The organism is Spirillospora sp. NPDC048819 (genome assembly GCF_040650055.1).
Taxonomy (GTDB): Bacteria; Actinomycetota; Actinomycetes; order Streptosporangiales; family Streptosporangiaceae; genus Spirillospora.
Genome location: NZ_JBEZGN010000032.1, coordinates 1 through 115,343, shown reverse-complemented (window position 1 = coordinate 115,343; position 115,343 = coordinate 1). Strand labels below are relative to the sequence as shown.

98 protein-coding genes, 1 tRNA gene and 1 pseudogene (1 of these 100 running past the window's edge) are annotated in these 115,343 nt (G+C 69.6%); 44 read left to right on the top strand and 56 right to left on the bottom strand.

All coding sequences use genetic code 11. The features are described from left to right. Positions 1–150, bottom strand: the 5' portion of a protein-coding gene (locus tag AB0C35_RS33530) for a helix-turn-helix domain-containing protein (RefSeq protein ID WP_358464954.1). It extends 438 nt beyond the left edge of the window; 150 of the gene's 588 nt are visible here — the first part of the coding sequence; it begins with the start codon at positions 148–150; the stop codon falls past the left edge of the window. Positions 151–211: 61 nt separating this feature from the next. On the opposite strand from AB0C35_RS33530, the gene AB0C35_RS33525 reads away from it, so the two are divergent. Then, on the top strand, positions 212–1,558 hold the full coding sequence (locus AB0C35_RS33525) for a flavin monoamine oxidase family protein (RefSeq protein ID WP_358464951.1): 1,347 nt from the start codon (positions 212–214) through the stop codon (positions 1,556–1,558). A 224-nt stretch (positions 1,559–1,782) separates the two neighbouring features. Further along, entirely contained in the window at positions 1,783–3,483 is a 1,701-nt protein-coding gene (locus AB0C35_RS33520) for a sigma-70 region 4 domain-containing protein (protein ID WP_358464948.1), read from the top strand. 270 nt (positions 3,484–3,753) lie between these two features. Here the strand turns inward: AB0C35_RS33520 and recQ are convergent, their stop codons facing one another. After that, a complete protein-coding gene (recQ, locus tag AB0C35_RS33515; RefSeq protein WP_358464945.1) occupies positions 3,754–5,595 on the bottom strand; it encodes a DNA helicase RecQ in 1,842 nt (613 codons plus the stop codon). Positions 5,596–5,640: 45 nt separating this feature from the next. Further along, positions 5,641–6,300, bottom strand: coding sequence for an HAD family phosphatase (locus tag AB0C35_RS33510; RefSeq protein ID WP_358464942.1), 660 nt, complete (start codon positions 6,298–6,300; stop codon positions 5,641–5,643). 198 nt (positions 6,301–6,498) lie between these two features. On the opposite strand from AB0C35_RS33510, the gene AB0C35_RS33505 reads away from it, so the two are divergent. Both AB0C35_RS33505 and AB0C35_RS33500 read left to right on the top strand, forming a co-directional pair. Beyond that, positions 6,499–6,981 carry a hypothetical protein gene (locus tag AB0C35_RS33505; protein ID WP_358464939.1) on the top strand — a complete coding sequence of 161 codons (483 nt, stop codon included), beginning with the start codon at positions 6,499–6,501 and terminating at the stop codon, positions 6,979–6,981. A gap of 151 nt (positions 6,982–7,132) precedes the next feature. Beyond that, entirely contained in the window at positions 7,133–7,513 is a 381-nt protein-coding gene (locus tag AB0C35_RS33500; RefSeq protein WP_358464936.1) for a phage holin family protein, read from the top strand. Between the two features lie 4 nt (positions 7,514–7,517). On the opposite strand, the gene AB0C35_RS33495 is transcribed toward AB0C35_RS33500, so the two are convergent. The 3 genes from AB0C35_RS33495 to AB0C35_RS33485 all read right to left on the bottom strand — a co-directional run bounded on the left by AB0C35_RS33495 (position 7,518) and on the right by AB0C35_RS33485 (position 12,970). Next, entirely contained in the window at positions 7,518–10,418 is a 2,901-nt protein-coding gene (locus tag AB0C35_RS33495) for a hypothetical protein (protein ID WP_358464934.1), read from the bottom strand. A 144-nt stretch (positions 10,419–10,562) separates the two neighbouring features. Continuing rightward, positions 10,563–11,579, bottom strand: a complete 1,017-nt coding sequence (locus AB0C35_RS33490) for a hemolysin family protein (protein WP_358464931.1) — start codon at positions 11,577–11,579, stop codon at positions 10,563–10,565. Beyond that, positions 11,567–12,970 carry a hemolysin family protein gene (locus AB0C35_RS33485; protein ID WP_358464928.1) on the bottom strand — a complete coding sequence of 468 codons (1,404 nt, stop codon included), beginning with the start codon at positions 12,968–12,970 and terminating at the stop codon, positions 11,567–11,569. The genes AB0C35_RS33490 and AB0C35_RS33485 overlap by 13 nt, the downstream gene beginning before the upstream one ends. Positions 12,971–13,325: 355 nt before the next feature. On the opposite strand from AB0C35_RS33485, the gene AB0C35_RS33480 reads away from it, so the two are divergent. Further along, positions 13,326–14,540 carry a hypothetical protein gene (locus tag AB0C35_RS33480; protein ID WP_358464925.1) on the top strand — a complete coding sequence of 405 codons (1,215 nt, stop codon included), beginning with the start codon at positions 13,326–13,328 and terminating at the stop codon, positions 14,538–14,540. A gap of 337 nt (positions 14,541–14,877) precedes the next feature. Here AB0C35_RS33480 and AB0C35_RS33475 read toward each other — a convergent pair whose 3' ends face one another. Then, positions 14,878–15,219: a hypothetical protein gene (locus tag AB0C35_RS33475; protein ID WP_358464996.1), complete on the bottom strand. Its 342-nt coding sequence runs from the start codon at positions 15,217–15,219 to the stop codon at positions 14,878–14,880. Here AB0C35_RS33475 and AB0C35_RS33470 point away from each other — a divergent pair. The 6 genes from AB0C35_RS33470 to AB0C35_RS33445 all read left to right on the top strand — a co-directional run bounded on the left by AB0C35_RS33470 (position 15,155) and on the right by AB0C35_RS33445 (position 22,858). Beyond that, positions 15,155–17,209 carry a tetratricopeptide repeat protein gene (locus AB0C35_RS33470; protein ID WP_358464993.1) on the top strand — a complete coding sequence of 685 codons (2,055 nt, stop codon included), beginning with the start codon at positions 15,155–15,157 and terminating at the stop codon, positions 17,207–17,209. The two genes, AB0C35_RS33475 and AB0C35_RS33470, sit on opposite strands and share 65 nt — an antisense overlap. Positions 17,210–17,541: 332 nt before the next feature. Beyond that, complete coding sequence (locus tag AB0C35_RS33465) at positions 17,542–18,444, top strand: protein phosphatase 2C domain-containing protein (protein WP_358464922.1); 903 nt, start codon at positions 17,542–17,544, stop codon at positions 18,442–18,444. Then, positions 18,441–19,742, top strand: a complete 1,302-nt coding sequence (locus AB0C35_RS33460) for a VWA domain-containing protein (RefSeq protein ID WP_358464919.1) — start codon at positions 18,441–18,443, stop codon at positions 19,740–19,742. Before AB0C35_RS33465 ends, AB0C35_RS33460 begins: the two co-directional genes overlap by 4 nt. Positions 19,743–19,747: 5 nt before the next feature. Further along, positions 19,748–20,506 (top strand): FHA domain-containing protein, encoded by a 759-nt coding sequence (locus AB0C35_RS33455; protein ID WP_358464916.1) that lies wholly within the window; start codon positions 19,748–19,750, stop codon positions 20,504–20,506. After that, positions 20,503–22,017, top strand: coding sequence for a hypothetical protein (locus tag AB0C35_RS33450; protein ID WP_358464913.1), 1,515 nt, complete (start codon positions 20,503–20,505; stop codon positions 22,015–22,017). The genes AB0C35_RS33455 and AB0C35_RS33450 overlap by 4 nt, the downstream gene beginning before the upstream one ends. 13 nt (positions 22,018–22,030) lie before the next feature. Then, positions 22,031–22,858, top strand: coding sequence for a glutamate ABC transporter substrate-binding protein (locus AB0C35_RS33445; RefSeq protein WP_358464911.1), 828 nt, complete (start codon positions 22,031–22,033; stop codon positions 22,856–22,858). Position 22,859: 1 nt separating this feature from the next. On the opposite strand, the gene AB0C35_RS33440 is transcribed toward AB0C35_RS33445, so the two are convergent. Beyond that, positions 22,860–23,249: an STAS domain-containing protein gene (locus AB0C35_RS33440; RefSeq protein ID WP_358464908.1), complete on the bottom strand. Its 390-nt coding sequence runs from the start codon at positions 23,247–23,249 to the stop codon at positions 22,860–22,862. A 369-nt stretch (positions 23,250–23,618) separates the two neighbouring features. On the opposite strand from AB0C35_RS33440, the gene AB0C35_RS33435 reads away from it, so the two are divergent. From AB0C35_RS33435 to hisC, 7 genes are all read left to right on the top strand, one after another. Further along, the gene (locus tag AB0C35_RS33435; protein WP_358464905.1) at positions 23,619–24,290 is read left to right on the top strand and encodes a lysophospholipid acyltransferase family protein; all 672 of its coding nucleotides are present in this window, start codon (positions 23,619–23,621) and stop codon (positions 24,288–24,290) included. A gap of 84 nt (positions 24,291–24,374) precedes the next feature. After that, entirely contained in the window at positions 24,375–25,067 is a 693-nt protein-coding gene (locus AB0C35_RS33430) for a hypothetical protein (protein ID WP_358464902.1), read from the top strand. A gap of 746 nt (positions 25,068–25,813) precedes the next feature. Then, complete coding sequence (locus AB0C35_RS33425; protein WP_358464899.1) at positions 25,814–26,017, top strand: hypothetical protein; 204 nt, start codon at positions 25,814–25,816, stop codon at positions 26,015–26,017. Positions 26,018–26,106: 89 nt separating this feature from the next. Beyond that, on the top strand, positions 26,107–27,462 hold the full coding sequence (locus tag AB0C35_RS33420; RefSeq protein WP_358464896.1) for an SPFH domain-containing protein: 1,356 nt from the start codon (positions 26,107–26,109) through the stop codon (positions 27,460–27,462). 364 nt (positions 27,463–27,826) lie between these two features. Beyond that, positions 27,827–28,504: an NUDIX domain-containing protein gene (locus tag AB0C35_RS33415; RefSeq protein WP_358464893.1), complete on the top strand. Its 678-nt coding sequence runs from the start codon at positions 27,827–27,829 to the stop codon at positions 28,502–28,504. Between the two features lie 49 nt (positions 28,505–28,553). Further along, positions 28,554–28,835 (top strand): DUF6401 family natural product biosynthesis protein, encoded by a 282-nt coding sequence (locus tag AB0C35_RS33410; protein ID WP_358464890.1) that lies wholly within the window; start codon positions 28,554–28,556, stop codon positions 28,833–28,835. Between the two features lie 55 nt (positions 28,836–28,890). Beyond that, a complete protein-coding gene (gene hisC / locus AB0C35_RS33405; RefSeq protein WP_358464887.1) occupies positions 28,891–29,970 on the top strand; it encodes a histidinol-phosphate transaminase in 1,080 nt (359 codons plus the stop codon). A 272-nt stretch (positions 29,971–30,242) separates the two neighbouring features. Here the strand turns inward: hisC and AB0C35_RS33400 are convergent, their stop codons facing one another. The 4 genes from AB0C35_RS33400 to murA form a co-directional block, all read right to left on the bottom strand. Continuing rightward, positions 30,243–30,428 (bottom strand): hypothetical protein, encoded by a 186-nt coding sequence (locus tag AB0C35_RS33400; protein WP_358464884.1) that lies wholly within the window; start codon positions 30,426–30,428, stop codon positions 30,243–30,245. Between the two features lie 201 nt (positions 30,429–30,629). Next, the gene (locus AB0C35_RS33395; protein ID WP_358464882.1) at positions 30,630–31,814 is read right to left on the bottom strand and encodes an esterase-like activity of phytase family protein; all 1,185 of its coding nucleotides are present in this window, start codon (positions 31,812–31,814) and stop codon (positions 30,630–30,632) included. A 367-nt stretch (positions 31,815–32,181) separates the two neighbouring features. Continuing rightward, the gene (locus AB0C35_RS33390) at positions 32,182–33,510 is read right to left on the bottom strand and encodes a transcriptional regulator (RefSeq protein WP_358464879.1); all 1,329 of its coding nucleotides are present in this window, start codon (positions 33,508–33,510) and stop codon (positions 32,182–32,184) included. 793 nt (positions 33,511–34,303) lie between these two features. After that, the gene (murA, locus tag AB0C35_RS33385; RefSeq protein WP_358464990.1) at positions 34,304–35,590 is read right to left on the bottom strand and encodes a UDP-N-acetylglucosamine 1-carboxyvinyltransferase; all 1,287 of its coding nucleotides are present in this window, start codon (positions 35,588–35,590) and stop codon (positions 34,304–34,306) included. A gap of 272 nt (positions 35,591–35,862) precedes the next feature. On the opposite strand from murA, the gene AB0C35_RS33380 reads away from it, so the two are divergent. Further along, on the top strand, positions 35,863–36,906 hold the full coding sequence (locus AB0C35_RS33380) for a suppressor of fused domain protein (protein ID WP_358464876.1): 1,044 nt from the start codon (positions 35,863–35,865) through the stop codon (positions 36,904–36,906). Between the two features lies 1 nt (position 36,907). Here AB0C35_RS33380 and AB0C35_RS33375 read toward each other — a convergent pair whose 3' ends face one another. The 3 genes from AB0C35_RS33375 to purD all read right to left on the bottom strand — a co-directional run bounded on the left by AB0C35_RS33375 (position 36,908) and on the right by purD (position 40,474). Further along, a complete protein-coding gene (locus AB0C35_RS33375) occupies positions 36,908–37,690 on the bottom strand; it encodes an MOSC N-terminal beta barrel domain-containing protein (RefSeq protein WP_358464874.1) in 783 nt (260 codons plus the stop codon). A gap of 25 nt (positions 37,691–37,715) precedes the next feature. Next, positions 37,716–39,026, bottom strand: a complete 1,311-nt coding sequence (purB, locus tag AB0C35_RS33370; RefSeq protein ID WP_358464871.1) for an adenylosuccinate lyase — start codon at positions 39,024–39,026, stop codon at positions 37,716–37,718. A gap of 212 nt (positions 39,027–39,238) precedes the next feature. Next, positions 39,239–40,474 carry a phosphoribosylamine--glycine ligase gene (gene purD, locus AB0C35_RS33365; RefSeq protein ID WP_358464868.1) on the bottom strand — a complete coding sequence of 412 codons (1,236 nt, stop codon included), beginning with the start codon at positions 40,472–40,474 and terminating at the stop codon, positions 39,239–39,241. A gap of 340 nt (positions 40,475–40,814) precedes the next feature. Between purD and AB0C35_RS33360 the strand changes: the two genes are divergently transcribed. Further along, positions 40,815–41,900 carry a magnesium and cobalt transport protein CorA gene (locus AB0C35_RS33360; protein ID WP_358464865.1) on the top strand — a complete coding sequence of 362 codons (1,086 nt, stop codon included), beginning with the start codon at positions 40,815–40,817 and terminating at the stop codon, positions 41,898–41,900. A gap of 4 nt (positions 41,901–41,904) precedes the next feature. Here AB0C35_RS33360 and AB0C35_RS33355 read toward each other — a convergent pair whose 3' ends face one another. The 6 genes from AB0C35_RS33355 to fbaA all read right to left on the bottom strand — a co-directional run bounded on the left by AB0C35_RS33355 (position 41,905) and on the right by fbaA (position 46,821). Then, a complete protein-coding gene (locus AB0C35_RS33355) occupies positions 41,905–42,765 on the bottom strand; it encodes a glycerophosphodiester phosphodiesterase family protein (RefSeq protein WP_358464862.1) in 861 nt (286 codons plus the stop codon). Between the two features lie 5 nt (positions 42,766–42,770). Continuing rightward, positions 42,771–44,054 (bottom strand): adenylosuccinate synthase, encoded by a 1,284-nt coding sequence (locus AB0C35_RS33350; RefSeq protein WP_358464859.1) that lies wholly within the window; start codon positions 44,052–44,054, stop codon positions 42,771–42,773. Positions 44,055–44,209: 155 nt separating this feature from the next. After that, complete coding sequence (locus AB0C35_RS33345) at positions 44,210–44,632, bottom strand: DUF3151 domain-containing protein (RefSeq protein WP_358464988.1); 423 nt, start codon at positions 44,630–44,632, stop codon at positions 44,210–44,212. Between the two features lie 35 nt (positions 44,633–44,667). Then, the gene (locus tag AB0C35_RS33340) at positions 44,668–45,195 is read right to left on the bottom strand and encodes a GNAT family N-acetyltransferase (protein WP_358464856.1); all 528 of its coding nucleotides are present in this window, start codon (positions 45,193–45,195) and stop codon (positions 44,668–44,670) included. A 57-nt stretch (positions 45,196–45,252) separates the two neighbouring features. Next, positions 45,253–45,702 carry a helix-turn-helix domain-containing protein gene (locus AB0C35_RS33335; RefSeq protein ID WP_358464853.1) on the bottom strand — a complete coding sequence of 150 codons (450 nt, stop codon included), beginning with the start codon at positions 45,700–45,702 and terminating at the stop codon, positions 45,253–45,255. A 96-nt stretch (positions 45,703–45,798) separates the two neighbouring features. Beyond that, the gene (gene fbaA, locus AB0C35_RS33330; RefSeq protein WP_358464850.1) at positions 45,799–46,821 is read right to left on the bottom strand and encodes a class II fructose-bisphosphate aldolase; all 1,023 of its coding nucleotides are present in this window, start codon (positions 46,819–46,821) and stop codon (positions 45,799–45,801) included. 173 nt (positions 46,822–46,994) lie between these two features. Between fbaA and AB0C35_RS33325 the strand changes: the two genes are divergently transcribed. Then, positions 46,995–47,720: a DedA family protein gene (locus AB0C35_RS33325; RefSeq protein WP_358464847.1), complete on the top strand. Its 726-nt coding sequence runs from the start codon at positions 46,995–46,997 to the stop codon at positions 47,718–47,720. A gap of 60 nt (positions 47,721–47,780) precedes the next feature. Continuing rightward, positions 47,781–48,197 carry a RodZ domain-containing protein gene (locus AB0C35_RS33320; RefSeq protein WP_358464844.1) on the top strand — a complete coding sequence of 139 codons (417 nt, stop codon included), beginning with the start codon at positions 47,781–47,783 and terminating at the stop codon, positions 48,195–48,197. A gap of 11 nt (positions 48,198–48,208) precedes the next feature. Here AB0C35_RS33320 and AB0C35_RS33315 read toward each other — a convergent pair whose 3' ends face one another. Continuing rightward, a complete protein-coding gene (locus tag AB0C35_RS33315; RefSeq protein WP_358464841.1) occupies positions 48,209–48,745 on the bottom strand; it encodes an orotate phosphoribosyltransferase in 537 nt (178 codons plus the stop codon). Positions 48,746–48,843: 98 nt separating this feature from the next. Here AB0C35_RS33315 and AB0C35_RS33310 point away from each other — a divergent pair, with 98 nt between their 5' ends. Next, on the top strand, positions 48,844–49,431 hold the full coding sequence (locus AB0C35_RS33310) for a hypothetical protein (protein ID WP_358464838.1): 588 nt from the start codon (positions 48,844–48,846) through the stop codon (positions 49,429–49,431). Positions 49,432–49,444: 13 nt separating this feature from the next. Here AB0C35_RS33310 and AB0C35_RS33305 read toward each other — a convergent pair whose 3' ends face one another. The 4 genes from AB0C35_RS33305 to AB0C35_RS33290 all read right to left on the bottom strand — a co-directional run bounded on the left by AB0C35_RS33305 (position 49,445) and on the right by AB0C35_RS33290 (position 54,695). Continuing rightward, positions 49,445–50,092, bottom strand: a complete 648-nt coding sequence (locus AB0C35_RS33305; RefSeq protein ID WP_358464835.1) for a tetratricopeptide repeat protein — start codon at positions 50,090–50,092, stop codon at positions 49,445–49,447. A gap of 80 nt (positions 50,093–50,172) precedes the next feature. Next, entirely contained in the window at positions 50,173–51,528 is a 1,356-nt protein-coding gene (locus AB0C35_RS33300) for an NYN domain-containing protein (RefSeq protein ID WP_358464832.1), read from the bottom strand. 479 nt (positions 51,529–52,007) lie between these two features. Further along, a complete protein-coding gene (locus AB0C35_RS33295) occupies positions 52,008–53,636 on the bottom strand; it encodes an alkaline phosphatase D family protein (protein WP_358464830.1) in 1,629 nt (542 codons plus the stop codon). 75 nt (positions 53,637–53,711) lie between these two features. Beyond that, positions 53,712–54,695, bottom strand: coding sequence for an NAD-dependent epimerase/dehydratase family protein (locus AB0C35_RS33290; RefSeq protein ID WP_358464827.1), 984 nt, complete (start codon positions 54,693–54,695; stop codon positions 53,712–53,714). Between the two features lie 106 nt (positions 54,696–54,801). On the opposite strand from AB0C35_RS33290, the gene AB0C35_RS33285 reads away from it, so the two are divergent. After that, positions 54,802–55,509 (top strand): hypothetical protein, encoded by a 708-nt coding sequence (locus AB0C35_RS33285; protein WP_358464824.1) that lies wholly within the window; start codon positions 54,802–54,804, stop codon positions 55,507–55,509. A gap of 79 nt (positions 55,510–55,588) precedes the next feature. Here AB0C35_RS33285 and AB0C35_RS33280 read toward each other — a convergent pair whose 3' ends face one another. The 7 genes from AB0C35_RS33280 to dnaK form a co-directional block, all read right to left on the bottom strand. Next, positions 55,589–56,341, bottom strand: a complete 753-nt coding sequence (locus AB0C35_RS33280) for a hypothetical protein (RefSeq protein WP_358464822.1) — start codon at positions 56,339–56,341, stop codon at positions 55,589–55,591. Then, on the bottom strand, positions 56,338–57,249 hold the full coding sequence (locus tag AB0C35_RS33275) for a DNA-processing protein DprA (protein ID WP_358464819.1): 912 nt from the start codon (positions 57,247–57,249) through the stop codon (positions 56,338–56,340). Before AB0C35_RS33275 ends, AB0C35_RS33280 begins: the two co-directional genes overlap by 4 nt. A 136-nt stretch (positions 57,250–57,385) precedes the next feature. Continuing rightward, entirely contained in the window at positions 57,386–59,983 is a 2,598-nt protein-coding gene (clpB, locus tag AB0C35_RS33270; RefSeq protein WP_358464816.1) for an ATP-dependent chaperone ClpB, read from the bottom strand. 67 nt (positions 59,984–60,050) lie between these two features. After that, on the bottom strand, positions 60,051–60,497 hold the full coding sequence (locus AB0C35_RS33265; RefSeq protein ID WP_358464813.1) for a helix-turn-helix transcriptional regulator: 447 nt from the start codon (positions 60,495–60,497) through the stop codon (positions 60,051–60,053). A gap of 4 nt (positions 60,498–60,501) precedes the next feature. Continuing rightward, positions 60,502–61,683: a molecular chaperone DnaJ gene (gene dnaJ, locus AB0C35_RS33260; protein WP_358464810.1), complete on the bottom strand. Its 1,182-nt coding sequence runs from the start codon at positions 61,681–61,683 to the stop codon at positions 60,502–60,504. A 142-nt stretch (positions 61,684–61,825) separates the two neighbouring features. Beyond that, positions 61,826–62,461, bottom strand: a complete 636-nt coding sequence (grpE, locus tag AB0C35_RS33255) for a nucleotide exchange factor GrpE (protein WP_358464985.1) — start codon at positions 62,459–62,461, stop codon at positions 61,826–61,828. Then, entirely contained in the window at positions 62,455–64,323 is a 1,869-nt protein-coding gene (dnaK, locus tag AB0C35_RS33250; RefSeq protein ID WP_358464807.1) for a molecular chaperone DnaK, read from the bottom strand. The genes grpE and dnaK overlap by 7 nt, the downstream gene beginning before the upstream one ends. 372 nt (positions 64,324–64,695) lie before the next feature. On the opposite strand from dnaK, the gene AB0C35_RS33245 reads away from it, so the two are divergent. Both AB0C35_RS33245 and AB0C35_RS33240 read left to right on the top strand, forming a co-directional pair. Continuing rightward, entirely contained in the window at positions 64,696–65,319 is a 624-nt protein-coding gene (locus AB0C35_RS33245; RefSeq protein ID WP_358464804.1) for an RNA polymerase sigma factor, read from the top strand. Then, positions 65,312–66,514 (top strand): CU044_5270 family protein, encoded by a 1,203-nt coding sequence (locus tag AB0C35_RS33240; RefSeq protein WP_358464801.1) that lies wholly within the window; start codon positions 65,312–65,314, stop codon positions 66,512–66,514. Before AB0C35_RS33245 ends, AB0C35_RS33240 begins: the two co-directional genes overlap by 8 nt. A gap of 58 nt (positions 66,515–66,572) precedes the next feature. On the opposite strand, the gene AB0C35_RS33235 is transcribed toward AB0C35_RS33240, so the two are convergent. Together AB0C35_RS33235 and AB0C35_RS33230 are read right to left on the bottom strand one after the other, a co-directional pair. Beyond that, on the bottom strand, positions 66,573–68,129 hold the full coding sequence (locus AB0C35_RS33235) for a 3-hydroxyacyl-CoA dehydrogenase (RefSeq protein WP_358464798.1): 1,557 nt from the start codon (positions 68,127–68,129) through the stop codon (positions 66,573–66,575). Between the two features lie 73 nt (positions 68,130–68,202). Further along, a complete protein-coding gene (locus AB0C35_RS33230) occupies positions 68,203–68,427 on the bottom strand; it encodes a hypothetical protein (protein WP_358464795.1) in 225 nt (74 codons plus the stop codon). A gap of 184 nt (positions 68,428–68,611) precedes the next feature. Between AB0C35_RS33230 and AB0C35_RS33225 the strand changes: the two genes are divergently transcribed. Beyond that, positions 68,612–69,820, top strand: coding sequence for an acetyl-CoA C-acetyltransferase (locus tag AB0C35_RS33225; RefSeq protein WP_358464792.1), 1,209 nt, complete (start codon positions 68,612–68,614; stop codon positions 69,818–69,820). Here the strand turns inward: AB0C35_RS33225 and AB0C35_RS33220 are convergent. From AB0C35_RS33220 to AB0C35_RS33210, 3 genes are all read right to left on the bottom strand, one after another. Beyond that, complete coding sequence (locus tag AB0C35_RS33220) at positions 69,817–70,653, bottom strand: DUF2182 domain-containing protein (protein WP_358464789.1); 837 nt, start codon at positions 70,651–70,653, stop codon at positions 69,817–69,819. The genes AB0C35_RS33225 and AB0C35_RS33220 overlap by 4 nt on opposite strands. Next, on the bottom strand, positions 70,650–71,300 hold the full coding sequence (locus tag AB0C35_RS33215; protein WP_358464787.1) for a DUF1326 domain-containing protein: 651 nt from the start codon (positions 71,298–71,300) through the stop codon (positions 70,650–70,652). The genes AB0C35_RS33220 and AB0C35_RS33215 overlap by 4 nt, the downstream gene beginning before the upstream one ends. A 132-nt stretch (positions 71,301–71,432) precedes the next feature. Continuing rightward, the gene (locus AB0C35_RS33210; protein ID WP_358464784.1) at positions 71,433–72,032 is read right to left on the bottom strand and encodes a TIGR03086 family metal-binding protein; all 600 of its coding nucleotides are present in this window, start codon (positions 72,030–72,032) and stop codon (positions 71,433–71,435) included. Between the two features lie 300 nt (positions 72,033–72,332). On the opposite strand from AB0C35_RS33210, the gene AB0C35_RS33205 reads away from it, so the two are divergent. Next, entirely contained in the window at positions 72,333–74,480 is a 2,148-nt protein-coding gene (locus AB0C35_RS33205; RefSeq protein ID WP_358464781.1) for a (Fe-S)-binding protein, read from the top strand. A 278-nt stretch (positions 74,481–74,758) separates the two neighbouring features. Then, positions 74,759–75,511: a ZIP family metal transporter gene (locus tag AB0C35_RS33200; protein WP_358464778.1), complete on the top strand. Its 753-nt coding sequence runs from the start codon at positions 74,759–74,761 to the stop codon at positions 75,509–75,511. A gap of 111 nt (positions 75,512–75,622) precedes the next feature. On the opposite strand, the gene AB0C35_RS33195 is transcribed toward AB0C35_RS33200, so the two are convergent. From AB0C35_RS33195 to dcd, 4 genes and pseudogenes are all read right to left on the bottom strand, one after another. Further along, positions 75,623–76,483, bottom strand: a complete 861-nt coding sequence (locus AB0C35_RS33195) for a glycine betaine ABC transporter substrate-binding protein (RefSeq protein WP_358464775.1) — start codon at positions 76,481–76,483, stop codon at positions 75,623–75,625. Positions 76,484–76,687: 204 nt separating this feature from the next. Beyond that, positions 76,688–77,353 (bottom strand): annotated as a pseudogene (locus AB0C35_RS33190) (ABC transporter permease subunit); the annotation flags it as partial. Between the two features lie 160 nt (positions 77,354–77,513). After that, a complete protein-coding gene (locus AB0C35_RS33185; RefSeq protein WP_358464772.1) occupies positions 77,514–78,770 on the bottom strand; it encodes a glycine betaine/L-proline ABC transporter ATP-binding protein in 1,257 nt (418 codons plus the stop codon). A gap of 202 nt (positions 78,771–78,972) precedes the next feature. Beyond that, positions 78,973–79,548 (bottom strand): dCTP deaminase, encoded by a 576-nt coding sequence (gene dcd / locus AB0C35_RS33180; protein ID WP_358464769.1) that lies wholly within the window; start codon positions 79,546–79,548, stop codon positions 78,973–78,975. 79 nt (positions 79,549–79,627) lie between these two features. Here dcd and AB0C35_RS33175 point away from each other — a divergent pair. The 8 genes from AB0C35_RS33175 to AB0C35_RS33140 all read left to right on the top strand — a co-directional run bounded on the left by AB0C35_RS33175 (position 79,628) and on the right by AB0C35_RS33140 (position 91,589). Continuing rightward, positions 79,628–79,701: transfer RNA gene (locus AB0C35_RS33175), tRNA-Gly, on the top strand. Positions 79,702–80,648: 947 nt separating this feature from the next. Then, positions 80,649–81,017: a hypothetical protein gene (locus AB0C35_RS33170; protein WP_358464766.1), complete on the top strand. Its 369-nt coding sequence runs from the start codon at positions 80,649–80,651 to the stop codon at positions 81,015–81,017. Next, on the top strand, positions 81,017–86,002 hold the full coding sequence (locus AB0C35_RS33165; protein WP_358464763.1) for a caspase family protein: 4,986 nt from the start codon (positions 81,017–81,019) through the stop codon (positions 86,000–86,002). Before AB0C35_RS33170 ends, AB0C35_RS33165 begins: the two co-directional genes overlap by 1 nt. Positions 86,003–87,222: 1,220 nt before the next feature. Further along, positions 87,223–89,172, top strand: a complete 1,950-nt coding sequence (locus tag AB0C35_RS33160; RefSeq protein ID WP_358464761.1) for a DUF4041 domain-containing protein — start codon at positions 87,223–87,225, stop codon at positions 89,170–89,172. A gap of 249 nt (positions 89,173–89,421) precedes the next feature. Then, positions 89,422–90,282, top strand: coding sequence for a helix-turn-helix transcriptional regulator (locus AB0C35_RS33155; protein WP_358464758.1), 861 nt, complete (start codon positions 89,422–89,424; stop codon positions 90,280–90,282). Between the two features lie 11 nt (positions 90,283–90,293). Next, positions 90,294–90,506, top strand: a complete 213-nt coding sequence (locus tag AB0C35_RS33150) for a DUF397 domain-containing protein (RefSeq protein ID WP_358464755.1) — start codon at positions 90,294–90,296, stop codon at positions 90,504–90,506. A 226-nt stretch (positions 90,507–90,732) separates the two neighbouring features. Beyond that, positions 90,733–91,266 (top strand): ATP-binding protein, encoded by a 534-nt coding sequence (locus tag AB0C35_RS33145; protein WP_358464752.1) that lies wholly within the window; start codon positions 90,733–90,735, stop codon positions 91,264–91,266. Beyond that, on the top strand, positions 91,263–91,589 hold the full coding sequence (locus AB0C35_RS33140; RefSeq protein ID WP_358464749.1) for a hypothetical protein: 327 nt from the start codon (positions 91,263–91,265) through the stop codon (positions 91,587–91,589). Before AB0C35_RS33145 ends, AB0C35_RS33140 begins: the two co-directional genes overlap by 4 nt. A 54-nt stretch (positions 91,590–91,643) precedes the next feature. Here AB0C35_RS33140 and AB0C35_RS33135 read toward each other — a convergent pair whose 3' ends face one another. Next, positions 91,644–92,264: a hypothetical protein gene (locus AB0C35_RS33135; RefSeq protein ID WP_358464746.1), complete on the bottom strand. Its 621-nt coding sequence runs from the start codon at positions 92,262–92,264 to the stop codon at positions 91,644–91,646. 280 nt (positions 92,265–92,544) lie between these two features. Here AB0C35_RS33135 and AB0C35_RS33130 point away from each other — a divergent pair, with 280 nt between their 5' ends. The 4 genes from AB0C35_RS33130 (at position 92,545) to AB0C35_RS33115 (ending at position 97,684) form a co-directional block, all read left to right on the top strand. Beyond that, positions 92,545–93,540: a LuxR C-terminal-related transcriptional regulator gene (locus tag AB0C35_RS33130; RefSeq protein WP_358464743.1), complete on the top strand. Its 996-nt coding sequence runs from the start codon at positions 92,545–92,547 to the stop codon at positions 93,538–93,540. Positions 93,541–93,567: 27 nt separating this feature from the next. After that, on the top strand, positions 93,568–95,364 hold the full coding sequence (locus tag AB0C35_RS33125; protein WP_358464740.1) for a S9 family peptidase: 1,797 nt from the start codon (positions 93,568–93,570) through the stop codon (positions 95,362–95,364). A gap of 9 nt (positions 95,365–95,373) precedes the next feature. Next, the gene (locus AB0C35_RS33120) at positions 95,374–96,612 is read left to right on the top strand and encodes an MFS transporter (RefSeq protein WP_358464737.1); all 1,239 of its coding nucleotides are present in this window, start codon (positions 95,374–95,376) and stop codon (positions 96,610–96,612) included. A gap of 73 nt (positions 96,613–96,685) precedes the next feature. Beyond that, positions 96,686–97,684, top strand: coding sequence for a helix-turn-helix transcriptional regulator (locus tag AB0C35_RS33115; RefSeq protein ID WP_358464734.1), 999 nt, complete (start codon positions 96,686–96,688; stop codon positions 97,682–97,684). On the opposite strand, the gene AB0C35_RS33110 is transcribed toward AB0C35_RS33115, so the two are convergent. From AB0C35_RS33110 to AB0C35_RS33050, 13 genes are all read right to left on the bottom strand, one after another. After that, a complete protein-coding gene (locus tag AB0C35_RS33110) occupies positions 97,629–98,765 on the bottom strand; it encodes a hypothetical protein (protein WP_358464731.1) in 1,137 nt (378 codons plus the stop codon). The two genes, AB0C35_RS33115 and AB0C35_RS33110, sit on opposite strands and share 56 nt — an antisense overlap. An 800-nt stretch (positions 98,766–99,565) precedes the next feature. After that, complete coding sequence (locus AB0C35_RS33105) at positions 99,566–100,324, bottom strand: HpcH/HpaI aldolase/citrate lyase family protein (RefSeq protein ID WP_358464728.1); 759 nt, start codon at positions 100,322–100,324, stop codon at positions 99,566–99,568. Positions 100,325–100,336: 12 nt separating this feature from the next. Beyond that, entirely contained in the window at positions 100,337–101,140 is an 804-nt protein-coding gene (gene hpaH, locus AB0C35_RS33100; protein ID WP_358464982.1) for a 2-oxo-hept-4-ene-1,7-dioate hydratase, read from the bottom strand. Between the two features lie 291 nt (positions 101,141–101,431). After that, entirely contained in the window at positions 101,432–102,337 is a 906-nt protein-coding gene (locus tag AB0C35_RS33095) for a 3-carboxyethylcatechol 2,3-dioxygenase (RefSeq protein WP_358464725.1), read from the bottom strand. Then, positions 102,334–102,540 (bottom strand): hypothetical protein, encoded by a 207-nt coding sequence (locus tag AB0C35_RS33090; protein WP_358464722.1) that lies wholly within the window; start codon positions 102,538–102,540, stop codon positions 102,334–102,336. Before AB0C35_RS33090 ends, AB0C35_RS33095 begins: the two co-directional genes overlap by 4 nt. 211 nt (positions 102,541–102,751) lie before the next feature. After that, positions 102,752–103,588, bottom strand: a complete 837-nt coding sequence (locus AB0C35_RS33085) for an alpha/beta fold hydrolase (protein ID WP_358464719.1) — start codon at positions 103,586–103,588, stop codon at positions 102,752–102,754. A 1-nt stretch (position 103,589) separates the two neighbouring features. Beyond that, positions 103,590–104,324 (bottom strand): ATP-binding cassette domain-containing protein, encoded by a 735-nt coding sequence (locus AB0C35_RS33080; protein ID WP_358464716.1) that lies wholly within the window; start codon positions 104,322–104,324, stop codon positions 103,590–103,592. A 1-nt stretch (position 104,325) separates the two neighbouring features. Continuing rightward, the gene (locus AB0C35_RS33075) at positions 104,326–106,146 is read right to left on the bottom strand and encodes a branched-chain amino acid ABC transporter ATP-binding protein/permease (RefSeq protein ID WP_358464713.1); all 1,821 of its coding nucleotides are present in this window, start codon (positions 106,144–106,146) and stop codon (positions 104,326–104,328) included. After that, positions 106,143–107,015: a branched-chain amino acid ABC transporter permease gene (locus AB0C35_RS33070; RefSeq protein ID WP_358464710.1), complete on the bottom strand. Its 873-nt coding sequence runs from the start codon at positions 107,013–107,015 to the stop codon at positions 106,143–106,145. The genes AB0C35_RS33075 and AB0C35_RS33070 overlap by 4 nt, the downstream gene beginning before the upstream one ends. 13 nt (positions 107,016–107,028) lie before the next feature. Further along, positions 107,029–108,258, bottom strand: a complete 1,230-nt coding sequence (locus tag AB0C35_RS33065; RefSeq protein ID WP_358464707.1) for an ABC transporter substrate-binding protein — start codon at positions 108,256–108,258, stop codon at positions 107,029–107,031. 36 nt (positions 108,259–108,294) lie between these two features. Next, positions 108,295–108,792 carry an aromatic-ring-hydroxylating dioxygenase subunit beta gene (locus tag AB0C35_RS33060; protein WP_358464704.1) on the bottom strand — a complete coding sequence of 166 codons (498 nt, stop codon included), beginning with the start codon at positions 108,790–108,792 and terminating at the stop codon, positions 108,295–108,297. Further along, positions 108,776–110,101: a Rieske 2Fe-2S domain-containing protein gene (locus AB0C35_RS33055; protein ID WP_358464701.1), complete on the bottom strand. Its 1,326-nt coding sequence runs from the start codon at positions 110,099–110,101 to the stop codon at positions 108,776–108,778. Before AB0C35_RS33055 ends, AB0C35_RS33060 begins: the two co-directional genes overlap by 17 nt. Continuing rightward, the gene (locus AB0C35_RS33050) at positions 110,098–110,892 is read right to left on the bottom strand and encodes an SDR family oxidoreductase (protein WP_358464698.1); all 795 of its coding nucleotides are present in this window, start codon (positions 110,890–110,892) and stop codon (positions 110,098–110,100) included. The genes AB0C35_RS33055 and AB0C35_RS33050 overlap by 4 nt, the downstream gene beginning before the upstream one ends. A 404-nt stretch (positions 110,893–111,296) precedes the next feature. Here AB0C35_RS33050 and AB0C35_RS33045 point away from each other — a divergent pair, with 404 nt between their 5' ends. The 3 genes from AB0C35_RS33045 to AB0C35_RS33035 all read left to right on the top strand — a co-directional run bounded on the left by AB0C35_RS33045 (position 111,297) and on the right by AB0C35_RS33035 (position 114,841). Next, entirely contained in the window at positions 111,297–111,983 is a 687-nt protein-coding gene (locus tag AB0C35_RS33045) for a GntR family transcriptional regulator (RefSeq protein ID WP_358464695.1), read from the top strand. Positions 111,984–112,090: 107 nt separating this feature from the next. Next, on the top strand, positions 112,091–113,275 hold the full coding sequence (locus AB0C35_RS33040; protein WP_358464693.1) for a CaiB/BaiF CoA-transferase family protein: 1,185 nt from the start codon (positions 112,091–112,093) through the stop codon (positions 113,273–113,275). Between the two features lie 48 nt (positions 113,276–113,323). After that, the gene (locus AB0C35_RS33035) at positions 113,324–114,841 is read left to right on the top strand and encodes an aldehyde dehydrogenase (NADP(+)) (protein WP_358464690.1); all 1,518 of its coding nucleotides are present in this window, start codon (positions 113,324–113,326) and stop codon (positions 114,839–114,841) included. Positions 114,842–115,343 lie beyond the last annotated feature (502 nt).

The window sequence follows — 115,343 nt, the reverse complement described above, 5'->3', positions numbered from 1 at the left end:
GGCCCCGCGGGTGAGCCCGGCGGCGCGGACGATCTCTTCGGCGGAGGCGCCGGTGAAGCCGCGTTCGGCGAAGAATCGGCGGCCGGTGTCGAGGAGGGCGGCGCGGGTGCTTTCGACATAACCCTGCCGCCGGTTCTTGACCTGCTCCATTCGGTATGTGTAACACATACATGATGTATGTCGGATGCTGTCTGCATGAAGGAGCGGTGACATGGTCGATGTCGCGATCGTCGGTGCCGGGACGGCGGGGCTGGTCGCCGCCCGCGATCTCGTCCGGGACGGGCACGAGGTGGTCGTCCTGGAGGCCCGGGACCGGGTCGGCGGACGGCTGCTGAACGGGGAACTGCCGGGCGGTGAGCCGATCGAGGTCGGCGGCCAGTGGGTCGGGCCCGGCCAGGACGGAGTGCTCGCCCTGATCGGCGAACTCGGGCTGTCCACCTACCCGACCTATGACCAGGGGAAGCACATCGCCGAGATCGGCAGGACGCGCGGCGAGTACACCGGCCGCATCCCCCGCCTCTCGCCGGTCACGCTCGCCGACATTGCGCAGGGGCAGGTGCGCGTCGAGCGGATGATGCGCGCGATCCCGGCGGACGCGCCGTGGACCGCCCGGCACGCGGCGCGGCTCGACGCCCAGACGTTCGAGACGTGGATCCGCCGGAACCTGCATACGGGAGGCGGCCGCGCGTTCATGCGGCTGATCACGCAGGCGGTCTTCTCTGCCGGGGCCGAGGACATGTCCGCGCTGTGGGCGGGCTTCTACATGGCCGCCGCCGGTGGCCTTGACCCGCTGATCGACACGACCGGCGGCGCCCAGCAGGACCGGGTCTCCGGCGGGTCCCAGCGGATCGCGCTCGCGCTGGCCGACGAACTGGGCGACCGCGTCTCGCTGGACTCCCCGGTCACCGAGATCGACTGGGCGGACGACTCCGTGCGGCTCCGCACGCCGGCCGGGGAGATCCGGGCCCGCCGCGCGATCGTCGCCGTCCCGCCGCCGCTGGCCGGACGCATCCGCTACACCCCAGGGCTGCCCGGCGACCGGGACCAGCTCGTCCAGCGGATGCCGATGGGACGCGTCATCAAGGTCAACGTCGTGTACGACGAGCCGTTCTGGCGGGAGGACGGGTTCAGCGGCCAGGTCACCAGCGCGCGGCGTCCGTTCGGCATCACGTTCGACAACACGCCGGAGAGCGGCGCGCCGGGCGTGCTGGTCGGGTTCCTGGAGGGACGGCACGCCGACATCGCCGCCCGGCTGACCGCCGGGGAGCGCCGCGCCCAGGTTCTCGCCGACCTCGCCGGATACTTCGGGCCGCGGGCGGGGAAGCCGGTCGCGTACATCGAGCGGGACTGGGCCGAGGAGGAGTACTCGCGCGGCTGCTACGGCGCGTTCGCCGCGCCCGGGACACTGACCCGTTTCGGCCCGGCGCTGCGCGAACCCGTAGGGCCGCTGCACTGGGCCGGTACCGAGACGGCGACCAGGTGGGCCGGATACATCGACGGCGCCGTCGAATCAGGCCGGCGCGCCGCCCGCGAGGCCCGGCTCGAAAAGCCCTCCTGATCGCGGGCCGATCGAGCGCCAAGGAGCTTCGACCTGCACTGACGGCAACCTTCAATGGCGATGTGATCTCCGGGTTCCGGGCGAGCGGACGGCTGCCCCTGCAGCCGCCTGGGACGCGGCGAGCACCTCGACGGGACGCCCGTGTTCGGCTGAGCGCCGGGTCTGACCGACTTCTCAACCCGGCTGTTACCGGCCGCTGCGCACAATTCGGGTGGGAGGTGCCCGTGCGAACGGTGGACCGTGACCACTACGACGGCCTTCTGCGGCTCGCGTACCTGGTGCTGGACGACGGCGACGCCCCGCTCACGCACGCGCGCCGGATCGCGGCCCGCGCGGCCCGGGTGCGGCGCGGCGGGTACCCGGCCATGCGGGCGCGGCTCGTCGCGATCCTGCTCAGCGACCCGCCTGCGGGGCGGTTCCGGCTGCGCCGGTTGCTGATCGAGCCCGCGTCGGCCCCGTCGGCGCCCGTCCGGGCGGCCTTGCTGGAGCTGTCGCCGCGTGAGCGGCTGGTGTTCCTGCTGCGCCGCGACGGTCTCACCGCACCCGAGGTCGCCGCCGAGCTGGGCGTCCATGTCGAAATGGACTTCCGTGAGGTGGACCGGGTCGTCGCCGTGGTGGACGCCCGGACGGGGTTGGACGAGGCCGCTCAGCGGGCCGAGATCGAGGCGTTCGAGCCCGACCTTGTCCGCCTGCGCCCGCCGCCCGCGACCCGGCCCGCCTGGCGCGCTGCCGTGGCGGCCGCGCTGGTGGTGCCGGTGGTGGTGGCCGGGTTCGTCGTCGCCAGGCCGGGCGAGGGGCCCGGCGTGCCGGGCGCCGTCGACCCGCGCGCGTGGCGGGCGACCGGGACGCCGACCATCGACCAGTGGCCCGCCCAGGGCGGGCTGCGCGACGATGCGCGGCTGCTGCGCCGGGCCGCCGGCGCCTGGCGGGACCATCACCGCCACCCGCCGCTGGGCCGCGTCGTCGTCCTGTACGCCGGGACGGTGGACGGTGCGTCCCTGGTGGTGCTGCGCGATTCTCCCGGCCCGCAGGACACGCCCAGCGTGGCGCAGTACTTCGAGCGGCGCCTGTCGCGCGGGGTGGAGTCGGTTCGCAAGCTCGGGACGGGCGACGGGCAGCTCATCATGCTGGGCATGACGTGGCGCTACCTCGTCCCGCCCTGGCTGCGGGACGTGCGGGCGGCGGTGCCGTCGGGGCGCTCCGCGGACTGGCGGCCGGTGGTGGTCCGGGACGGGCTCAGCGATCGGCTGCCGTGGCACTGGTTCACGCGGCGCTGCCAGAACTACGTGGTGTTCCAGATGACGTTCCGGCCGGCCGGCGGCGGGTCGCCGCGGACGGTGACGCAACTGGCCTCGCACGACCCGCATGCGGCGGCGCCGCGGGTGCGGTTCGGTGACCCGCCCGAGCGGGTGCAGCGGTTCCGCTGGGCGGCGCTGCACGCGGTGGCCTGCCAGGCGGCGGCGACGCTGAGCGAGTCGGGGGATCTGACGCTGGGCCACCTGTGGAGCGGCGAGCTGCCCGACGGAGGCGGCCGGGCGACGCTGCTGACGGTGGACGTCGCGGCGCCGTGGGCCGTCCCGGGAACCTCGATCTTGATCTCCGACGGCGGGCGGGCGCTGTCGGAGCGCGGCGGGACCAACAGCCACACCATCTCGTCCGCCGCCACCGTGGCCGCCGCCGTGTGGTGGCGCTCGCCCCGGCGCTGGCATCTGGTGGCGGCGGCCGGTCCGGACATCACGCGCCTCGAAACGGTCGGCGAGCTCGGCTCCCACGAGAAGGCGCCGGACCGGCCGGGCGGCACGCCCCTGCTGGTCGTGCCCGGCCCCCGCACCAACGGCACACCCACCGAGCGGGCCCGCCTCCCGGTCGTCCACGTCGTGGCCTACGAGACCGACGGAGACCGCACGATCATCAGCCCTTCATGACACCCCCGCAGGCCGCAAGCTGCTCTACACCACGGATGAAATCGTCAAGGTGTATGGGCCCGTTTCCCGGCTGTTCCTCCCCCCTTTGGTTGGCGCGGCGCCCGCAGGCCGTCACCGGGCCTGCGGCGCCGCGCAGGATGGCATCGAATCGCCCCCCGCTCGCGTGCCCGTGTCCGTGTCCGTGCCCGGGCTTGTGGACGGGGTGTCGTGTTCCGTTCGTGGCTTGGCGGTTGCCGCCGGATGCTGGCTGGTGGGGTCTTCCTCGTGCGGTCATTCCTCGTCGGGGGCGGAGGCGGCGAGGGTTTCCAGGACCTGGTCGCCGTACTTGGCGAGCTTGTTCTCCCCGACGCCGTTCACGCGGCCCAGTTCGGTGAGGGACGAGGGGAGGGCGGTCGCGATCTCCCGCAGTGTCGCGTCGTGGAAGATGACGTAGGCGGGGACGCCCTGCTCCTTGGCGGTGGCGGCGCGCCAGGTGCGGAGACGTTCGAAGATCGGCATGGACTCGGCGGGCAGTTCGACGGGGGCCTTGCGCTCCTTGGCGGTCTTCGCGGCCTTCGTGGCCGGACGTTCGGGTTCGCGGCGCATCATCACCTTGCGCTGCCCGCGCAGGACGTCGGCGCTCGTGTCGGTCTGGAGCAGTGTGCCGTGGTTGCTCTCGACGGCGATCAGGCCCTGGGCGAGGAGCTGCCGGACGACGCCGCGCCATTCGACCTCGCGCAGTTCGGTGCCGACCCCGAAGGGCTTCAGGGAGTCGTGGTCGAACTGGATGACCTTGGCGCTCTTCTTGCCGAGCAGGATGTCGATGATGTGGCCGGCGCCGAACTTCTGCCGCCGTTCCCGGTCGAGCCGCACGATCACCGACAGGACCTTCTGTGCGGGGACGGTCGCGTCCCACGTCTCGGGCGGGATCAGGCACGTGTCGCAGTTGCCGCACGGCTCGCCGGACTGGCCGAAGTAGTTCAGCAGCTGGACGCGCCGGCATTCGACTGTCTCGCAGAGGGCGAGCATGGAGTCGAGGTGCATGGCCTGGCGGCGGCGGAACGCGGCGTCGCCCTCGCCGCCGTCGATCATCTTGCGGAGGTTGACGACGTCCTGCAGCCCGTAGGCGAGCCAGGCGGTGGACGGGAGGCCGTCGCGTCCGGCGCGTCCCGTCTCCTGGTAGTAGCCCTCGACGGACTTGGGCAGGTCCAGGTGGGCGACGAAGCGGACGTCGGGTTTGTCGATGCCCATGCCGAACGCGATCGTCGCGACGATGACGAGACCGTCCTCGCGGAGGAAGCGCGACTGGTTGGCGGCGCGTATCCGCGAGTCCAGGCCGGCGTGGTACGGGAGGGCCTCGATGCCGTTCTCGGTGAGGAACGCTGCGTGCTTCTCCACCGAGTTTCGGGACAGGCAGTACACGATGCCCGCGTCGCCCTTGTGCTCGGTCTGGAGGAGCCGCAGGAGCTGGCGCTTGGCGTCGGTCTTCGGCTCGATCCGGTACTGGATGTTGGGGCGGTCGAAGCTCGCGACGAAATGGCGTGCTTCCTCGAGCTGGAGGCGGGACGCGATCTCGCCACGGGTCGCCTCGGTGGCGGTCGCGGTGAGGGCGATGCGCGGGATGTCGGGCCAGCGTTCGTGCAGGCCGGACAGCATCAGGTAGTCGGGACGGAAGTCGTGCCCCCACTGCGACACGCAGTGCGCCTCGTCGATCGCGAACAGCGAGACCGTCCCGCGGTCGAGCAGCTCGACGGTCGAGGCGAGCTTCAGCCGCTCGGGCGCCAGGTACAGCAGGTCGAGTTCGCCGGCGACGAACTGCGCCTCGACGACGCGGCGCTCGTCGAGGTCCTGTGTGGAGTTGAGGAAGCCCGCCTGGACGCCGAGGGCCCGCAGCGCGTCCACCTGGTCCTGCATGAGGGCGATGAGCGGCGAGATGACGATGCCGGTGCCCTTTCGGACGAGCGCGGGGATCTGGTAACACAGCGACTTTCCGCCGCCGGTCGGCATCAGGACCAGGGCGTCGCCGCCGGAGACCACATGCTCGATGATCTCCCGCTGGCCGTCCCGGAACGCGTCGTACCCGAACACGCGCCGCAGGGTGTCGAGGGTCTCCGGAGTCACGGGGGAAGCCATCGGCCCATACTATGAGCGGCCGCCGACGCCCGCCCCCGGGAACGCTCAGCTGTGGATAACCTCCGCCAGCTCCGGGGTCACCTCCTCCAGACCGCCGGCGACGTGCGCGGCGAGCTCCAGCGCGTCGGACGCGGGCGGATGCGCCGGACGCGGGATGGCGATCACCGTCATCCCCGCGGCGTGCGCCGACCGGAGCCCGTTGGTGGAGTCCTCGATGGCGACGCAGGCGCTCGGGGGCACCTCCATCTGGGCGGCCACGGTCAGGTAGCCGTCCGGCGCGGGTTTGCCGCGGTCGACCTCCTCGGTCGAGACGGCGGAGCGGAACAGCCCGCTCACCCCGAGCTTGCCGAGCACCAAGTCGATGAGGGCGCGCGGGGACGAGCTGGCGAGGCCGAGCGGACGGTACTCCGCCATCCGGCGGACGGCGGCCTCCGCGCCCGGCAGCAGCGGCAGCCCGGACTGGTAGCGCTGGAGCATCCGGTCGATCACCTCGTAGGCGACCTCCTCCGCCGTGACGCCGTCGACGAGGTCGGTGGCGAGGTAGCGGGCCCACTCGTTCGTGCTCATGCCCATGAGGCGGTCCTGGGTGTCGGGGAGCCAGCGTCCGCCGTGTTCGGCGACGTACGCGCGCCGCACCTCCTCCCACACGGGCTCTGAGTCGATCAGGACGCCGTCCAGATCGAACACGATGGCCTGCACGGGCATGGGTTCCTCCCGGTTCTCGGTGCGCCCTCCCGGCAGTGATCACTACCCGGTGAGGTTGGGAGGGAACCGTCCGCATCGGTTCGGACGAATACCCTCTGACCTGTATTTATCCGACGAATGCGACATGATCCAGTTTCGGTCTGGCATGGTGGAGAACCTCCGTACCCCCTCCGGAGTCACTGCAGAGGAGATCTGCCCATGGTGTTCCTCGGTTTCCTGCTGGTCGCCGCCGCCATCGCCACCGGAGTCGGCGTCGTCCTCGACAACACCGGCACAGCCGACCTCGTCGTCTTCGGCCAGACCATTCCCGGCGTGAACGAGCAATGGCAGGTCTTCTTCGCCGGTGCGGCCGTCGCCATCGTCTTCTTCAGCGGCATGCTGCTCACCTTCGTGGGCACCGCCCGCCGTGTGCGCACCCGGCGCGACCTGCGGGACCTGCGCGACGAGCACGAGGAGTCGCTCACCACCCTGGTCGCGGAGAAGCGCCGCCTGGAGCGCGAACTCGCCCAGGCCCGGCAGGGCTCCCGTCCCGGCCCGGCGCCGTCCCGCCCGTCCGGTCCGGCCGGCAACACCGGGCCGATGCCCCGGCGCGAACCGGCCGGCGCCGCCGTCCAGGGCACCCACGTCGCGCCGCGCGGCAAGAACCCCGGAGCCTCCCCGTTCTTCACCCGGAACGACTAGCGGGCAAGAACGACGACCGGCGGGCACCGGGCCGTGGGGGGCGTCCTCCATGCGGAACCGGCCGGCTCGTCCTGGATGATGACGGGAGCATTCGCCTTAATCGCCGCGCAGAGGGACGACGGGCGCCACCCCGCCAGACCATGATCGTGGTGTGCGGATACTTCTCAAGGTGGGCATCACCGCGGTGGCCCTGTGGGCCGCCACGGTACTGATCCACGGCATCTCCCTCGGCGGCGACACGGCCGGCCGGCGGGCGCTCACGCTCGTCGCCGTCGCCGTCATCTTCGGCCTCGTCAACGCCGTCATCAAACCGGTCGTCAAGACCCTCGGCTGTGCCTTCTACGTGGTCACGCTCGGGCTGATCGGCCTCGTCGTCAACGCCCTGCTGCTCTGGCTGACCAGCGAGTTCGCCGGCCGGCTCGACCTGCCGTTCCACGTCACCGGCTTCTGGCCCGCGTTCTGGGGCGCCATCGTCGTCGGCGTGGTCGGCTGGCTGCTCCACCTGTTCGTCCCCGGCGACGACAAGGACTGACCGCTCAGCCGCCGGTCAGGCGGGGGGCGGCGGTCGCGGCCCGTCCGAACGGGCTTTCCTCCAGCCCGCCGGAGGGGGCGCCCGTGTACTCCCGGTACGAGGGCGGACGGGAGCCGGAAGCGCCCACGAGGACCCAGCGGCGGGCCCGGACGGCGCCGATGAGGAACTCGGCGTCCGTGACCTCCCCCGCGTCCGCGACGATCAACGCGTCGAACTCCTCGTCGCGGGCGGTCAGGCCCACGCCGGACGGTGTCCCGAGGACGAGGTCGGCGGTGCGGAGCAGCACCTCGCTCCCCGCCGCCAGCCCGCCGTTCAGGTAGCCGGTGAGCTGCTCGATGCGGGCCATCGCACGCCGCTGATGCGCCGGGACGACCTCCGGGTCCTCGGCGGGATCCGAGCCGCAGATCTCCACGACGTTCTCCCGCGAACGCGCCTCGGTGCCCCGCGCGGTCTCCAGGTCGGCATCGCGGCGCGACATCTCCTCGGCCGCCTCGGCGGTGCGGCGTTCAAGCGCCGCCTCCGCCTCCGCGGCCCGTGTCATGGCGGTCTCCGCGTCCAACCGGGCCCGTTTGGCCGCCGCGAGGGCCTGTTCGCGGGACGTCCGGGCGGTGTTCACGCGGTCCTCGATCTCCTGCGCGACCTGCTGCGCGGTGCGCGCCCGGATGCCCGCCTGCGTGGCCCGCTCGACCGACTCCGACGCCAGCCGCGCCTGCTCCTGATGCTCGGCGCCCGCGGTCTCCCGCTCCGACGCCAGCCAGGTCAGCTCCGTCCCCAGCCGTTCCTGCGCCTCCTGCGCCGCCTTGAGCCGCGCCCCGCCCTCCGAGACGAACGACGCGAGGCCCCGCCGGATCCGCTCCGCGTTCTCCGCCGCGTCCTTGGCCTCGCGCGCCCGCCGCGCCGCCTCGTCCGCCTCCCGCGTCTTGGCCTTGACCTCCGCGCGCAGGCTCTTCCACTCCGACGGCGGCGACGCCACATGCAGCCGCTGTCCGAACGACATCTTCCGGCGCACCGCGGACAGCGCCGACTCCGCCGAGACGAGCCGGTAGTAGGCGGCGTGGCCCTCGGCCGCCGCGTCCGCGTCCGCCGCCGTCAGCCGGTGGGCCTCCTCCGCCGCGCCGGGCAGCGCCTGCCGCGCCTGCGCCAGCTCCTCGGTCAGCGACGCCTCGGCCTGCCGCGCGGCCTGCAACTCCGCGTGCGCGGTCTTGGCGCGCTCGTCCATCTGGACGCAGCGCGCGTACGTGGCGTCGGCCGTCCGGGTCAGCGCGTTCGCCTCCGCGGCCGTCTCGTCCGCGATCGTCTGGAGCCGTTCCGCCTCCGCACGCGGACCCGCCAGCTCCTCCTCGGCCTCCTCCTGGACTGCGGCGAGCCGCTCCGCCTCGGCCTCGGCCTCCTCGGCGGCCCGCCCGGCCGCCTCCGCCATGTTCCGGGACTCCTCGATCGCGCTCGCCAAGGCCGCCTGCTCGGCCTCCAGCTCCTCGCCCCGCCGCAGATGCTCCATCTCGACGGACTTCAGCGTCGCCGCGTCCCTGGGCCACTGCTCCAGCCACATCAGCCCGCGCCGCAGCAGCCGCGTCTCCGTGTCCCACGAGTGCCGCCACGCCTCCCCGACCGGACGCAACGCCGCCGACCGCACCCGCGTCTCCGGCGCGGACGGGCCCTCCTCCGGGACGACGGGCTCCGTTTCGGGCAGCACCGGCAGCGGCTCGGCCCGCGTGACCGCAGACGGGCTCTCCTCCGCCTTCGGGTCGGGCCGTCCCGCCACGGGCCTGAACTCGACCGTCCCAGTGGAACCGGGCTCCCGCACCGGCGGTGCCTCGACGGCCTCCTCCTCGACCGGCGGCATGGCCCGCGTCTCCACCGAACGGGCCTCCGCCGTCGCCGGACGCGTCTCGATCAGCAAGGAGAAGACGTCGGGGTCGTTCTCCACGCCCCGCAGCAGCTCGGCGGCCCTTTCCGGTGTGGGAGCGATCAGCAGCGCCCGCCCGTCCGCCGCCGCCAGCTCCTTGACGATCTCCCGGACGACCTCGTCGCCCTCCTCTGACCGGACGAGCCGGATCTCCTCCGTGCCCTCCTCCAGCGAACCGGGCGCGACGAGGAACCGCGCGAGGACCTCCCAGTTCCCCGCGACCCGCTCCTCCCGCAACGCCCGCAGGGCCGCGATGTGCGGCGCCCAGCCGACCGGCGGGACGTCCTCGGGCACCTCCCGCAGCCGCGCGTCGACGCGCTCGTAGAACTCGGTCAGCGGCCCGTACACGCCTTCGACCAGCTCACGCCCGCCCCACCCGTCCTCGGCGGCCTCCGTCCCGAGGGGCGGTGTCGGTTCACGTCCCTCCTCGACCTCGCCCAGCGGCATGGTCTCGAACGCCGCCCGAGGATCCAGCCCGGCCTCGGCCTCGGCGCCGACCTGCGGCGGTTCCGCGTCGACGCCGGCCTCGTCCGCCAGGGTGATGCCGCCACCGACCGGAATGTCGGACACGGTCTCCGTGCCACCCGGCATTTCGCCCGCGGACGCGACATCGCCAAGCGCAACATCGCCCGGCTCGTCGGCATCATCCGCCGCCAGCCCGGACGGAGGCTCCTCGCCGACCGACTCTTCGGGCTCGGAGGACACCGGGATGTCCCCAGCCGCATCGTCGGCGGCGGGTGAGGCGGCTGGAGACTCTTCCGCGGCTTCTGCAGTTTCCGCGGCTTCTGTGGGGACGCTCTGGGAGGCGTTTTCCTTGGCGGTCGGGAGTTCCGTGGCGGTGGGCGGGTCGGTGGGGGGCGGCTCGGCCGTGGTGTCCGGGCGGGGGACGACGACGGTGGGGACTTCGGAGGGAGGGACGTAGGTGGGCGTGGCGTGTCCGTCCCCGAGGGCTTCCGGGCTCTCTTCGTCGGGCCCGTTGGTCTCTGATGGCTGATTCACCGAAGTCATTCCCGTCCCAGATCGACCGCCCGGGGCCGTGATTCCCGTTCCGCGCCGGTCTAACGTCTCACAGGTCGATGATCACCGGTATCCGGCCGGGGCAGCGTGATGATCTTCACCGCGGCGGCGGGTGCGCGGCCTGCGTCAGTGCGGGTTCGTGGCCAGCAGCTCCGCCAGGAGGTCGTCCAGCGTGACGATGCCCGTGAACTCGCCCAGCTCGTCGTTGACGACGGCGAGGGGGGCCCGGGCGCGGCGCATGCGGCTGACCGCGTCCAGGACGGTCGTCTCCGCGGTGAGGACGGTCGCGGGGTGGGCCAGCTCGTCCGCGCGGCGTTCGCCGTTCGGTTCGGTGATGGCCGCCCGGACGTGCACGATCCCGGTCATCGCCCCGTCGTGGTCGCGGACGAGCAGCCGGTTGTGGCCGCTGGCGGTGGCGGTCCGGCGGATCTGCGCGGCGGTCGCGTCCGCGCCGATCGTGGTGACGGACGTCGCCGGCACCACCAGATGCCCGACGGTGGCCTCCCGTGCCGAGATCGCCCGGCGGAGCAGCTCGTGGTCGTGGCGTCCGATGAGGCCGAGGCGGCGGGACTCGCCGACCAGGTGGCTGAGCCGGGCCGGGTCGGTGTGGCTGTCCAGTTCGTCCTTCGGCGTGACGCGGAAGAGCCGCAGCAGCGCGTTCGTCGTCGAGTTCAGCGACGACAGGATCGGCCTGGACACCTTCGCGAACGCGCGGAACGGCAGCGCGAGGATCAGCGCCGCGCGTTCCGGGTGCGTGATCGCCCACGACTTCGGGGCCATCTCCCCGATGACCATGTGCAGGAACGTGACGACGGCGAGGGCGGTGCCGAGCGCGATGGCCTTCGTCCCCGCCTCGGGGACGCCGAGCGCGTGCAGCGGCGGTTCGAGGAAGTGCTCGAACGCGGGCTCGGTGACGATCGCGAGGCCCAGCGAGCACATCGTGATGCCGAACTGGGCGCCGGCGAGCATCAGCGACAGCTCCCGGGCGCCGGCGAGGGCGGCGACGGCGGGACGGCTGCCCTTGGCGGCGGCGCGTTCGAGCTGCGGGCGGTTCGCCGCGACCAGCGCGAACTCGGCCGCGACGAAGAACCCGTTCCCGACCAGCAGCAGGACGGTGATCAGCAGCGTGGTCAGCGGGTCCACGACGCCTCCGAACCGGACGGGACGGTGTCGTCCTCGGCGGCGGCCGTGGCCGGCACCGAGGACGGCTCGCCGGTGACCCGCGGGTCTTCCGCCGGGACGGCCGACGGCGCCTTGATCAGGATCTTCTCGGCGACGCGGCGGGCCACGCTGACGACCTCCAGCTCGACGGAACCGGCGTCGAGGTCGACGGTGAGGCGGTCCCCGGGGGACGGCAGGCGGCGCAGCTCCGCCATGACGAGCCCGCCGAGGGTGTCGTAGGCGTCGCCCTCGGGCAGGTCGAGCCCGGTCAGCCGGCCGACCTCGTCGATGCGCATGCCCGCGTCGACGAGCCAGGACCCGTCGGGGCGGGAGGTCGGGGCCTCCTCCTGCGCGTCGGTCTCGTCGGAGATCTCCCCGACGAGTTCCTCGGCGACGTCCTCGAAGGTGAGGATGCCGGCGAGGCCGCCGTACTCGTCGACGACGCAGGCGAACTCCTCGCCGGAGTCGCGCATGTGCTCGATCACCCCGTACAGCGGCTGGCTGCCGGGGACGAGCAGCGCCGGCCGCGCGACGCGTCCGACGGGGGTGGCGGGGTCGAGCGTGTCGTCGGCGACCTCGCGGACGCCCGCGACGCCGATGACGTCGTCGACCTCCTGGCCGTAGACGGGGTAGGCGCTGTGCCCGGTCTCGCGGATCAGCGCGACGAGGTCGGCGACGGGCGCGGTGCCGGGCAGCGTCCGGACCTGCGGCCTGGGCACCATGACCTCGTCGGCCGTGAGGTCGCCGAACGACAGCGCCCGGTCGAGCAGGCCCGACAGGTCGGCGGGCAGGTGCCCGGCGCTGTGCGACTTGCCGATGATGTCGCCGAGTTCCTCAAGCGTCGCGCCGCTGTGCAGCTCCTCGACGGGCTCGACGCCGACGGCGCGCAGCAGGCGCTCGGCGGAGCTGTCGAACAGCCGGATCAGCGGCCCCGCGATCGTCAGGTAGACGAGGGTGGACGCGGCCAGCGCGCGCGCCAGCGACTCGGCGCGCGCGAGCGCGAGGTTCTTGGGGAACAGCTCGCCCAGCAGCATCTGGATGAGCGTCGCCACGACGAACCCGGTGGCGAGCGCGATCGCGCCCGTCGCGCCCAGCGGGACGCCCGCGACCTCCAGCAGCGGCTGGATCAGCTCCGCGAGGGCGGGTTTGGCGATGAAGCCGACGACCAGGGTCGTCATCGTGATGCCGAGCTGGGCGCCCGACAGCATGAACGAAACCCTGCCGATGACCTTCAGGGCCCGTTTCGCGGGAACGTCGCCGCGTTCGGCGGCCTGCTCCAGAGTCGCGCGGTCGGCGGCGACGTAGGCGAATTCCTGGGCGACGAAGTATCCGGTGGCGGCGGTGAGGAGGATCACCGCGAGCACCCCCAGCACCGCGGTCAACATGGGGCGCCGGGTCTATGACTGGGGTCCGACACTGCGGACTCACCACTCCTCTCGTAGACGTGCTACCTCTCGTAACGTCACCACTGACAACGAGGTTCCCGGTGCACAGGGTACGGGTCGGCTTGGCGAACCGTCCCGGCCGGACGTGCCCGACGCGGCCCGTCCGGGAGAGAAAGACGCTTGTTTCGGCTAGTGTCACGGATCACACTTGTATGAGAGCGTACGTCCGATAGTGGACCGGTCCGTGCTCCCAGACCGGTGCGACGGGCATGCTCGGGGGGACCGTAGGAGAGCGATCGCGGGGCAGACGTTGGACCAGAGCGGGCCCGGGGCCGCCGCGCCCATGAGCCGTGAAGGCGTCGACCATGCCCTGAGGAGCCTCCGGCAGGAGCGCGACCGCATCTCGGCGTCGCTTCTCGAACTCGACGGCCACGACGGCAGCCGGCTCCTGGAGGGCGCCCGCCTCACCGGTGAGACGTGGCGCCGCTGGGAGGAGGCGAAGGCCGTCATGGCGGGGCTGTGGGCGCTGTTCGACGCCTACCAGCGCGTCCTGGACACCGCGTCGGAGCTGCGCGGACGGTCGTCGCGTCCCGACATGGCGACGCTGGTCGAGCTGTCGGGCCTGCTGTCGGGGGCGTCGGTGGAGCTGCCCGACGGGGAGATCCCGCTGCGCGAGCGCACGCTGCTCGGCCCGCAGGAGCGGCGGGTGACGCTGGACGACGCGGTCGCGATGATGTGCGAGGCGTACGAGTTCGTCGCGGGCGAGGTCGCCGCCGCCGACGCGGCTTGGACGGCGCTGCTGCTGCCGCTCGAAGAGGTGGAGGAGGGCTGGCGGGAGACGGCCCGGCTGGCGCACTCCCTCGACGGCACCCGGCACCCCGAGCTGGACCGGGTCGGGCGTGAGCTGACCGCGCTCGGCCGCGTCATCCGCACCGACCCGCTGTCGCTCGTCCGGGACGGCGGCGCCGACACCACCCGCCTCGACCGCGTCCGCGCCGTCCTGACCGCGCTGGACGACGAGCTGGCCGGCGTCGCCCGGATGCGCGACGACTACGCGGACCACGTCGCGCGGGTCACCGCGTCCATCGAGGAGATCGAGGGGACGGAGCGGCGTGCCTGGGAGGCCCACGCGATGGCCCTCACCAAGATCCTTTCGCCGAATCTTCCCGAACCGTCGCGGGGGCTGGGCATCGCGCTCCGCGACCGGCTCACCGCCCTGGAACGGCTGCGCGAGGCGGGCCGCTGGGTGGAGATGGCCGGACGGTTCGCCGAGCTCGAACGCGCCGCCGACGAGGCGCTGGAACGGGCGCGCGGCGACCTGCGTCTCAGTGCCGGTCTGCTCGACCGGCGGGGCGAGTTGCGCGGGCGCCTGGAGGCGTACCTGGCCAAGGCCGCGCGGCTGGGCGTGGTCGAGGACGAGCGGCTCGCCGTGCTGTACGGCGAGGCCCGCGACGTGCTGTGGACGGCGCCCTGCGACCTGCGGAGGGCGACCATGGTGCTCGCGGAGTACCAGCGAGCGATCAGGGCGTGCGAGAGCGAGACGGGGACCCGGCGATGAACCGATGCACCCAGCCCGGCTGCACCGGCGAGGTGGAGGCCGACGGCTTCTGCGACGTCTGCGGGATGGCCCCGGTCGCGGACCCCGCCCCCGCCCCGGCGGCACAACCTCCGCAACCCGCGCGGACAGCGCAACCCGCCCAGCCCGAACGATCACCGCAGCCCGCACAATCCGCCCAGTCGGCGCAGCCCGCGCAATCAGCACAGCCCGCACAATCAGCACAGCCGGCGGAGTCTGCGGAGTCTGTGCGGCCGCCGCGGGGACCGATGCCCGGCACCCCGGCTCCGCAGCCCGCCCGGTCGGCGCCGCCCGCGCGGCCGACCGCGCCGTCCGGTCCTCACATGCCCCCGCCGGCCCCCGTCGGCCCGCCGCAGGCGGGTGCCGCGGTGACGACGCGGACCCCCGTCGCGCCCCCGACCACCAGGCAGCCGGGCTCGTCGGGCACGTCCGGGTCGTCCGGCTCGTCCGGTCCGTCCGCCCCGTCCCGTTCGAGCGGGCCCGGCTCGTCGTCCGGCGGGACGGTGGGCAGCGGGCGGGGCACGGTCGGGTCCGGGCGGACGGCGTCGCGCGGCGGGACCCGGGGGACGGGCTCCAGCGGCGCCAGCAGGCGCGGGATGCTCGGCGCCGGGCTCGTCGAGGTGCCGCCCGTCCCCGCCCGCGATCCCGCCTCGGCGATCATGGAGACGCCGGAGGTGCCGGAGAACCGGCGCTACTGCAGCCGGTGCGACGAGAAGGTCGGGCGGAGCCGGGGCGGGCGTCCCGGCCGCACCGAGGGCTTCTGCCGCAACTGCGGGCACCCGTTCTCGTTCACGCCGAAGCTGCGGGCCGGCGAGGTGCTCGGCGGCCAGTACGAGGTGCTCGGCTGCCTGGCGCACGGCGGGCTCGGCTGGGTCTACCTCGCCCGCGACCACAACGTCAGCGAGCGGTGGGTCGTCCTCAAGGGCCTGCTGGACACCGGGGACGCCGACTCGCTGGCCGCCGCGACCGCCGAGCGCGCGTTCCTCGCCGAGGTCGAGCACCCCAACATCGTCAAGATCTACAACTTCGTCCGGCACGACGACTCCGGCTACATCGTGATGGAGTACGTCGGCGGCCGGTCGCTGAAGGACATCCTGCTGAGCACCCGCCGGGACTACGGCGACCAGGCGGCGCTCCCCCTTCCCCAGGTGATCGCGTACGGGCTCGAGGTGCTGAGCGCCCTCGGCTACCTGCACGGGGTCGGCCTCCTGTACTGCGACTTCAAGCCGGACAACGCCATCCAGTCCGAGGAGCAGCTCAAGCTGATCGACCTCGGCGGGGTGCGCCGCGCGTTCGACGTCGACAGCCCGATCTTCGGTACGCCCGGCTACCAGGCCCCCGAGATCGGCTCGCTGGGACCGTCGGTCACGTCCGACCTGTACACCGTGGGCCGGACGCTGGCCGTGCTGAGCTTCCCGTTCCGCGGCTACACCGGACGGCATCTGCGCAGCCTGCCGCCCCGCGAGGAGGTGCCGCTCTTCCAGCGGCACGAGTCGTACCACCGGCTGCTGCGCCGCGCCACGCACCCGGACCCGGCCCGCCGCTTCCAGAGCGCCGCCGAGATGGCCGAGCAGCTCACCGGCGTCCTGCGCGAGGTGCTGTCGGCCGAGGACGGGCGCCCGCGGCCCGCGCCGTCGCCGCTGTTCGGCGCCGAGCAGCACACCGCCGGCGCCGAGATCATCGGGGTGGCCGACCGGGACGGCGACCGGGCGAACGGCGCGGCCCCGCCCATCCTCGCGCCGCTGGAGCCGCCCGCCGCCGCGGCGGCTCTGCCCGTCCCGCTCGTGTACGGCTCGGACCCGGCCGCCGCGTTCCTGGCCGGGCTCACCGCCCGCGACCCGGGCGACCTGGCGGCAGCGCTGAGCGCCGCGCCGGTTGCGTCCCGGGAGGTCCGCCTCGCGCTGGTCCGGGTCCGGATCGAGCTGGGCGACCCGGACGGCGCCGCACGGCTCCTCGAAGAGATCGCCGCCGAGGCCCCCGACGACTGGCGCGTCGACTGGTACCACGGCGTCCGCGCCCTCGCCGCCGATCGCGGCGCATTGGCGGTGGCCATCTTCAACGAGCTGTACGACCTGGCCCCGGGCGAGCAGGCGCCCAAGCTCGCGCTCGCCTTCTGCCACGAGATCCTGGGCGACATGGCACAAGCCGACCGCTTCTACGAGACGGTCTGGCGCACCGACCCCACCCACGTGAGCGCCGTGTTCGGCCTGGCCCGCGCCCGTCTCGCCGCCGGTGACCGGCAGGCCGCCGAACGCGTGCTGGACTCGGTTCCCCGCGTCTCCAGCCACTACCTCGCCGCGCAGCTCGCCGCCATCGCCACCGCCGTCCGGGGCCGCCGTCCCGGTGAGCTGAACGCCGCCGCGCTCGTCGAGGCCGGCCGGCGCCTGTCGTCCCTGCGCCTCGACACCGAACGCACCGCCGCGTTCGCCGCCGAGGTGCTGGAGGCCGCCCTGACCTGGGTTCGTGCCGACCGCGCGCCGGCACCGCCGGGTTCGCGCCGGCAGATCCTCGGCACCGACCTGGACGAGGCGTCGCTCCGCGCGAAGCTGGAGGAGACCTACCGCGTCCTCGCCAAACTCGCCGACGGCACCGAGCACCGGCACGCGATGGTCAAACGGGCCAACGCGGTACGCCCGAGGACGCTGTTCTGACGATGAACGCGGACCAGCACACCCACATCGGGCTCTGCCGAACCTGCGGCGAGCCCGTCCACGAACACGACCGCTTCTGCGAGAAATGCGGCCGCCCGGACCCGACGACCGGCCACCGGTTCCCACCCCCCGAAATAACGTTCCCCCCGCACACCCCCCAACCCCCGAACCCTGCACCCCCTCCGCCGAAGGCACAGATCACCCACCCCACCCCCGAAACACCCCCTTCCCCTGTGGCGACCCCTGCGCCTGGGGCGAACACCGTGGCTGGGGGGAGTCCTCTGTTGGGGGCGGGAGGGCCGTCCGGCGGGCGGGGTGCGTTCGGGGTGGGTGTGTGTGCGGATTGCGGGGGCGGGGCCGTCGGCGGGGACGGGTACTGCGAGGAGTGCGGATTCCGGCAGCCGAGCGGGCGGGAGCATGTCGAGGCGGAGCTGGGCGGGTTCGCGGCGGCGGTGAGCGACCTCGGGCTGCGGCGCGGCCGGAACGAGGACGCGTTCGCGCTCGCGGCGCTGCCCGCCGGGGCGTGTGCGGTGGTGTGCGACGGCGTCGCCACCGCACCGGGGTCGGAGGAGGCGTCGCGGCTGGCCGCCGACGCCGCGGCCGCCGTCCTGGCGGGACGCGTCTCCCTGGGCATGGACGCGCGGGATGCCACACGCGAGGCGGCGGCACGGGCGGGCGAGGTCGTGACGAGGCTCGCCGAGGACCCGGAGTCCGCGCCCGCGTGCACCTTCGTCTCCGCCGTCGTCGACGGGCCGGACGTCACCGTCGGGTGGATCGGGGACAGCCGGGCGTACTGGCTGTCGGCCGGGGGCCCGTATGACAGCGCTCCGCGCTTGCTCACGCGGGACGACTCGTGGGCCGCGGAGATGGTCGAGCGCGGGGAGATGGGCGCGGCGGACGCGTGGGCGGACCGGCGGGCGCACCTGCTGACGGCATGGCTGGGCGCGGACGCGGGCGCGGTCGAGCCGCGCCTCGCGTCATTCCGGCCCGCCGCCCCGGGAGTCGTGCTGCTGTGCAGCGACGGATTGTGGAACCACCTGCCCGAGGCCGCCGACCTCGCGGCCGTGGCACTGGACGGCGCGGACGGTCCGGGCGGTGCGTATGGTGCGGGCTGGCCGCTCGACGTGGCGCGGAGGCTGCTGCGGGCCGCGCTCGACGCGGGCGGGCACGACAACGTCACGGTGGCGGTGCTCCCCTGTCCGCCGCCAGAACCGAACAGGGAGCCGGGCAGATGAGCGATTTCCCCGAGTTCACGGTCCGCGTGGACCAGAACCCCTTCCTCCCGGACGGTGGACGGGAGATGCACGCGATCGTGACCGTGGAGGCGCGCTCGTCCGGCGGGGGGACGGGCGCCGGGCGGGCGCCCGCCGCGGAGATCATCATCATCGACACGTCGGGGTCGATGTCGTACCGGGGCAAGATGGCCGCCGCGAAACGTGCGGCGCGTGCGGCGGTGAACGTGCTGCGCGACGGGGTGCGGTTCGCCGTGGTCGCGGGCGCGAACCAGCCCCGCATGATCTACCCGCAGGGGGAGCGGCTCGCCGAGGCCAACGACACGTCCCGGCGGAGCGCCGCGCAGGCGGTGGGACGGCTGGAGGCGGCCGGCGGCACGGCGATCGGGTCGTGGCTGCTGCTCGCCGACCGGCTGTTCACCGGCTACGAGGACGCCGTCAAGCACGCGATCCTGCTCACCGACGGCAAGAACCAGCACGAGCCGGCCGAGGAACTGGACGCGGCGCTGCGGCGGTGCTCGGGGAACTTCCAGTGCGACGCGCGCGGCGTCGGCACCGACTGGGACGTCGCCGAGGTCCGCAAGATCACCTCGGCACTGCTGGGCGGGTTCCTCGACGTCCCCGACCCGGCGGACCTGGAGGCCGACTTCCTCGCGATGACGCAGGCCGCGATGAGCAAGGAGGTCGCGGACGTGTCGCTGCGCGTGTGGACGCCGCAGCAGGCGGAGCTGCGGTTCATCAAGCAGATGGTGCCCGCCGTGGAGGACCTGACCGGCAGGCGCGTCGAGTCCGGGAAGCAGACGGGCGACTATCCGCTGGGCGCGTGGGGCGACGAGAACCGCGAATACCACGTGTGCGTCGAGGTGCAGCCCGGCGACGTGGGGCGGCAGATGCGGGCCGCCTGGGTGAAGCTCATCGCCGGTGACGAGGTCCTCGCGTCCGGGAACGTCCTGGCCGAGTGGACCGACGACGAGGCCAGGTCGACGCGGATCAACGGGCGGGTCGCGCACCACACCGGGCAGTCGGAACTGGCCGACGCCATCCAGGAGGGCCTTGAGGCCAGGCGGGAGGGCGACGAGGACACCGCGACGGCCAGGCTCGGACGGGCGGTGGTGCTGGCGCGGGAGGTCGGCAACGAGCAGATCTCCGGCCTGCTGGACCGGGTCGTCGACGTCATCGACCCGGTGCGCGGCACCGTGCGGCTGAAGCGGGAGGTGTCCAAGGCGGACGAGATGTCGCTCGACACCCGTTCCGTCCGGACGGTGCGGACCCGCCACGGCGACGAGGCGCGAGGAGGCTGAGGCTCATGCCGGTCTGCCCGAGCGGGCACACGTCCGAGGCCGCCGACTACTGCGACGTGTGCGGCGACCTCATGGACGGCGCGAAGCGCGCCGAGTTCGCCGCGCCCGCCCCCGCGCCCACGCCTGACCCCACGCCTGACCCCGCACCGGCGGCCGGGCCGGAGGCGGGGCCGGGCAAGACCGCGTCCTCCACGTGCCCGCACTGCGACACGCCCCGCTCCGGACGTTTCTGCGAGGTCGACGGGTACGACTTCGAGACCGGCGCCCTCCACACCGCCCAGCTGCCCGCCCCCCGGCCGAGGCCGCTGGTGCCGTCGCAGCGGACGAGCAGCCCGCGGCTCACCCCGCCGGGCCCGTCGGCGCTGATCGTCGCCGACCGCGAATACTTCGACACCGTGATCGCGCAGATGGGGCCGGACGCGGCGGGGCTGAAGTTCCCGCCGTACAGCCTGGAGCGCCGCGTCCCGCTGATCGGCGACCAGGTCCGGATCGGGCGGCGCAGCACGTCCCGCGCGATCCTCCCGGAGATCGACCTCAGCGCGCCCCCCGAGGACCCCGGCGTCTCGCACCTGCACGCCGTCCTGCTCGCCCAGCCGGACGGCACCTGGAACCTCGTCGACCCCGGTTCGACCAACGGCACCACGGTCAACGGCGGAACGGACCCGATCGGCGTGAACACGCCGGTGCCGATGGCCGACGGCGACCGCATCCACGTCGGCGCCTGGACGACGATCACGCTGTCCCTGCAGGAAGGCCCGCCATGACGATGACTCCGCCCCGAAGCTCGTCGGCCGGCCCGCCCTCCCCGGCGCCCGGGCCGCCCGCGGAGACCGGGACGCCCCGCGCGGGACGCCTGCGGACGTTCGTGCGCGGACGGTGGCTCCGGACGATCCCGGGCCGCATCGGCACGCACGTCGTCCTGTGCCTCGCGGCCATCCTGGCGCTGCTGGCCGTCCTGACCGTGGCGATCGGGAACGCGCGCGACTCCGTCCAGACGATCGGCGAGGACGCGGGCCCGCAGGTCGTCGCGACGGGCACCCTGTACTTCGCGCTCAGCGACATGGACGCGCAGGTCTCCAACATCCTGCTCATCGGCCGCGACCACGACCTCGGCATCGGCTACGACGAGTCGCTGAAGGTGTACGAGCGGCGCCGCGCGGAGGCCGACGCGGCCGCGGTGCAGGCCGCGCAGCTCGCCGGCAGCGACCCGGCGCTGCGGCGCACCGTCCAGGAGGTGCTGGACGGCCTCGGCAAGTACGAGCGGCTCGTCGGGCGCGCCATGGAACTCGACGCGCAGGCCGACCATCCGCCGGGGGAACTGCCGCAGGAGGTCGTCGACGCCTACCGGGAGGCGACCGACCTGATGAAGCTCCAACTACTGCCCAAGGCGTACAACATCACGCTCGACACGGGCGCGCAGGTCCGGCAACAGTACGAGACGAAACGCTCGGCGGTGCTGGCGGGACGCACGTGGGTCGCGGTGACCGGCCTGCTCGTGCTGCTGCTGCTGATCGCCACGCAGCTCTACCTCGCGCGGACGTTCCGCCGCGTCCTGAACGTCCCGCTGGTGCTGGCGACGCTCGCCGCGCTGGCCCTCACCGCCGTGGGGGCGGGCCTGCTGACCGCCCAGGCGGGGCACATGAGGAAGGCCAAGGAGGACGGCTTCGACTCGATCCTGCAGCTGTCCCGGGCCCGCGCGATCAGCCACAGCGCGTTCGCCGACGAGAGCCGCTACCTCCTCGACCCGGGACGCGCCGACACCTACGAGCAGACCTACCTCGACAAGTCGCTGTCGGTGATCTACCCGGACCTCGGCGACAAGCCGGTGAACCTGGAGAACTACTACGCGGGGCTCGAGGGGACGCTCGGCTCCTTCAAGTCCGGCCAGGACGACGTCCCGTTCCTCGGCTTCTTCGGCGACGAGGCGCGCACGGTCGAACAGGGCCGCGAGGCCGACGCGCTGCAGAAGACCCTCCAGGCGTACCGGATCGTCCAGCGCCACGACGCGCGGATGCGGCAGCTCGCGTCGTCGGGGGACCGGGCCGCGGCCGTCGACGTGCGGATGGGCCGCACGTCCAACGCGATCAGCGACTTCGGCGCCTACGACAAGGCGCTGAGCGAGCTGACGGCCGTCCACCAGGACGCGTTCGACGAGGCGATCGCCGACGCCGACGGCGGGCTGCGCGGCTGGAACGCCGTGCCGGCGGGCGGCGCCGCCGTCATCGCCCTGCTGATCCTCGCGGGGGTCCGCCCCCGGCTGGCCGAGTTCCGCTGAAAGGGAGACGAGCATGCGCGCCACCCGTGCCATCGCCGCGGCCGCCGCGTTCCTGGCCGCCGCGACCGGCCTGTCGGCCTGCGGCCTCGGCGGCACCGAGGAGGAGACCGTCGCCGACAAGGACTCCCTCGTCATCGGCGTGAAGGAGGACCAGCCCGCCCTCGGCGTGAAACGCCCGGACGGCACCTACGAGGGCTTCGACGTCGACGTCGCCACCTACATCGCGGGGAGGATGGGCGTCCCGAAGGACCGCATCACGTTCCGGACGACGAACTCGTCCGTCCGCGAGGAGGCGCTGGCCGACGGCACCGTCGACATGATCGTCGCGACGTACTCGATCACGCCGCGGCGCAAGATGAAGGTGACCTTCGCCGGCCCGTACTACGTCGCGCACCAGGACACCTTCGTCCGCGCCGACGCCGCGTCCATCAACGACGTGCGGGACCTCAAGGGCAAGCGGATCTGCGAGGTGACGGGCTCCAACTCCTGGCGCCGCGTCATCGAGGAGCGCAAGGTCGCCGCGAAGCCGGTCACCGTCGGCACCTACGGCGCCTGCATGGACGCGCTCGCCGCCGGGAGGCTCGACGCCGTGTCGACCGACGACCTGATCCTCGCCGGGTTCGCCGCCGGCCGCCCCGGCCGCATGATCAACGCGCCGTTCACGGACGAGAAGTACGGCGTCGGCCTCAAGAAGGGCGACCTGAAGGGCTGCGAGGTCGTCAACCGCGCCATCACCAGCATGTACCAGGACGGGACGGCCGCGAGCCTGCTGAACAAGTGGTTCGGCGACTCGGGCCTCAAGCTGAACACCCACGTCCCCCAGTTCGAGGGATGTACCTGAGTCAGGGCCTGGTGGTGGTGGGGAGGGCGACGATGGCTTCGCGGAGGGTGTCGTAGATCGGGATGAACTTGTCGATCCCGGTGATGCGGAAGACCCGCTGGACGCGCGGCGGCAGCGCGACGAGGGCGACGGAGGTGCCGCGCTCACCGGCGCGGCGGTTGGCGGCGACGAGCGCGTTCAGGCCCGTGGAGTCGCAGAACGTGACCTCGCGCATGTCGACGACCAGGGGTTCGCCGGAGTCCACGACCTCGAACAGGGTCTGCTCGAAGCGCGTGCGGGACACCACGTCGATGTCGCCGTGCACGCGCACGAGAGTGCACCGGTCGTCGCGCATCAGGTTGATGTCGAAGTCCATGGTCACCTCACGCCCCATCCGGTGGTCCCCGGCCATCTCAGGTGACTCCTCAGGATTGCGCACCCGTGCCCGCATTCCAAGCACTTCCCGGGATAAGGACCAGGTCGCCCGGCGGTGCCCCGGACCGTAACATGCCCGAGACGGCCGTCCGGTCTCCGGTGTAGACCCTACCCGACGGATCGTCCGGAGCGTCCGGCCGCGTCCCGGGACCTCCCGGAAACGGGCCAATAACTTACCGAAGAGAAACTTACTGATTAGTAAGAAATGGCGAATAAGGTCACTCGGACCGGCCTTGACCTGCGCTTGGGCAATTCCTGACCCGACCGGCGGAGGGAAAGGCGGGCGCTGACTCGGGCCCGGATCGGCGCAGACGTTACAGTGTCGGTGGCGAATTCGGGAGGCTGGATGTTCTACACGTTCATGACGCGCGTGGTGCGTCCGATCCTCTGGCTGCTTTTCCGTCCGCGGGTCGTGGGCGGGGAGAACGTGCCGAGCTACGGGCCGCTCATCGTGGCCAGCAACCACCTGTCGTTCATCGACAGCTTCATCATCCCCCTGGCGGTGCCGCGGCCGGTCACCTACATCGCCAAGGCGGACTACTTCGAGGGCGGCGGGCTCAAGAAGCGCTTCGTCCGCTGGTTCCTCACCAACCTCGGCCACGTCCCCGTCCGGCGCGGCGCCCGCCGCGCCGCGATGGGCGCGCTGGAGCAGGCCGCCGAGGTCCTCGACAACGCCGGCGCCTTCGCGATCTACCCGGAGGGCACCCGCTCCCCCGACGGACGGCTCTACCGCGGCCGCACCGGCGTCGGCTGGCTCGTCCTGGAGTCCGGCGCCCGCGTCCTGCCCGTCGCGCTGGAGGGCACCGAGAAGATCCAGCCGCTCGGCGCGTCCATGCCGCGCGTCTTCGGCCCCCGCCCCACCGTGCGGATCGGCCCCCCGATGGACTTCTCCCACTACGGCGACCTGCCGCCCGCCAAGGCCCGGCGCGCCATCACCGACGAGATCGTCGAGACGATCCAGAAGCTGTCCGGCCAGGAGTACGCCGCCGAGTACAACGAACGAGCCGAGCAGGGCTGAGCCGACCCGGACGTTCGGGCCGGTTCGCCCCGAACGCGTGTCGTCCGGGGCGTCTCGCACCCTCTGCGCCGTAAGGTCACCGCCATGGCGCACAGGCTCCTCCCGATCATGCTGCTGTCGACGGCCGCCGCGGTGTCCGCATGCGGCGGCGCCGGCGAACGCGCCCGCCCCGTCCACGGCACCGCCCCCGCCGAGGTGGCCGGCGTCGGCTACACCTCCGACCAACTCGCCCAGGCGCTCCTCACCGAGATCCCCGGCTACCAGAAGGCCGGCGAGCCCGACTCGGGCTCCTACGGCACGCTCAAGGCCATCCAGAACGCCGCCAGGCTCCAGCGCGCCGCCCAACTGGACAAACCCCGCTGCGGGACGGGCCGTCCCGGCGGCGCCGTCCCCGCCGACGCCCCCGCGGCGCTCGTCACCTTCGCCAAGCGGGGACAGACCGTCACCGAAACCCTGATGGGCATGCCGGCCGCCGACGCCGAGAAGCAGGTCAACGCCCGCATCCCCACCGGCTGCCTGAAGTTCCGCACCAAGGTCGGCTCCCAGTGGTCACAGCACCGCGTAGTGGAGTCGCCGAAGGGCGAAATAGGCGAAGGCTCCCGCACCGTGGGCGTCTCCACCACCACCGGCAACACCGCGACCCGCACCTGGTACGTCGTATTCCGAGGCCGCCACTACCTGGCCACCGTCACCGTCTACGGCCCCCAAGCCACCCGCACCGAAGCCGAACGCCTAGCCCGCAACTCTTTGGCCCAGGCGGACCGCATCCTGCCTTAGCCATGTGGGGGGCGACCCCCACACCCCCGTTGCGAGCCGGTCGATCCTCACGCTTTGTCATGTGGGGGGCGACCCCCACACCCCCGTCACGAGCCGGTCGATCCTCACGCCACGGTGTCGGTTTGTTGTGACCGTTTCGGTTGGTGTCGTGGCGCTGCGGTCGCCCGGCTCGTCGGGTTGTGCGGCCTCCGGCGCCTGGGGCGCCTCCGGCCGCACAACCCGTGCTCCGGTGGCTGAGCTTCAACCTGCCCGGGGCCGGGCCACCGGTAGCCCGTGCTCAGGTGGCGGGGGTTCAACCTGCCGGGAGCGGGCTACAGGCAACCTGCGCTCCGGGGGGTGGGGTTCAAGCTGCCGAGGGCGGGCGCAGCCCATGACGGTCGGTCCTCGGTCTCGGTTGGTGGCGTGGCGCTGCGGTCGCGCGGCTCGTCGGGTGCTCCGGTGGCTGAGGTTCGAGCTGCCGGGGGTGGGCCGCACCGGCATTCCGTGCTCTGGTGGTTGGGGTTCAGGCTGCTGGGGGGCGGGGGGTGCATCCCATGATGGTCGGTCGGTTTTCGGTGGCGGGGTCGGCCTGGGCGTCTCCCGGCGTCTCTGACCGTCGGGGGCTGTGGTCGGTGGTGGGGCGTGTCTGGGTGCGGGGTTGCGGGCTGTGGTGGTGGGGGTTGGGCTGCTGGGGGTGGGCACACGGGATAACGTTCGGTATACGCGGCGGAGATCGGCTCCGGGCGAGTCGACCACGGGAGTTCTCTTTGATCGGCAAGGAGGGCCGGGTCACCGGCAGGATCGGTCCCGGTCTGGTCGGGGAAGTGATGATCCCCGTTCGCGGCGGGGTGGAGGCGTTCTACGCCCATCCCGTCGATCCGCGCGACGAGATGATCGTCGGGATGATCGTGGTGGTGGTCGAGTACCACCCGCCCCGCACGGTGTACGTGGCGGCCGCACTAGGCCAGTAATGAACCGAACGCCCGTTTCCTGCGTCTACTGGGAAACTCTGCGGCGCCCGCCCCTCGGACGGCCGCCCCACAAGTGAAGAGGAGTCCGTATGCCCGTGCTCGTCGTGGCGATCGCCGCCGTCGCGGCATTCATCGTGTTGATCGTCTTGTTCAAGCTGGTCTGGCGTGTTGCCGAACCGAACGAGGCACTGATCATCTCCGGGCTCGGCGCCAAGTCCAAGCCGATCAACGGCCTGGACAGCCTCGGATTCAAGATCGTGACCGGTAAGGGCACCGCCGTGCTGCCCGGCTTCCAGACGTCCCGCAGGCTGCGGCTCGACAGCCGCGCTTCGAACCTCGAAGTGAACTGCGTGACGCAGCAGGGCATCCCGGTCAAGGTCCGCGGCGTGGTCATCTACAAGGTCGGGGACGACCTGGTCTCGATCGCCAACGCCGCGCGCCGCTTCCTGGAGCAGCAGAAGTCGATGGACGGGGCGATCCACGAGCTGTTCACCGGCCACCTCCGCTCGATAATCGGCAACCTGACCGTCGAGGACCTCATCCTCAACCGCGAGCGCCTCACGTCCGAGACCCGCGGCTCCGCCGCCGACGAGATGAGCAAGCTCGGCCTGATCGTGGACTCGCTGCAGATCCAGGAGATCGACGACGAGACCGGCTACATCACCAACCTCGGACGCCCGCACGCCGCCAAGGTCGCCGCCGCCGCCCGCATCGCCGAGGCCGAGCGCAACCAGGAGGCCACCGAGCGCGAGCAGGAGACCGAGCGGCAGAACGCCGCCGTCATCCGCGACACCGAGATGAAGAAGGCCGAGTACGAGGGCCAGGTGCAGCAGGCCGCGCAGCAGGCCCGCCAGGAGGTCATCCTCAAGGAGACCCGCAACGCCGAGCTCGAGGCCGAGCGGACCGAGAAGCGGCTGGAGAGCGAGATCCGCAAGCCCGCCGACGCCAAGGCGTACGAGCAGGTCAAGCTGGCCGAGGCCGAGCGCGAGGAGCGCATCTCCTACGCGCAGGCCGCGGCGACCGAGGTGCAGCTGAAGGCGCAGCGCGAGTCGGAGGCCATCCGGATCCTCGGTGAGGCCGAGGCGGACGCGATCCGGCAGAAGGGTCTCGCCGAGGCCGAGGCGATCAAGGCCCGCGCGGTGGCGCTGGCCGAGAACACCGACGCCGTCATCGCCCAGCAGCTCGCCGAGCAGTGGCCGCAGATCGTCGAGGCGGGCGCCGGCGTGTTCGGCAACGTCGACAACATGGTCGTGCTCAACGGCGCCCAGGGCATCGAGGACATGCTCGCCAAGGCCCTCACGCTGGGCGGCACCGGCCTCGGCCTGGCCCGCCAGCTGCTCGGCAACATGAACGTCCAGAACGGTCATGGCCAGAACGGCTCCACCCCGGCCGTCGCCCCCGTCCCCGTCGAGTCCCCCAAGGAAGACCTCCCCAAGGAAAACTGACCCCCGGCCACGCCCCGGGCAGCTTGAACCCCCGGGCAGCTTGAACCCCCGGCCATCGGAGTACAGGTTGCCGGCGGGGCCGGTCCCGGGCGGGTTGGCCCGGAGCGGGCCACCGGAGTAACGGGTCGCCGGTAGCCCGCCCCGGGCAGGTTGAACCTCAGCCACCGGAGCACGGGTTGTGCGGCCGTAGGCGCCCCAGGCGCCGGAGGTCGCACAACCCGACGAGCCGGGCGACCGCAGCGCCACGTCACAAACCTGCAGGGTCACAACTAAGCGAAACCGTGGCGCGAGGATCGACCGGCTCGCAACGGGGGGTTCCAGGGGGGTCGCCCCCCCTGGGCTAGCAACAGCTAAGTTCGTTCTCATGTCCGTGCCGCGGCTTGCCGTTTCCGTCGATCTTGTCGTGCTCACCGTGCGGGAGCAGCGCCTGTGCGCCCTGCGGTGGCGGCGTGATCGGGCGCCGTACGAGGGGGCGTGGTCGCTGCCGGGCGGGTTCATCCAGCTCGATGAGGATCTGCCTGCCGCCGCGTCCCGGCTGATGGCGGAGCGGGCGGGTCTCGCGGACGTCCGGATCCACCTGGAGCAGCTCGCGACCTACGGGTATCCCGACCGCGATCCCCGGCAGCGGGTGGTCAGCGTCGCGTACCTGGGGCTTGCGCCGGATCTGCCCGCGTCGAGCCGCGCGCAGGTGCTGTGGACGGTCGCGGACGATCTCGTCCACCACGACCGGGCCGCGTTCGACCACCGGCGGATCCTGTGCGACGGGATGGAGCGGGCGCGTGCCAAGTTGGAGTACACGTCGCTGGCCGCCGCGTTCTGCCCGCCCGAGTTCACCGTCGCGGAGCTGCGCCGCGTGTACGAGATCGTGTGGGGGACGAGTCTCGACCCGCGGAACTTCCACCGGAAGGTCACCGGCGCCGACAGGTTCCTGATCCCCACGGACCGGACGACGACGCGGGACGGCGGCCGCCCGGCGCGGCTGTACCGGCGCGGCGACGCGGAGCAGCTGCGCCCGCCGATGCTGCGTCCCCGGGTTTCTTGACCAGGGGTGATTTCACGGCGTCGCTGGGCGGTTGCTAGTTTCGCACGCTATGGACGGTGACACGCCCGAGGCGCTCGGCCTGCTGGTCAGGGACATCGGGGAGGCCGGCGTCGCGGAGATGGCCGGTTCCCCGGGGCTGGCGGCGGCGGTCGACCAGCATGTCGCCAGCCTTCGGGAGGAACTCGGGCATCCCGGCGAAAAAGAGCTGATGAGGTACCTGCGGAGATTCGCCGAGGACGCCTTCAGGCGGGGCTGGTGGCCGGAGGACACGCACGACTGGGAGTTCGTCCGCATCGTGGCGGTCTGCTGGATGCTGCGGCGTACCGGGTGAAGCAGGGCGCTGCGTAGGCTGGGCCCATCACCCCTGTGCAATCTGGAGGACAACGGTGTCCGAGGCAACCACTCCGCGCTTCCGCTCCGTCCTCGACCGGTTCGTGGCTTACAAGCCCGGCAAGGTCGTGGTGTCGCCCGAGGGCCGCTCGTTCAAGCTGTCGTCGAACGAGTCGCCGCACGGCCCGCTCCCGTCGGTCGTGGACGCGATCGGCGAGGCGGCGAGGAACGTCAACCGCTACCCCGACAACAACGCCACCGCTCTGACCGACGCGATCGCGTCGTTCTGCGGTGTCCCCGCCGACCATGTCGCGGTGGGCTGCGGTTCTGTCGGGGTGACCCAGATGCTCCTGGAGGCCGTCGCCGAGCCGGGCGCCGAGGTCGTGTACGCGTGGCGGTCCTTCGAGGCGTATCCGCTGCTGGTGTCGCTGTCGGGCGCGACGGGCGTCCAGGTGCCGCTGCGGGACGAGACGCACGATCTCGTCGCGATGGCCGACGCGATCACCGAGCGGACGCGGCTGGTCTTCGTCTGCAACCCGAACAACCCCACGGGCACCGTCGTCCGCCGCGCGGAACTGGAGGCGTTCCTCGACCGCGTCCCCGCCGACTGCCTGGTCGTGCTGGACGAGGCGTACCGCGAGTACATCCGCGACGACGAGGTCCCCGACGGCCTCACGCTGTACGGCGACCGCCCGAACCTGGCGGTCCTGCGGACGTTCTCCAAGGCGTACGGGCTCGCCGGCCTGCGCATCGGGTTCCTCGTCGCGCACCCGCTGGTGGCCGGCGCGATCCGCAAGACGTTCCTGCCGTTCAGCGTGAACTCCGTCGCGCAGGCGGCGGGCATCGCGTCGCTGGAGGCGACCGATGAGCTGCTGGAACGCGTCGAGGGCACGGTGAAGGAACGCGACCGGGTCCGCGGCGCGCTGCTCGCCGACGGCTGGACGGTCCCGGTGACGGAGGCCAACTTCGTCTGGCTCCGCCTCGGCGACCGGACGATGGAGTTCTCCGCCGCCTGCGACGCCCAGGGAGTGAGCGTCCGCCCCTTCGACGGCGAAGGCGCCCGCATCTCAATCGGCTCCCCCGAGGAGAACGACGCCTTCCTGGCCGTAGCCAAGATCTTCCCCCACCGCCACTGAAGCCTCAGTGTCACCGGACCACATCCCCCTGGCGGAGGAGGAGCCGCCGGATTCCTGCGAGGAGCCGCCGCCATCGCCTTGTGGAAAGTCGAACAGTGCGGCTGGATGGTCATACCTCCCCACGGGGGATTCGGCGCGGTCAGAGCCGCTTTGGAGCGGTTCTGGCGGGGTGGCTGGGGTGATGGACGAGGCGGCGGGGACAGGCGTGCGACCATGTAGGTGATCAGCGGGTAGGGGTCCTTGAACTCGTGTAGCTCGTTGTCGAGCAGGGCTCAGTAGGAGCCGGTGTACTCGCCTGCCCATGCCGTCACGCCGGGAAGCAGGCGGCGGGCCTCGGCGAGCACGACGTCAGGGTCGATGCGCGTCCCCTGCCAGCTCCAGTTCGGGCCTAGCGAGTGGCGCGCGTTCGTACGCGGGGTCTCAGGCGGTGAGCTGGACCGCTGAGCGATCGAGGGCACGGAACGCTTGTGTCTATCGTGCGGTACGCACGACGATCTCCCCGCTTGTCCCGGATCCGGTTCTGGTCGGCGAGAGCCGAGCGGGTGAAGAACAACAGGGAGATCATGGTGATCCTTGAGGCGCGGGAGACAGACGACGTCCCGTGGTCTGCGTTGAGATCCCCGCCCGGTCCTGGGGCCGGGCGGGGAGGGAATGCCGGTTCAGCAGGTGCGGGTGGCGAAGGCGAGGAACTGGTTGACCTCACCGGTGCCGAAGGCGTCGAAGTTGTCGTCGGAGCCGATGATCAGAGTGCATTCGCCGGTGGCCAGCCGGGGCCCCCAGGCGAAGCCCTCGAGGTTCTGCACGGGGCTGCGGACGGTACTCAGGTCCAGGACCAGGCGTTTGCGGACCGGGTGGTATCGGCCGGTGGTCAGGCTGCCGCGTCCGAGGACGTTGGTGGCGCCGCGCAGGTCGAACTCATACAGCTTGACCTTGTACCCCACGCCTTGGATCCAGGAGCGTTCCAGGGCCAGATACCGGTGGTCGTCGACGGCCAGGATCTCGGAGATCCCGGTCTCGAAGTCGCCGTCGGGCGGGTCGGGCGCGGCGGGCAGCCGGTCGAGCGGGTAGGCGTATTGGCCGCGGATGGTGCCGTGGCGAGTCCAGGTGGTGATCCGGACGGGGGCGCCGTGGCGGACGGTGGGGGGCGGGCCGTCCTCGTGGCGCGGGCCTTCGATGGCGGCGGCGATGGTGTGCCGGGCCAAGGCCAGGCCCTCGATTCCCTGGTTGCGGCGGGGACCGCGGTCGGTGCCGGTGAGCCGCAGGCCGGCGGGCAGGTGCAGGTCGCCGCGGTAGCCGCCGTCGCGGTCGCTCCAGCGCAGGAACTGCCCGGAGATCGGGATGTCGGGCTTGGCCGGGGTGGGGCGGTCGCCCTCGCTGGCCCACAGCAGCCGACCGCTGCGCGGGTCGAAGCGGACCGATTCGGGGTCGGCGGAGCCGGGCTTGCCGTAGCCGGGGTAGGGGCCGCGGTCGGGGCGGCGCAGAGTGACGGCGCGGGTCAGGCGTACTGCGGTGAACCGCCCGGTGCGCGGGTCGAACTGCAGGGTTCCGGTGTAGAAGCGGGCGGGGTCGTAGCGCCATCGGTCATCGGAGATGAAGTACCAGGTGCCGCTTGCGGGGTCCCGGTCGAACCCCGAGATGCCGCCGACGACGGTTCCATCCAGGCGCATCATGTGCGGCAAGCGCTGCTCGCCGAGGAAACGGGTGATCTGAACGGTGGTCGGAGCGGAGGCGGCGCGGGCCGAGGCGTCCGCCGATGCGGCCCCCGCGGCGGGTTGCGCGGCGGTGGCGCCGAGGCCACCCGTCACCGCGACCAGGGCCGCAAGCAATGTTCGCAAGCCGGTCACTGATATCTCCTTCAGAGGTCGGCGCCAAGACCGATTGGCGCGGGTCGGTGAATCCGCGGCCGCGCTCGTGAAGGTGTTGACCCGGTTCCGAGGCTGCACGGATGGCTACTGAATGAGGTCATTCAATTACTTACTGTATCTGTCTGTGGTGGTGAGGCCCACCCCACACTCAGAAGCTGTCGGAGAACCCGCTGTCGTGATCGCTGTGGATCGCCGATACGCTGCGGTTCATCGCTGACCTGGCGAAATGAGGTAAGAGCCCCACAGGAATCGGTTGTCATGGGGTCTCGGCGGGCGAGCTGGACCTATGAGCAACAGAAGCCCCGGGCGGTGCCCGGGGCTTCTTCGTCGCCGATTCCCTTTGAGGTCAGGTGGTCTTGGCGGGGCCGAGCTTTTCGACGATCAGGCGGTAGAGCTGGCGGGGGCGGCCGGGTTGCGGGGTCCGGTTGGGGGGGAGCGGCCAGGCGAGGCCCTCTTCGACGAGGGTGCGCAGGAGGCGGCGGGCGGTGCGGGGGGTGACGCCCAGCATCTTGCCGGCGTTCTCCGCGTCCACGATCAGTGGTTGCTCCTGGTCGCCGAGCTTGTCGGCGAGGCGCGCGAGGATCTCCAGGCCCTTGGGCTTGGCCTGTGGCGGTGTGCGCGGCGGTGTGCGCGGTGCGGGGACGAGGGCGCGGCCGTCGCGGTCCAGGGCGAAGCCCTGTGCCCGCTGGGAGCTCTGCGAACGGGCCAGGGCGGCGCGGGCGTGGTTCTCCGCCTCGTGCGCGGTGCGGCCCATGCCGATGCCGACCTCGATCGCGAGACCGAGTTCCTCGCGGACGCGTTCGACGAACGGCGGCGTCCGGAACCCCTCGGTGGATGCGGTGACCGAGCCGCGCGTCGCGATGACGAGATAGCTGTGGTCGTCCAGCGGCCACACCGACGCGTTCATCCTGTGCGCCTCCTGAAGCAGCACACGGTGCAGCGCGAGCTTCAGTTCGTCCCGCCAGTAGCGCGGGGTGACGCGGCGCGGTGTCTCGCGCAGCGTCGGCACGTCCACCAGCACCACGACGAGCTGCGACTCCTCCAGCCGGTGGTGGGCGCCGAGCAGCGCCGCCGTCTGCAGGGAGCTGCGGATGGCCGCGCCGGTCGGGCGGACGCGGAGGGTCGGCACGCCGGCCATCTCCATCCGTTCCGCGGTGGCGTGCACGCAGGTCATCGCGACCGTCGTCGCGCCGCGCCGCCACAGCCGCTCGTGGAAGGCGGCGAGCGTGCCGGGGCCCGCCGCCTCTTCGCGGAGATGCACCTGCTCGGTGCCCAGGCTGATCTCGGAGTACGCCTCCTCGACCTCGGCGCGGCCGAGCACGTCGATGCTCACCCTGGCCGGGTCGAAGCGTTCGTCGAGGGACGCCCGCAGCAGCGCGCCCTGCAGGGCGGCGCCGTTCAGCGGGACGTAGGTCGCGGGCATGGTGAGCACGCCCGCCTTGCGTGCGAAGTCGTAGGGGACCGGGCTGGCGAACAGGCACACGTCCACGCCCGAGCCCAGCCGCACGACCTTGTCGGCCGCCTCCTGTTCGTCTCGGTATGCGGCGGCGACCAGCCGGCTCGGTACGGGTGTGGGGCCGTGGCCCATGAGCATGACCCTTTCGACCAGGTCATGCGGGCCTACGACACCGATTGTGAGGTCGGGGGTGACCGACCCCGTTCGTGCGGCCGTCATCGATGATCGCTCGCTTCCGGTCCATCCTCTCGGCGGGGGTCCGACCCCGACCACGCGTTCGCGCACGCTCCGCCCAACGGTTGACTCATGGCTTGTCGCCCTGCCTTCTGACCCAGCACCGCAGTTCCCGTGCGATTCGCCTTCCCGCAGCCCCCACCCACCATCTGGAGGTGGAAGAGTGCTGCTTCCCCGCGGCCCCCGTCCACCCTGGAAGAGAGCTCTCTGCTGGAAGATCGGGTCAGGGCGACGTTGTGTGACGCCCAGACGCGAAGTCGAATCAAGAGTGCGGCGAAAAAGTAACCTACGGGACCCCCTGGTCAGTAATTTGTCACCATTCGGCCAGCCTTGATCCTGCATCTTCGGGCGTCCGAAGTTGAAAAACAAGACCCGAAAACACGTCTAGGGGCCTCTCCTGACGCCGTCGCGCACTGGAGAGACCCCTATGGTGTCCGTTTGGTTTACACGCGGGCCGAAACTTGTCCGTCCCGGTGTCAGCCCGCCAGTGAAGACGAGTGATCCGGTGTTTCATGCTCGACGATCGGCGCCGGTGATTTTTTACCGGGTTACGGCCTGGCCGAAGCGGACCGTTCCAGCTGTTTTCTGCCCAGCTCAGCGCACGGTCTCGCGGGAACGGGCGGAGGAAGTGGTTCAGCGATCTGTAACTGGTCCGTAACGCATTGCTGAACCACTTTCCGGGCCGGGCGTTACACCGCCCGTCAGGTGTCACTCCGGAGTTGGTCAGGACGGGGCCACAATCGGCCGAACCGCGTCGCCCGGGACGGCCGGGCGCCGGTCAGCCGGCCTCGCGGACGATCTCCGCGCCGAGCTGGGACAGGCGCTCGGCGGTGTGCGCGTGACCGCGGTCGAGGTAGTAGGCCGAGGTGATCGTCGTCTCGCCCTCGGCCGCGAGGCCGGCCAGGACGAGGGCGCTCCCGCATCGCAGGTCGTGCGCCTCGACCTCCGCGCCGCGCAGGGCCCGCGGCCCGTTCACCTTGGCGCGGTTGCCGTCGACCTCGATGTCGGCGCCCATCTTGCCGAGCTCGTCCGCCAGCCCGAACCGGCCGTCGAAGATCCGCTCATAGACGTAGGACGGGCCGTCGGCCAGGCAGGACAGCGCCATGATCGGCGACTGCAGGTCGGTGGCGAAGCCGGGGTACTCGTCGGTGATGACGTTGATGGGACGCAGCGTCCGGTCGCGGCGGACCTGGAGCACCGCGCCCTGCTGGTGGAACTCGACGCCCATCTGCTCCAGCTTGTCGGCGGCGACGCCGAGGTGCTCCAGGCTGGCGCCGACGAGGCTGAGGTCGCCGCCGGTGATCGCGGCGGCCATCACGAACACGCCGGCGTCGATCCGGTCGGGCATCACGGTGTGCTCGACGGCGGTCAGCTCGTCCACGCCCTCGACGGTGATGAACCCGGTGCCGCCACCGCTGATCTTGGCTCCCATCGCCTGCAGGATCGCGATGTTGTCCAGTACCTCGGGTTCGAGCGCCGCGTTCTTGATCAGCGTGGTGCCGTGCGCGAGCGCGGCCGCCATGATCAGGTTCTCGGTGCCGGTGTGCGACGGGGTGTCGCAGTAGAGCGTTCCGCCGCGCAGGTCGCCGGCCTTGATGTGGATGATGCCGTCGCCGTTGTCGGCCACGTGCTCGGTGACCGTGGCGCCCATCCGCTTGAAGCCGTTGTAGTGGAAGTCCAGGTTGCGGCTGCCGAGGTTGCAGCCGCCGACGCCCTCGATGACCGCCTCGCCGAGCCGGTGCAGCAGTGCCGGGACGAACAGGAACGAGCCGCGGAACCGGGACGCGATCTCCGCGGGCAGCACCGGGCTGCTCAGCGACGACGCGTCGATCACCAGGGTGCGCTCGGTCTCGTGCAGCTCGGCCTTGGCTCCCACGGCCCGCGCGAGCTCCACCGCCCGCCGCACGTCCTCGATGATCGGGACGTTGCGCAGGACGGTGCGTCCCTTGGAGGCCATCAGGGAGGCGCCGATCATCGGCAGGACGGCGTTCTTGGCCCCCTGAACGAAAACGGTGCCGTGCAGCTGCCTGCCGCCGCGCACGCGATAGCGAACCTCGTGGCCCATGCTCATGCCGCCATACTCCTTCTCGGTGCGGGTTACGTGCCTGCAAGTGGGAGCACGAGGGCCGAGCGCGCCGAACGGTGTCCCCCCTCTGCGCCAACGCGACCCCAGTAAACCATCGGCCCGGGTGTGTGGTGTCCGGCCCGCGCCACAGCGGCGTCGGTTCTGTTCGTTGAGACACCCGAAGCACCCCGAAGGTTCGCCTCCCGCGGGAAAATTCCAAGGTGAGCGAAGTGTCGGCGCGGTGCCCGCGGCGAAGTCTAGGGTGATCATCCATGGACGAATCACCCGGATGGGACGCCATCGACAACGCCCTGCGGCCCCTCTACGGGGACGCGAGTCCACTGCATCTCGCGACCCTCCACAAATGGTCGCTCGGCGGCCCGGACCCGCTCGACGGGATCAGTGTGTATCCCCGGATGGAACCCGTCCCGCACTGGCATTTCGTCTCGTACGGCATGAGCGAGCTGTACGCGAAGGAGTCCGAGAATCCGGACGAGTCGGGCTGGGGTTTCGAGTTCACGTTCCGCGTCGCCCGCGACCCGGCGGAGGAGAAGCCGCCGATGTGGGCGCCGAACATGCTGCAGAACCTCGCACGGTACGTGTTCAAGTCGGGCAACTGGTTCGAGCCCGGCCACCACATCGACGCCAACGGGCCGATCAACGCCGACCGCCACGACTCGGAGATCCGCGCGGTCACGTTCGTCACCGACCCGGAGCTCGGGGAGATCTCGACCCCGCACGGCAGTGTCGTGTTCCTGCAGGCCGTCGGGCTGGCGACCGAGGAGTACGCGGTCCTGCGCAAGTGGAACGTCGATGAGCTGATGAAGGTCCTCGCGCCGCACCTGCCGTTGTTCGTCACCGACATCGACCGGCGGTCGCTGCTGGCCCACCCCGAGGTCGCCCGCGCGGTCCAGGAGGGCAGCACGAGGGACGGTTCCAGCAGCGGCTTGCATTACGTCCCCAAGGTGGGGTGGGAGCGCACCGCGGGATCGACCACGCTGCGGCTCGGCGCGAACCACGCGCCGCAGATCGCCGACTCGCTCCGCGGGCGGCTCCCGTTCGGCCGCGAGTTGATCCTTCAGGGCGACGACGCCAGGCTCACGTTCCGTCCCGGCGACGTCTACGCCGTCGAGGAGCCCCTGCAGGGCGCGCTGGACGTACACGTCCCCCTGGCCGCTCTGGACGACCTCACGGCCGTTCTGCGCCCCGTGGCGGGCAGGACCGCCGTCGCCTCGCTGCCCGGTCTCACCGTGGAGATCGTCCCGACCGTCATCAAGGACCGCTACGGCAACGACACCGACCAGGTCATCGGCTGAGTCAGTGCGCTTCCAGCACTTCGACCGGGTCGCCGAGCGTGAGGGCGCCGAGCGTCCGGGGCACGCAGTTCTGGCCGAACTGGATGCCGCGGTCGCGGGTGCGGTAGGCGGCGAGCGTCCGCAGCGGCTCGCGGCCGCGTTCGGCGGTCTCCTGGTCGGTGGCGGTGATGACGCAGCGGTTGCACGGCTTGACCGTCTCGATGACGGTCTCGCCGACGCGGAGGAGACGCGCGGCGTCCTCGGCGAACGCGCCCAGGCCCGCGATGACGAGGCTGGGCCGGAACCGGTTCATCGGCAGCGGTTCGTCCAGGCGCGCGTTGAGGTCGTCGAGGGACTCGGCGGAGATGAGCAGCAGCGGGTATCCGTCGGCGAACATGACCTCGCCGCCGCCCCGCGACGTGGGCCGGTGGCCGGTGAAGCGCACGAGCCGGCAGTCCTGGCCGAGCAGCGACGAGAACCACGCGGCCGCCTCGTCGCCCTGGTCGACGCCCTGGCATTCCTTCCGCTGGACGACCACGTCCAGGACCTCGCCGTCGCCCGTGGCCTTGTGGACGAGCGGTGAGGCGTCCGGGACCTCGACCGTGAGGATCTCGCCGTCGTAGGACGGCCGCATCAACGCCATCTCCGCGAGATCCCGCTGCGACAGGAAGCGGCCCTCCGGGGTGACGAGCATGAACTCGCGGTCGAACGGCAGACCCCTGGCGGTCAGCTCCGCGCTGTGCAGCGCGGTTCCGCCGCCGCTCTTGAGGGGGTAGACGTTCAGTTCGACAAGGCTCGCCGTCAAGGCCCCTCCCGTCGGGCCGCAAGGGTCATTGGAGTCCGGCCAGGCGGTCGAAGACCGGGCCCAGACGTTCGACGAAACGCTCCGGGCGGCACACTTCATCCAGGCGCGCCTCGTCCAGCGTCAGGCCGGCCGCCGCGGCGTGCTTGCGCAGCGTCTCGCGGAACGGCGTGCCGCTCTCCCACGTCTCCATCGCGGCCTTCTGGACGAGCGGGTACGCCTCGTCGTCGCGCGACATGCCCGCCTCGACCAGCTCCAGCAGCACGGTCGAGGTGTAGATCAGGCCGCCGGTCGACTCCAGGTTGGCCTTCATCTGCGCCTCGTCCACCACAAGTCCGGACATGAGGCGATTCGTCAGGTTCAGCATGTAGTCGAGGGCGATGGACGCGTCCGGCAGCGCGATCCGCTCCGTGGACGAATGCGAGATGTCGCGCTCGTGCCACAGCGGGATGCCCTCCAGAACCGGGACGACCTGTGCACGCACGATCCGCGCCATCCCCGCCAGCCGCTCGGAGATGATCGGGTTCTTCTTGTGCGGCATCGCCGACGAGCCCTTCTGGCCCTTGCCGAACGGCTCCCACAGCTCACGGACCTCGGTCCGCTGGCCGTGCCTGACCTCCAGCGCGATCGCCTCGCACACCGTCGCCATGATCGCCAGGGACGACACCCACTCGCTGATGCCGTCGCGCATCACGACCTGGGTGGACACGTCGGCGCTCTTCAGCCCCAGCTTCCGCGCCACGTGCAGCTCGACGGCCGGGTCGATGTTGGAGTACGTCCCGACGGCGCCGGAGATCGCCATCACCCCGACCGCCTCCCGGGCGCGCCGGAGCCGGTCCCGCGACCGGGCCATCGCGAACGCGAAGTCGGCGACGCGGTGCCCCCACACGTCCGGTTCGCCGTGGATGCCGTGCGTCCGCCCGACCCGCAGCGTGCCCTTGTGCGCGAGCGCGTGGTCGCGCAGCGTCCCGACGAGCGCGTCCGCCTTCTCCAGCAGGATGTCCGTGGCCTCGGCCAGCTGCAGCGCCAGCGCCGTGTCGAGCAGGTCGGACGACGTCATGCCGAAGTGGACGTACCGGGCGGCCTCGCGGGGCTCGGTGTTGTCCGCCCACGCCGACAGGAAGGCGATCACGTCGTGCTGGGTGACCGCCTCGATCGCGTGCACCGCCTCGGGCGTCGGCGGCGGCGCCTTGCGCACCGGCTCCACCACCTCCGGCGGGATCGTGCCGGCCTCGGCGTGGGCCTCGACGACGAGGACCTCCACCTGGCACCACAGCTCGTACTTGTGCGCGTCATTCCAGACGCGCCCCATCTCCGGAAGTGTGTAGCGCTCTATCATATTTGCCTTTCTCTTCTCCTTCGGGCCTTGACGGCCCTCCATCAGCGAGAAACGCGTGCGATCGCTGCATCGCTGCATCGCTCCGTCTCGCCTAGCGGCTCGCTGCGCGATCAGGTTTCTCGCTTCGCTCGAAACCTGCCTTCGGACGCGATCGCGACGATTGAGGTTGTTGCCGGGTCGGTGTGGTGGCTGGTGCAGGTGCGGGCCTCGAATTACAGATCGGCGATGTCGGTGCGGTGGTGGGAGGCGCGAAGGGTGATCTTGGATACGGCCTCGTAGGCGGACGCGCGGGCGGTGGCCACGTCTGGGCCGGTGCCCACGACGTTGAGGACGCGGCCGCCGTTCGCGATGAGACGTCCGTCCGCGTCCAGCTTCGTACCCGCGTGGAGGATGTAGGCACCCTCGACCTTGGCCGCCTCGTCCAGGCCGGTGATCTCGTCGCCCTTCACCGGAGTGGCCGGGTAACCCTCAGCGGACACGACGACTGTGACGGCTGCGCCTGGGTGCCACTCGGGCCGGAACGCGGGATCCAAGCCGCCGATCGCACACGCTTGGAGAAGTGTCGCGATCGGGGTGGCGAGGCGGTCCAGGACGACCTGGGTCTCGGGGTCGCCGAAACGCGCGTTGAACTCCACCACGCGCACGCCCTTGGACGTCAGCGCCAGCCCCGCGTACAGGACGCCGACGTAGGGGATCTCGCGGCGGCGCAGTTCGTCCACGGCGGGCTGGACGACCGTGGACATGACCTCGTCCACAAGCTCGGGCGGCGCCCATGGAAGCGGGCTGTACGCACCCATGCCGCCCGTGTTGGGGCCCTCGTCGCCGTCGTACGCGCGCTTGAAGTCCTGGGCGGGCAGCAGCGGGACGGCGTGCTCACCGTCGCACAGGGCGAACAGGGAGACCTCGGGGCCGTCCAGGAACTCCTCGATCACGACACGCCCGCATGCGCCGGCGTGCTCGGACGCGGCGGCGCGGTCTCCGGTGACGACGACGCCCTTGCCGGCGGCCAGACCGTCGTCCTTCACCACGTAGGGCGGGCCGAAGGCGTCCAGCGCCCGCTCGGCCTCCGCGGTCGTGTCGCACACCCGCGCGTCGGCGGTCGGAACCCCCGCCGCCGCCATGATCTCCTTCGCGAACGCCTTGGACGCCTCGATGCGGGCGGCGGCGCGGTCGGGGCCGAAGCACGGGAACCCGGCCTTGCGCAGCGCGTCGCCGACGCCCGCGACGAGCACCGCCTCCGGGCCCACGACCACGAGGTCCACCCGCAGCCGCCCGGCCAGCTCCGTCACCGCCACCGGGTCGGTGGGGTCGAGCTGATGGTTGTCCGCGATCCCGGCCGTGCCCGGATTGCCCGGCGCGCAGTGGAGGGCGGTGACGGCAGGGTCGCGATGCAGGGCGCGGGCGAGCGCATGCTCGCGGCCACCCGATCCAAGGACGAGTACTCGCACGTCACGCGAGCTTACTGGGAGCCGGGACCCCGGCCCCGCCGGGATGGACGGTCGACCGAGACGGGTGTCACATGGGAACACGTGAACATGACCGTTGTGGACGGCGTCCTAAAAGTCGGCTGATAAGCTGCCACAGGCTTTGCCTAGGTGTGGAAGGAGGTGGTCGGGATGAGTCCTGGTGATCCTTGCAGTTCGCCGGAGAACCCTCATAGTCCGGACAGGACTGTCCGACCGTCCGCCTCCATCTGGCGTCCGGCCACCGCCTTCGCGCGCTCCCCTCGCTGACCAGCCGGGGTCGAGCGCGCCCCTGCGTGCGTGGCCGGCGGGTTAGGAGCACCCCATGGCCATGACACGAGTCCGCCCCGGCCGCGCCCTGTTCAAGACCCGCGGCCGCCCCACCGGCGTCCAGGCGCCGCACCGCGGCTCCGCCGTCATCGACTGGGCCGCCTACATCGACGGCCACCGCGTCTCCACCGACACCGCCGCCGACGCCGTCCGCCTCGTCCGCGACGGCCGCCTCACCCCGGACGGCGACAGCGCCGGCTTCGTCTGGGTCGGCCTCCACGAGCCGTCCGCCACCGAGCTCTCCGAACTCGCCGAGGTGTTCGGCCTGCACCCGCTCGCCGTCGAGGACGCCATCCACGCCCACCAGCGGCCCAAGCTGGAGCGCTACGACGACGTCCACTTCGTGGTCATGAAGACCGTCGGCTACGTCGCCAGCGGCCCCGGCGGCGCCGAGATCGTCGAGACCGGCGAGATCATGCTCTTCTGCGGCCCCGACTTCGTCGTCACCGTCCGGCACGGCACCCACGGCGAACTCGGACCCGTCCGCCGCGACCTGGAGAAGGACCCGGCCCGCCTCGCCCTCGGCCCCGCGGCCGTCCTGCACGCCGTCGCCGACCGCGTCGTCGACGGCTACGTCGGCGTCGCCGACGCCGTCATGGAGGACATCGACGAGGTCGAAGAGGCCGTCTTCTCCCCCGAGCGCACCGACGAGTCCCGCCGCATCTACCGCCTCAAGCGCGAGGTCATCCAGCTCAAGCGCGCCGTCGGCCCCCTCGCCGGCCCGCTCCGCAGCCTGTCCGGCCGCCGCTTCGTCCCGGCCGAGATAAGGGAGTACCTCCGCGACGTCGAGGACCACCTCACCCGCGTCCGCGAGCAGGTCGAGTCCTACGACGAACTCCTCAACCCCATCCTCCAGGCCCACATGACCCAGGTCACCGTGGCCGACAACAAGGACATGCGCAAGATCTCCGCCTGGGGCGCCATCTTCATGGTCCCCACCGCCATCGCCGGCGTCTACGGGATGAACTTCGACTTCATGCCGGAAACCCGCTGGCGCTTCGGCTACCCCATGATCCTCTGCGTCATCGGCCTCGCCTGCTTCTCCCTCTACCGCGGCTTCCGCCGCAACGGCTGGTTGTAGAGGGTCACCTGGCCGCCAGGACGGCGTGGAGACGGTCCGGGTAGTCGGTCACCAGGGCGTCCGTGCCGTACTTGATGAAGCGGGCCATGTCCTCGTGGGTGTTGACCGTCCAGACGGCGACCTGGAGGCCCTGGGCGTGCGCGCGGTCCACCAGGCCGGGCGTCGTGATGGCGTGTTCGGGGGACAGGACGGCGGCGCCCATCTCCGCGGCCGCGGATACCGGGTCGTCCGGTGGGAGGCCGGCGAGCCAGGGGGTGTCCGGGACGAGGGTCTTGCGTTCGATCAGGGCCACGCGGGTGAACTCCGGGTGCCTGCGGCGGGCCTCGGCCAGGACGCGCCAGTCGAACGCGAGGAGACGCGACCTCCGGGTCAGGCCTGCGGACGCCAGGACGCCCGCCACGGCGGCCGTGAGGCGCTCCACGTCCCCCGCCGGCCAGCCGGGGTCGGTCTTGAGCTCCACGGCGAGCTCCACGTCCGTGGGGGCCAGCAGGGCGCACGCCTCGGCGAGGGTCGGGATCCGGGCGCCGGGGACGGGGGTCTGCGTGAACGCCTCATGCCGCCGGGCACCCGCGTCCACCGTGCGGAGCTGCGCGAGCGTCAGCTCCCGGACCGGTTTGCCGACGTAGGGGAAGGCGGGGTCGCCGGGCTGCGCGGGAGCGGTGTCGGTGAGGTTCACCGGCGAGAGGGCCTGGTCGTGGTTGAGGACGACCACGCCGTCGGCGGACATGCCCACGTCGAGTTCGATCACGTCCACGCCCAGTTCGAGGGCGTGGGCGAAGCCGGGGAGCGTGTTCTCCGGGCGGAGGCCGCGCGCTCCCCGGTGGCCGTGGACCTCGACCGCCACGTGCGTCAGACCCCCCGCCACGTGCCTCAGACCAGTGACCGCAGGGACAGCGTCTGGTCGCGTCCCGGGCCGACGCCGATCGCGGAGATCCGGCAGCCGGACATCTCCTCCAGGGACCGGACGTACGCCTGCGCGTTCCCGGGGAGGTCGTCGAACGTCTTGGCGCCCGTGATGTCCTCCTGCCAGCCGTCCAGGTACTCCAAGATGGGCTTGGCGTGGTGGAACTCGGTCTGCGTCGTGGGGATCTCGTCCACACGCACACCGTCGATCTCGTAGGCGACGCACACCGGGACGCGCTCCAGGCCGGACAGGACGTCCAGCTTCGTGAGGAAGTAGTCGGTGACGCCGTTGACGCGGGTGGCGTAGCGGGCGATGACGGCGTCGAACCAGCCGCAGCGGCGGTCGCGTCCCGTCGTCACGCCGTACTCGCCGCCGGTCTTGCGCAGGTACTCGCCCTCCTCGCCCAGCAGCTCCGTGGGGAACGGTCCAGAACCCACCCGCGTCGTGTACGCCTTGATGATGCCGATCACGCGGCTGATCTTCGTCGGGCCGAGGCCGGAGCCCGCGCACGCGCCGCCCGCCGTCGGGCTGGACGACGTCACGAACGGGTAGGTGCCGTGGTCGATGTCCAGCAGCGTGCCCTGCGCGCCCTCCAGCAGGACGAGCTTGCCGTCGTCCAGCGCCTTGTTGAGGATGAGCGCGGTGTCGGCGACGAACGGCCGCAGCCGCTCCCCGTACTCCAGGTACTCCTGCACGATCGGGCCCGTGTCGATGCGGCGCCGGTTGTAGACCTTGGTGAGGACCTGGTTCTTCTCGCGCAGCGCCAGGTCGAGCTTCTGCGTGAGGATGTTCGGGTCGAACAGGTCCTGGACGCGGACGCCCATCCGGTTGATCTTGTCGGCGTAGGCGGGGCCGATGCCGCGGCCGGTGGTGCCGATCCGGGCCTTGCCGAGGTAGCGCTCGGTGACCTTGTCGAGGGCCCGGTGGTGGGGCATGATCAGGTGCGCGTTCGCCGAGATCAGCAGGCGTTCGCAGCCGATGCCGCGGTCCCGCAGGCCGTCGATCTCGCCGAGCAGCACGGCCGGGTCGATCACCACGCCGTTGCCGATCACGGGGACGACGTCGGGGGACAGCACCCCGGAGGGCAGCAGGTGGAGCGCGTAGCTCTTGTCCCCGATGACCACGGTGTGGCCGGCGTTGTTGCCGCCCTGGTAGCGGACGACGTAGTCGACGTCCCCGCCGAGCAGGTCCGTGGCCTTGCCCTTGCCCTCGTCTCCCCACTGCGCTCCGACAAGAACGATGGCAGGCATGCCACTTTCCCTTCCCACGACGAAGGCCCCGGTCGCCGCAAGTAGCGATGGGGCCTCTTGCGATCGAATCGTACCCGTACGGGGTCGGCAAGGAAAATGGGGCCGGATTCCGTCCGCTGGTCAGGCTCCGGTTCGCCGCGGCCAGTGGTATTCGCCTACTCCCCCTTGAGGACGTCGGCGGCGGTGGGGCTGCTGTCGCGCAGGAAGGTCTTGCAGCGTTCGGCTTCGTCGTCCTCGCCGATGGCGGCGGCGGCGCGGGCCAGCGCGTGGAGGGCGCGCAGGAAGCCGCGGTTGGCCTCGTGCTCCCACGGGACGGGGCCCTGTCCCTTCCAGCCGGCGCGGCGGAGCTGGTCGAGGCCGCGGTGGTAGCCGGTGCGGGCGAAGGCGTAGGAGTCGATGACGCTGCCGGCCGTGAACGCGCGGTCGGCCAGCTCGGCCCATGCTCCGGGGTAGTCGGGGTGGCGCGCGGCGACTTCGAACGGGTCGACGCCGTTCTCCAGGGCCGTGCGGGCCTCGGTGTTGTCCGGCAGTTCGGTCGGAGGGGGGCCGCCGAGCAGGTTCTGGGTCATGCGGGTCATCGTAAGCAGGCCGGTCATGCTCCCATCAACCCGGGTCAGGGCCCGTGGACGGGGAGGGGCAGGCGGAAGTGCGCGGAGCCGCCCTGGCTGGTCGGGCGGACCGCCGGCCAGCCGTGCCGGACGAAATGGACCGCGTCCCGGTTGGTGAGGATGACGTCCGCGTCGAACTCGGTGATGCCGCGCCGCTCCGCGAGCCGGGCCAGGCAGCCGACCAGGACCGAGCCCAGGCCGCGGCGCTTCCACGGGTCGGCGACGAGCACGGCCAGGTCGGCGCGCCAGGGCTGTTTCGCGTCGCGGACGTACTCGGTGATGCCGATGATCTCGTCGCCGTCGAGGGCGACCACGGCCTCGCGGTCCCAGTGGTCGAGGGCGTCGAGCAGGCCGACGTAGTGGTCGGGGATGCGCGGCGTCCCGGAGAAGAAGCGCGCGTAGAGGCTGGCGGCGGACAGCCGGTCCGACATTCGGTGGACGCGGTCGTGGTCGGTGACGCCGTACGGGCGGATCCGGACGTCGTCCAGCGCCGGATCGGGGCGGACGGCCCCGCGCGCATTGAGTTTCGTCATGCAACTCATTGCACCGCAGAAAGTTTCGTGAAGCAACTCATTGAGGGCGCGAACCGCTCAGGCGCTCGGGCCGGGGCGTGGTTCCACATCGGAGGGGCCGAGGGGGACGCCGCAGGAACCGCAGGTGAAGTGCGGGGTCAGGGAACCGCCGCAGCCGCGGTGGCCGATGATCAGCGGCGGGCCTTCGGGCGCGTAGTGGCGGTCGCCCCACATCAGCAGGGTCATCATCGCGGGCCACAGTTCGACGCCCTTGCGGGTCAGCCGGTACTCGTGCCGCTCCGGCCGCTCCTGGTACGGGACGCGGCGCATGATGCCCTCGTCGCACAGCCGGTTGAGCCGGTCGGTGAGGACGTTGCGGGCCACGCCCAGCGCGTCCTGGAAGTCGTCGAAGCGCCGCACGCCCTCGAACGCGCTGCGGATCACCAGCAGCGTCCACCGGTCGCCGATGACCTCCAGGGACCGGGCGATCGAGCAATTCTGCGACTCGTAGGTGCGGGGCAGTGCCACATCGCCGAGCCTACCGGAGTTTCGTCAAACAACGCGGAGGCCGGGCGGCCCGGCCCGTGAAGTCGAGCCCGGCCGCCCGGCCTGTACCGCTTCGGGCTACTTCAGCTTCTGACCGGCGGACTGGAGGTTCTCGGCCGCCTGGACGATGCGGGCCGCCATCGCCGTCTCGGCCGCCTTGCCCCACGAACGCGGGTCGTACTGCTTCTTGTTGCCGACCTCGCCGTCGACCTTCAGCACGCCGTCGTAGTTGCGGAACATGTGCTCGGCGACCGGGCGGGTGAACGCGTACTGCGTGTCGGTGTCGATGTTCATCTTGACGACGCCGTACGACACCGCCTCCCGGATCTCCTCCAGCGAGGAACCGGAGCCGCCGTGGAACACCAGGTCGAACGGCTTGTCCTTGCCGTGCTTGGCACCGACCGCGTCCTGGATCTCCTTGAGCACCTCCGGACGCAGCTTGACCGAGCCCGGCTTGTACACGCCGTGCACGTTCCCGAACGTCGCCGCGAGGATGTAGCGGCCCTTCTCGCCCACGCCGACGGCCTCGGCGGTGGCGAGCGCGTCGCCCGGCGTCGTGTAGAGCTTCTCGTTGATCTCGTGGGCGACGCCGTCCTCCTCGCCGCCGACGACGCCGATCTCCATCTCCATGATGATCCGCGCCTTGGCGCACTGGTCGAGGAGCTCCTCGGCGATCCGCAGGTTCTCGTGCAGCTCGACCGCCGACCCGTCCCACATGTGCGACTGGAACAGCGGCTCCTCGCCGCGCGCCACCCGCTCCTGCGAGATCTTGACCAGCGGGCGCATGAAGCCGTCCAGCTTGTCCTTCGGGCAGTGGTCGGTGTGCAGCGCGATGTTCACCGGGTACTTGGCGGCCACGACCCGGGCGTACTCGGCGAGGGCGCTCGCGCCCGTCACCATGTCCTTGACCGTGGAGCCGGACAGGTACTCGGCCCCTCCGGTGGACACTTGCACGATCCCGTCGCTCTCGGCCTCGGCGAAGCCGCGCAGCGCGGCGTTCAGCGTCTGGCTGGACGTCACGTTGATCGCGGGGAAGGCGAAACCGTCCTGCTTCGCACGGTCGAGCATCTCCGCGTAGACCTCGGGCGTTGCGATGGGCATTGATCAGCGTCCTTTCATACTGGTCGGTGCCGCCGGGCATCCGGCCGGGCGGTAGCACCCGGTGGTCCAGGTACCCGGGTGGGGGCCCAGGTCACCCGGTCTCCCGGGTCGGGCATGCCGTCCACCCTCAGTATCCCGCCTAATCGGAGCGTGTGGAAAGGTACGCTCGCGGTGTGGATCTCACTGCCCTTCCCCTCAGTATCACCGAGTGGCTGCACCCGACCGCGTGGCTGCAGCTCTTCGGCACGTTCGCGACGATCGGCGTGATCGCCATCATCTTCGCCGAGACCGGACTGCTGTTCGGCTGCCTGCTTCCTGGTGACTCGCTGCTCTTCACCGCGGGGATCCTCACGGCGGTCACGACCGTCAACGGGCAGGAGTTCCAGCCCCTCTCGCTGACCTGGCTGATGATCGGCGGCCCGATCGCGGCGATCGCCGGCGCCCAGACGGGCCACTGGCTCGGTGCGCGCTACGGCCGGCGGCTCTTCGAGCGCCCCGACTCCAGGATCTTCAAGCAGGAGTGGGTGGAGAAGGCCGAGTACTACTTCAACCGGTTCGGTCCGGCCAGGGCGGTCGTGCTGGCCCGGTTCATCCCGATCGTGCGGACGTTCCTCAACCCGCTCGCCGGGATGCTCGGGATGGATTCCCGCAAGTTCCTCGTCTGGAACGCGGTCGGCGGAATCCTCTGGACGGAGATGCTCTTCCTGGTCGGCCACTTCCTCGGTTCCCAGGTGCCCGACATCGAGAAATACATCCTTCCGGGCGTCGCGGTCATCGTCGTCCTGTCCCTGATTCCGATCATCCGGGAGATGATGAAGGGGCGTAAACCGGACCAGGGTCCGAATAAGAATGGCCCCGAAGAGTCACGTCCGTCGCTCAGCGGTGACAGTTATCGCTAACCTCCCCATGTGGGACGTCATCGGTCGGACCCTAGGGGTCTCGCGCGCATACTGATCGCGGTGCTTGCCGTGATGGCCGCCTTGGCCCTTCTGGTCGTGGGCGGCATCGCACTGGTCAACGCCCTTTCCGGCGAGACCGAGCAGAAGGGTCCTGTCACGTCCACGCCCGCGACCGCGTCCGCTGACGCGTCCCCCAGCGAATCCCAGGCGCCGAAGTCGCCGGCGGCCGCCGTCCCCCTGGTCATCACGGTGACCGGGCAGCCCACCGACGTGGTCGTCCGGGTCGCGGACGCCCAGGGCAAGGTGCTCACCAACGGCACGCTCGGCACCGGGGACACGCTCCAGTACGACGAGGCCCCCCTCCAGGTCGTCGCCGCCAATGGCGGTTCCCTGCGGGTCACCATCTACGGCGAGGTGCAGCCGCAGATGCCGAACGGCCAGCGCGGCCAGTGGTTCGTCCGCGAATCGTCGTCCTAACCGAAGCCGAGCTACCCGAGGCCGAGGTCCGCGACGTCGTACGGATGGCGGTAGGCGAGGCCCTCCTCGGCGATGCGCCCGGCCGCGCCGCGCTCCAGGATCGTCGCGACCGCCACGACCTCCGCCCCGGCCTCCCGCAGCGCCCCCACCGCGGTGAGGACGGACCCGCCCGTGGTCGAGGTGTCCTCGACGGCGAGCACCCGGCGCCCCGCCACGTCCGGTCCCTCGATGCGCCGCTGCAACCCGTGCGCCTTCCCCGACTTCCGCACGACGAACGCGTCCAGGACGCGCCCCCGCCCCGCCGCGGCGTGCAGCATCGCGGCGGCGACCGGGTCGGCGCCCAGCGTGAGTCCGCCGACGGCGTCGTAGCCGAGGTCGGCGGTCTCGTCCAGCATGACCCGCCCCACCAGCGGAGCCGCGACCCCGTCCAGCGTCACCCGGCGCAGGTCCACGTACCAGGACGCCCGCCTGCCCGACGACAGCACGACGTCCCCGTGCACCACGGCCTTGTCCTTGATCATCTGCAGCAGCTCTTCGCGATCGCTCACCCGACGAAGCCTATTCACCGTCCTCCAGCCCCCACCCACCACCATCCAATCGACGAGCTCCGCTCGACCCCCGTCTGGCCGTCACCGCGTGCCCCCGCATGCACGTCACCCCATGCACGGCCGCCGCCGCCGTGTACGGTGCCCGGGAGGGGGACGAGATGACGCCGGGAACGCTGATCCTGCTGCACGCTCCGAACGCCGACGCGGCCGCCTGGGGCGACCTGCCGGAGATGCTGCGCTCGTACGGCCTGGACGTGGTCGCGCCGGACGTCCCGGAAGGCACCGGCCACCGCTACATCGCCCGCGCCTCACTGATCATCACGGCGACCGATCCGGTGGCCCCGCTCGTCCTGGCCGCGCACGGCGCCGCCGGCCCGCTGCTGCCCGGCATCGCCCTCGCCCAGCGCGCCGCGCACCGTCCCGTGGGCGGCTACGTGTTCGTCGACGCCGACCTTCCGCGTCCGCTGCACCTCCACGGCGAGGGCTCGCCCCACGATGACCTCCCCATGCCCCCAGATTGGCCGGAGGCGCCCTGCGGGTACCTCCGCACCCAATCGGACCGGTCCGGCTCCTCCGAGCACGATGAGGCCGTCAGAGAGGCGCGCCTGCGCGGCTGGCCCGTGACCGAACACGACCCCCCGAAGGCCGTGGCCCAGTCCCTGAGCGAACTGGTGGCCACCCTGTAGTCGGCTTGAGCGCTCAGCCGTTCTTCAGGAGGTCGTCCAAGAGGGCGTCGTAGTCGTCTTCGCCGCGGCCCAGGTCGATGCGGGCGCGGTAGCGGAGGCGGAGGAGGGCTTCGAGGCTGTCCTCGGCGAGGGCGATGTCGTCGGGACCGGGGGTGAGCGTGTCGGCCTCCGGGGCCGGGGACTCGTCGGGGCCGCCGCCGATGCCGGTGCCCACGGCGCGGTCGCGCAGGGCGAGGACGACGTCGGCGCCGCTGGTGGCCCATTCGTGGGCGCCGGTCGCGTCGCCTTGGGCGTAGAGCACTTCGGCCACGGCGCGGTACACCTCGGGGTCGCGAGGCTTGTCCGCGCGGATCTGTTCCAGGAGCGTGCGGGCCTCGTCGGCGCTGCCCAGTTCGAAGAGGGCGTCGGCGAGGTAGGCGCGCGGGTCGCCGTAGGTCTCGCCGCCGTCGTCCAGGGCCCTGCGGTACAGCTCGGCGGCCCGGCCGTGGTCGCCCGCGTGCTGCCACTGCTCACCGGCGCGCAGCAGAACGTTGGCGCGTGACACCCCGCCGGACACCGACTCGGCCAGTTCGGCGAGCCGGCGCGCCGCCGAGATGTGATCGCCGGTGCGCAGGGTGTCGAACTCCAGGTCGTCGAGATCGTCTTCCGTCACATGCGTCACGCTTCAACGCTACCCGTCGCCGCGCGGCCGAAGCGGCCGAATCGGTGATGATCGCGCAATACCGGTGCGTACCTGACGGCTTACCTGCGGGAACGTTCTAGAGCGTCCCAGAATCCGCGGCGCAGCGCGTGCCGCACCTCGTCGTGCAGGAGGAAGTCGATGGGCAGCGAGGAGCCCTGCAGGAGCCGCGCCTCCAGGTCGGACGGCATGCGCGGCTTGCGGGCCAGGACGGCCTCCAGCCACAGGGCGGGCGCGTCCCTGGCGACGGACTCGCCGAAGTCCTGGCCCTCCTGGTGGGCGGCCTTGACCGCGTCCGCCAGCGTCGGGGTGTTCTGCTGCACGGGCACGGGCGAGATCTGCTGCGGACCCGTGTAGGGGCCGCTCTGGCCGCCCGACTGCATCGTCTGCGGTGGCGGCGGCGGGGACGGCGCCGGGACGGGCGACGAGGTGTACTGCGGGCCCGGGTTCGGAGGCTGCACGGGCGGCGCCGGGGACGGCGGGGCCTGCGTGGAGGACGGCCCGGGCGTCGGGGCGGGCTGCAGCGGGATCTGCTGCCCCCCGGTGCCGTAGGACGACCCGCCGCCGGTGCCGTACGACGACCCACCGTGCCCGGACCCACCGTGCCCGCCCGACGAACCCGGCAGCGGCATCGGGCCGGTGCCGATGCCGTGGCCGCCGGTCGAGCCGGGGCCGTTCAGCCCGGAGTTGCCGGTCATCGCGGGGCCGAGGTCGCGGACGGGCGGCGCGGACGTCGCGGGCGGCCGGCTGAGCGGCGACGCGGGCGGCGGCCCGTTGTGCGAGGTGGTCTGGAGGGAGCCGAGCGAGCTGCCGTGGCCGTTGGAGCCGTGGCCGTTGGACAGCGGGCTCGTCCCGAGGGAGGAGCCGGCCGTGCCGTCCATGCCGGCGAGCAGGTTGACGTAGGGCCGCAGATGTCCGGAGCCGATCTCGATGAGGTCGTCGCACTCCTGCCGCAGCACGCGGGAGATCGTCCAGTTGCCGTCGACGGCGACGTGCACGATGGTGACGCGGACGCCGAGGTCCTGGGCGTCGGTGACGACCTGGGCGAGGTCCTCGTCGCCGCTGACCAGGACGGCGTCGGTGAGCGCGCCGTTGCGGGCGAGGGTCATCAGGTCGCGGTGGATCTCGGAGTCGACGCCCTCGCGGCGGCCGGGGCGGATGCGGCCGAGTCTCAGCTTGAGCCCGGGCAGGTCGGCGAGCGCGTCGTGCTCGGGGGAGCGGCGGCCCTCGACCGTCGCCTCGTACCAGTAGCAGCGCAGCAGCGGCATTCCGGTGCGTTCTCTGGCGAGATTGCCCAGGAGCTGCAGAAGGCCGCCGAAGTCCCACGAAACGGTTTCGCGATGGCGTGTGCCGTGCACCGACATCGCGCCGTCGGCCAGCAGGTAGCCGGCGTCTACGAACAGCGCGCAGCGATCCATGCGACACCGCCCTTCCTCAAACACGGGAGCTCACAGCATGCCCATCCCGGCGTAGTGTCCTTGGGCGTCTATAGCGTAGTGAAGCGCGTAAGCCCGGTAGGCCAATACGGCGTTTCGCCACTCTTTCATGGCAGGCCGCCGGTTGGCGACTCCTCGGTAACAAAGAAATCAGAAGCCGCGGCGGACGCTACCAGCCGATTCGGGCCGGCCCTGTGGTTCCCCATGATCTTTACGGGAAGAAGCAGGTCGCGGGTTCAATCCCGGGATCCCCGAGACCCGCGCTTCAACCGCCCATGGTGAGCGGCGGGAGAGCGGCCCGGTGAGCGACGGGTGAGCGGCGCGCCGGGGCTGTTCCGCGGCTTTTTCTGCGGGCCGGGGAGGAGCACGGCGTTTCTTGCTCGCAAATGGTGATGGCTTGACCACGGATAGTTGCCAATTCTGTCGACGGCGGTGGATTGTTCGGACGGGTCGCGCCGCCGTCAGCCGGTTATTTCCGCGCGCCCCATCTCGGTGAGCCCGCCGCCGCCGCGCGGAGTCTCCCAGCGGACGCCGCAGTCGCGTCCCGACAGTTCGACGGTGGCGATGGCGTTGTCGAACCAGGGGCCGTCGGTCATGCGCCACCGGATCGGCGGGACGGGCACCTTCGCCAGCTTCGCCAGTGCGCGGAACGGTCCGCCGACCGCGCGCGAGTACGCGAAGCGGTTGGCCCAGCGGAACACCCCGGCCAGGGGGTTGCGCAGCGGCGAGCAGACGATCTGCGTGATCTTCGACTGGGTGCCGGGCTCGGTGACCCGCGCCAGGTACGAGTAGTGGATGTCGCCGGACAGGAACGAGATGCTCGCCGGGGCGGGGCCGCGTTCACCGCGTCCGACGGCGACGACTGCGGCGGCCAGGGTGCGGAACGAGCGGTCGAACGCCGCCCAGTGCTCCAGGTCGGCGGCCTGCCGGACCTTCTCCCCGAACTTGGCCCCGGCCTTGCCCCAGGCGCCGCCGGCGATGGCCTCGTTCCACGACTCCGCATGGTGGATCGCCCTGGGCAGCAGGTAAGGGAGGGAGCTCGCGATGAGCAGATGGTCCACGCCGCCCTGGCACTTGCCGTCCAGCCACTGGAACTCCTCGTCGTCCAGCATGCCGCGGCGGTCGGCGGTGAGGAGCCTGGAGCATCGGCTGTCGACGACGATCAGGCGGGTTCCGCCCCAGTCGTGCGCGTAGCTCCAGCGTGTGCTGGCCGGTTCCTTGTCGGCCTTCTCCGCGAGCTCGTCGAGGACGGCGCCCGCGTCGCCGGTGCTTTCGGACGCGGCCCGCACCGCCTTGAAGACGGGATCGGTCGCGCGGTCCTGCGGCGACATGTTCCCGAGATGCTGGTAGATCCAGTACGAGCCGATCCCGCCGGTGATGCGGGCCTTCCACCATGGCTGCGACCACATCTCCTCACGCCACGCGTAGGAGGTGTTCCAGTCGTCCCTGATGTCGTGGTCGTCGAAGATGGTGAAGGTCGGGACGGTGGACAGCAGCCACCGCACCGCCGGATCGTCGTGCCACGCCAGCTTGTAGAGGTGGGTGTACTCCTCGTAGTCGGCGACCTCGTCGATGGGCAGCTCCTCCGGTTCCCGGCGGGCCCCGATGAACTCGCGCATCTGGTCGGTCAGCTCGTCGGCGTAGATCTGGTCGCCGACCATGAGCAGGATGTCCGGCCAGGCGACCGAGTCGCCGCCCGTGCGGAGCCTGTCCGCGAACGCGGCGAGCGCGTCGTACCCGAACTGCTCCACCGTGCCCGGCGAGCGGCGGCAGGACCCGAACGAGATCCGCAGCTCGCCCGCCGGGTCGAGCGTCCTGATCTGGGACGGCGGGAACCCGGTGCCGGCTTCGGGCCAGACGGTCTCCTCACCGGCCAGCACCTCGTAGGGGATCCGCGCGCCCGGTGAGAGCCCCTCGATCTCGACGAGCGCGTAGTGGTGGCCGTGCGCGGTGAACGTCCGGGCGCTGGCGTCCAGGCCGTGCTCCCGGTTGACGACCCGAACCTCGCATGGACGGTCGGTCTCCACCCAGATCGTCGCGGTGTGGTGACTCACGTGCCGGAGGTGGGGCCCGAGTACCAAAGCGGTCATGCCAGTCTCTCTAGCCGACCGGGACGTGCCGCGTCCACTGAAGCGGCATCTGGGTTGGGAGGCGCGGCATCTTCGTCATGGGCGCAGCACCTTCGCTTCGGTCTCGGGGCTGAGGCCGACCACCGGACGGTCGGGACGCTGCGGCGCCTGCCCGCCGATGGATCGGAGCCACTCCCACGTGTCCGCGACCGTTTCCTGGACGGTTCGGCAGTGCAGGCCCGCAGAAATCGCTTTGGTCACGCTCGCCCGGTGCATCATGTCGTACGCCTCGCCGGGCGGAAGCCAGATCGGAAGGTCCGTCCACGGCTGGATGCCCGCTTCGAGGATCCTCTCTGGGGACGTCCAGACGAGGTCGGCGTCAGAGCCCGTCGTCTGGATGCACGCTTCGAGCAACTCGCCCATCGTCGTGTGATCGGGTGGGCTGACGAGGTTGAACGGCCCGCCGATCTCGTTTCCGATGGCGTCCAGGGTCCACTTGGCGAGATCCCGGGCGTCGATGTACTGCAGGCCCGCGTCGCGTGGGCCGGGCGCCAGGACCTCACCGCCTTGGGCGATCCGCCCCAGCCACCATGGAAGGCGCCCGATGTTCTCGTAGGGGCCGATGACGAGCCCGGCCCGCACCAGCAGCGTCCTGTCGCCGAACACCCCGGTCGCCGCCAGCTCCCCACCGCGCTTGGCCGACGCGTAGTCGACCTCGCCGTCGTCGGGGGAGCCGTCCACCACCGCGGCGGTTTCGTCGAGCCCGGCCGGCGTGGGATAGCGGTAGACCGAACGGCTGGAGATGTAGGCGTACCGCGCGACCCGCCCGTCCAGGAGCCGCGCGGTGTCGCGCACGGCGGACGGTGCGCCCGACCAGGTGTCGACGACCGCGTCCCACTGCCCGCCGCTGAGCGCTTTGAGACCGTCCTCGGCCGTGCGGTCACCGTGCAAGGAGTCGACTCCCAGGGGCGGTTCGTGGCGCCCTCTGTGGAAGACGGTCACGTCCCACCCGCGGGCAAGGGCGTCTTCGGTGACGGCTCGTCCGACGAATTCGGTCCCGCCCAGCATCAGAAGCTTCATGGGGGAGACTCTGCCCGCTGTACGTTCTGTACGGAACTGCTCCACGCTCACAGCAGAACCGGTCATCCGCCGACGGACGGCCGATGACCGGAGTAGCTTCGCGAACGTGACCGATTCCTTCGACCTCGTCCGGGACCTCCCGTCCGCGCTGCGCGACCGATCGGCGGCCTGGACGTACATCCGGGGATTCGCCGCGACCTGGTGCGCCCCGCTGACCCCCGAGGACGGGACGCCGGAAGCCGAGCTGACGGCGGTCGAAAAAGGTCTGGGCGTGCGCCTGCCCGCCGCCCCCCGCGAGGCGTACACGCTCTTCGGCCGCCGCACCGACCTGCACAGCAACATGCACTCGCTGCTGAGCCCGGACGAGTTCTACGTGGACGACCGCAAGGAAGCCCTGGTCTTCCGCGAAGAGAACCAGGGAGTCGCGTCATGGGGCATCCTCCTCACCGACATGGACAAGGCCGACCCGCCCGTCCGCATGCGCCCTGACCTCCAGGACAAGGAGGCGGAGCGCTGGGAGGGCTGGCTGGACGCCTTCTCCGTGTCCTGCATCGAGATCGTCCTGTCGGAGGCGCTCCAGGCGGACGAGCCCGTATGCGACCACGGCGACTTCGAGGACGACGGCGAACTGGACCGCCGCTTCACCCGCCTCCCCTTCCCCGCCCACCCCGAGGGCGAGGACGGACAGGCCTTCTACGCGGGCCCCGGCCTGCTCCTGTGCGACAGCGGCGGCTGGCTCTCCGTCCGCGCCCGCGACGAGGAGACCCTCGACCGTTTCCGCGACGACATCCCCGCCGACTGGCTCAACGGCTGACGCGCGCGTGCCCGGGCAGAGTCTGCGCACGCGACTCCTGTTGCAGGTGTGGCCCACGAATCGGGTGCCGACACTCCAGTCAGCCCGGGCAGGCGGCACCGGTCCATGGGCAGATGTCCGGGTCATAGTCCGGGAGCCCGTCCAGGAAACTGGCGTTGTCGGCAAAATCCCTTTTAATCCAGCGGGCCGCCACCAACGTCGACACCCATCCCGCGCCCGCCTGTCTCAGCGACATCGCCGCCGACTGTGCGTGTCCTCCTCTGGCCCAGGTGTCGTCCAAGAGCAGGACGTGCGCTTCTGGAGGCAGCGCCGCACGCGTGGTGAAATGGCTCGCATCTATCGCACGCGCATCCGATGGCTTCGCTGCGGCGGTGAGTTCTACCTCGACCCCAGGAGCCGACCCGTTGACGATGCGGTGAAACGGATGCTCGCCGGGTCTCGCCGGCAGTGATGGTATGGACGCCCAGTGAGTCACCGGGGTGTCGACGATCGTCCCCGGGCACCCACCGTGCTTTGACAAGGTGAGGACCGTGAGCATGCCGACCAGGCGATAGTGCGCGTCGACACGAGGTCTGGCTTTGTAGCCGCGCATGATGTAGCCCGACTGCTGTAACGCGACCGCATACGTGACGGGGGCGACCAGGTCAGCGGTCCCGTTGTGCAAACGATGCTGCTTGCAGGGAAAGCAGAGTGAGTACCGCTCCTCGATCGGAGTCGTGCATACCGTGCACGTCACGTGGTCCCGTCGTACCGGATTGCGGAGAAATCCTCCGGCTGAGGCGACCAGAGCCGCGCTTAAACGCTTCTCCAGTTCGAACTCCAGCACGCTCACGTCGAGACCAGCCCACGAAGATCGGCGTCTATGAGGGACTCTTCGCTCACCAGGTCGTCGACGACCGTGAGGACCTGGTGGAGGCTGCCTGCCACGTGGACGCCGGGCCTGTCGACGAGGGCCCGGGCCCAGACGTTCTTCCTGACGACCAGATCGGTCAGAATGACCGGGCGGCCGTGCTCGACGGCCATGCGCGCCTGAGCGCGGGCGCCGCTGTGTTCTCCTGCCTCCACGACGACCGTCGCCATTCCATAGCCTGACATGGTGGCATTTCGCATCAGGAAGTTGTGTTTTTGTGGAGGTGCGTCGGGCCAGAACTGCGAAAGCAGCAGGCCGCGCGAGGAGATCTCCTGGTGCAGATCGCGGTTGGCGGCCGGATAAACCTTGTTGATGCCCGTTCCAATAATGGCCACCGTGCGTCCGCTCGCGTTCAGGGCCCCTCGATGGGCGGCGGTATCGATGCCCACCGCAAGCCCTGCTACGACCGTTATGTTCCGGGTGACCAACTCAGCGGCCACACTGGTGGCGATGTCCAGCCCGCGATCTGATGCGGCGCGGGATCCGACAACTGATACGGCCTTGTCGCCGGGCAAGAGTGAACCGTGTGCGAAGAGGACCGGCGGAGCCTGGTGAACCCCTCGCAGCCGCTCTGGGTAGCGGCCGTCGAGAATGGTGAGCACCGTGTGCCCCTGGTCCGTCCAGCTCTCGATGTCATGGGAGGCCGCCTCCAGGGGGTCGATCTCTCCGGGAGCGTCCACCAGGGTGGGCGGCACGAGCCGGTGCCATACGTCGAGGGCACTGCCCGCCTCGACCACCTCGGCCGTGATCTCGCCCCAGCGCATGCCCCGAGGACGGACCTGGAGCAGCGCCACCAGGGCGGCTCTCTCCTCGGGGCTGACCGTGTCCATGCTGTCAGAGTACGAGGGTGATCTTGACATCTCCACACTCCGGCCCTGACTCGAATCTTCGTTCGACTGTCTCATGTCGAGCCGACAATGTGTTGAATGGGGTTGCCGCCCGGGTGGGCCAGGCGGCCGGGGACGGTTACTTGGTGAGGGTCAGGCCTCGGGTGGGTTCGACGGTCAGGCGGTCGGCGGGCTCGTCGAGGTCGACGACCACCTCGTCGCCGTCGCGGACGTCGCCGGCGAGGAGTTCGCGGGCGAGCTGGTCGCCGATCGCCGTCTGGACGAGGCGGCGCAGCGGACGTGCCCCGTACAGCGGGTCGTAGCCGGTCATCGCCAGCCACTCGCGGGCCGCGTCGGTCACCTTCAGCGTGAGCTGCCGCTCCGCGAGGCGCTCGGCCAGCTTGTCGACCTGGAGGTCCACGATCCGGGTCAGCTCGGCGGTGGACAGCGCGTCGAACAGGATCACGTCGTCGAGGCGGTTGAGGAACTCCGGCTTGAACGAGTTCCGGACGGCGTTCCAGACCGCCTCGCGCTTCGCGCCGTTCTCCAGCGTCGGGTCGACGAGGAACTGCGAACCGATGTTGGACGTGAGGATCAGGATCGCGTTGCGGAAGTCGACCGTGCGGCCCTGCCCGTCGGTGAGCCGGCCGTCGTCGAGGACCTGGAGGAGGATGTCGAACACCTCCGGGTGCGCCTTCTCCACCTCGTCCAGCAGCACCGCCGAGTACGGGCGGCGCCGGACGGCCTCGGTGAGCTGCCCGCCCTCCTCGTAGCCGACGTATCCGGGCGGGGCGCCGACGAGCCGGGCCACGCTGTGCTTCTCGGAGTACTCGCTCATGTCGATGCGGGTCATCGCCCGCTCGTCGTCGAACAGGAACTCCGCGAGCGCCTTCGCCAGTTCCGTCTTGCCGACGCCGGTCGGGCCGAGGAACAGGAACGAGCCGGTCGGGCGGTCCGGGTCGGAGATGCCCGCGCGGGCGCGGCGAACCGCGTCCGACACGGTGCGGACGGCGGCCCCCTGGCCGATCAGGCGCTTGCCGAGCTCGTCCTCCATGCGGAGCAGCTTCGCCGTCTCCCCTTCGAGGAGGCGCCCGGCGGGGATGCCCGTCCAGGACGCGACCACGTCGGCGACGTCGTCCGGGCCGACCTCCTCCTTGACCATCGCGTCGCGGTTCTCGGCGGCCTCGGAGGCCTCCTCCAGCTGCTTCTCCAGCTCGGGGATCTCGCCGTAGGTGAGCCGCGCGGACGTCTCCAGGTCGCCGTCGCGCTGGGCGCGCTCCGCCTCGCCGTGCAGCTGGTCGATCCGCTCCTTGATCTCGCCGACGCGGTTCAGGCCGGCCTTCTCCTTGTCCCAGCGGGCGACGAGGCCGGTCAGATGCTCCTGCTTGTCGGCCAGGTCGGCGCGGAGCCGGTCGAGGCGCTGCCGGGACGCCTCGTCGGTCTCCTTGGACAGGTTCATCTCCTCCATCTTCAGGCGGTCCACGTTGCGCTGCAGCTCGTCGATCTCGACGGGCCGGGAGTCGATCTCCATGCGCAGCCGGGACGCGGCCTCGTCGACGAGGTCGATCGCCTTGTCCGGCAGGTACCGGGACGTGATGTAGCGGTCCGACAGCGCCGCCGCCGACACCAGCGCCGAGTCGTTGATCTGCACCTTGTGGTGCGCCTCGTAGCGGCCCTTCAGCCCGCGCAGGATCGCGATCGTGTCCTCCACGGTCGGCTCGCCGACGAAGACCTGCTGGAACCGGCGCTCCAGCGCCGCGTCCTTCTCGATCCGCTCGCGGTACTCGTCCAGCGTCGTCGCGCCGATCATGCGCAGCTCGCCGCGGGCCAGCATCGGCTTCAGCATGTTGCCGGCGTCCATCGCGCCCTCGGCGGCGCCCGCCCCGACGACGGTGTGCAGCTCGTCGATGAACGTGACGATCTGCCCGTCGCTCTCCTTGATCTCGTTCAGGACGGCCTTCAGCCGCTCCTCGAACTCGCCGCGGTACTTCGCGCCCGCGACCATGGCGCTCAGGTCGAGCGAGACGAGCTTCTTGCCGCGCAGCGACTCGGGGACGTCCCCCGCGACGATGCGCTGCGCCAGGCCCTCCACGACGGCGGTCTTGCCGACGCCGGGCTCGCCGATGAGCACCGGGTTGTTCTTCGTCCGCCGCGACAGCACCTGCACGACCCGGCGGATCTCCGAGTCGCGCCCGATCACCGGGTCGAGCCGGCCGTCGCGGGCCGCCGCCGTCAGGTCGACGCCGTACCTCTCCAGCGACTGGTAGGTGCCCTCCGGGTTCTCGGTGGTGACGCGGGCGTGGCCGCGCACCTTCTCGAAGGCGTCCAGCAGCGCCTGCGGCGTCGCGCCGAACTCCTTCAGCAGGCCCGCCGCCGGGCCCCCGTCCGCCGCGAGCCCGACCAGCAGATGCTCGGTCGAGACGTAGTCGTCCTCCAGCTGCTGGGCCCGGTTCGCCGCCGTGTTGATCGACCGCTGGAGCTGCCCCGACAGGCGCGGCGTCGCCACCGTGGAGCCCTGCGCCTTCGGCTTCGCCGCGAGCTGCTCCTCGGCGCGCCGCCTGATCGCCTGCCAGTCCGCGCCGACGGCCTCCAGCAGCGGCACCGCCGTGCCGTCCGCCAGGGCGATCAGCGCGACCAGCAGATGCTGGGGCTCCACCTCGGGGTGTCCCTCGGCCGCGGCCCGCCGGACCGCGACCGAAACCGCCTCCTGGCTCTTCTGCGTCAGCTTGTAGTCCATGTCCCCAGTCCCGCGTCTCATTCTGGGGGGACGACCCCCCAGGCCCCCCGGTAAAAGCTTTCGATTCCTATTCCCGGTTGCGTTCGTGCCAGACCACGACACTCGTAGCCCTGATGGGCACCAGGTCGGAACCGGGAGTGCCGCCCTGTTCGCCGTGCCGCCGCTGCTGCGCCAGCCGCGCCGCGACGGAACGGGTCGATTCGAGTTCGTTGGCGAGCTCCTCCAGCGCCGCGTGCGCCTTGCCGAGCTCCTCGCGGAGCCGCACGTTGTCGCGCTGCAGCTCCAGGATGTGCTTGATGCCGGACAGGTTGATGCCCTCCTCCTGCGAGAGCCGCTGGATCTCGCGGAGCATCACGATGTCGCGCATCGAGTAGCGGCGGCCCCGTCCCGCCGTCCGGCCCGGGCACACCAGCCCCATCCGGTCATAGGTCCGCAGCGTCTGCGGATGCAGCCCGGACAGCTGCGCCGCCACCGAGATCACATAGACCGGTGTCTCATCGCCGAACGGATCCATCGCCCTACTCCTGTCGTGCCTGCTGGAGGAGGTCGGCGCGCAGGTCGTCGCCGGTGCCCGCGGCGCGGAGCCGGGCGAGGGCCTCGCGTGCCTGGTCGTCGAGGTTCTGCGGGACCTGGACGTCGACGGTGACCAGCAGGTCGCCCTTGGTGCCGTCGCGCCGGGGGGCGCCGCGGCCCTTGACGCGGAACGTGCGGCCGTTCGGCGTGCTCTCCGGCAGGCGCAGCGTGACGGGCTGCCCCTGGAACGTCGGCACCCTGATCTCCGCGCCCAGCGCGGCCTCGGGGAACGTGACCGGGACGGTCAGCGTGAGGTTCTCGCCGGTGCGGCCGAACACCCGGTGCGGCTGCACCTTGATGTTGACGTACAGGTCGCCGTGCGGACCGCCGTTCTCGCCCGGCGCGCCCTTGCCCTTGAGCCGGATCTTCTGGCCGTCGGCGACGCCCGCCGGGATGCGGGCCTGGATGGTGCGGGTGCCGGTGGCGCGGCCGCTGCCGTGGCAGATCGGGCACGGGTCGTCGACGACGAGGCCGCGGCCGTGGCACTCCTTGCACGGCTCCTGGAAGCCGAAGTTGCCCAGGTTGCGGGTCTCGTGCCCGGTGCCCTCGCAGTTCGGGCACACCCGCGGCACGGTGCCGGCCTTGGCGCCGGTCCCGCGGCAGCCGTTGCAGGGGGCCTCGCTGGTCAGCTTGATCGGGACGGTCACGCCGTTCATGGCACGTCCGAACGACAGCGTCACCTCGGTCTCGACGTCCGCGCCGCGCCTCGCGCGCCGCGTGGTGCCCGTCGTGCGGGTTCCGCCGCCGCCGCGGCCGAACAGGCCGCCGAACAGGTCGCCGATGCGCTCCCCGGCGCCGCCCGTCTGCGTTCCGCCGCCGCTGCCGGGCTGCCCGAACAGGTCGCCGAAGTCGAAGGGGAAGCCGCCGCCGCCCTGCTGGCCGCGGAAACCGCCCGGCATCGACCGCACCTGGTCGTACTCCTTGCGGCGCTTGTCGTCCGACAGGACGTCGTAGGCCTCGGAGACCTCCTTGAAGCGGTCCTCGGCGTCGGTGTCGCCCTTGTTGGCGTCCGGGTGGTACTTGCGGGCCAGCTTCCGGTAGGACTTCTTGATCTCCTCCTGCGAGGCCGTCTTCGCGACACCGAGGACCTTGTAGTAGTCCTTCTCCAGGTAGTCCTTGGTGCTCACGGCGCCCCGCCTTCTGCTATCGCCACTTGCCACATGCCTTCACGTGCCCCGGCGGTCCCGTCCCGGCCGTCGCGGCCGGGACGGGGCACCGGGTCCTTCCGGGGGACGAACCCCCAAGACCCCTCGGCGCCGGGCCGGGGGATCACTCGCCGCCGTCACCCGCTTCGTCGCCGGGCTCTGCGGCGGCCTCGGGCTCGGGATCGGCCACCGCGACGCGTGCTGCCCGCAGTATCCGCTCGCCCATGCGGTAGCCGGGCTGGAGGACGTCCACGACACTCGTCTCGGTCACATCCGGCGAGAGCGAGTGCATGAGCGCCTCGTGCACGGTCGGGTCGAAGGGCTCGCCCTTCTCGCCGTACCGCACCAGGCCGAGCTTGCCGGTGACCGCCTCCAGGCTCTCGGCGACGGACTTGAAGCCGCCGGTGAGCTCGTCGTGGTCACGGGCGCGCCCGATGTCGTCCAGGACCGGGAGCAGTTCGGACAGGACCTGCCCGACGGCCTGCTCGCGGACCGCGACCCGGTCGCGCTCGACGCGCCTGCGGTAGTTGTCGTATTCGGCCTTCAGCCGCTGGAGGTCTGCGAGACGCTCCGCCAACTGATTCTTCAGCGAGGCGACCTCCTCGTCCGTAACCTCGGCGCCCCCGTTCGCCGGGGCCTCCGGGGCGGGCGGCTCCGCCGCCTGCACCCGGACTTCCCCCGTTTCGGGATCGATGCGCCGCTTGTCGCGGATCACCGGGCCCTCCTTCTCCTCGCCCTCTCCAGAGGAGGACGTCACGATGCTTCACCCTTCGGCTTGTCCTCGTCGACGATCTCGGCGTCGACGACCTCGTCGTCCTGCTGGTCACCGCCCTGGGCGTCGGCCGTCGGGCCGGCGTCCTCGCCGCCCGGCTGCTGAGCGCCCTCGGGGTTCTGCGCGTACATGGCGGCGCCCATCTTCTGGCTGACCTGCGCCAGCTTCTCGGCGCTGCCCTTGATCGCGTCGACGTCGGTGCCCTCAAGCGCCTTCTTGACCTCGGCGACCGCGTCGTTGACCTCGGTCTTCATCTCCTCCGGGACCTTCTCGTCGTTCTCCCGCAGGAACTTCTCGGTCGAGTACGCGAGGGTGTCGGCCTGGTTGCGGACCTCGGCCTCCTCGCGGCGCTTGCGGTCCTCCTCGGCGTAGTCCTCGGCGTCGCGCATCATCTTCTCGATGTCATCCTTCGGCAGCGCGCTGCCTCCGGTGATGACCATCGACTGCTCGCGGCCGGTGCCCTGGTCCTTCGCGCTGACGTTCACGATGCCGTTGGCGTCGATGTCGAAGGTGACCTCGATCTGCGGGACGCCGCGCGGCGCCGGCGGCAGACCGGTGAGCTGGAAGGTGCCGAGCTTCTTGTTGTACGCGGCGATCTCGCGCTCGCCCTGGTAGACCTGGATCTCCACGGACGGCTGGTTGTCGTCGGCGGTGGTGAACGTCTCCGACCGCTTGGTCGGGATCGTGGTGTTCCGCTCGATGATCTTGGTGAAGATGCCGCCCTTGGTCTCGATGCCGAGGCTCAGCGGGGTCACGTCCAGCAGCAGGACGTCCTTGACCTCGCCCTTGAGCACGCCGGCCTGCAGGCTGGCGCCGATCGCGACGACCTCGTCGGGGTTGACGCCCTTGTTCGGCTCCTTGCCGCCGGTCAGCTCCTTGACCAGGTCCGACACCGCGGGCATCCGGGTCGAGCCGCCGACCATGACGACCTGGTCGATGCCGTCGACGGTGATGCCGGCGTCCTTGAGCACCGACTGGAACGGCGCCTTGGTCCGGTCGAGCAGGTCGGAGGTCATCCGCTGGAACTCGGCCCGGGTGAGCTTCTCGTCCAGGTGCAGCGGACCCTCGGCCGACGCGGTGATGTAGGGCAGGTTGATCTGCGTCTCGGACGAACCGGACAGCTCGATCTTCGCCTTCTCCGCGGCCTCGCGCAGCCGCTGGAGTGCCATCTTGTCCTTGCCCAGGTCGACGCCGTTGGCGTTCTTGAACTTCTCGACCAGCCAGTCGACGACCTTCTGGTCCCAGTCGTCGCCGCCCAGGTGATTGTCGCCGCTGGTGGCCTTGACCTCGACGACCCCGTCGCCGACCTCCAGCAGGGACACGTCGAACGTGCCGCCGCCCAGGTCGAAGACCAGGATGGTGGCCTCGTTCTCCTTCTCCAGGTGGTACGCCAGCGCGGCCGAGGTCGGCTCGTTGATGATGCGCAGGACGTTCAGGCCCGCGATCTGCCCGGCCTCCTTGGTGGCCTGGCGCTGGTGGTCGGAGAAGTAGGCGGGAACCGTGACGACCGCGTCGGTGACGGTCTCGCCCAGGTAGGACTCGGCGTCGCGCTTGAGCTTCTGCAGCACGAACGCGCTCATCTGCTGCGGGTTGAAGTCCTTGCCGTCGATGGTGGTCTTCCAGTCGGTGCCCATCTCGCGCTTGACCGAACGGATCGTCCGGTCCACGTTGGTCACCGCCTGGCGCTTGGCGACCTCTCCGACCAGAACCTCGCCGTTCTTGGCGAACGCGACGACGGACGGTGTGGTCCGCGACCCCTCCGCGTTCGCGATGACGGTGGGCTCGCCGCCCTCCAGAATCGCGACGACCGAGTTGGTCGTCCCGAGGTCGATGCCGACCGCACGTGCCATGTTCTCGTCCTCCGTCGTTCTCCGGTGTATCGGTCCCGGTGCTTGTTCGCAGTTCCGGTGCTGACGCGTCCCGGTCGCCCCCGGGGCGCGGCCGGTTCGGTTGCTGTTCGCAAGGTTGCCCGGACGGTCCCATGTTGTCAAATGACTTGAGTCGACCGGACTCAACTTTGCTGACGTTCTCTTCAACAGGACGATTGAGCCCCGTATTCCGGTTCCCGGGATCGGGGTCCCGCGACGAGAGATCGGTCGCACGGAGGAGGGCCGCGCGGCTCTCGTCCACCACGAGGAGGAAGTCGCATGATGCCGTGAAAGCAGACGCGGCGTGCGGGTGATACGGGAGTGACCGCCATCCGCGCCACGGAAAGGCAGAACATGACAGGGGAGCCACTCACCGCAGATCCGCCCCGGGACGGGGGCCCGGGGCGGGCGGACGATTCCGCCGTCCTGCGGACGTCCCTGCGCGACCCCGAACGGTTCGGCGCCATCTTCGACGCGTACTTCGCCGAGATCCACGGCTACGCCGCCCGGCGGCTCGGCCCGGACGCCGCGTCCGACGTCGCGTCCCAGACGTTCCTGGAGGCGTTCCGCGGCCGGGCCCGCTACGACGAGTCCCGGGCGGCCGTGCGGACCTGGCTGTACGGCATCGCGACGAACGTCATCGGCAGGCACCGCCGCAGCGAGGTGCGTGGGCTGAGGGCCCGCGCGCGGCTCGGCGCCGCCCAGGACGCGGACGGGCCCGCGGACCGGGTCGACGCGCGGGTCAGCGCCCAGGGCCTGCGGGGCCGGCTGGCCGGTGCGATCGCCGGTCTGCCGGCCGGAGACCGGGACGTCCTGCTGCTGGTCGCGCTCGCCGACCTGAGCCACCAGGAGGTGGCCGCCGCGCTGGACATCCCGTACGGGACGGTCGGATCGCGGCTGAACCGGGCGCGGAGAAAGCTGCGCGAGGCGCTGGGCGGGACGAACCCGATGCATGATCTGGAGGACGACCATGGATGAGCTGCGGATGATCAAGGAGGCCTACGGAGAGCCCGTCCCGCCGGCGCCGCGGGAGACGGCCGAGGTCCGCGCCCGGATGTTCGGGGCGCCCCGGTCCGCCCGGTCCGGATGGCGGCTCAGGGCGGGGCTCGGCGTGGTCGCCGTCGGCGCCGCCACCGCGGTCGCGATCGCCGCCGTCGGGTCGGGGGGCCCGTCCACCGGAGGCGGTGTCGCCGGGGGCGGTCCGCAGGGCGAGGTGAACCTCGGCAAGGAGGCCGTCCTGGTCGCGGCGGAGAACGCGGCGAAGCAGGAGATCGGCAAGTACTGGTTCTCCGACGATGTCGGCGGCCAGTCGTACGTCGTGCAGGCCGACACGGGCTCGTACGTGATGGTCGGTGCGCACACGGAGTCCTTCCGGTGGACGGGTGCCGAGCCCGGCTCCGCGGCGGGCGGCGCCTGGCGCATGCTCCCGGCCCGTCCGCAGACACCGGACGACTTGGCGGCGTGGAAGAAGGCCGGATCCCCGACGAAGATCAAGGCGTGGTCGGGCGACAAGTGGCTCACCCTGAACACGGCGGAGAAGACGGCGTGGGACGTCGAGCCCTCCGACCCGTCGGGCGGCGGCGAGTGGTACGGCCGGATGACCACCGAGGAACTGCAGAATCTGCCGGCCGACCCGGAGAAGCTCACCGAGAAGTTCCTCACCGACGAGGCCATGCGATGGCGCGCCGTGGGACTGCCGTCGCCCGAGAAGCTGAAGGAGCTGGAGGAGAAGCGAGGGCCGTTGCCCAAGCGCGAGTTCGACTCCTTCTCGAAGCTCGGCGTGGTCGGAGGGCTCATCGCGAACTCGCCGGTTCCGCCGAAGGTGCGGGCCGGGCTGATGCGTGCGGCGACGGCGGTGCCCGGCGTGGAGGCGATCGGTGAGGTCGTCGACCCGCTCGGCCGCAGGGGCGTCGCGCTGGCGTCCGCGAGCCGGACCATCGAGATCACCGGCGAGACGGGTACGCCGCCGGAGCGGCAGGGCACGTACAAGGCCCGCAAGGAGCTCGTCTTCGACAAGGAGACCGGCGAGGTGCTGGCCTCGCAGTACGTGCTGACCAAGGCGGGCGGCCCCTACAAGGACCGCCGGCCCGGGTTCGTCATCGACTACACGGCCATCCGCGACATGGGCTGGACCGACACCAAGCCCGCGCCGCCCGCGAAGCTCCCGTTCTGACCGGGGCTCCCATCCCGTCAGGCCCCTCGCCCGGTGGCGGGGGGCCTGCGCAGGGCCGTCAGGACGTGAGGTCGGACGGGCCGGTGCCCGTCTCGGTCAGCGGCAGGCCGAGCGCCGCCCGTTCGGCCAGCCAGGCGCTCGGACGGTAGCGCGGGTCGCCGGTGGCGGTGTGCAGGCCCCGCAGGATCTCCAGGACGCGGCCCGCCCCGGCGTTCTCGCCCCACTCCAGCGGACCGCGCGGGTAGCCGAGCCCGAGCCGGACGGCGGTGTCGATGTCCTCGGGACGGGCGAGCCTCTGCTCCGCGATGCCGCAGCCCACGTTCACGATCGATGCGACAAGCCGCTGAGCGACGGGCACGGGGGCGTCCCGGACGACGGTGACGGGACGTCCCGTAGCGCCGAGGGCCGCGAGACCGGCCCGACCGGTCTCCTTGTCGACACCCGGGTGCACGGACACGGTCAGACGGGTGAAGAACCCACCGAACGGGTCAACGCCCAAGGTGCGCTCCTGGGGAAGGCCCTCGGCGCGTGCGGTCTCGACGGTGCTGCGCCCGAACGGTGCGACGAGCACGACGGCTCGGCCGGACGGCTCGTCCCCTGCCTCGACCTCGACACCGGACGTTGAAAGCAGCGCCCCCAGCTCTTCGCGGACGTCGCCGTGCACCCAGACAGGGCGAGCCTCCACGGCCGGTGCCTTGACCTCGGGCGGCTCCTGCTTGGCCCCGTCCACGTACTTGTAGAAACCCTCGCCCGTCTTGCGTCCGAACAGGCCCGCCTCCATCCGGGCCCGCCCGAGCCTGGACGGACGGAACCGCGGCTCGGTGTAGAAACCCGTCCAGATGGACTCCATCACCGGGTGCGACACGTCCATCCCCGTGAGGTCGAGCAGCTCGCAGGGCCCCATCTTCAGGCCGAGGACGTCCCGCGCGATGCGGTCGATGTCCACGGGCTCGGCGGCACCTTCGGAGAGGATCTGCAGAGCCTCCGTCACCAGGCCGCGCCCCGCGTGGTTGACGAGGAAGCCAGGCGCGTCTGGCGCGAGCACCGGTTCATGCCCGAGGCGCTGGACGAGTTCTGCCAGCGCGCCCGGGATCCACTCGGCCGTCCGCGCGCCCGGAATCACCTCGACCAGCCGCATCAGCGGCACCGGATTGAAGAAATGAAGGCCCGCGATCCGGGACGGGTCGTTGAGCGCGGCCCCGATCGCCGTCACCGGCAGCGAACTGGTGTTGGTGGCCAGGATCGTGTGCTCGGGGCACACCTTCTCCAGTGCCGAGAACAGTTCCCGCTTGGTGTCCAGGTCTTCGCGCACCGCCTCGATGACGAGATCGCACTGCTGGAACGGCGTGAGCGGCTCACCGACCGGCCGCAGCCTCGCCTTGGCGGCCTCCGCCTCGTCCCCGGCCATCCGCCCCTTGCCGGCGAGCTTGTCGAACATGCCGGAGATGTATTCGATCGCGTCGGCCACGGCCTCCGCCCGCACGTCGGCCAGCTCCACCGTCAGCCCGCCCGCCGCCGCGAACTGCGCGATGCCGCGCCCCATCGCCCCGGCGCCGATCACCCGGATCGTCCGCACGTCCCGCGCCCACCGCTGCCCCACACTGCCGCTCTGCACTGCCGCCTCCCGAGTCCGTCGGCAGGATAGTGGGGGCGTGCCCGGCGCCTATCGCGCCGGGGCGCACTCACCGTCAGTCGTCGTCGCCCCCGTCGTTCTCGTTCTCCTGGTCGTTCCCGCCGCCGCCGTCCTCGTCACCGCCGTCCTCGTCACCACCACCGCCGCCACAGCCGGCCGTCACCGCGGCGGTGGCGCCCAGAACCCCCGCCACCGCCATGGCGGTCGGAACCGACGCAGGGGTCAGGGCCAGCATCGCGGCGAGCAACGTCTTGAGCATTTTCATCGGCAGCCTCGTCATCGCGTCCTCCCGGATCCTGATGAGCGTCCCAGGGCGGGACGCTCCACGCCAGGGCTACCCCGGGCGCGGTCCGCCTCACGTCCGGGCGGCGGCCTCCACTGGACGGAAGCCCGGCGGCGCCCGGCCCGGACCCGGGCCGTAACCTTCGAGGTGCGCCGTCGGCACCCCGAGTTGAGGAGCGAACATGCGTGAAGCGGTCATCTGCGAGCCGCTGCGTACCCCGATCGGCCGGTTCGGCGGGGTGCTGAAGACCGTCCCGCCCGTCGAGCTCGCCGCCACCGTCATCCGCGCGCTCGCCGAACGCACCGGCCTGCCCGGCGACGCGGTCGACGAGGTCGTCCTCGGTCACTGCTACCCCACCGCCGACGCCCCCGCCATCGGACGCGTCGCCGCGCTCGACGCCGGGCTCCCCATCGAGGTCGGCGGCACTCAGATCGACCGGCGCTGCGGATCGGGCCTCCAGGCCGTCCTGGACGCCGCGATGCAGGTCCAGCTCGGCGTCAGCGACCTGATCATCGCGGGCGGGGCCGAGAGCATGAGCAACGCGCCGTTCTACACGACGCAGGCGCGCTGGGGCGTCCGCGGCCCGTCCCTCGAACTGCACGACGCGCTCGCCCAGGGCCGCGTCACCGCGGGCGGCGTCAACCACCCGGTCCCCGGCGGGATGCTGGAGACCGCGGAGAACCTGCGGCGCGAGTACGGCATCGGACGCGAGGAGCAGGACGAGCTGTCGGTGCGTTCGCACCAGCGCGCCGTCGCGGCCCAGGAGTCCGGGGTGTTCGCCGAGGAGATCGTGCCGGTGACCGTCCGGTCGCGTAAGGGCGACACGGTCGTCGACACCGACGAGCACCCGCGTCCCGGCACGACGGTCGAGGGCCTGGCGAAGCTGCGTCCCGTCCTCGGCAGGTCCGACGACCAGGCCACCGTCACCGCGGGCAACGCCAGCGGCCAGAACGACGCGGCCGCCGCCTGCGTCGTCACCACCCCCGAACGCGCCGCCGAGCTGGGGTTGCGCCCGCTCGTCCGGCTGGTGTCGTGGGCCCGCGCCGGCGTGCCGCCCCGCACGATGGGCATCGGCCCCGTCCCCGCCACCGCGAAGGCGCTGGAAAGGGCCGGGCTCGCCCTCGCCGACATCGACCTCATCGAGCTGAACGAGGCGTTCGCCGCACAGGTCCTCGCCGTGACCCGCGAGTGGGGCCTCAAGGACGCCGACTGGGACCGCGTCAACGTCAACGGCTCCGGCATCTCCCTCGGCCACCCCGTCGGCGCCACCGGCGCCCGCATCCTCGCGACCCTGTCCCGCGAGATGCACCGCCGCGAGGCCCGCTACGGCCTGGAGACGATGTGCATCGGCGGCGGCCAGGGCCTCGCCGCGATCTTCGAAAGGGTCTAGGTCAGGGCGGGCGCCAGGCCGGGCGCGGCGACCAGGACGAGGCCGAGGCCGATCATCGCGGCGCCCAGCGGCCGGCTCACCAGTTCCCCGTACCGCCAGACCTTCTCCACGAGGACCACGGCGGCGATGATCCCCATCCAGACGAGGCTCATCATCCCCGCGGCGAGCAGCACGGCCATCAGCGCCCAGCAGCATCCCAGGCAGAAGGCCCCGTGGTGGACGCCGACGAGCAACGCGCCCGAGGGGCTCGCCGTGATCCGCTCTCCATGGCGGACGACGACGGCGAGCGGTGAACGGCACTGGCGCAGGCATGCCCGCTTCAGCGGAGTGAGCTGGTAGGCGCCCGCGAACACCAGCACCACGGCGCCCGCGCGCACGGCCGCCGGCGAGTCGCCTGCCGCCACCGTCGACTGGAAGACCGTGAACAGGCCGTACGCCGCCACCCCCGCCGCCGCCCACACGACCAGGTAACCGGCCGCCAGCAGGTACGCCGTCGTGCGCGCCCGGCCCCGCCGGCGCAGCAGCCGGTCGATCCGGACGATCACCGGTGTCGCCGCGGGGAGCATCATCGCCGCCATCATCACGAACCAGGTGCCGAGGAACAGGCCCGCGCTCATGGAGTGGTCCATCCGCATCCCCGGCATCCCGTCACCGGCGTGGCCGGGGCGGGCGCCGCCGGTCAGGATCCCGGCGCGCATGTCCGGCGTGGCCAGGTGGTGGACCGCCAGCCACGCGATCGCGGAGATGACGACGAGGACCCCGACGAACACGACCTCGTGGGGCGCGGGCCGGGCGGCGGGTCTCCGCTGACGCGTCCGCGCCGGCGCCCTCACCCGGGTCCGCTCCAGTCGAACGGGATGTGCTTGCTGGAGCGACCCTCCCAATCCCAGGCGAACCCGTAGGCGTCGACCTGGTCGGCGAGCGCCCGGCCCCAGGTGGCGACCTGCCCCGGACCGGTTTCGGAACCGGGCGGATTGATCGTCTGGACCCGCGCCCCCTCGGGGGCCGTGGGACCGGTGAGGGCCTCGGCCCTCGCCACGACCCGGCCGGGAACCTCCGCGTTCCATGTGGCGAGGTCCTCGTCCACCGAGATCGTGATGGGCGAGTATTCGAGTCCCCTCATCTCGGGACCGAACATCTCCACGAACTGGGCGGGCCAGCCCCCGGCCTCTCCGCCGAAGATCTTCCCGAGCGCTTCGCGCTGGGAGTCGTCGGCGCGCTCGTCCATGAAGACGGCCGCGTAGGCGTCGGAGTGCTCGCCCCACGCGTTCCCGACGAACGAGCCCAGCATCACGACGTTGAGGCCGTCGAGCGTGACGTCCCCGTACCGCCCTTCGCGGATGTGCCATGCCAGCACGCCGTCACAGTCCCCGGACGTAGGAGGCTGCGCGTAGGTGCACGGGCACGGGATGGTGCATTTGCAGACGTCGAACCAGTCGCCGACGACATGCCATTGCGGTGTGGCGGCGGTGTCGGCCATGTCTTCCTCCCCCCGATCCCGCGCCTCTCTGCAATCGTCACAAAACGTGAGATCAGGGGCTAGGTGACCCGGGGTAAAACCTCCCGTGCCCCGCGCCCGGCGCGCCGGGCCCGCTCGAAGGCCCGCCTCGGGTCATCCGTCCGGGGCGGCCCAGGACGGGTCGCGGCCGGTGAGGGCGATCAGCCGGTCCACGGCAGGGGCGTTGTCGGGGACGTCGACGGCGGGGCCGAACAGGCCCTCGACGCCCTGGCCGCCGCTCTCCTCCACGGCCGGCGCGACGAAGGCGAGGCAGGACTCGATCTCGTCCTTGCCGGCGTCGTAGGGCTGGCCGCTGGCGCGGGCGATGTCCCAGCCGTGCACGACCAGCTCGTTCATCGCGACATGGCCGGCCTGCTCGCCGGGCAGGTCGATGCCGCCGGCCTTCGTCATCCCCCGCCAGGCGTCGGGGGAGCGCCAGGCGGCGGCGAGCGCGTCGAGCTGTTCGGGGATGCGGGTGCGCCAGTCCGGGGGCAGGCCGGCCGCGTCGGCGGACGGGGGCGGCGAGGCGCCGTCCGGGAAGTTCTTCGCGGCCGCCCACGTGAAGGCCTGGGTCAGCCCGTTGACGTGGTCGATGAGCGCGCCGAGCGAGGTGCCCTCGCACGGCGTCGGCGCGGTGAGCTGGTAGTCGCGTACGCCCGCGAGCAGGTCGGCCATGCGCTGCGCGGCGGGCGCGAGGTCGGGCATCGAGGTCATTCGGATCCTCCGTAGAACGGTCCGGCGGCGTACCACTGGACGGGATTCCGGCTGGACGGTCACCGCCCGTTGATATGGACTCGGGGACCGCCCGATACTCATCGACGCGGGGAATCCATAAGGTGTGGGGATGCGTGACGCCAGGACGGTGCGTGAATGGCCTCGGATGGCCGTAACGTGGGTGACCTGCGAATGTGACGCATAAGCTACTACCGAGTAGTATTCGGGCCCCGGATGAAGAGCAGTCTGTCGCGAGCCCTACGCTGACTGCCATCGCCCGTACCCCAGGAGGACGGAACAGTGTTCTGGATCACGTTGGTCATTGGGCTCGCCGGAACGGCGGTCGCTCTGGCGCTCGCCGGTCGGCGGGTGCTGTTCCTTTACCAGATCGCCAAGAGCGGCCAGCCCGACCCTGAACGGACGCTGCAACTCAAGCGGGAGCCCAAGAAGGCCATCGAGGGCCAGGCCGTCGAGGTCCTCGGCCAGCGCAAGCTGCTGAAGTGGACCGTCGCCGGGGCCGCCCACTTCGCCGTCATGTGGGCCTTCTTCCTGCTCGCCACCGTCTACGGGGAAGCGGCCGTCCAGCTGCTGTTCGGGCTCGACGCGCACATCCCCGGCCTGCAGACGTGGGGCCCGATCGGCTTCGTCCAGGACACCATCGCCCTCGCCTGCCTCGCCGGCCTGGTCACCTTCACCGCGATCCGGTTCAAGGACTCGCCGAAGCGCATCGGCCGCCAGTCCCGGTTCAAGGGCTCGCACCTGTCCGGCGCCTGGATCACGCTCTTCATGATCTTCAACGTGATCTGGACGATGTTCTTCTTCCGGGGCGTCGAGGTCGCCCGCGGCAACTTCGGCTACAACAAGGCCGCCTACTTCTCCCACGTGGCCGGCAACCTGTTCGAGGGCATGAGCGACGACACCCTCGAAATCCTCGAATCGGCCGGGCTCCTCCTGCACATCGGCGTCGCGCTCGTCTTCCTGGTCTTCGTCGTCCACTCCAAGCACCTGCACATCTTCCTGGCGCCGCTGAACGTCATGTTCAAGCGCAGCCCCGACGGCCTCGGCGCCGCCCAGCCGATGATGTCGGGCGGCAAGCCGCTCGACTTCGAAGAGGCCGACCCCGACGAGGACGTCTTCGGCCGCGGCAAGATCGAGGACTTCACCTGGAAGGGCTTCCTCGACATGGCGACCTGCACCGAGTGCGGTCGCTGCCAGTCGCAGTGCCCCGCCTGGAACACCGGCAAGCCGCTGTCGCCGAAGATGCTCATCCTGGAACTGCGCGACCACGCGCTCGCCAAGGCGCCGTACCTGACCGCCTCGGAGGAGGCGCGCGGCAACTTCACCGACGAGCAGAAGCTCGCCATGCAGGTGGACAAGGAACTCGTCGCCGACGACGGCGTCATCCACCCCGACGTCCTGTGGTCCTGCACCAACTGCGGCGCGTGCGTCGAGCAGTGCCCGGTCGACATCGAGCACATCGACCACATCCTGGACATGCGCCGCTTCCAGGTCATGATCGAGTCGAGTTTCCCGTCCGAGGCCGGCGTCATGCTGAAGAACCTCGAGAACAAGGGCAACCCGTGGGGCATGTCCGAGATGAAGCGCCTCGAATGGATCGAGGAGCTGGACTTCGAGGTCGAGGTCGCCGACGAGAAGCTCCCCGAGGACACCGAGTACCTGTTCTGGGTCGGCTGCGCCGGCGCCCTGGAGGACCGCGCCAAGAAGACCACCAAGGCCGTCGCCGAACTGCTGCACATCGCGGGCGTCAAGTTCGCCGTCCTCGGCCCCATGGAGGCGTGCACCGGTGACCCGGCCCGCCGCCTCGGCATGGAGTTCGTCTTCCAGATGCTCGCCCAGCAGAACGTCGAGACGCTGAACGAGGCGGGCGCCAAGAAGATCGTCGCGACCTGCCCGCACTGCTTCAACACCCTGGCCAACGAGTACCCGCAGATCGGCGGGAACTACGAGGTCGTCCACCACACCCAGCTGCTCGCGCACCTGGTCGAGGAAGGCAAGCTCACCCCGGTCACCCCGATCGAGGAGAACATCACCTACCACGACCCCTGCTTCCTCGGCCGCCACAACAAGGTCTACAAGCAGCCGCGCGACATCATGGCGACCGTCCCCGGCGTCAAGACCCAGGAGATGCACCGCCACAAGGACCGCGGCTTCTGCTGCGGCGCCGGCGGCGCGCGGATGTGGATGGAAGAGCGCATCGGCAAGCGCATCAACACCGAGCGCGTGGACGAGGCCCTGGAGACCAACCCCGACACCGTCTCCACCGCCTGCCCGTTCTGCCTCGTCATGCTGGGCGACGCCATCAACGAGAAGAAGAACACCGGCGACGCCAAGGAGTCCCTGGAGGTCGTCGACGTCTCCCAGCTCCTGATCCGCTCCATCAAGGGCGAGGGCACCGCCCCGGAGAAGGAGCCCGTGGCCGCCGAGTAGCGGACATCGGACGACGGAGGGACCCTCGGCCACCGCCTCGGCCGGGGGTCCTTCCCGTCTCCGATCTCGGATGCCGGGGACGGGCGGTGCGGGCGGCAACGCTGCACCGTCCGCCGCTCGCGGCATCCGTCGTGGACGAGGCCGAATTCGAGTGGGCCGCCCGTCCGCTCGTGCGCCCCCACGGCGAGCGGACGGCACCATGCCCGCCGCCGGGGCCCGTACGGCGTTTCAGGGCACCGGGAGCGGTTGCGGCGGGTCCACCTTGGTAAGACCCAGGGATGGCCGTCCTCGTGTCCCTGATCGCGTTCCTGATGACGCTCGCCGGGGGCTTGGCGGCGATGCGGGTCCGCGACAACCGGCACCTCGTCCTCGGGCTGGCCGGCGGGCTGATGCTCGGAGTCGTCGCGTTCGACCTGATCCCCGAGTCGCTGGAGATGACGCGGCACCGCCCGCTCGGCGTCCCCGCGCCCATGATCGGCTTCGCGGCCGGGTTCCTGCTGCTGCACGTCGTGGAGCAGGCCGTGGCGATCCACCGGGCCCACGAGCACGAGTACGCCCCGCACGTGCACGCCCACGGCCACGCGCACGCCCCCGCCGGCCCGGCCGGGCTGCTCGCCGCGTCCGCGCTCGTCGCGCACAGCCTCGTCGACGGCCTCAGCATCGGGCTCGCCTTCCAGTCCGGGACCGAAGTGGGGATCTTCGTGGCCCTCGCCGTCGTCGCGCACGACTTCGCGGACGGGTTCAACACCGTCACCGCCGCGTCCCTGAACCGCGGCGACCGGCGTCCCGCCGTCCTGCTGCTGCTCGCCGACGCCACCGCCCCCATCGCCGGGGCGGCGCTGGGAACGCTGGCGCAGGTACCGGACGCCGTCCTCGGGCCGTACCTCGGGCTGTTCGCCGGCGTCCTGCTCTACCTGTCCGCCGCCGAGATCCTGCCCGAGGCCCACAGCGTCCACCCGCGCGTGATGACGCTGGGCGCCACCGGGCTCGGACTGACGGCCGTCCTGTTCATCGTCGGCCTCGCACACTGACGCGGGCGGCCCGCCCGGACGCCGCCGCACGGGCGGAAAAGGCAGAGGACCGTCCGGAAACCCGGACGGCCCTCTGGCGCCTTGGGACGGAACGTCCCCGGAAGCGGGCGGTCAGCCCGTCATCGACTGCGCGAACGAGGCGTTGTTCTTCAGCCACTCGTCCACGGCCTGGTCAGGCTTGCCCTTGTACTTGTTCTCCATCAGGTCCTCAAGAGTCCCGAGCTGCTCGTCGGTCATCTTGAACTTCTTGAGCCAGCCGGCGACGTCCGCCTGCTCCTCGCTGAAGCCCTTGCTGGCGACCGTGTAGATGCCGTCGGGCTTGCCCATCGCGCCCTTCGGGTCCTCCAGGTCACGGATGGGGAACTTCGAGTAAGCCCAGTGCGGCCGCCACAGCGTGACGACGATGTCCTCCTTGGCGTCGATCGCCTTCTTCAGCTCGGTCAGCATCGCCGCCGTCGAGGACGTCGCGACCGTGTACTCGTCCTTCAGGCCGTACGCGGGGAGCATCTCCTCCTGCGACACCCGGTACAGGCCGGAGCTCTTCTCGATGCCGACGATCTTGCCGCCGTACTGGTCGCCCTTGCCCTTGAGGTCCTCAAGCGACTTCAGCGGCGAGTACTCCGGAACCGCGATGGTCAGCGGCGCCGAGTCGTACCACGCGCCGACCTTCTCCAGCTTGTCGCCGTACTGCTTCCAGTAGTCCTCGTGGGTGCCCGGCAGCCAGGCGTCGAGGAACAGGTCGACGTCGCCCTTGGCCATGCCGGCGTAGAGGGGCCCGGTGTCGAGGGTCTTGACTTCGACCTTGTAGCCCTTGTCGGTCAGCAGCCTCTTCCAGAGCTGCGTCGCGGCCTCACCCTCGGCCCAGCCGGCGACCATGCCGATGGTGATGTTCTTGTCGGCTTCTCCCCCGCCGCCGGAGCCCGAGTCGGAGTCGCCGCACGCGGCGGTGCTCAACCCCAGCGTCAGTGTCATCGCCGCAATGGCCAGACCCTTGAACTTGAAGCGCATTCCCGTCCTTTCGTTGACCTGCGTATAGAGATGGGGGGAGCGGGTTCGTCAGCCGACGAGCTGCTTTTCGGCCGCCGGCTCCGCCGTGGGCGCCGCCGTGCCGCGGTGGGCCGTACCGCGGCCGTTCCTGCCGCGCGCGAACAGCACGCGGAGCATGCTCGGGCCATGGGTGAGGGCACCGGTGAGGCGGTCCAGGTAGATCGCCAGGATGACGACCGCGATACCGCCCTCGAAGCCCTTGGCGACGTCCACTCGGTTGATGCCCTCAAGCACCACTCCACCGAGACCGCCGGCGCCGACCATGCCCGCGATGACGACCATCGACAGCGACAGCATGATCAGCTGGTTGATGCCCGCCATGATCGACGGCATCGCCAGCGGAATCTGAATGCGGGTCAGGATCCGGTTCGGCGGGGTGCCGAACGCCTCGCCCGCCTCGACCATCTCCGGGTCGACGCCGCGGATGCCGAGTTCGGTCAGCCGCACTCCCGGCGGCATCGAGAAGATCACCGTCGCGACCACGCCGGGGACGGCCCCGATGCTGAAGAAGAAGATCGCCGGGATCAGGTAGACGAACGCCGGCATGGTCTGCATGAAGTCGAGAACCGGCCGGACGATGCGGCTCACCACATCGTTGCGGGCCGCCGCGATGCCGATCGGGACCGACATCGCCGTCGACACCACCGCCGCCACGATCACCAGGGCGAGGGAGTCCATCGAGGCGTCCCACAGCTCCATGCTGTCGATCAGCACGAAGCCGAGGATCGTGAACGCGCTGAGCTTCCAGCCGCTCACGAGCAGCGCCAGCACCGCCAGCACCAGCGTCAGCGCCAGCGGCGGCAGGACCGTCAGCACGTCCGTCAGCCCCACGACCGACGCGTCGATCGCCGAACCGATCCCGTCGAACAGCCACCCCAGGTTGTCGGTGCACCAGGTCACCATGCTGTCGAACCACTCGCCGACCGGCACCCGGGGCAGCTCGATCGCGCGCACGTCAGTCGTCAACGCCACTGCCCTCCTTCGTCAGCGCCAGCTCCGGCTCTCCCCCGTCGACGACCTCGTCCACGTTCGAGTTGATCGCGCCGAGGGCCGTCAGCAGCGTCACTCGCGGGATCACGCCGATCAGCGTCCCGTCCTCGTCCGCGACCGGCACGGGCAGGTCGCTCTCTGCGCACCGGACGAACAGGTCCGCGACGGGGGTGTCGGGCGCCACGGGCTCCGGATCCTCCGGGTCGATCAGCCCGTCGAGCTTCTGGACGTTGTCCTGAACCGCGTCCGCTATCACCGTGGCGCGGACCCGGCCGATCAGCTTCCGGTCCCGCCCGATCACGAACGCCGCCGAGGTCTGGTGCTCGCGCATCGTGCGCAGCGCCGTCCGCGGCCCCGTCGTCGACAGCACCGTGACCAGCGGCTTCTCCATGACCGAGGACGCCGTCAGCACCCTGGTACGGTCCACGTCCGCCACGAACTGCGCGACATAGTCGTTGGCCGGGTCGGTGAGGATCTCCTCGGCCGTCCCGATCTGCACGATCCGGCCCTCCCGCATCACCGCGATGCGGTCCCCGATGCGCATGGCCTCGTTCAGATCATGGGTGATGAACACGATCGTCTTGCCGAACTGTCCCTGCAGATCCAGCAGGAGGTCCTGGACCTCCCGGCGGATCAGCGGGTCCAGCGCGCTGAACGCCTCGTCCATCAGGATGATGTCGGTTTCCGCGGCGAGCGCCCGGGCGAGCCCCACACGCTGCTGCATGCCGCCCGACAACTGACGAGGAACCTTGTCCTCCCAGCCTTCGAGTCCGACCAGTCTCAGGAACTCTCGAGCCTTCTTCTCTCGTTCATCCTTCGGGACGCCGCGGACCTCCAGCCCGTAGGCGGCATTCGCCAGAACCGTCCGGTGGGGGAAGAGCGCGAAGTGCTGGAAGACCATGCTGACCTTGTTCTGCCGCAGCGCCCGCAGGGCCTTCGGCGGCATCTTCGCGATGTCCACGCCGTCGATCTCGACGCTCCCGGAGGTGACCCCGAGCAGTCCGTTCAGCATCCGGATCAGGGTGGATTTCCCGGACCCCGACAGGCCCATGACCACGAAGATCTCACCCTCGCGGACTTCGAACGAGGCGTCCACCACCGCCGGTGTGACCCCGAGGTCCCGGATCGCCTTCAGATCGGCGCCCGCCTTGAGTTTCCGTTGTGCCTCGGCCGTCTTACGGCCGAAGAGTTTGGTGACGCTTTCCGCGCGGAGTACTGACACGATCTCCTTTCGGGTTCCCACGGCCGGGGGAGGCGCGGAAACGGGTCGCCTTATCCGTCCAGGCGCCCGGACGTGGCGACCTCAGGCAATGAGATCGTCAACCAGACGCCAAACCAGTGCGTCGCCCGAAACTACCCGTTCAGAGAACATGTTTCATCTTTTGGTGCGTTTCGTCACGTTGGGGTCACGAATCGAGTACGTTCTACACCTTCGTACGATGGAAGTTCAGGTACGACCGCGACGGCGTCGGCCCCCGCTGATCCTGGTACCGCGACCCGTACCGCTCCGCCCCGTAGGGGTACTCCGCCGGTGAACTCGTCCGGAACAGACACATCTGCCCGATCTTCATCCCCGGCCACAACTTGATCGGCAGCGTCGCCACGTTCGACAGCTCCAGCGTCACATGTCCCGTGAACCCCGGATCGATCCACCCGGCCGTCGAGTGCGTCAGCAGCCCCAGCCTCCCCAGGCTGGACTTCCCCTCCAGCCTCGCCGCCAGATCGTCCGGCAACCCGAACACCTCGTACGTCGAGGCCAGCACGAACTCCCCGGGATGCAGAACGAACGCCTCCTCGGCGTCCACCTCCACCATCCGGGTCAGGTCCGGCTGCTCCACAGCCGGGTCGATATGCGGATACTTGTGGTTCTCGAACACCCGGAACCACCGATCCAGCCGCACGTCCACACTGGACGGCTGAACCATCCCCGGCTCATACGGGTCGATCTTCACCCGCCCAGACTCGAGCTCGGCCCTGATGTCACGATCGGAGAGCAGCACGCCAGAAAACTATCCCACCCAACCCGCACCAACGATCCGGTACAGTATCCACAGCATGGCGGCCCCACCGACCGCCGACGCGGGTGTAGTTCAATGGTAGAACTTCAGCTTCCCAAGCTGACAGCGCGGGTTCGATTCCCGTCACCCGCTCCATGTTTCCCCAGGTCAGAGCTTTGATCCTCCGAAGTTGATCTCCGTTCAAGATCTTCTATCACTCATCCATCACTCCGGACCGCCTGTGATCACGCCTGACACGACGACACGGGCGACCGCCAACTGCCCGATTTGTGAGCACAGCGTCGGTCGCGCACACTCATCGCCTTGACCACAGTGGCCAACTGGAACCGGTCCGGCGCGCCAAGCCGCGCTTCCCCTGCCCTACCGGAGGTCGGCCGCAGCAGCAGGCCCAGGCACGGTAGGCCATCGTGTGCTGTAACCCTCCTCGTCAGAACCGCAGGCAGGAGGGCTCAACCGGGCCCCGGTAGGGCGCATTGCCGACTCACCGTTTCGCCGACGAGCGCGCCAGTAGCGGGACGGGTCCTAACGTGCAGCGACGCGCCATGTCATCGCGGTCGTGAGGACGGATGGGACACGGGGGCGGGAGCTCCTCAGCGAGCCGTCCCATATGGCAACGCTGGACGCGACGGGTGACGCGGGCGCTCGGGCTCTGAGCCGGGACGCGCACCCCGAAGGTCCCGCCTCAGGCCGTGCCGGGCGACGCCAACAATCTCCGGCACGCCGGCCTTGCCATCGGCCCAACCAGACGGAGACTCAGGATCGCGATCCAGCAGCGCTGACGGCGGCAGAAGAGTACGTTCGATCGGCGACATCGGTTCGATCCATCCGGGCACGCGCCCAGTGCTCTGCTGCCTGGTTGCCTACCGCGTCGCCTGGACGTGGCGGGCTTGTCCTCCCGGTCGCGACAAGGTCGAACACCCCGTCTGCGCCATGCTGGCGGGCCTCGACAACCCTGCCACTCCTGAGCACACCGAGCAGGTCATTGTGCAAGATCGCATATGCCCGAGGCATTCATTCCGCTTGTCGGGGTCTAGTCCTCTACGGAAGTATTGATCCTGGGCGTCGCCGATCGTGGGAGCAGCATGGATCTGAGGATCAGCACTGTTGATGCCGACGGCCAAGAGCTCAAGTCGCTTTATCGTTGGCTCTCCCGGGACGGGATGCTCATGCGACATGCGCAGGTGAGCTTCGAGCAGGCGGATCGTCCTGGTGAGATGGGCGGCGTCTTTGACCTCATCAACGTTCTGTTGGCGGACGCGAGCGCCGTGGCCGGCATGGGCAGCCTGGCTGTAGCGCTCAAGACTTGGCGCGGTACACGCTCACGTCCTGCCGCTATCACGATCGAGCACAACGGCGTGATCATTACCCTCACCGAGGGTTCGGAGGAAGAGATTCGGTCGCTCCTGGACCGCCTGTCACCGCCTGCCGAGGGGGAACCGGGAGATCGCTGATGACGGCTCGGCCACCGGATCCAGAGCAGTCCCGTGTCGTCCTGATCGGTGTGCCCGCCTACACCTACCTTGATGATCTACCCGCTGTCGAACAGAACGTGCGGCGCCTGCGGGAACTGCTCACCGATCCCGGTCTGTGGGGACTGCCAGAGCGGAACTGCGCGGTCGTTGTCGGTGATGACGACCCGCGCACCGTTCCCCGTGCGATCCGCGCTGCTGCGCGAGGGGCTGAAGACCTGCTCTTTGTCTACTACGCCGGGCATGGTCTCCTGCCGCACGATTCCGACAAGTTCTGCCTCGCGCTCCCAAGCTCCACCCTGGACGACAGCTATACGGCCATCCGGTACGAGGACGTACGCCTTGCGATGGCTGAGGCACGGCCAGGCGTCCCCAAGGTGATGTTCCTGGACTGCTGTTTCGCGGCACGCGCTCTGGAAGGCGCCATGGGTGCACCGCCCGGGCTGAGCGAGCTCTCAAGGATCGAAGGCGCATGCACATTGACCGCCTGCGACGAGACCAGCCGCGCCCTGGCACCCCCTGGCGACGCCTATACGGCCTTTACTGGTGAGTTCATCCGAGTCATCGAGAACGGAATCACCGGGGGTAGTGAATATCTCGATCTCGGCACCCTTTTCCATCATCTGCGGCCTGCACTGGAGGTGAAGGGACTGCCGCAACCGCAGTTCTTTGCCCGAGGCGATGGCGGCACCATCCCGCTGTTTCGCAATCGTGCTTATTCTGCTTCGTCTTCTGTAGTGGAACCTTCGGATTTTCCGTTGCCTGAAGCCTTGCATGATCTGGTCCACGCTCAACTGCGCGCGGCGGACGATTTCCCGTACCAACTGGTCGGCGCGCGTCAGACCAGCCTCGCGTCGGTGTACATACGGCAAGAGGTCTCTGCCACGCACGCCGAAGGCAAGCCGAAGGGCACAGCCACAGATGACGTCCTAGGCGAACGCCAGGCGCTGCCCTTGGAGGTCACCGACACCGTACGGGCGGTCGAGGACACCCTGCGTTCCCATTCTCATCTGGTCATCACCGGTGGGCCTGGTCAGGGGAAGTCCACACTCACCTTGCAGTTGACGGCACACCTGGCTGGTGCCCTCATTTCGCGCGGCCAGAACGAGGAGCTGGACGGGCTCCGGCTGGTCCCCGTACGCGTCATGGCAGCCGCTTTGGCCGCCCGGGACGGCCCGCTGTTCCAGCGACTTCGCGACGCGGCGGCCGCTGGGCTCGGCCTGCACCTGGACGCACCCCTGCCCGATCAGCTGCTGAAGGAACTGCCGGACGGATGGCGTTGGCTGGTGATGGTCGACGGCCTCGACGAGATCACCGATCCTGCCCGCCGGGAGACTCTGATCCGTCAACTCGCCGCCAGGGCCGGCGGCGAGCCCAGCGACATGCAGTTGCTCATCACCACCCGTCCGCTGCGAGACGCCGAGTCGGCACTGCTGCGGCGCAGCGGAGTCGGGTTCTACCGGCTCGAACCGTTCAGCCGTGAACTGCTTCGTGATTTCAGCGAGCGATGGTTCTCCGACCCGGCCGAGAGCGCGGGCTTCCTGCACGCCGCAGACCAGGCCGGTCCGAGCAAATTGGTCCGGATTCCGCTGCTGGCGACCATCACCGCGATCGTGTACGAGCAGCGACCCGGCGTCACACTGCCCGGCAACCGGTACGTCCTGTATCAGAACTACCTGTCGTACCTGCGGACCGCCCGGGCTGAGGCGACCGACGAACAGTGGCGACACATCCGCAACCGCATCAAGAGCGTTCCGGGCTCCGACCCGCGCCCGTTGGACTACTTGCGCGCCAACCTTCAAGAGTTGCTCGCTCAGTTGGCTGAGGCCGCCATCAAGGGGACCACCGACCTCGGCCCCGGCGCCCTCGAATGGATCGATCGGCACGGCGGCGGCACAGCGTGGGTCTCGATCCCTGAATGGCCGGCGCTGGTTGCGGGCCTCCTGGACTCGACGGGCCTTTTCGTCCATACCTCAGAGGGGCAGCGCTTCATCCACCACAGCTTCGCCGAACATCTCGCGGGCCAAGCTGCTGCGCGCAGGATTCCAGAGGAGTTCGACCCAGAACGGACTGAGTGGGCCGAACCACTACGCCGAGCGATGGACGGTGACCACGTGGCGACAACGGCACTGATCGCTCACTCCTACGAGCAACCCGACATCGAAGCCTTACTGGAATGGGCAGAGAACGGCGACGGCGATCGCCGCGCTCTCAGCGGGCGGCTGCTCGCCGAGGGAATCCGAACCCCGCACCGCCAGCAGCATGCCACGCAGTTCCTGGAGCACTGCGAGAAGCGTCTTCACGCGCGGAACGTCGAGTACAGCGAACACAGCGACCTTCTCGATGTCATTTCTAAACTCGGCCACGTCGCCGCAACCGACTTTCTCCGAAGGATCGCCGAAGACCCAGCTTACCCACCGCAGACACGGATCAAGGCGGCGTCCGTGCAGCCGCCGGCCGAGGCCGAGGCCGCTGCCGCCGCTCTCCGGGAGATCGCCGCGATGCCAAGGCTCAGCGCGCAACATCGAGCATACGCGGCCAGGTCATTGGGCAGCCTCGGTCCCCGCCATGTCGGCCAAGCCGTCGCCATAGTCCGTGGGATCATCGACTCCCCGCAAACCGACTGCTTCGACCGTGCCTCCGCGGCGGACGACCTCGCGGCCATCGCCCCCGAGCACGCCGACCAGGCGGCCGCCATCCTCCGGCAGATCATGAACGACGCCCGCAATAGTTCTGTCAAACGCGCATACGCGGCGAGCTGGTTCGCCAAGCTAGGATATTCCCAGGAGGCCGCGGAGACCCTTGAGGAGATCATCACCTCTCCGCAGAGCGATTCGTTCGACCGTTGCTACGCCGTCGATGGGCTCGCGTCGATTGCACAAGAACACACCGATCACGCCGTGGCAATCCTCCATGAAACGATGACCGACGCCGAGATCGTTCCTTCAATGCGCGCCTACGCCGCGTGGCGACTCACGCGCCTGCGCCCAGACTCGGCCGACGAAGCGGCACAGATCATCCGCAGCCTCATCGTCTCCCCGGACACCCTCGCCCAATCGCAGGTCTACGCCGCGTCCATGCTTGGCAATCTCGGTGAGGACCACAACGACGAAGCCATCACCGCACTCCGACAGATCATGAACGATCCGGCGCACCGCGCGACCGCCCGAGCAAGCGCTGCCCTATCTCTAGCCGAAAACGCCCGTAAGCACCTCGATGAAGCACTGGCGATCATCCGCGGGCTGCTCGAATCCCCCAGGTGCGACGCGCCAGAGCGGGTAAGGGTAGCCGAGGACCTCGCCGAACTGGGAGCGGAATTCACAGACGAAGCAGTCGAGGTCCTCCAGCAAATCGCGGACTGTCCCGACAACACCGCCTTCAGTCGCGCGAACGCCGCCGGGGAGTTGGCCAAGCTGGCCCCTGACCGTACAGAAGAAGCCGCGGCGGTGCTCCGCAGCCTCACGACCTCCCCTGATGTCTCCCGCAAGGACGCGATCAATGCTGCCCGGAGGCTCGCTGAAGCGGAGATGTCACCTCGCGACGCTGAGCACGCCGCAGGAGTACTAAGGTCCATCATGAGCGGGCCAGGCAACATCAAAGAGCTCGCCGACGCGGCTGCGGAACTCGGCCGCCTCAGCGACAGCCACCTTGCAGAGGCCACCCGGGCGCTGCGCGCGCTCACCAGGCGGCCACCGACCGGCTTTGCCGGCCGCGCGACCGCGGCACGGCATCTGGCGAAATTGGCACCAGACCAGCGCGGTGCCGCGGTGACGGTGATCCGGGCGGTCGCCACCGGCCGAGTATCCCCGATCGCTCGGCTCAATGCCGTGACATCCCTAGATCAACTCGGCACGGAGTACCGCGATGAAACAGTGACGATCCTGCGCGAGATCATCACTAATGAAATTAGGCCATATTATCAAGCGCGCGCCGCCGGTGTACTCGGCGATCTGAGCCCTTGCTACAGGGACGAGGCGGTCCAGGCGCTGCGCGGAATCATGAATTCCGGCGCCTCCGGCCCGTATGACAAGGCACGTGCTGCAGACGAACTCGCCTCCCTGAGCCCGGCATTCTCAGCCGAGGCAGCGGATGTGATGCGGGGACTTATCGAAGCAATCCGCATGGGAGCCTCACCCTGGAACCAGTGCACCCGGTGGGCGACGGCCCATCGGGACCGGTTCACCGGTGCAACGATGACCGTCCTCGAAGATCTGCTTCCCGAACCCGTCGGCCTTGCGAGAGGGCTCAACTCGATAGCCAAGCGACTGGCGTGGCTCGGTCCGGCATTCGTCGACGAAGCCGCCGAGGTGATCCGTGGCGTTATCGCCGATCCCAATACGGAGCCGCTTGACCGCGCTGATGCTGGTGACGACCTGACCCGCGTGAATGCAGAATTCTTGGATGAGGGACTCGCAGTGGTCGAGGCAGTTCTGGCAGGATCCGACCTGCAGACCACCGAGCGGATCTTCCTCGCGCCTCTTCTCGTATCCAAGCGGCATGGCCGAGTCGACACCGTGCGCGACATCCTGCGCGGAGTTATCTCGGATTTCGCTGCCGATCCGGCTGACCGCGCTTACGCGGCCTACCAACTGGCGGACCTGGGCCAGGGCTACATAGGAGAGGCGGACGCGGTACTACGAGAGGTGATGGCCGACAGCGCCCCAGCCGCCAGCGCATACGCGGCCGGGAGGCTCGCAGAGTCGGACTCCGGTCATGTCACCGAGGCAGCCGAACTGATCCGGGGAGTCATCTCGTCCCCGTCCAATCCCATCACGGACCGAATCCTAGCCGCGGCCGTGCTATCAGATCTCTCCCTCGGCCATCCCGACGAAGCTGCCCAGGCGCTCCGAGACGTGCTGGCTGATCCCCTGCTCGACGAAAGCGACCATGATCTCGCGCTGACCGTTCTCGACGAGATCTCTCCGCGCTCCGTGGATCAATACCGCAGCCAAACACCGCCGCCCTAATTTAGGCCGCATGTAACAGGATGTTGCCTTGTGATCATAACGTCCGCTCGTCGGCATGAGAGTGCGTTCGTTGCGACTTGAAGCTCCCTGGCGCAAGTGCCGAGGGTTATGTAGGCGGCGTGGATGCAGTGGGGGCTGGTGAGGTCGTGGCGGGTGCAGTTACAGCGTGCGGTGGTGCGTCGGCAGCGGACCGGTTCATCCAAGTATCAGGCGGACCAGGGAACTCAATGGCACCGCAGGGTTCGTAGCTCGGCCAGGCGTGCCTGGCCGAGCTACAGGAGGGGCCTCATTGCCCCTGCGGAGGCACGCGACAGGGCATCTAGGCGATCTGGTCGCCTCTCCGGGACACGTTTTGCCGGGACCGCGGGCCTTGGTTCATCTCAGGCATGGCCGCGCGGATCCAGGACACGCCGGCTTTGCTGGTGAGTGGCTCGGTGAAGCCAGAAGGGGTATGCCCGTGCGCGCCTGGACCGGTAGAGCTGGTGCCCAACGGGTCTCCGAAGGTGAGAATCAGAATTTCGGTCCCGCTGTTGTTGGACTGTGTTGTGCCCAACCAATCCGTTTGGCGGGGATTGAGTGGACTGCCGAGCGGACGGCGGGAGTCCTCTGAGCTGTCGCCGAGGTTGCTGATCGAGTCTTCGCGGAGTTGGTGACTCGCCGTCCGGTTGATGCGGTTGCAGGTGCGAGCTGGAGCGTTCATGGAATCCTCCGGTCGTTCTGTTGGTGACCAGCCACAATGAAACCCGGAGTCGCAGCCGGGTTAAATGAGCAAAACGTTCAGGGGGAATAAGTGAACAGCTGTGCGATGTGGAGGCTGAGCGCTGCGGGTGCGGTAGCGACTACGTGCCAGGGGTTGGCGGCTTCGGCTGTTGATGCTGGTGACTTCTGCTCATATTCACAAAGTGATCGCCCGTCTGGGCAGCGGTGCTGAGGTCGGTCTCACTGCCCCGTACCTGATCGCGGAGACGGGTGTCCCTGTCCCGGGCGCGGACCGCGGAGGGCTACCGGATGCGGCCATTAACGGTGCGTAAACCGGCAGCACCATTGGGTCGTCTCAGGAACGTCGGGTGCTCCCCTCGACCAGTTCAGACCGCGGTGACACGGGGGCGCAGCGTCGGATCGAGGCCCTCGTTTCGCTCTGAGATGACGTTGCGAGGAAGTCATGGCAGTGCAGGAGATCCCGACCCCGGCCTACATCGGCGTCGAGGTGGATGCCGGCGATGCTGAGCGTGCCCTGCGCCTATTGCGGTTCTTCCTCCGGGGAGGGCGAGAGGGTGGTGGCTCTCGCGACGACCGTCAAGGCGCTCCCGACACTCACCCACATCGCCGTCACCGAACGTCGGATCCTTGGATTCTCCGTCGCCGAACTCGCCAAGGTCGGGCCGCGTCAGGAGACCGACATCACGGCGATCGCCTCTGTCGAGACGCGGAAGTCGTACAAGCAGCGCTGGTTCTTCGTGATCGTGGACAGGACAGGCGCCGATACCGATTTCGGCGACGTGCACGACCAGGACGCACCGCGGCTAACCCAGATCGTCCAAGACCTTGTCCGGCGGGAGGAACCGCCCCGCCCGGAAGTCGCCCGGCACACGCCGACGGTCGGGGCGGGGACGCCTACCCCACCACCACCTGCTGCACCCGTGATGGAGCCGCCCCCGCCCCCGCGTGCGGCCGTCCCGACTGGGCCTCATCCCGTTGGGTGGCGGTACAACCCGCCGCCGAGCTGGCCGGCGCCGCCACCCGGCTGGAGGCCACCGCCCGGATGGATGCCCGATGCGAGTTGGCCGCCCCCGCCGCCGGGCTGGCAATTCTGGTCACCCGGCCCGGTTCAGACCACGCCGCCTGAGAGCGCTCCGCCGCCCTACGCGCACCAGGAGGTCGGACCATCTGTTCCCCCCACGGCCGGGTCGGCGCCGCTTCCACACGAGGCGTCCGGTGCCTCCAGAGGCAGGGCGGTCTTCGGCACTCGCAAGCAGCGAATCGAAGCACTTGAGGCTGAGAATGCCGAGCTACGTGGATGGCTGCAGCGGCTCGGGGGTTTGGACGCACCCCAGGTGGCGGCGGAACTAGGGCGGATGCGTGGCGAGGTCGCCGACGCCGAGCGCAAGCGCACAGAGTTGCACGCCGAGTTGCAGCGGGCCCGCAATTCGATCACCGAGACCGAGGATCTGGCTCTCCTGCAGGAGGCGGGCGTCTACGAGTATCAGCATCCGCTGGCGGACGTTGTCGCCTACAAGGCCGAGTTGGCGAAGGTGAAGGATCGCATCAAGGCCATGGCGCGGACGGGTAAGGCGGTCGTCGGTGCCACGAACTGGACGGTGAACGGTTCAGCGGCACAAGGCGGCAAGATGGTGCGGGACTTCTCCAAGCTCATGCTGCGCGCCTACAACGCCGAGGCCGACAACCTGGTCCGGACGATGCGCCCCTACAAGCTGCAGTCGGCGATCGAGCGGCTCGACAAGAGTGCGCAGACGATCGAGCGGCTCGGCAAGACCATGGACATTCGGGTCAGCCGGGAGTACCGGTCGGTTCGCGTCAAGGAACTGCGCCTGACCGCGGATCATCTGGCCAAGGTCGAAGAGGAGAAGGAACGGGTCCGGGCCGAGCGCGAGCGTCAGCGCGAGGAGGAAAAGGCCCGCAAAGAGTTCGAGCGCGAGAAGGCCCGCCTGCTCAAGGAGCGCTCGCACGTCGAGTCGGCGCTCGCGCGCCTGGAGGCGAACGGGGACACAGACGGTGCCGCCGACCTGCGGACAAAGCTCACCGATGTGGAGTCGGCGATCTCGGACGTGGAGGGCCGCGCTGCCAACGTCCGTGCCGGGTATGTGTACGTGATCTCCAACATCGGCGCGTTCGGCGAGCGCATGGTGAAGATAGGCATGACGCGGCGCTTGGAGCCGATGGACCGGGTCCGCGAGCTGGGCGATGCCTCAGTGCCTTTCCGGTTCGACGTCCACGCGCTCATCTTCAGCGACGACGCCGTCGGACTGGAGAGTGGTCTCCATCAGGAGTTCGCAGCTCGTCGTGTCAACCAGGTCAACCTTCGCAGAGAGTTCTTCTATGCAACGCCTGCCGAGGTCCGCGAGGTCCTCGAGCGGATCGCGGGGAACCATCTCCTGGAGTACAACGAGATACCCGAGGCCCTCGAATACCGCGCTGGCAAACCCGCCTGACGGAGGAGGCCTCCGGTACCCGCCTCTGCAACCACCTGGAACGCGCCGGCCGGGTCTCGGGGACGTACACCACACGGAGCATCGACGATCTGAGGTGGCCGGTAGCGCTGGGCTGCTCAGACATGTCGCGGTCACCGGTAGGAGTCCCCGTACGGGCCCCATGTCGATCGATTGAGGCGAGCTGTCTCGATAGGGTGACAATCCTTCATCTGGGATTGTCGTAGCGGCTGTAGACGTGGGGGCGGAGCGGTGATCAGTCCGTATGTGCGGCGGTTGAGGCTTGCTGCGGAGTTGCGGGAGCTTCGGGAGCGGGCCGGTGTCTCTGCTCAGGAGCTGGCCAAGAGGTCGGGGGTGTACCGGCAGATGGTCAGCAAGTTGGAGAACGCGCACGTCCCGCCGGGTCAGGAGGACGTCCAGAGGCTGCTGGAGACCTTGGGTGTCGAGGGTGACCAGTGGACGCAGCTGGTGCAGATCACCTCTGAGGCGGCGTCGCATGGCTGGTGGGAGTCGTCGGGCATCGGGGAGCGGCAGGCGCGGTTCGCCAACCTTGAGGCCGGCGCGGCGGTGATCCGGGAGTACCAGCAGAACTTGATCCCGGGGTTGCTGCAGACCGAGGAGTTCATCTCTACGCGGTTGGCCAACAGTGAGCTGCCGCTGCCTTCGGATGCCGAGGTGAGCGGTGTGCTGAAGGGCAGGGTCGGGCGGCAGCGGATGCTGCATCGCCCGAACGGCCCGGCGTACGAGGTCATCCTGGACGAGGTGGTGCTGCGCCGGCGGTCGGTTCCGCCGGAGGTCTTCCGGAGGCAGATCGAGCGCATCATCGAGCTGGCGGACGAGAAGGAGCAGGTCACGGTGCGGGTGTTGCCGGTGGATGCTGAGATCCCCGGCTACAACATCCCTGAGTGCTCGTTCTCGATCTACACCTACCCGGACAGCGGTGACCCGGTCGTGGTCGGTCTGGAAGCGGTGGCAACCGATCTGGTGCTCACGGATCGGGAGCAGACTGGGCAGTTCGAGATGGTGTACACCGGTTTGGTAAGTGCGGCGCTTTCGGTCGAGAGGTCGCGCGAGATGCTGGCGCAGGTAGCGGAGTCCCTGCCGTCGCGTTAAGGAAGGCGATCATGAGCGGTTCCGAGCGCTACACCGGGTGGCGCACGTCCTCGTATAGCGGTACCGGCAACAACTGTGTTGAGGCCGGACGGGCCCGCGGCCGTTCAGACGTCGGTGTCCGGGACTCGGCGCTCGGCGCGGGCGGTGCCGTGCTGGAGTTCAGCGTGGGCGAGTGGGGCGCCTTCATAGTCGCGATCAAGCAAGGCCGACACCGCCAGCCGTAATCGGCAAGTGCTCGCGTGACGGGGTCAGTGCATCCCGCTCTAACCCGTTTTCTTCGCATTTGTGTAATGACCTATTTGCGGACTGTCACCAAAGTCCTTGCCTGGACGGCTGGGACAGTCCCATACTCGTGACTGTCATGGAGATGGGACAGTAAGTAGTCGGCAGGTGGGTGCACCTTGCGCTGCGTTTCTTCTCCGCTGCGATGACGAGTCAGGAGTCCAAGAGATGTCCGTATCAACCACCGCCTTCCGGCGTCGCCGGACGGTCCCGGCCGGCAGACGGCCACCCGACCATGACGGCGGTGACGACTACCGAGACAGCATCGGCATGGCCGCGCTTTCCACCTCGATCCCCCTTGTGCGCTCCTTTGCGCGGGCCAAGCTCGTCTCCTGGGGATTGGAGACCACCTACGGCTGGGAGTGCCAGCAGGTGCTTTCAGAGATGGCGACGAACGCCTTCGACGTCAGCGGCCAGCCGGCTCCCACAGACTTGAACGCTCTGGACGATCGTGCCTTGGCGATGATCCTCGTCCAGCTCCGCGTCTCAGCAGGACACCTCATCGCGGAGGTCCGCGACCCCAGCGGCGCCCGCCCCGAACTGGTCACCCCCGGCATCGACGATGAAGGCGGACGAGGACTGCAACTCGTCGAAGCCCTGGCCACCACGTGGGGCTGGTACCCCATCACCTCCGATGCCACAGTGTCCGGCAAGGTGGTCTGGGCATCGTGGCTGCTCGCACCAGAGACGGACGCATCGTGAGCTGGTTCCGGCTCCACTGGCGCCAACGCGGCTGCAAACAGCGATCATGTCATCCGCCGGCGACGTTGGCGCTGCTGCTCCCCGACGACTTGACCGAAGGCGAGTTCGCCGATGCGATCCAGCGGGCATTCATCCAGTCTCGTGATGCTCTGGCCGATCAGGCACGCCGCAACGCCGACCTAGCCGAGCAGAAGCAGCAGGACGAGGTTCACCGCGCTTACCTGATCGGCGGATCACACGCGTTCAGCGAGGCCGCTGCCCGTATAGACGCCGCCGTCGCCGAGGTTTTCGAAGTCAGCGCCCAGCGTCCGGACCTCCGCTGAAACAGTGTGGGCTGGGAAAGGAGCGAGCCCCAGCCCACACCAACCTGCCGCCTCTCAGGGCGTCGAACCGACCGCACGAAGCTTGACGATCGCCTGGTCACGGGTGAGCAGATGCAGGTCGTGGGCGGGCGGACGCCGGGGACCATCGGTGTCGATGAAGTGGGTAGGGCCGTACGGCCACGGCCCGTTGAACAGCGTGACGAGGTCGGTCGCGAGCTGGCTCTCCAGCGTCTGGTGGACGACGTCGGCGTCGGCTCCCGGTGTCGCCAGCCACAGCACCGGAATCTGTTTCTCCGGCCCGGTGGCGCTGATGGGCTGTGGTCTGCTTTCGAGGTGTTCGATCGCGTCTTCCAGGGTGCCGGTGACGTGCAGGACGGAGGCGAAGCGCGACGGGAGCCGGGAGGACGCGGCGCCGAGCAGGCGCTCCAGATCGGCGCGCGCGATGACGACATCGCATCCCTGCGTGCTGCGGGTCAGGGCGTCAACCAGAACAGAGCGGAGCAGCCGCTGGGTGCCGGGCCCGATGACGCCGGCCCCTTGGGGGTGGCTGAAGGCTCGCGCCAGGACGGGCTCAGGAACAGGTTTGCCGCACTCGCGCGGGTTGCGTCGCTGGAGGGTGAGGCTGGTAAGCCGACGGGTCAGGGGTGCGTGGGCGGCTTTGCGTAGTCGATTCATTTCTCACTCCGGGTCGATCGGTGGCGGGGCACCTTGATCAAACCGGGAGCTGCCAGGTCACAGACCTGAAGGAAACGCCTCATGGTGGCAAGTGACCAGCGTTCGGCAATGCGATCTATCGGTGCTGGAGCCCCGGAAACCGCCTACGCCAATGGTCCCCGAGGGCCTCACGCTCGCTAGCCGGATCGATGGCGACTCCGCTCATTGACGCCAAACGCTCATCCACCGTTCTAGCGACGCTACTCACTTGCATGGATACTCTCTGTCACGGGAGGTGTAGGTGAGTACGGAAGCCGAACAGACAGCCACCAGGCTGCTGGAGGGGATCGTCGCCGATGAGTTGCTCGGCCCCTACATCCGGCTGATGGCCTCCGATGGCTGTCCGCCCTCCGAGGCCGCCGACATGCTCGGCGGGCCCCAGATCGTAGAGGCGTTGAAGGAGACCGGGCTGGCTTACGTCATGCCATTGGGGATGGCGGTTTCGCCGCGGTTGGTCGCCACCGCTCCGGATCTCGCTCTGCAGGAAACACTCGCGGCCTTGTCCCGCAAGCTGGTCGCCGACCAACAGCGACTGCTGGACGGTCAGCGCCGCATGGTCGAGATGCATCCCTTCCCCGGAGTCATGGAGGGACAGGCTGACCAGCTGGTGCGGATCCTCACAGACCGTACCGAGATCACCGACACTTCTCGCTCACTGCTGGGAACGGCACGGCGGCATTGGCTGACCCTGGAGAACTTCGCCATGGAGCGTCCCCTGGAAGAACTGGCCGGAATGCCGCCTCTTCCCACGTTCGAAGGCGATGTCGTGAGCCGGACCATCTACCAGGCGTCCTGCGCCGAACACCCCGTCGGGATCAAGATCATTCAGATGCACACCGGAGCCGGGGAAGAGGCCAGGATCCTGCCCGAGATTGGCATGAAGATGAAGCTCGCCGATGAGGCGGTCGCGTTGGTGCCGCTGACCCCCACCGGGCTGCCGGGTGCCTTGCTGATCAAGTCCCCGGTGATCGTCGCCGCATTGCGCGAGTACTTCGAACTGCTATGGCAGCGCGCGGTTCCGCTCGGTGAGGCCGAGCCGGAGATGCCGCTCAAGCCCGTCCAGATGTCGATCCTGCGGATGCTGGCGCAGGGAATGAGCGACGACGGGATCTCCCGGCGGATCGGCCAGAAGACCAGCAGCGTGCGACGGCACGTCAGCGCGATCGGCAAGCACCTCGGCACCACCAGCCGCACTGCGATGGGCGCTGCAGCCGCCCGACGCGGCTGGATCGACTGACCCCGACACGTCTGGAGAGCAGGAGCGATGCCCGACTACCTGGATTTCGTGCCCACCGAGCGTTTCCGCGGGCAAGTGGTCCTGTCCCCGGACACCAAGACCGTCGCCTACTGCAGCAACGCCGAAGGGTCATTCGACCTGTGGACGATTCCGGCTGCCGGTGGGGCACCGCACCGGCTGACCCAGCTCGAAGACCAGGCGGTACGGCAGATCGCATGGTGGCCGGACGGTGAGGGACTGGTTTTCACCGCCGACCGCAACGGCGACGAGCAGTACCGCATCTACCGGGTCGGCTCAGACGGTCAGGAACTCACCGAAATCAGCACCGGCCCAGACTGTCAACGGGTCTTGGCCGATGTCCCGTTCGATGCAGCAGGGCGGTTTCTGTTCTATGCGGCCAATGACCGCGACCGCACCGTGCAGGACATCCTCATCCGAGACCTGGCCGACGGCACCGAACGCCGCATCACCCCCCCGGACGGAGTCAAGTTCAGCCCGACCCGCACTTCGCCCGATGGGCGGTGGCTGCTGGCCGTCGGCATCCGGTCCAACACCGACATCGCCACCTATCTCATCGACCTCACCAATCCCGAGGTAGAAGCCGTATGTGTCACTGCCGAACACGGGAACGGCTACTTCGTCCCAGGGCCGTGGACACCGGACTCGGCCGCCTTCTACCTGTGCACCGACATATGGGGCGAGTTCACCTCCGTCGGCCGATACACCCTGGACAACAACTCCCTGGCCCGCATCACCGATGACAACTGGGACGTCGAGCACATCGAAGCTGCCGGCGACCTCCTCGTCTGGTCCATCAACCACGGTGGACGCTCCGTGCTGCGGGCCGCGCGGAACGGAACCGAACTCGCGCTTGCTGACGTCCCCCAGGGAGTCATCGACGCGATCGCGCTCAGTCCGGACGGTGAACGGATAGTCCTGGAGATCGACACAGCCGCCCGGCCCAGCGAGATCGGCGTGCTCGACCCGGCGGCCGGTTTCCGCTACCTCACCGACGCCCGCCCACCCGCGGTTCAGGTAATCGATCCCGTCGAACCCAACCTGATCACTTACCCGGCTTCGTACGGACGTCACGTTCACGCCCTGCTCTACCAGCCGCACACGCCCGGCCCCCACCCAGTCCTGCTCTCGGTGCACGGTGGCCCAGAAGCCCAAGAACGTCCCGAGTACGCCTACTCCGGCCTCTACCAGTACCTCCTCCACCAGGGCATCGCGGTGTTGGCACCCAACATCGCCGGCTCCACCGGATACGGGCTCACCCACCAGAAGCTCATCTACCGCGACTGGGGTGGGATCGATCTGGATGACCTCGACCGCGCCGTCCGCCACCTGCGCACCCTCTCCGATATCGACGCCGACCGCATCGCCGTCATGGGCGGCTCCTACGGAGGATTCGCCGCCCTGTCGTGTCTGTCGCGGCTGCCGTACCGGTGGGCGGCCGGAGTTTCCTTCTGCGGCCCGTCCAACCTGGTCACTCTCGCCCAGGCCTGCCCACCGACCTGGAGACCGACCGTTGACGCCGTCCTCGGTAACCCCGACATCGACGCCGAGGAACTCACCCGCCGGTCCCCGATCACCTACGCAGACGCCATCACAGCGCCATTGCTGGTCATCCAGGGCGCTCATGATCCGCGCGTCCCCCAGGACGAGTCCGACCAGATCGTCGCCAGGCTGCGCACCCGCGGCGTCGACGTTCGCTATGACATCTATCCCGACGAAGGCCACGGATTCACCAACCGCACCAACGAGATCAAGGCCTACGGCGACATCGCGCAGTTCCTAGTCACCCACTTGGCCAGGAGGTAGGAGCCGCCAATGTCCGGTCTCCTATCGCCGCTGGCCCTGTTCCGGGACCCGTCCGTGGCACCCCTGTTCATCTCCCGCGTCATCTCCAGCGCGAGCGTCGGATTCGGGCAACTCGCCCTGGCCTGGGGCGTGATGAACCTGGGCTACGGTGCCAAAGGCCTGTCCCTGGTCATGGCCTGCAACGCGTTCCCGGCTCTGCTCATCATCTGCGGCGGGGTCGCCGGAGATCGCTTCCGTCGGCACCACGTGCTCCTGGGCGCCGAGACGCTGGCCAGCCTCTCCTGGCTGGCCATCGGCGCCGCATTGTTCACCGGAAAAGCACCCCTGGCGCTGCTGTGCGCGCTCGGCGCCATTGGCGGCGTCGCCACCGCGATGTTCCTGCCCACGCTGCGCGGCATCATCGCCGATCTCCTCAACTCACCGGACCGGCCGGCCGGGAACGCCCTGGTCAACCAAACCCAGTCGATCGGCCTGCTTATCGGCCTGATCTCGTCCGGAGCCATGGTCACTGCCGTTGGCCCGGCATGGGCGGCCTCGATGCGGGGCTTCCTGTGTGCGCTGAGCGCCGTGCTGCTCAGCAGGCTGGCCACCTCGCGTCCCAGCAAGCCCGGCACCGGACCTCTGCGTGACTTGCGGGTCGGATGGCGGGAGTTCGGGAGACGCCCATGGGTGTGGATCATGACCTTGCAGTACACGGCGATCACCACCGCGGTGGTCTGCTACACCAAGATCGCTGGGCCGCTCTATGCCACCGATGGGCATGGTGGCGCTTGGGCCTGGGGCCTCATCCGCGCTTGCGAACCCCTCGGGGCAGTGATGGGCGCATTGGTCGGCGCCCGGTGGCAGCCCGGCCGGACCATTCCCGTGGCGGCGCTGTTGCCCATGTCGGTGGCATTGCCGATGCTCCTGATGGGAAGTGGAGCGCCCTGGCAGTTGATCGCCGTCGCAGCAGTAATTCCTGGCGTGTTCCAAGCCGTCTACTACGTCCTGTGGACAACTGCGTTGCAGGACCGATTTGCTCCAGAAGTACTCGTTCGCGTCAACAGTTGGAACATGGTCACGAGCTACGTCCTCATGCCATTGATTATGCTGGCGTCCGGTCCACTGGCCGGCGTCTTCGGCCCCGGGAAGCTTGCGTTCTGGTCTGGGACCATAGCTGTCATCGCGACGCTTTCCACACTGGTTGCCCTGCGTCTGCTTCATCAGGAGCCCTTGGCGAAAAGCGAAGCCAAAAGGGCTATCGCGTGAGCCTCTTAGGTTTTGCTATAGCGACGTGTCGGATATAAACGCCTACCCAAAGAACGTGATTTGAGGTTGCTGCTTGCGTTCTCTCGAAGAGAAGGCCGTTCGTCTACTCAGCGGCGTCGTGGAAGCAGATCTCCTTCATCTGTATCTCCGGCTCCTCGCTACAGGTGGATCCCCGGCCGACGAGGCCACAGGTTTCCTTGGGGGAGCGGACGAGGTAAACAGCTTGGTCCGCGCTGGCATGGCCCAGATCCATGAGCCGGAAGCCGACCAGCCATCCCGCCTGATGCCGGTTCCGATGGATGTGGTGCTGCAGCACACGCTCGTCGGCCTCGCCCAGGAGGCGCTCGCCGACTACGAAAGGCTCCTGGGTGGATACCAGCGCATATGCGACCTTTCAGCAACCATTGGCCCAGCGGCAGACCCGTCAGTGGGACAACTGGCGCAACTCATCACCGACAGCGACGAAGTCAGCAGACTGACCAGCACACTCATGGGCTCAGTGCAGCGCGAATGGTTGACCCTGAGCAACCACGCGCCGACTGAACCAGTGGGACGAATCGGCAGCGCCGTGGCGCCCTCCCCTGTGGAACGCGGCGACCGATGCAGAGCGATCTACGATGCCGACTTCCTGCCAGAAGCAGCCACACCCGACAAGTTGGAGGTGCTAGCCGAGACGGGCATTCAGGTTCGAATACTTCCGCGTATTCGTATGAGCCTGGGGCTCGCCGACGAGGCGATCGCGATTCTTCCCCTCACGTCGTCCGAGACGACTGGTGCGCTTCTCGTCCAATCCTCAGTGATCGTAGGTGCACTCCGCGAGTACTTCGAACTGCTCTGGGAGAAAGCCATCCCCTTTGGGGGAACCGGACGCAACAGCACTGGCCTCCCAGATATCCACATCAAAATTCTCCGGCTCCTTGTGCAGGGTCTGTCAGACGAGGCCATCTCAGAGCGAGTGGACTTGAGTCTCACTACCGTTCGCCGACACATCAAAACCCTTCGAGAGAACCTCGGAATCAAAACACGGTTTCAGTTGGGAGTAGTCGCCGTCCAGCAAGGCCTGGTGGACTGACTCCAAGGGCGCACGAGACGGCTTCCTGCGCAGCGGTACCAAGGTTGTCGGTAGTTGGCTCTGCACCCAGAGGGCGCCGCCGAGCGCAAGGTCCTGCCCGCTCTACTCCATTTCGAACAGCTCGTCGCTCCACCTGAACCAGGCCCTGTCGTCCTGAATGTGAAGCAGGAACGCGCGCCACACGGCAGGTCTCGCCCTCAAAACTCACATTGCCGCTCCTCCGCCAACCCCGGGTCATCTCCTGGAGCCCGGGGCGGCCGCGATCTATGGGACAGCGCGGTGAAACCGGTCGATCAGGGGCCACAGCGGTCATCGTCTGCATGCGGAAGTGGACCTCGCCCGAGGTGGTCGTCCCTGGGTGCGGCCCATTGGTATGAGTCATCCACCACAGGCCGCGAACGAGGTCGCCGCCCTCTCGCTCGGGCAGGTGACCGTTGTCTCTCAGATGAGCGATGGCCCGGCCGCCGTCGCCCTGCCGGGTCTGCGTGAAACCCTGCGTCACAGCGAAGTGGATGATCACCGACTCCAGCATTGCGCGAAGCTGTCCGTTGGCCGCCTCGAAGTTCTGCTCGACGAAGTTCGTGACCGCTTGGCGGTAGTGGTTGAGCGCGACGCTCAGGCCGAGGTCGGTGAAGTCGGCCTCCAGTGCCGTGATCTCCGCGCTTAATGGCATCGTCGGCTCGTCCAGCGGCAGCAGCCGCACTCCGACCAACGCTCCATCCTCCTCGCCGGATGTGAACTCCGCCTCCAACTCGAACCCGTCCGACCTTGCCGCCTCGCGCAACTTCCAGAAGTCGCTCCCGGCCTCGATCACGCTTCCGCCAAACCGGGGCGCCACCTGCTCAGCCACCAACAGCACGAACTTGTTCAGCCCGTCCTTGGCCCCCTCGTCTCCTGCGTTGGCCGCCTGTAGAGCCGGGGTGATCCCGCTGGAAACCAGAGCGGACTTGCCGTACGCCGAACCCGGTGCGAAGTCGCCTAGACCAGCGCGGAGGAACAACAGGTTCAGTTCACCCGCGTTGAAGTTACGGATCGAGAGATCGGCCGCACAGCCGATCACGGCCGAAGAGAGGAGGCGCATGAAGCCAGCCTGGACCCGCGGATCCGCAGTGTCACCCGAAATACGCCGCCGGGTGAGGTGCTGTTCGAAGCACCTGCCAACCCTCTGAATGGATTCGACACGGTGACTTGACGGGGAAACAGTCCACCGCCCGGCGGTATGCCCGCCGGGCCGCCCGCGACGACGCGAAGTACACCAAGGCTCTGCGCGCTGACGAGGCGCGAGTAGCGGTTGACACCTCGACCATGGCACCGGCTTCGCCGGAACTGCTTGCCGATCCAACCTTTGCCTCCCTTCGGGCACATGCACTGGCGTTGAGGGCCCGCCTTGCCATCACAAGGGATAGCGTTGCAGCGCACGAGGACGGCCGGATCAACGGCGCCTGCCGATCGATCGACTACGCGGGAGATGCTCAACCGCCTTGCCTCCAAGCTAGAGAACCCGCAAGAGGCCCAAACGCCCGGCGAACTCGACAAGTGGACCAGCTACACCCGCGCACACCTTGCGAGGCCCAGCGTTATACCGACGGCCCTGCGTCCTTCCGCCTTTCCAGCGACCAGTTCGAGGCATGGCGGCTCGGTTGTGCCGCCCGCACCGTTTCGTCCGAACCTGCACTGAGGGCCCTGGCCGGGTGATCGTTCGTGTTCACGACGTGTTTGGGGCCACCGACAGCGATCAGGCGTGCGCGCGTCACGTCGCTGAGTACCTCCAGTGCTGGGATCCTCGACAGACCGAATGCCGGCTCCACGGTGTTCGCCAGGCCGCCGTTCTCACCCGGACCATCAATGGTGAACTGCCTGCGCTTTTCGGTCGTCCACCACCTAGAACCGGCCTCGCAGGCCGGATAGTGCGTTGACGAGTTGATGTGTGTCGATGCCGACGCCGACGAAAGAGAAACCCCCGTCCAGGTATCTGTGGGCTAGTTCCTCGTCGAGCGTCAAGATCCCGACTGGTTTCCTCGCGCCCTCCGCGGCCTCTCGCACTCGGCGGACGGCGTCCTGGACATCGGGATGGGCCGGCCGGCCGAGGTGGCCGAGGGATGCGGCGAGATCGGCCGGGCCGACGAAGACGGCATCGATCCCGTCCACGGCAGCGATCGCATCCGCGTTGGCCAAGCCGGTGACGGTCTCGATCTGAACGATCAGGCATATCTCGTCACGTGCGTTCTCCAGGTAGTGCTCACGGCGTCCCCACCGCCCCGCACGGGTCTGGCCGGCGACGCCGCGGACCCCGACCGGCGGGTAGCACACTGCTCTTGCGATCGCCTCGGCCTGGTCGACGGTGTCCACCATGGGGACGAGCAGGGTACGGGCGCCGATGTCAAGCAGTTGCTTCAGCAGGGCCGGGTCCCCTATGGCCGGGCGGACGATGGGTGCCGTCGGGTAAGGCTGGACCGCTTGGAGCAACGCGAGGATGGTCCGCACGTCGTTGGGAGCATGCTCACCGTCGATGAGCATCCAGTCGAAGCCCGCTCCGGCGCAGATCTCAGCGGTGACGGGATCGGTGAGGTTCGCCCAGATCCCGATCTGGGCCCGACCGCTGCCGATCGAGTGAAGGAAGGTGTTGGCCGACGCTTCCACGGTCTCCCCTTTTCAGCCGAACCGGCACGTGATCGTGCCGAACGGTCCGTAGTCACACAGGTACGTTTCACCGCTCGCCACTGGTACAGAGCGGGTGAACGACCCGGCGAGGACGATCTCCCCGGCGGCGATGTGGTCGGCATGTGCCGCGAGTCTGTTCGCCAGCCAAGCCACACTGTTCGCGGGATGGTTGAGCACCGCAGCCGCGACGCCGGACTCGACGATCGTTTCGTTTCGGTACATGACAGCGGACACCCATCGTAGGTCGGTCTCCAGCGGTCGAGCCGGTCGTCCTCCGATGACGACAGCGCAGTTCGCAGCGTTGTCCGCGATGGTGTCCGCGATCTTCCGTGGCGCGTTGGTGTCAGGGTCGAAGCGGTGGAACCGTGTGTCGATGATCTCAAGCGCCGGGACGACATAGTCGGTCGCGTCAAGGACGTCGAAGATCGTGCAGTTCGGGCCGCGCAGCGCCCTGTTCGTCACAAAGCACAACTCGACCTCCACGCGGGGGGCGATGTACCTCGATGTGGGCAGCGTCGCGCCGTCGGTGAAGAACATGTGATCGAGCAGAACGCCATAGTCGGGCTCGTCGATGCCCGCGCCCTCCTGCATGACGCGGGACGTCAGGCCGACTTTGTGTCCCCGTACCACTGCGCCGTGCGCTACCTTGCGCTTCACCCAGGCCGCCTGCACCGCATACCCGTCCTCGATCGTCATGTCCGGGTGGGTGCGGGTGAAATGGCGGATCGGCCGTCGTGCGCTCTCGGCCGACTCCAGGTCCTCCGCCAGTTTGGCTACCGTTCGCTCACTCAACATCCTGCTAAACCTTCCGGTCGAATATATGTCTCGTACTGCCGCCTGCGTTCGTTGGCGTGACTCAGCCAGCCGCATGCGTTAGGGGCGGAATGTTGATGTCCGGGCCGCGGCGGAGCTCATCGACATCCTTCACGGGCCCGCGCGTCCTCGAAATCCTGGGCACCGACGATGTCGACCTCGTTGTCGAGCCGTTCGATCCGGCTGCAGAGAATTCATCAGCTCGACCGACGTAATCGGGCCGGTGCTGATCGCCGATTTCTGTACCCGCCGTGGACGACGCCGCCGAGACGCTCACGGAGCGCTCATCGCGACGCCCATGCCGGTGATCCACTCGGGAACGGGCTCGTACGCCACGGTCTGGAGCGCCACCCCACCGGCCGCGGCCGCGGCCAACCATGTGCGTACTTCTTGGGCGCCGACTCCGGCGAGGCCGATCGCGTCGTCGGTAAGCGACTTCAAGGCGGGCCGGTCGTACGCGCTCAGCCTGCCGAGGAACTCCCGATCCCATACCGGATCGATCTTGGTCTTGGCGGCTTCGAAGCCCTCACGGTTCACCCTGGTCCGTTCCTCGTCAGAGAGACCGACCGCCGTACCCTCCAGGCTCGGCGGAGAGTGGGAGAGCCCACCCGACCCGACGAACAGCGGCCGTTCGGCGATGCCACGCGTGTAGCGGCCAACGGCTTCGCCCAACTCCCACACGCGCGCGCACGCGGGCAATGGCGGCGTCGCGCAGTTGACGAAGACGGGGAGGACCGGAACGCCGCCGAGCATCCCGACGAGCTGTGCGAAAGTCTGCCCGAACCCGTGGTCGAGCCTAGCCCCGCGCACCACCGCGACGTCGAAGCCATGGTCGAGCAGGTGTTTCGCCATGCGATCGGCGGTGTCGGCGGGAACGTCGTAGCGGCCGGTCGGTGAGCCGAGGTCCCCGAGCCCGGCCGCCTCGGTGACGATCGCGAACGCGGGAACGATGTCGGTGAACGTGCGCCGGTGGTCGCTGCCGAAGAAGACGACCACGTCGGGCGCGAACGCTGCCACTCGCGACCTGGCGGCCTCCATCCCCGCGCGGAACACGAGGCCCTGCCGTTCGTCCACATCGCGGGCGAGGCCGGGGCTGTGGCTTGCGCACACCACCAGCTGGCCGGCCGCCGTCGAAACGGTCATGGTGCCTTGCCTTTCTGGAACCGCCGCGGCTTTCACGCGGAGATCGGCAGGTCGGTGGAGTGACTGGGGAAGATTTCTGCCGCCGGGTCGGTGATGAAGGCGGCGGCCGCGACGATCGCCTTGACGGGCAGCCAGAGCAACTCGCCGGTGGCGCGGTCGCGTACCGACGCTCCCTCGACATGCCGGCCGCCGCGCACCTCCATCCCGAGCCCGTCGGCGATCAGCACGGTCTTCGCCATCCGGTGGCCTGTGGCGGTGAAGTCCGTTGAGTGGTCGTCAGCCGGCGCCAGCCGGATGAAGCCACGTCACCGATTGGATTGTCCGGGTACAGAGTGGCGATCTGCCCGGCTGGCGCCGGCAACGGGTCCACGATGATCCTGTGGACCCCCGCGTGGCGCGCGCCGTACAAACCGGCCGGTCGGGCGCAGACGACCAGGGCATCGGACTCGGTCATGCTGCGCGGTCCAACTCGTCCAGGAACTGCAGGACGAGGGCGTTGAACTTGCGCGGGTATTCGATCTGCGTCCAGTGACCGCAACGGGCGAACAGGTGAAGGTCCGCCGCCTGCATGACCTTCGCCAGGGACTCGCTCGACGTGCACGGGATGATTCGGTCTTCCTTCCCGTGGATGAGCAGGGCGGGGATGTCGAGGTCGCGCAGGGCGTCGGGGTCGACCGGGCGTTCCTCGCGGTCGCGTGCTCGTGCGGCGGTCGTTTTCGCGTACGCCGCTTCGGCGCCGGGTGCACGGCTCGCTTCGTAGCGCTCCATGACGAGTGCGTCCGTCACGTGCTCGCGGTCGTGGACGAAGTCAGTCAGCAATTGACGCATGGCATCGAGGCCCGGTTCGTACCGGCGGTGCTGCCGGATTGCCCGCGTGGCGGACTGGGGGGTCCCGCCCGTTCCCATCAGCACCAGGCCGCGCAGCAGGTCGCGGTGGTGCCGGGCGACGTCGAGTGCCACCCATCCGCCGAGCGAGTTGCCGACGAGTACCGGGTCGGCCAGTTCCAGGCGCGCGATCAGCTCGACGATCTGGTCGGCCCACAGGCCGATGCCGTACGGCAGGTCCTCGCTGTTGGCGCTCGCGCCGAACCCGAACAGGTCGGGCGCGATCACGTCGTAGTGCTCGGCGAGGGGGTTGATCGTGGGCCACCAGTTCGCGGCGGCCGACACGCCCGCGCCCGACCCGTGGATGAGCACGACGGGCCGACCCGACCCGGATCGCAGGTAGCGCGTCTCGTGGCCGCTGATCGCCACCGACCGTTGGGTGATTCCGCTGAATTCAGGCATGTCAGGTTTCCTCTTCCGATCGATGGTTTCCGAGATAGGCGTCGTAGACAGCGGCGCCGTCCCGCAGTTCCGCTCCGTCTCCGGTGAGCACGACCCGCCCGTTGTTCATAACGACGACGTCATCGGCGATCGGCAGCACCGCTGCGGCGAGTTGCTCGACCACGACGACGCCGGCACCCGCGGCGGCAATGTCCCGGATCAGCTGGCCGACGTCCTCGCGGGCCGTTGGCGCCAGTCCGTTGAACGGCTCGTCGAGCAGAAGGTAATGTGGATCACTCATCAGTCCCCGCAGAATGGCGACGAGTTGTTGCTGGCCGCCGGAAAGCAGCCCTGCTTGGCGCCGGTGGTGTCCCTTGAGTGCCGGCACGTCACCGAGCAGCGCCTGGGCCTTCGCGTGCAGCCCGCCTGACCGGCGTCGCAGATGCCCCCCAACGAGCAGGTTGTCGTACACCGTCTCGGTGACGAACAGGCGGCGCCCCTCGGGGACGTGGCTCAGGCCGGCGGCGAGCCGCTCCGCCGGGCCTCGCCGCGTCACGTCCTTGTCGTCGAGGATGACCCGGCCGTCCTTCGGTCTCACCAGTCCCGACAGCGCCTTCAACAGGCTCGTCTTGCCTGCGCCGTTCTGGCCGAGCAGCGCGACGACCCGGCCTCGGCTTGCGGCGAAGGTCACCTCACGGACCGCCTGCACTGGGCCGTACGCCACGCGCAGCGCCTCGGCGCGCACCTCCTGGGTCATCTCACCTGCTCCTCGGCTCGTCGACTGGCTCCGATGTCGGCACCTTCGCCTCCGCGGTTCCGAGGAACGCCTTGCGCACCTCCGGATCGCCGAGCACCTGGTCGAGCGTGCCGTGGGCGATGAGCAGGCCGCTGTCCAGGCAGTAGGCGTCCTCGGCGACCGATCGGACGAAGTCCAGGCGGTGCTCGATGACCAGGACGGCGACACCCCGCGACCCGATGATGTTGATCGTCTCGGCCGCGCGCCGCATCTCTTCCAGGCTGAGCCCGGCCACCGGTTCATCGAGCAGCAGCACCGCCGGGTTGGCCATCAGGCTCCGGGCGATCGACACGACCTGGCGGTTCCCGGCTGACAGATCGCCCACCCGCTCGCCGGCGAGGTGGCCGATGCCGAGTTCGGTGAGCATCGCCGAGACCGCTCGGTCCTGCCGCCGACGCGTCTTGCGGGTCACGATTGCGGGGAGTGCGCTCAGCAGTGCATTCGGGCGCTCGACCGCGTGCACGCCGGCGAGCACGTTTTCGAACACGGTGCTCTGCGTGACCAACCGGGGATGCTGGAAGGTGCGGACGAGCCCATGCCGGTACACCTTCGTCGGCGGCGCCCCGGTGATGTCGATGCCGTCGAGCCGGACGGTTCCGGACGTGGGCGGCAGGTAGCCCGAGAGACAGTTGACCAGCGTGCTCTTGCCGGCGCCGTTCGCTCCGAGCAGCGCGGTGACCGTGCCCGCCCTGAGCTGCAGCGAGACGTCCCGCAGGATCTCGAGCCCGCCGATGCGCTTCGTCATCGCCTCGACGTCGAGCACGACCCCGCCCCCCGGTCGGCCGCGTTCCGGCAGGTCGCCGGACGGCGCGGCCACCGCCGTTTCGGCGAGGGGAAGAGAGCGGCTCGGCCGCGGCATCAGCCGGTGGAGACCAGCGACGACACCACGCGGTGCCAGCACCACGAAGGCGACCAGAAGGGCGCCCCACAGGACGGGCTGGAGGTCATCGGAAACCGGCAGGGTCTCCGGCACGACCGTGATGACGCCGGCTCCGATCAACGGCCCCCAGATCGTCCCGGCGCCGCCGAGGATGACACCGAGGTACCACAGAATGACCATGGTCACCGGGAAGGAGAGGTAGCCCAGATACCCCTGGTAAGCGCCGTAAAGCGCGCCGGCGAATCCGATGATCGCGCCACCTAGTGTGAGTGCGAGCGTCCGGTAGCGCGACGGGTTGAGTCCCATGCCCGCGGCCGCCTCGGGGTCGGCCGCCACCGTCCGCAGCGCACTGCCCCAGCTTGAGGTGAGCCAGTACCGGGTGAGTAGGAGGACGAGGAAGGCGAGCGCTGCGAGGACCACCAGCAGCCCGTTGCCTGCGAGCACCTTGTCGCCGACGCTGAGCGGCGGCACGCCGACTATCCCGTTGAAGCCTCCGGTCAGTGACGTCGCGCTGAACAGGTCGGGGGTGGCGAGCGCGATCCCGAGCGTGAGGATCGCGAGACCGAGGCCACGCACACGTCCCGCGACGAACGTCATCGCCGCCCCGGAGAACGCTCCGAAGGCCGTTCCGATGGCCACGCCCAGCCACGGATTCATCCCCCGGGTGGTCAGCACTCCGTAAGCGAACGCGCCGATGCCGTAGAGCGTGTTCTGCGCGAGGTTGAACTGCCCTCCGTGACCGAACACTATGTTGAGGCCCATCAGGCCGATCCAGGTGATCACGAACAGGCCGTACAGGCCTGCGTGCTTTGGACCGATCGCGAGGGCACCCGCCAGCAGTGCGATTCCGGTCGCCGTGACGCCTGCGGCTCGCAGCGCCGGAGAAACATCCATGGCGATCATGCGGCCCTCCCGTGCCGTTCCGGGAGGAGCCCCTGCGGACGGAGGATGAGGACCCCCGACAGCACGACGACGCTCACGATCTGCGTCCACTCCCCACCGAAAGCGGACTGCGCCGAGATCTGCGTCACGCCTAGCAGGAGTCCGCCGATGACAGGGGCCAGACCGATCCGCCCCATGCCACCGACCACGGCGGCGATGACCGCGAGCAAGCCGACGGTGTGGCCCATGTTCGGTGACAGGACCAGCATCGGCGCGCTCACGATGCCCGCGACGGCGGCGATGGCGCCGCCGGCGCACCATGCGGCCATCTTCAGCCTGGCGCTGCGGACACCGGCCAGTTCGGCCGAAGTCGGGTCCGCGGCGACCGCGCGCAACGCCCGCCCGGTCGCATGCCAGCGCGCGAACAGCAACTCGACCAGGATGACGGCGACCACGAGCAGCACGGCCATCAACAGGTAGAGCCGCTCCACCGACACCCCTGCCATGTCGACGGATCCCTTCACCCCTGGGAGGCGGACCGCGACACGTTCGTCGTAGCCGTAGGCGAACCCAGCCAGGCCTTCGAGTGCGAACGACACCCCCACGATGCTGAGCAACCAGGTGAAAGACTCGTGTTCGCCCCGCAATGGCTTGACGGCGATGAGGTGGACGAGCGCGGCGCATACGGCGCCGCTCAGCAACGCCAGGATGACCGCGAGGGGCAGGGCGAGCCCGGCGTCCGCCAGCGAGAACAGGGCGTAGGCGGCGACCATCGCGATGGTCCCCTGGGCGAAGTTCGCGATACCGGTGACATGAGCGATGACCGCGAACCCCAGCGCGAGCAGCGCGTACATGCACCCCACGCCCAGGCCGGCCACGAGCGAGTTCATTCGCCGGCCCCCGTCACTTGACGTTGTACTTGATCGTGCCGTCGGCCTGGAGTTGACCGAACGCCATATCGCCAGGGCGGTGGAACTCATGGCCGTCACCGATGTCGCGGTAGCTCGCGACGAGGTCGAACGAACCGATCTTGTCGATCGCGGCGGCCACACGAGCGCGGTCGTCCGCACCCGCCTCGATCGCCTTGCCGACCATCAACATTGCGTCGTAGGACCACCAGTCGTAGGTCGGCAACCCGGTCACGGAATGACCGGCGATGTCCACGCGCTTGCCGTTGGCCTCGTACCAGACGCTCCAGAACTTCTTGGCCTCGGCCGACATCTCGGTCTCCGCCACGGGTGTGTCCGGCTTCGTCTGCAGCACGGGGTCGAACGGGTACACGAAGTAGCGGAACATGATCCCGGCCCCGGACTCGCCGAGGAGGGCACGCCCGGCAGGGAAGGCCATGTCGGCGCCGTTCATGACGACCATGGCGTCGAGCCCGACGGAGGCGATGGCCCGGCTCGCGGTCACGGTCTCGGCGGGCAGCAGCGCGGTGGTGAGATAGTCGACGCCGGCCGCGCGCAGCTTGCCGACCTCAGGTGTCAGGTTCGTGCTTCCCGGTGCGACCGACTCGGACGCGGCCACCGGAACGCCCGCGCTCTTGGCGGCGGCCTTCACCGAGTTCGCGAAGCCGGAGCCGTAGTCGTTGTTCTCCCAGAGGAGCCCCAGCGACTTCTTGCCGCTGGACTTGAAATGCTCCACCAGTCGCGTGGCCTCCTTGGCGGCGTTGGAGTTCATCCGGTAGAAGCCGGGCCACTTCTCGTTGCTGACCTGCGGTCCGGTCGCCACCGAGAAGACCGCGACACCGCTGGGCTGAAGGATCGGCTGAACAGCGAGCGCGCCAGGCGTTCCGTTGCCCACGAACACGGCGTACACGTCCTCGTCGGTGATGGCCTCCCGCGCCGCCGTGACCATCGACGCGATCTCACCCCGGTCATCCTTCGTGACCAGTTCGACCGGGCGGCCGGAGATCCCGCCCTGCTCGTTCAGCACGCGCTCGGCGACCTTCGCCCCCTGCAGAATTGGAGCGTTCTGACTGGCCGACTTTCCGGTGAACGCGCCCAGCACGACGAACTTGACGCTCTTCTGTTGATCACTTCCGGCGGACCCGCAGGAGGTCAGTACCAGCGAACCGGCTGCGGCGAGCAGCACGGCGGCACGAACACGACCGCGCCGTGAGATACGGGACATTGGGGGACTCCTTCACGTTCGGTCAGGGGCTGGCGCTCAGAGGAAGGTGGAGATGCTGCCCGCTGGGAGCGTGGTCTGGTCCAGGTGGACGGTGCGGCGGGCCAGTCGCAGCGACTCTTCTCCGCCGCGCAGGATGTCCGTCCGTTCGCCGGTCAGGACCTCGGAACGGGCGTCGTCGAAGCGGGTACGGACGAGCATGAGGTTGGAGCGGACCCGGATCTGTTCGTCGCCGTCGCGGTCCACCACGTACACGTTGCTGATGAAATGCCGGGTACGGGTCGGCGGATCCTCCGCCCACGCGAACGCGCTCTTCAGTCGTTCGGCTCGCTTGCTGAGGCTGAACAGGTCTTCGTTGAAATGGAACGATGTGCGGCTGAACTCGTCTTCGGGACGGCCGTAGCGCGTGGAGCGGACGGGGACCTTGTACTCGATGTCGTCGGTCAGCAGCCCCACCCAGCCGTCCAGGTCGCCGTGGTCCAGCAGGGCCGCCTCGCGGAAGAGGAACTCCGCGGCCCTCTCAGCCTGGCTGCTCATCGACCCTCCTGGCCTGGCGATAGAGATAGTGGAAGTAGCGGTTCCCCGAGTCGGTGTAGGTCGTGCCGACGGCGTGGCCCGGCCCGGACCAGTCGACGGCCGTGTGCGTCTGGTCAACACCCCGTCCCATCACCAGAACCTGGTCGATGGCCGTGCTCGCACGCCCGTACAGGCCGCGCTGCATCGAGGTGAAGTTCTCGACGTCGTCCTGCTCCTCGGTGCCGGTCGTACCGAACGTCAGCGTGTACGCGCGGGCCGAGAGCTCCTTGAACTCCGCGCTCGCGCTGCGTTCCACGAGCACCCACGACCAGACCTCGGTGACCCCGGCCGAGAGCGGACGCCACAGCCGCAGATTGAGGAACGGCACGAGGTTGTCCTCGCTCGTCCTCGCGCCGGCGTTCAGCAGGCTGAGGTTGGGGAACAGATGCCCGCGCGTCGGCCAGTACGGTCCGTCGTGCAGAAGAAGCCGGGCCTGCTCAGCAGGCAACGACCGCTCGAACATTGTGGTCATCGGGTCGGGATAGCCCCGCTCGGCCGCACTCTGCCGCGCGAAGGCCATCGTCCCGGGGCCGGCGTTCACATGGACGCCGTTGCGGCGGCCGGTCCCCTTGAAATCGCTCGCGGTGTTCGGATGCAGACCGATCTCAAAGACGCTTCGATGCGTGTACTGGGCGTGGTAGCTGTCGCCCATGAAGTTCTCGGCACCGATCTTCCAGTTCGCCTGCACCAGCCATCGCTGTGGTTCCCCGATCACCTCCAGGCCCGCCGGGTCACGCCTGGTGTGGATGCGCAAGTACCACAGGTAGTCGCCGAGGAACGCCTCGAGCGCCGCGACGCCGGGGTCGAGGCTGCCGAAGACAAAGCCCTCGATGATTTCCATGACGGGCAGTTCGCGCAGGGAGTAGCGCTCTCGGTCGAGCCCGTCCGCGGCGAAGAACGGCCGCTCGAGCGGGAGGCTCGTCAACCGGCCCGTCGTGTCGTAGAGCCAGCCATGGTAGGGGCAAGTGAACCGCTTGGTGTTGCCGATCTCGGCCCGGCACACCTGCATTCCGCGATGCCGGCACACATTGAAGAATGCGCGCACGACACCGTCCTTGCCGCGGCACACGATGATGGAGTCCCGGAGGATGTAGCGCACAACGAAGTCACCCGGGTTGGGAATCTCGGACTCGTGCGCCAGGAAGTTCCAACCGGTGGCGAAGACTCTCTGCTCGTCCTCCCAGGCCGCCTCGTCGGTGTAGACAGACGGGTCCACGCGATCGATGTCCTCCCACGGGGTGAACGTCGCCGGGCCGGATGTCGTTTTCATTTCAGGGAACCGCCTTCGCAGATCAGGTCACCGATCGGGATGCCCGCACGCGCCGGCATGCCTGCCACGCCGCCAACGTCGACGACGGTCCCCGAGACGGTGGCGGCCTCGGGGCCGCACAGCCAGGCGATCGCGTTCGCGATGTCACGCGGCTCGTTCACCCGGCCCGCCACGTTCCGCCGTGCGGCGTCGGCACGGCGAGAGTCATCGGCTTCCCGTGTCATCCCGGTAGAGGTGAAGGCCGGCGAGACGACGTTCACGCGAACGCCGTGCGGTGTCAGGGCCAGCGCCAGGGTCCGGGCGAGCGTGCCCACGGCCGCCTTCGAGGCGGCGTAGGCAAGGTCGGTGGTGTCGGCCACCGAGGACGGCGAACCGACCAGGACGACCGACGCGCCATCGGCAAGGTGTGGAAGACACTCCTGCAACAGGAAGAGGACCCCGCGAACGTTCACATCGAAGATCTCGTCCCACGAGTCGACCGTGAGGCGTGACAGGGGCATGGGCCGCCGGACGCCGGCTGCTGAGCACACGGCTCGCAGCGGCGGGCGGTCTGCCAGCCCGTCGCGTACCGTCGCCTGCAAAGCCGGAACATCACGAACGTCGACGCAGCGAAAATCGATCGAGTGGTCGCCTTCCCACGACGGCTGCGGCGAGTTCCGGTCAAGGGCGAGCACGTCGTAGCCGCCGTCGGCCAACCGCATCGCGGTCGCCAGCCCGATGCCGCTCGCGGCGCCGGTCACCACCGCCGTGCCCTCGGCGCCGAAGCGAGTACCCAAGCCGGGGGCTGTCATGTCGCGCTCGCTGCGACGGTTGACGCGTTCACGGGCCGACGCCCGGACTTCCCGTGCCGACCGGATGCCGGGTCGCCCCCCGCAGCGAAGAAGATTTTTCGGCCGTAGTCCAGATATGGGTGCCACCGGCTCGGCAGGCTCGGCGCACTGCAGGTCGCCGTCACCGGGGGCCCGAACTCGCGCGTACCCCACTCGATGCACTCGTTCTGGTTGATGTTGCACTGCGCTCCGTCGCAGATGCAGTCGATCGGGGACTCCTCGATGCGGGACAGGTCCTGAGCATCGACACATGTTTCGGCGATCAAGTACGGCATCGCCCCTCCCTTCCAGGTGGAGACGATGTACTGTATACATGAGTCAAAATTGGAGCACAAGGTTTGAAGTCATCCGACCGGAGATCATCGATGGACAACATTTCGCCTGGTAACAGCACCTACCACCGGCCGCCGACCGCGCTTCAGGCGGTCGTCGCGGAGCTGCGGCGGCTGATAGTCCAGGGTGTACTTCCCCCGTCAACGCACCTGAGTCAGGTCGAGATCGCCGAGCATCTCGGCGTGAGCCGGGTGCCCATCCGCGAGGCGATGCGGATCCTCGAGGGCGAGGGACGGATCCGGTACGAACCCCACCGCGGCTACTTCGTCGCCGAGATCGACTTTGACAAGATCGACGAGATATATCGCATCCGGGAGCTACTCGAGACCGAGGCGGCCGTTGAGACCCTCGCTCTGGCCCCGCCTGATCTCGTCGACCGGATGCGCGAGCTCAACGAATCAATGCGCGCGGCCGAAGACTCGACGGTGCTGACGGTGGCCAACCGGTCATTCCATTTCCAGCTGATCCAGCCGTCGAACATGCCGACCCTCACCAAGATGCTCGACGATCTGTGGAACACCACCGACCCCTACAGGTCCGTCTACTTCGCCGAGTCCGAGAACCGCAAGGCCGCCTATGACGAACACAACGCGATCATCGACGCGGTCGAGGCCGGCACCGTCGACGAGGTCTTGCGTCTGCTCAACAGCCACCGCATGAGCGCGATCGAGGGCCTGAAGACGCTGGTGAAGCAGCATACGAACGCGCCTGGCAGGTAGCAGGCGGGGGATCCCGGCGAGCACCCGACCCACGGTCAGGGTGTGGATTCTCGCTGGGCCCTCAAAGGTGAGCACGGATCCGACGAACGTTCCCTTCGGGAGGCAAGATGAGCTTGGACGGTGGCCCACTGCGCGGCGTTCTCGTCGCCGACTTCACCCGCGTGCTGGCCGGCCCGTTGGCGTCGATGTTCCTCGCTGACCTCGGCGCGACGGTCATCAAGGTGGAACGGCCCGGGGGTGGTGACGACACCCGCACCTGGGGTCCTCCCTACGTCGGGTCGATGAGCACCTACTTCGCCAGCGTCAACCGCAACAAGCGCAGCGTCGTGCTCGATCTCAGTCTCGGCTCCGACGCGGCACTGGCCCGAACGCTTGCATGCCGGGCCGACGTGCTGCTGGAGAACTTTCGCCCGGGAAGGCTCGCCGGATTCGGTCTCGACACCCAGGCCCTGCGGAAGGACAACCCCGGCCTCGTCTACGGCTCCATCTCCGGATTCGGCGGCGACTCGGACATTCCCGGCTACGACTTCGTTGTGCAGGCCGTCGGCGGCCTGATGAGCATCACCGGCCATCCTGAGCAGCCGACCAAGGTCGGGGTGGCACTCGTCGACGTGCTCACCGGCCTGCACGCCACGATCGCCGTCCTGGCGGCACTACGCGAACGCGAACGGACCGGGCTGGGGCAACACGTAGAGGTCAACCTGCTGTCGAGCCTGCTCGCCTCACTGGTCAACCAAGGGACCGCCTACGTGAACGGCGCCGGCGTCCCGACCGCCATGGGAAACCAGCACCCGAGCATCGCACCGTACGAGACCCTGACCACAAGGGATCGGCCGATCGCCGTCGCAGTGGGCAATGATCGCCAGTTCGCCACGCTCTGCGCGGCCCTCGACCGCCATGAACTGGCCCAAGACGAACGATTCGCAACGAACTCTGCAAGGGTGCAACACCGCGCCGACCTGGTGACCGAACTCCAAACCACCCTTAAAACCGACTCTGCATCCACTTGGACCCAGCGGCTGCAGGCCGCCGGTCTCGCCTGCGGCCCTGTCAACGATCTCGCCACCGCCTTCGGTCTCGCAGCCGATCTTGGGCTGGCCCCGGTCGCCCACTTCGATGACGCCGCGGTCGCCACACTGGCCAGTCCACTGCGCCTGAACAACAGCCCGGTCGAGTACCACCGCCCGCCGCCGCCTCTCGGCGCGGACACCGCCGAGGTGAAGCAGTGGCTGTCAGGAGACCCGACCGCAAGCCTGTCCAGCGAGCTGAACCAGGCCGGCGATCGGAAGTGAGTTCGCACAAGACCGCAAAGCCGCACCGCACAGGAGGGCGAGCCCCAGATGACCACGGTAACGAGCGTGGACGCGCGCACCGGAAAGATCCGCATGGTGGTCGGTGAGGAAAGCACGCACCGCGACGTCGACGCCACCTGCGCGCGGGCAGCCTTCGCATTCCCGACCCTGGAGGCGATGGGCCGTGACGGCAGGGCGCGGCTGCTGCGCGCAATGGCTGACGGTTTGGAGGACGAGCGAGCGGCGATCGTCGCAGTCGCCGACGACGAAACCGCACTGGGCGAGCAGCGGCTGGACAGCGAACTCACCCGCACCTGCTTCCAACTCCGGGCGTTCGCCGGGGCTCTGGAGGAAGGCTCGTATCTCGAGGCGACCATCGATCATGCCGCCCCGACACCGATGGGACCTCGGCCCGACGTGCGGCGCATGCTCGTCCCAGTGGGGCCGGTCGCCGTCTTCGGCGCAAGCAACTTCCCGTTGGCCTTCTCCGTCCCGGGCGGCGACACAGCGGCGGCGCTCGCCGCGGGCTGCCCCGTCGTGCTGAAGGCGCATCCGTCGCACCCGGCGACCTCGCGACTGTGCTTCGACACCATGACGGCCGCCGCGGCCGAGGCCGGCGCGCCGGAGGGCACCCTCGGCCTGCTTTACGGCCGTCAGGCCGGAATCGACTTGGTCCGGCATGGCGCGATCCGCGCGGTCGGCTTCACCGGGTCCTACCGCGGCGGGCGCGCCCTGTTCGACGTGGCCTGCTCACGGCCAGACCCGATCCCGTTCTACGGCGAGCTGGGCAGCGTCAATCCGTTGGTGATCACGCCTGCGGCAGCCGCCGAACGGGGCAGTGAGATCGCCGCGGGGTACGTCGACTCCTTCACGCTCGGCAGCGGGCAGTTCTGCACGAAACCGGGCCTCGCCTTCATCCCCGCAGGCAAAGCGGGCACCCAGCTGATTACCGAGATGGCAGACCGCGTAAGACAGCTTGGGCCGAGTCGGATGCTGAACGCCGGAATCCACGACGCCTTCGTGGCCGACTGTGAGCGATTGAGCAATGAGAGTGGGGTCGAGGTCGTCGCCACCGCCGCCGCCTCGGCCGACGCGAACGTCGCGTCGGCCGTCCTGTACGCCACCCGCGCCCGCGACTTCACAGAGCGCGTGCTTGAGGAATGCTTCGGACCCGCCGCCGTCCTCCTCGAGTACAGCGACGAAGCGGAACTCATGGACGCCCTCGGGCGGCTGAAGGGTAATCTCACCGCCACCGTGCACACCGGCGACGACGAGACCGATTTGCCGGCCCGGCTGGCAGGCGTCTTGATAGCTAAGGCCGGTCGGTTGGTGTGGAACGGCTACCCGACCGGTGTGGCGATCACCCACGCGATGCAGCACGGAGGGCCGCATCCCGCCACGACCAATCCGCTACACACCTCGGTCGGCACGACGTCGATCCGGCGTTTTCTGCGTCCCGTCGCCTGGCAGAACGCGCCGCAAGCGGTGCTTCCGCCAGAACTGCGCGACGTCGGCCCGGCCATCCCGCGCCGCATTGAAGCTTTGCCAACCTGGACTCACAGGTGAGGGGACTGGTGTGGCGGGGTTTGGTGTGAGGGGCTGGTGGTGGGGGTGCTGGCAGCCCAAGGTCGTTTGCCGGGGGTGCTTGCGGAGCAAGCGGCCGGGGGCGTTCAGGTTGACGTAATGTCTGGACCCGACCCGGCGGCGGTAGGCCCGGGGAGCCGCTCAGGCCCGTGCCGGGCGGACGTCGTCTGCCAGCATGGGCGGCGGTGGTTATCCGGGAGTTGCCTGTGGTGTATCAGCGGCCGGTCTCCGGCGGCTGGCTGACCGACAGCCGCGCCCTGCTCCGACAAGCCTGTGCGGATGATCGTGCGTGTCCGCGAGCGATTAGTGCTGCCAATATTGACCAGGCGTGCGCCCAACATGCCGCCGAGTACATGCTGCGTTGGGACCCGCGCGAGATCGACTGCCAGGTTCACGTCCATGAGAGTGGTGTATGGGGTCTGTGTGACCTATGACCTGTTCGTGTCGTGATGGGCGAGTCCCCGTGACGTGAGACGGCCACCTC

Coding starts and splice junctions, on each gene's coding strand:
- AB0C35_RS33430 (WP_358464902.1), top strand. CDS start 24,375: ATGGCGCACAGGCTCCTCCCGATCATGCTGCTGTCGACGGCCGCCGCG.
- AB0C35_RS33460 (WP_358464919.1), top strand. CDS start 18,441: ATGAGCGATTTCCCCGAGTTCACGGTCCGCGTGGACCAGAACCCCTTC.
- AB0C35_RS33390 (WP_358464879.1), bottom strand. CDS start 33,510: ATGACGGCCGCACGAACGGGGTCGGTCACCCCCGACCTCACAATCGGT.
- AB0C35_RS33525 (WP_358464951.1), top strand. CDS start 212: ATGGTCGATGTCGCGATCGTCGGTGCCGGGACGGCGGGGCTGGTCGCC.
- AB0C35_RS33440 (WP_358464908.1), bottom strand. CDS start 23,249: ATGGCCGGGGACCACCGGATGGGGCGTGAGGTGACCATGGACTTCGAC.
- AB0C35_RS33450 (WP_358464913.1), top strand. CDS start 20,503: ATGACGATGACTCCGCCCCGAAGCTCGTCGGCCGGCCCGCCCTCCCCG.
- AB0C35_RS33060 (WP_358464704.1), bottom strand. CDS start 108,792: ATGAGCAGCCAGGCTGAGAGGGCCGCGGAGTTCCTCTTCCGCGAGGCG.
- AB0C35_RS33310 (WP_358464838.1), top strand. CDS start 48,844: ATGCACGTCACCCCATGCACGGCCGCCGCCGCCGTGTACGGTGCCCGG.
- AB0C35_RS33125 (WP_358464740.1), top strand. CDS start 93,568: ATGCCCGACTACCTGGATTTCGTGCCCACCGAGCGTTTCCGCGGGCAA.
- AB0C35_RS33150 (WP_358464755.1), top strand. CDS start 90,294: ATGAGCGGTTCCGAGCGCTACACCGGGTGGCGCACGTCCTCGTATAGC.
- AB0C35_RS33505 (WP_358464939.1), top strand. CDS start 6,499: ATGGTGTTCCTCGGTTTCCTGCTGGTCGCCGCCGCCATCGCCACCGGA.
- AB0C35_RS33075 (WP_358464713.1), bottom strand. CDS start 106,146: ATGATCGCCATGGATGTTTCTCCGGCGCTGCGAGCCGCAGGCGTCACG.
- AB0C35_RS33445 (WP_358464911.1), top strand. CDS start 22,031: ATGCGCGCCACCCGTGCCATCGCCGCGGCCGCCGCGTTCCTGGCCGCC.
- AB0C35_RS33295 (WP_358464830.1), bottom strand. CDS start 53,636: ATGACCGCTTTGGTACTCGGGCCCCACCTCCGGCACGTGAGTCACCAC.
- AB0C35_RS33245 (WP_358464804.1), top strand. CDS start 64,696: ATGACAGGGGAGCCACTCACCGCAGATCCGCCCCGGGACGGGGGCCCG.
- AB0C35_RS33435 (WP_358464905.1), top strand. CDS start 23,619: ATGTTCTACACGTTCATGACGCGCGTGGTGCGTCCGATCCTCTGGCTG.
- AB0C35_RS33090 (WP_358464722.1), bottom strand. CDS start 102,540: ATGGCGAAGACCGTGCTGATCGCCGACGGGCTCGGGATGGAGGTGCGC.
- AB0C35_RS33290 (WP_358464827.1), bottom strand. CDS start 54,695: ATGAAGCTTCTGATGCTGGGCGGGACCGAATTCGTCGGACGAGCCGTC.
- AB0C35_RS33345 (WP_358464988.1), bottom strand. CDS start 44,632: ATGACCCGCATGACCCAGAACCTGCTCGGCGGCCCCCCTCCGACCGAA.
- AB0C35_RS33410 (WP_358464890.1), top strand. CDS start 28,554: ATGGACGGTGACACGCCCGAGGCGCTCGGCCTGCTGGTCAGGGACATC.
- AB0C35_RS33340 (WP_358464856.1), bottom strand. CDS start 45,195: ATGACGAAACTCAATGCGCGCGGGGCCGTCCGCCCCGATCCGGCGCTG.
- AB0C35_RS33045 (WP_358464695.1), top strand. CDS start 111,297: ATGGACAACATTTCGCCTGGTAACAGCACCTACCACCGGCCGCCGACC.
- AB0C35_RS33470 (WP_358464993.1), top strand. CDS start 15,155: ATGCTCGGCGCCGGGCTCGTCGAGGTGCCGCCCGTCCCCGCCCGCGAT.
- AB0C35_RS33160 (WP_358464761.1), top strand. CDS start 87,223: ATGCTGAGCGTGCCCTGCGCCTATTGCGGTTCTTCCTCCGGGGAGGGC.
- AB0C35_RS33240 (WP_358464801.1), top strand. CDS start 65,312: ATGGATGAGCTGCGGATGATCAAGGAGGCCTACGGAGAGCCCGTCCCG.
- AB0C35_RS33480 (WP_358464925.1), top strand. CDS start 13,326: ATGAGCCGTGAAGGCGTCGACCATGCCCTGAGGAGCCTCCGGCAGGAG.
- fbaA (WP_358464850.1), bottom strand. CDS start 46,821: ATGCCCATCGCAACGCCCGAGGTCTACGCGGAGATGCTCGACCGTGCG.
- AB0C35_RS33135 (WP_358464746.1), bottom strand. CDS start 92,264: ATGAATCGACTACGCAAAGCCGCCCACGCACCCCTGACCCGTCGGCTT.
- AB0C35_RS33510 (WP_358464942.1), bottom strand. CDS start 6,300: ATGCCCGTGCAGGCCATCGTGTTCGATCTGGACGGCGTCCTGATCGAC.
- AB0C35_RS33110 (WP_358464731.1), bottom strand. CDS start 98,765: ATGCGCCTCCTCTCTTCGGCCGTGATCGGCTGTGCGGCCGATCTCTCG.
- AB0C35_RS33350 (WP_358464859.1), bottom strand. CDS start 44,054: ATGCCTGCCATCGTTCTTGTCGGAGCGCAGTGGGGAGACGAGGGCAAG.
- AB0C35_RS33035 (WP_358464690.1), top strand. CDS start 113,324: ATGACCACGGTAACGAGCGTGGACGCGCGCACCGGAAAGATCCGCATG.
- AB0C35_RS33145 (WP_358464752.1), top strand. CDS start 90,733: ATGTCCGTATCAACCACCGCCTTCCGGCGTCGCCGGACGGTCCCGGCC.
- murA (WP_358464990.1), bottom strand. CDS start 35,590: ATGGGCCACGAGGTTCGCTATCGCGTGCGCGGCGGCAGGCAGCTGCAC.
- AB0C35_RS33080 (WP_358464716.1), bottom strand. CDS start 104,324: ATGACCCAGGAGGTGCGCGCCGAGGCGCTGCGCGTGGCGTACGGCCCA.
- AB0C35_RS33380 (WP_358464876.1), top strand. CDS start 35,863: ATGGACGAATCACCCGGATGGGACGCCATCGACAACGCCCTGCGGCCC.
- AB0C35_RS33265 (WP_358464813.1), bottom strand. CDS start 60,497: ATGGATCCGTTCGGCGATGAGACACCGGTCTATGTGATCTCGGTGGCG.
- AB0C35_RS33170 (WP_358464766.1), top strand. CDS start 80,649: ATGGATCTGAGGATCAGCACTGTTGATGCCGACGGCCAAGAGCTCAAG.
- AB0C35_RS33475 (WP_358464996.1), bottom strand. CDS start 15,219: ATGATCGCCGAGGCGGGATCGCGGGCGGGGACGGGCGGCACCTCGACG.
- AB0C35_RS33050 (WP_358464698.1), bottom strand. CDS start 110,892: ATGACAGCCCCCGGCTTGGGTACTCGCTTCGGCGCCGAGGGCACGGCG.
- AB0C35_RS33070 (WP_358464710.1), bottom strand. CDS start 107,015: ATGAACTCGCTCGTGGCCGGCCTGGGCGTGGGGTGCATGTACGCGCTG.
- AB0C35_RS33195 (WP_358464775.1), bottom strand. CDS start 76,483: ATGACACTGACGCTGGGGTTGAGCACCGCCGCGTGCGGCGACTCCGAC.
- AB0C35_RS33210 (WP_358464784.1), bottom strand. CDS start 72,032: ATGACCTCGATGCCCGACCTCGCGCCCGCCGCGCAGCGCATGGCCGAC.
- AB0C35_RS33360 (WP_358464865.1), top strand. CDS start 40,815: ATGGCCATGACACGAGTCCGCCCCGGCCGCGCCCTGTTCAAGACCCGC.
- hpaH (WP_358464982.1), bottom strand. CDS start 101,140: ATGTTGAGTGAGCGAACGGTAGCCAAACTGGCGGAGGACCTGGAGTCG.
- AB0C35_RS33420 (WP_358464896.1), top strand. CDS start 26,107: ATGCCCGTGCTCGTCGTGGCGATCGCCGCCGTCGCGGCATTCATCGTG.
- AB0C35_RS33215 (WP_358464787.1), bottom strand. CDS start 71,300: ATGGCCGACACCGCCGCCACACCGCAATGGCATGTCGTCGGCGACTGG.
- AB0C35_RS33055 (WP_358464701.1), bottom strand. CDS start 110,101: ATGAAAACGACATCCGGCCCGGCGACGTTCACCCCGTGGGAGGACATC.
- AB0C35_RS33275 (WP_358464819.1), bottom strand. CDS start 57,249: ATGGACACGGTCAGCCCCGAGGAGAGAGCCGCCCTGGTGGCGCTGCTC.
- purB (WP_358464871.1), bottom strand. CDS start 39,026: ATGATAGAGCGCTACACACTTCCGGAGATGGGGCGCGTCTGGAATGAC.
- AB0C35_RS33065 (WP_358464707.1), bottom strand. CDS start 108,258: ATGTCCCGTATCTCACGGCGCGGTCGTGTTCGTGCCGCCGTGCTGCTC.
- AB0C35_RS33200 (WP_358464778.1), top strand. CDS start 74,759: ATGGCCGTCCTCGTGTCCCTGATCGCGTTCCTGATGACGCTCGCCGGG.
- AB0C35_RS33230 (WP_358464795.1), bottom strand. CDS start 68,427: ATGACGAGGCTGCCGATGAAAATGCTCAAGACGTTGCTCGCCGCGATG.
- AB0C35_RS33225 (WP_358464792.1), top strand. CDS start 68,612: ATGCGTGAAGCGGTCATCTGCGAGCCGCTGCGTACCCCGATCGGCCGG.
- clpB (WP_358464816.1), bottom strand. CDS start 59,983: ATGGACTACAAGCTGACGCAGAAGAGCCAGGAGGCGGTTTCGGTCGCG.
- AB0C35_RS33165 (WP_358464763.1), top strand. CDS start 81,017: ATGACGGCTCGGCCACCGGATCCAGAGCAGTCCCGTGTCGTCCTGATC.
- AB0C35_RS33120 (WP_358464737.1), top strand. CDS start 95,374: ATGTCCGGTCTCCTATCGCCGCTGGCCCTGTTCCGGGACCCGTCCGTG.
- AB0C35_RS33300 (WP_358464832.1), bottom strand. CDS start 51,528: ATGGATCGCTGCGCGCTGTTCGTAGACGCCGGCTACCTGCTGGCCGAC.
- dnaK (WP_358464807.1), bottom strand. CDS start 64,323: ATGGCACGTGCGGTCGGCATCGACCTCGGGACGACCAACTCGGTCGTC.
- AB0C35_RS33455 (WP_358464916.1), top strand. CDS start 19,748: ATGCCGGTCTGCCCGAGCGGGCACACGTCCGAGGCCGCCGACTACTGC.
- recQ (WP_358464945.1), bottom strand. CDS start 5,595: ATGGCTTCCCCCGTGACTCCGGAGACCCTCGACACCCTGCGGCGCGTG.
- AB0C35_RS33085 (WP_358464719.1), bottom strand. CDS start 103,588: ATGCCTGAATTCAGCGGAATCACCCAACGGTCGGTGGCGATCAGCGGC.
- AB0C35_RS33415 (WP_358464893.1), top strand. CDS start 27,827: ATGTCCGTGCCGCGGCTTGCCGTTTCCGTCGATCTTGTCGTGCTCACC.
- AB0C35_RS33040 (WP_358464693.1), top strand. CDS start 112,091: ATGAGCTTGGACGGTGGCCCACTGCGCGGCGTTCTCGTCGCCGACTTC.